A 113,070-nucleotide genomic window follows, 5' to 3' on the forward strand; every position below is an offset into this window, starting at 1 on the left:
ATGATCAGTACCGGCACATCGCCGGCGACTTTGATCATGTCGGTGCCCGGAGCGCCCGGCAGGCGCAGGTCACTGATGATCAGGTCATATCGAGTCAGGTCGTGGCGGGTGGTGGCTTCCTTGACGGAGGCTGCCTCGCTCACGGTGTATTTGTTGCGCTCCAGGAGCTTCCGCAGGGCGGTACGGATAATGACTTCATCTTCAACAACCAGGATGTTACTCATAGGCGCATTGTTACCCAATTTGTTACTAGAATGACCACAGGCTGCCTAGTGTTACCTTACTCGCCTTGAGTTTCAAGTTGCCGTGGTAATTTTATGCGAATTTGTGTGCCATTCAGTTGCCCGGGCACCGGGCTGATCAATTCCAGCTGGCCCTCGTGTTCCTCGACGATGCTGTAGACCATGGCCAGTCCAAGTCCGGTACCCTCGCCGGGTTCCTTGCTGGTAAAGAATGGCTCCAGCACCCGTGCCTGGTGCTCCGGCGGGATGCCGCTGCCTTCATCGGTGACCGTAAAGATCACCACATCGCCCTGCAGCTCGCCTTCAATGCGGATTTCGCTGTCCTGAGGACTGGCGTCGCGGGCGTTTGACAGCAAGTTAATGAAAACCTGTATCAGGCGCTGTGAGTCCGCTCGCAAATTCAGGTCGTCAGGTAACAGATTGGTAAACTGCACCTGTGTCTTTTCTTTCTGCAGTGACAACAGCTGGATCGCTTCCTCGGCGCAATCGCGCAGGCTGACGTCCATAAACTCGGCTTTTTCCTGCTGGCCGGTATGGGAGAAGCTCACCAGCGACTGGACGATTCGGCTCACCCGATTGGTCTGGCTGAGAATCTGCTCGGCCGTTTCCAGTGCGGCCTCGGGGTCATCGGTTTCGTATTTCAGGTTCTGGGCCAGGCAGGCGATACCGGTAATCGGGTTGCCGATTTCATGGGCGACCCCGGCAGCCAGTCGACCCACGGATGCCAGTCGCTCACTGTGAACCAATTCCTGCTCCAGCAATTGGGTTTCGGTCATGTCTTCCAGCAGGATCACCTGACCGTCTGCAATATTGGCGACGGGGCCGGCAATGGTGGCCTTGTGCAGGCTGATCCAGTGGGGGCCATCATCCAGATTCAGTTGCTGCTTGTGCAGGTGCAGAATCGGACTGGCGGAAAAGCCCTTGAGCACTTCGCGCCAAGGGGTTTGCAGATCTTCCAGTTGCGAGCCTGCCACTGATTCTGCCGAGATGCCGGTGAGCTGTTGCATGGCGTGGTTCCACATCAGGATTTCCATATCCTGCCCCAGTGAGCAGGCCGCCATCGGCAATTCTTCCAGTGTATTGCGGTGGTAGAGGCGCAGGTTGTTCAGTTCTGCCGCCAGACCGGTGAGGTGGCTGCGGTACTGGGTCAGGCGGCTTTCAATCAGGTTGATGTCCGCAGTGCCTTTGGCCTCCGGCAGGTGGTAGTGAATGTTGCGGTTGAGAATGTCCGCGGCCATGGCGGTGCCCATCAGCCCGGAGAGGTTGGCCTCGAGCTTGTTGCGAAGGCGGCGCAGGGCATAGGGCCGGCGGTCGTGAACGCTGATGTTCAGCTCATCCATGGCTTTTTTCACTTCCTTGCGCGCGGTGGTTTTCCCCAGGCTGCTGGAGAGGCGCTCGGTGAATTCGCCGGCGGAGTGAACGTCGAGAATCATTCGCAGTGGATGGCTGAGTTCGTCCTCGGCGCAGAGCTCGGCACTGTAGTGTTCTTCAACGCTGGGTTTGATGATCAGCGAGAGAAACACAAAGGCACTGACGTTCAGACCCAGTGAAATCAGGGTGATGTTGCTCCAGTGTTCAATGCCCAGTGGCAGGATGTATTCCGTGCCCGGAATCGGCAGATGGTTGATGCCGGTCAGCGCGGGCACAAACAGCGCTACCAGCCACACCAGACTGCCCAGACTCAGGCCGGTGAGAAACCCGCGGCTGTTGGCCGTGGGCCAGTAGGCCACGGCAAAGATACCGGGCAGGAATTGCAGGGTTTCAATAAAGGCCATCAGCGCGAGGTGGGTCAGACTGAGGTGGTTATTGAGGATCTGGTAAAAGGCATAGCCCAGCGCAAACACGGTAAAAATGATGATCCGCCGCAGCCACAACAGTTGCCGGTAGAGATTCTCACCGCGCTCCAGGCGAGTGGCGGGCAGAATCCACTGGTTGAGTAGCATGGTGCTGAGCGCCAGACCCAGCGAGATCATCGCGCCGGTAGCGGCTGACAAGCCGCCGAGGAACGCCAGAATCGTCAAGGATGGGGACTCTGCGGCCATGGGAATGCCGAGGGTGAAGTACTGTGCGGGCAGCGGCACACCCAGTTCAAAACCGGCCCAAAGGATGGGGAAAATGGGCAGTGCCATCAGCAGCAAGAACAGCGGAAAGGCCCAGCTCAGGGTCGAGGTGGTCTGGTGCAAAGGACTTTCCACCACACTCATATGGAAAATATGTGGCATGGCAACGGCGGTCGCCAGAAACACCAGCAGCAGGGTGTGCGAGGAGGAATCCTTGATCGGGGAATGCAGCAGCTCGAGATTCTCCGGATAGTCGAACAGCCATTGATCCAGACCGTCCATACCACCAAACACACCGTAGACGGCAAACAGGCCAATGGCACAGAAGGCGATGACTTTCACCAGAGTCTCAAACGCCATGGCGACGATCAGGCCGGGGTGATTCTCGCGGTTGGAGCCAAACAGAATGGTAAAGATCACCAGCACAATGCAGTAGGCCAGTGCCATCACTTCGCGGAAGCTCCAGTTGCTCAGCAGGGCTGGCAGTGGTTCTGAGTTGCGAAAGGTCAGAATTTGCAGGGTGTCTGCAATGGCCTGAATCTGCAGCGCCAGAAGGGGCAGTGAGGCCAAAAGCATACAGGCGGTGGTCATCACCCCGACCGCCTGACTGTGGTAGCGAAACACCAGCAGGTCCGCCAGGCTGCTGATTTGGAAGCGCCGCGCCAGCTGCGCCAGCGGAGCGATAGCCACAGGGGCGAACAGGAACAGGGCGCCGGTGCCCAGATAATAGGCGAGCGCACCGTATCCAAACTGGAAGGCCAGATCGATCACCCCGTAGTAGGCCCAGGCACTGGCAAAGATACCCAGCGCCAAAATATAAATAATCGGATGGCGTACAATCTTTTGCGGAATAAGGCCTTTGTCTGCGCTGAACGCGATGCCAAACAGCACCACCAGATAGGCAATACTGATCAGGGCAATTTCAAAAATATCAAAGGTCATTGGTGTGCTTTCGTTTGTGGAAAATGTAGGCGGCCACAATCAGCATCACCCAGATAATGTAGGGACGGTACCAGGCGCCTTCGGGGTTGATCATCCAGGTGAACAAGGTCGGCGAAAAGATGTACGCAATCAGGAGAAACAGAACCAGCAATCGTTGATTGTGCATAAGCTAAAACGTTCACCCTAGTGATGGCTTGGGCCGCGATGGCGGAGCGGGTATTGGGTTGCAGGCCGGCGTCACGTGCGTATGTTATTTGTCTGTATGTTTTTGGCGAGAGCGCAGGCAGGGCAATTATGGCAAGGCTGCCGGGTACAGGCAATGAAAGATCATCCCTGGTGGCCTTACTGGGGGATAACCATCCCGCCGGGGACTCGGCTGGGGTCCCAGTGCTCGATGCCCCATTGCAGCAATTCTTCGCAATTGTTATCCCGCTTCTGGGGGGGATTCAGGCCCAGCCGTTGCAGCGCCAACAGCAGGTTGTCCGCGGCCCGTTCCGGTTTGAGCGGTTCGGCAAAGGTCTGTTTGCTCAGCTTCTGGCCCTTGCCGTTGACGATCACCGGCAGGTGCGCCATGTGCGGCGGTTGATGGCCGAGGCGCTCAAACAGATAGCGCTGACGGCCACTGGAGTCGAGCAGGTCACTGCCGCGCAGGATGTGGGTGATACCCTGGGCAATGTCGTCGACCACAACCGCCAGCTGGTAGGCAAACAGTCCGTCTTTGCGCAGGATCACAAAGTCCCCCACAGTTTTTGCCAGATCCTCCCGCTGTGGTCCCTGAAACCCGTCCACAAAACAGATTGGGTTTGCCGGAGACTCGGGGATTTGTACGCGGATGGCGTAGGGGGGGCGCTGGGGTGGATGCCGGCGGCAGTGACCATCGTAAGCGGGCGCCTGGGGCAGGGATTTGAGTCGCTGGCGGGTGCAGTTGCAGGGATAGGTCAGCCCTTGCTGGCCCAGTTGTTCCAGCGCTTCCTGATACGCTGCCTGACGCTGGCTCTGGTACATTACAGCGCCGTCCCAGTGCAGCTCGTGGGCTTGCAGGCAGCGGAGGATGCTGTCGGCAGCTCCGGCCTGTTCGCGGGGAGGGTCCAGATCCTCCATGCGCACCAGCCACTGCCCCTGATGTCTGCGGGCATCCAGATAGGAAGCCACGGCGGTCAGCAGTGAGCCCTCATGCAGTTCACCGGTGGGGGATGGAGCAAAGCGACCAACGTAACCGTTGTTTGGGGGGGAGGTATCTGGAGGCATATGAGAGGTACAATTCGCAGACATAAAAAAGGCGCCAAAAGCGCCTTTTTTTCATCTCGCGGGATTAGCCGCCGACTTGTTTTTCCTTGATCTCATCAAGGGTTTTGCAGTCGATACACTGGGTTGCAGTGGGGCGAGCTTCCAGGCGTCGGATGCCGATTTCTACGCCACAGGTATCGCAATAGCCATACTCGTCATCGTCGATCAGCTGCATGGTACTGTCGATTTTCTTGATCAGTTTGCGCTCGCGATCACGGGTTCTCAGCTCCAGGCTGAATTCCTCTTCCTGGCTGGCCCGATCGGCCGGGTCGGGAAAGTTCGCCGCTTCGTCTTTCATATGAGACACGGTGCGGTCGACTTCTTCCATTAACTCGGTTTTCCATGTTTGCAACAATCCCCGGAAGTGCGCCTTCTGGGCATCGTTCATGTACTCCTCACCTTTTTTCTCTTTGTAAGGGGTGAACCCTCTCAGAGTAATGCTTTCGGTGGTTTTAGAGCTCTTAGGCATCGTTTGTGCGCCTCGTGGTAACGTCCAATTATTTTTACTTGGGTTATGGAACCCAGATCCGATGGCCATTCCAGCCAGACCGAGCAAGCTAGCAGATATCCACAAAGCTCGCCAGCGGTTTTTTAGCGCTTGGGGACCTTTATAAGGCTCACTTGATCGGGCGCGGATACTGCTACTCCCGGGAGGTCCTGTCAACTTCATTTTCATGGCAAGGCGGCCTTCTTGTCATTTGAATCATCCGAATTGCAGTTTCCCGGTCAATCCATACACTGTGGGCCAGAAAATAGTGTCTCAAGTATCATTTCCGGGAGAATTCACCATGCAGTGTCAGCCCAAACTGGAGCAGGGAACCCTGCTGAAGCGCTATAAACGCTTTCTGGCGGATGTGCGTCTGGCGGATGGCAGCGAAATCACGATCCACTGCCCCAACACCGGTTCCATGAGGGCGTGTCTGGCGGAGGGCAGCCCCTGCTGGTTCTCCACATCCGATAACCCCAAGCGCAAGTACCCCAATACCTGGGAGATCGCCACTACGCCCGCGGGGCATCTGGCGGGTGTGAATACCGGGCGAGCCAATGCCCTGGTGGCAGAGGCCATCGAACAGGGCGTCATTGCGGAGTTGCAGGGCTACCCGCAGCTGAAAACTGAAGTGCGCTACGGCGAAGAGCGCAGCCGCATTGATATTTTTCTGTCGGGACGGGAGGGTGAGCCCGACTGCTACGTAGAGGTGAAGAACGTCACGCTATGGGAAGAGGGGGGACAGGGACTGTTTCCGGATTCAGTGAGTACCCGCGGCACCAAGCATTTGCGGGAACTGGCGTTGATGGTAGAGCAGGGGCAGCGCGCGGTGCTGCTGTTCTGTGTCCAGCACAGCGGTATTGAAACAGTGTCGCCAGCCGTGGAAATCGATCCGGAGTACGCCAATACCCTGCGAGAAGTGGCGGCCAAGGGTGTGGAAGTTTATGCCTATCAGGCGGATTTGAGCGCCGAGGAAATCGTTCTGCGTCGCCCTTTGCCGGTGGTGATCTGAGACCAGTTGGCCTCAGTCTAGACGTCGACCCACACCTGACCGTCCCGGATGTCTACCTTCAGTGCCTCCAGAGACTGGCCACTGCAGGGGCCGGAAACACAGAAGCCTTCCTGAATGGTAAACAGGGCTCCGTGGGTCGAGCATTGAATCAGTTCCCCTTCCAGATCGAGAAACCGATCCGCCTGCCACTCCAGCTGGATCCCCAAATGGGGGCAGCTGTTGCGGTAGGCGTAGACCTTGTCGTTCTGGCGAACCACAAAGATGGACTCTTCATCGAAGGAAAAGCCCTTGCTGTAGTAGTTGGTCAGCTCTTCCAGAGCGCACAGGAAAATCACCCTTATGCCGCTTGAAGAGCCGCGATGCGCTCAGGCAGAGGTGGGTGGCTGGAGAACAGCTTGGACATCTGCTGTTTAAAGCCGCCGCTGATGCCAAAGGCGTAGATGCTGTCCGGCATGGAACTGGGCACCTGGGCTTCGACTTCCATCTGCAGGCGACGCAGGGCATTGATCATGGCGTCGCGACCGGCCAGATTGGCTCCGGCTTCATCGGCGCGGAATTCACGGTAGCGGGAAAACTTCATGACGATGATGGACGCCAGAACCGCCAGAATCATTTCGGAGACAAAGGTCACAATATAGAAGGCGATGCCGTGGCCCTCTTCATTCTTGAATACCACCCGATCCACCGTATGGCCGATGATGCGGGCAAAGAACATCACAAACGTGTTGATCACCCCCTGAATCAGCGACAGGGTCACCATATCGCCGTTGGCGACGTGGCCAATCTCGTGAGCCAGCACCGCCCTCACTTCATCGCGATTGAATCGTTGCATCAGACCGGCACTCACAGCCACCAGAGCTTTATTGCGGCTCCAGCCGGTGGCAAAGGCGTTGGATTCCTGTGCCGGGAAAATACCCACTTCAGGCATTTTGATGCCGGCTTTCTCAGACAGTTCGGCCACGGTTTGCATCAACCAGGCTTCTTCCGGGGTTTGTGGGCGCTCAATGACCTGAGTCCGGGTACTCATTTTGGCCATAAACTTGGACAAAAACAGTGAGATCAGCGAACCGCTGAAACCAAACACCGCACAAAACACCAACAGGTTGGTGAGGTTGAGACCTCCGCCGGTGCTTTCCAGATAGGAGCCGACCCCCAGAAGATTCAGGGTGATACTGGCAACAAAGATAACCGCAAGGTTTGTCAGTAAAAATAAACCAATCCGCAACACAGATGATACTCCGGTAATAAAGGGAAATAACTGCCCTTTAAGATCTGTGCCAGGGCCGAAAAAATCAATGGAGTGATGCCTTCCGCAGAGGTAAAGAAGTGAAAATTCAGTCAAAAAAAAGGCCACCCAGTGGGTGGCCTAACAACCGTGATTAGCCTGTTTAGGAGAGAAGGTCATGAGACCTAAACCCAACCGCCTCCGAAGAAACGATGTGAGAATAATAATATCTCTCACTTGAGTTGTCAATGGTAATGATTATCATTTGTAAAATGATTGGCACATAAAGGCACAATGAAGGATCAAAGAGTGAGGTAGTGAGGTTGCACCCAGGTATTCTGGGCACGAATTGGCTTAAATGGTCAACGGATCAGGAGGGCTGTGAGTTCTTTTCTTCCTGCGCAGCCGCATCTTCAATCAGACGCTGTTTGACACTGGGTTCAAGGTCGTTCCAGTGAATGCCCAATAATGCACCTTGAAGTGCGTACAGCATCACTTTCGAAACGTGTATTCCCCGGTTTTTTATGCGAATGTAAGCCTCGACAGGCCCCATGTTGTTCAGGTCAGCATAAGAATTGACGCCAATGGCGTGCAGGATATTGACGGAGGCGGCTCCGAGATTCTTGAGCTGGAGCAAATCACTATGACGGTCGGTCACAACGGCGAGTCCCCAAATTGAGTATTTATTGTATTTATGCACTCTTCGACTCATAGGTCGTACCGTTATAATACATGCTTCCCGGTTGATGGCAAATCTGCTCTGTCGCTGTAAGTGAGTTGTGAGTTATTTATGAGAAATGAGTCCAGTCCCCTGAGCGGTGAACTCTTTGCCGAGTTGACCGGTCAGACCGAGTCCCATCTTGTGTCCTGCAATAGCCGAGAGAGCGAGCATGGTGCCCAGGTGTTGATTCATGCGGATGCTCTGAAACCATTCCTGCGCCTGCGGGACAAGGCTCGTCAGGCGGGCTTTGAGCTGGCCATTGCCAGCAGTTTTCGGGGCTTTGATCGGCAGCAGCATATCTGGCAGCAAAAGGCCGCTGGCAAACGCCCGGTATTCGGCGTCGACGGCAAACCGCTTGATCCCAGGGCGCTCAGTGACGAGCAGCTGCTCTGGGCGATCTTGCGCTGGTCGGCGTTGCCCGGTGCTTCCCGCCATCACTGGGGCTCGGATCTGGATGTTTACGACGCCGCCGCGGTCGATGACGATTACCGCCTGCAACTGGTGCCGGAAGAGTACGCCCCCTCGGGACCATTTGGCCTGTTTCGTCAGTGGCTCGATACGCTGATTGAAGAGGGTGAAGCCGAGGGTTTTTTCCACCCGTATGCGCGGGATTTGGGGGCGGTTGCACCGGAGCCCTGGCACATCAGCTATCGCCCAGTGGCGCAGCGATATCAGGCCCTGTTCGATGCGGAGGTTTTTCAGCAATTGCTGGCGAGTGGCGCCTGGCCGTTATCGGGCGAAATTCAGCGCCATGCGGACGATATCTACCGCCGATATGTGCAACTGGAGCCTGCCTGACATTCCCGGATGGGTGCTAACCGTTGCCAAGCTGGTTACAATTAACTCAATGAACACATGAATCGCGTGAGTATCGGGCTTGCAGTCTTCCAGGGGCGGCAGAGCTTGCGCTCGGACGCAGGAGGGTTAGGTGATGGCTCAGGATGTAACGGCGGCAAATCTGGCTGCCGGCGAAGCGGAAGACTTTATCTGGCAGGCAATACGTGCCGAGGCGGAAGCGTCCAGCCGCGATGAGCCCATGCTGGCGAGCTACTATCATGCGTCGATTCTCAAACATGAGAGTTTTGAGGCGGCGATCAGTTTCCACATGGCGAACAAGCTCGACAGTTCAACCGTGCAGGCTATGACCGTGCGGGAAGTCTTTGAAGAGGCGCTGGCGTCTGATCCGACGATCGGTGAGGCCATGCGTGCCGACATCAAGGCATACAAGGATCGCGATGCCGCCTGTGATAAATTCACCATGCCGTTTCTGTATTTCAAGGGGTATCACGCCTTGCAGGCGCAGCGAGTGAGCCACTGGCTGTGGTTGCGCGGTCGGAAATCGCTGGCTTTATACCTGCAAAATCAGATTTCTCAGGCTTTCGGTGTCGATATTCATCCCGGAGCCACCATCGGCAAGGGAATCATGATCGACCACGCTACTGGTGTGGTGGTGGGAGAGACTGCGGTCATTTGCGACGACGTGTCGATGCTGCATTCAGTCACGCTGGGCGGCTCGGGCTGTCAGGGTGGGGATCGTCATCCGAAAATTGGTCGCGGGGTATTGATCAGTGCGGGGGCGAAGATTTTGGGGGGGATCACCATTGGTGAAGGTGCCAAAATTGGTGCTGGCAGTGTGGTGCTTGAATCCGTGCCAGCGCACACTACCGTCGCGGGGGTACCTGCCAAAATTGTTGGTCGCCCACGGTGTCAGGAGCCTGCGCTGGATATGGATCATCAGCTGGGAGACTGATGATCTTCCCTTACAGCTGGTTGTTTCTGAGCTGCATCCAGTTCAATACTGATTGGCGGCTGTGCATCAGGCCACTAAGATGCCTCACCATATCCAGATCGGGCTGGGTATCCTGCTGCAGTTGCGCAATGCGCTTGTCCAGTGTCTGGATTTCGGTTCGAAGCTGATTGACCATATGCAGACTGGTGGCTTCCTGATCGGAGAGCCCCAGGCTCCGTTGATGTCTTCTACTCTTTTTCATTAGACTTCCTGTCCTTCTGTGGCTTCAGTACATGGGTCGCGCTGTTTGCGGCTAACAGGCCAGTTCCGGTTGGGGCTGGTAACTGGTGAGCCAGCCCAGCACCGAGAGACGACTGTCGAGCATGTCTTCGTAGGTTTTCAGAATGACGGTATTTGGAGTTGCTTGCGCAGTGAGCGTGGCAATGCGTTTTTCCAAATAGCTGATGTCGTTAGCAATCTTTTGTGAGATCGCTGTGATCTTGATCCGCTGGTCGCCAATGACCAGGGTCGTGCAGTTGCAGTGGGAGCTTGGCATAACTTGATTCATTCCGTGAGAGTTATGTTCGGTGGTGTTTATATCCTTAACCTTTATATTATGAGTGACTTATTTCCTTTGCGCCAGTAGTCAATCGCTGATTTCCGTGTAGGATTTTGCCTACAGGCGGTGCTATGATCGAGCTGCGTTTGTCGCAATGATATTTGCGACATGCGGCAAAAGTAGCAAACAAAACTAACTTTCTAAGCCGAAATTCCCAAAACCTATGACTCAGTCTGATCAGCCTTTGTTTGATGTGATTTTCCGTGGAGACATTGCTCCAGGTCACCAACTGCTGGACGTCAAGGCGAACATGGCCAAGCTGTTCAAAGCGGATATGGCCAGGATTGATGCCCTGTTTGTTGGGGGCGCGGTAGCGTTGAAGAAGAATCTGGATCAGACGACGGCGGAAAAGTACCAGGCGGTCTTAAAAAGTGCCGGTGCCGATGTGCAGCTGGCTGAAGCGGGCAAGATTGGTAAGAAAAAGCCTGCCCGGAAAAAAACAGTTCCGTCCGCGAAGGCAAAATCACCGGCAGAGCAACCGATGACCCTGCAGCAGCGTTTAGCGGCTCAGGAGGCCGAACGTGAGCAGCAGGAGGCACATGCCAGGAAAGAAACTGAGCGGGCTGCACCTCAGGTGAGTATTTCCACCGAGAGCGATGACACCGGATTTACCCTGGCCCCGGTTGGCGCAGAGCTGTTGGAGGGGGTAGAAAAAGAAGAGCTGCCCGAGGTGGTAGTGGACATCAGCCAGATGACATTGCGTCCTCAGGAGGGCGATCTGGTGGATGACAATGAGCGTTTTGTCGTTGAGCCGGTGAGTGTGCAGGTGGCAGATTATGGCCTCAGTGAGCTGGGTGACGATCTGTTGCACGAGGATGAAAAGCAGAGCTTGCCGCTGATTGAAGTCGCAGTGCCGGAGGTCGATATCGCGCCGGTAGGCAGTGATATGGGACAGCTCAGGGGAGATGAACCTCCGCCACCCCCGGACACCAGCGGGCTGTCAATCAAAGAAGATTGATTACCGGGCAGACAATAAAAAAGCCGCTCAATGAGCGGCTTTTTTGTTCACGACGTATGCGTCAGACAATTAACCTTTCTGATAGTTGGCCACAGCGTCGTTGATCTCTTTGCGAGCTTCTTCGGCGTTGCCCCAGCCCTCAATTTTTACCCACTTGCCAGGTTCCAGATCTTTGTAGTGCTGGAAGAAGTGAGAAATCTGGTTCAGGGTCAGCTCTGGCAGGTCAGAGATGTCCTGCACGTCTTTGTACAGCGGAGTGACTTTCTCGTGTGGTACGGCAACGATTTTGGCATCTTCACCGCCGTCGTCGGTCATTTTCAGCACGCCAACAGGACGACAGCGAATAACGGCACCAGGCACCACGGCCAGAGGCATAACGACCATGACATCAACCGGGTCGCCATCACCACACAGGGTGTGGGGGACGTAGCCGTAGTTGGCAGGGTAGTGCATGGCAGTGCCCAACATGCGGTCTACAAAGATTTCACCGGAATCCTTGTCCACTTCGTACTTGATGGGGTCGCCGTTGAGAGGGATTTCAATAATAACGTTGATGTCGTTTGGCAGGTCTTTACCGGCTGAGACTTGATCGTAGCTCATGATCTGGATTCCACTGGTGAGTAAATTTGGCCGAGATTCTACCACAATCCGGCAGCAGCTCAATTGGACGGCAGGCTAAGCTTGGTGCTTATCCTTGCCGTCTCGACGCTTCAGAGTGTGATCTGCCTAGCAATCGCAGTAATAGTACTGCTCGTCCTCCAGGCAGAACATGGTCATATGACCGCCCCAGACACAGCCGGAATCCAGCGCGTAGACGTTGTCCACCCCGGTGTAGCCTTCCAGTGCCGCCCAGTGGCCAAAAATGATTTTGTCCTTGCGGGTTTTGCGTTTGGGATGGGAAAACCAGGGCGCATAGCCTTTGGGGGCATTGTTAATCCCGCTTTTGGCCTGCAGTTCCAGTCGACCCTTGCTGTCGCAAAAACGCATGCGGGTAAAATAGTTGGTGATGATACGCAAGCGATCCGGCCCTTTCAGGTAGCGGCTCCAGATGGCGGGCTGATTGCCATACATCTTGGCAAGGAAGTGGTCGAACTGGTCGCTCTTTAATACCGTTTCCACTTCTTTAGCGCGTTTCAACGCTTTGCGCAGACTCCATTGCGGGGGAATGCCCGCGTGCACCATGGTAAACCCCAGCTTGCTGTCATGGTGGATCAGTGGACACTGGCGCAGCCAGTCGAACAGGGTTTCACTGTGCTTGGTGATGAGGATGTCATCCAGAGTGTCACTGTCCGATGGCAGTCGATGGCCATAGGCCACAGCCAGCAGATGCAGGTCGTGATTGCCCAGTACTGCGACGACGTTGTCGCGCATATCGTACAGGTATTGCAAGGTTTCCAATGATTGCGGACCGCGATTGATGAGGTCTCCCACCAGCCACAAGGTGTCCTTGTCCGGATTGAACTGAACCTTCTTCATCAGGCATTGCAGTGGTTCCAGACAGCCTTGCAGGTCTCCAACAGCGTAGGTGGCCATAGTAATTCCAGTCTATCGTTTTCTTAGTGCAGCCGGTGAGGGGGCACCAGGGCAAATGCGGGAATCGGCACGTCAAACAGGTCACCGCTGTCGGCGCGCATCTGGTAAGAGCCTTCCATGGTGCCGGTTTCTGTCTCCAGAACCGAGCCGCTGGTGTAGGTGTATTCTTCGCCCGGAGCCAGTACGGGTTGCTCTCCGACCACGCCGACACCGGCAACCTCCTGAATTTCGCCGTTGGCGTCAGTGATTTTCCAGTGGCGACTGATCAATTGTGCGGTTTCTTCACCCTCGTTGGCGATGGTGATGGTATAGGCAAACACAAACTTTTTTTGTTGTGGTTGGGATTGTTCCGGTAAGTACCGTGTTTTTATGTGAATTCGAATGCTGTCGCGTTCTTCCGTCATAGTGATGTTTCAATCAGAGTGTTACTTCAATCAGGTCCTGTCGCAAGACCGGAAACGAGTGCCGGAGATTCAGTGCCGGGCAAGGTGTCAGAGCAGGATACGATAGTCTGTTCGTTCCTGCGGGTTAAGTGCAGGTGTCTGAAAGCCGGGAATTATGTCGTATTTTTCAGCTCGCATCTAATGCGTCGGCCAGCTTGTCGCTCAGAGCAACATATTCTTCCAGGGTGATATTTTCAGGCCGCACACTGGTGTCGATGTTCAGTGATTCGATGGCGTCCACCGGCAGCAGTTGCTTGAGCGAGTTGCGCAGGGTCTTGCGGCGTTGCTGGAACGCGGTGTTTACCAGTCTCGACAGCAGTTTCACATCTTTTGCCGGGTGTGGCAGTTGTGTGTGAGGTGTCAGGCGAACAATGGCCGAGTCCACCTTGGGGCGTGGATTAAAACACTCTGGTGGTACATCGAACAGATTTTCCACCTTGCAGTAATACTGCACCATCACGCCGAGGCGACCATAGGCTTTTTCTCCCGGTTGGGCTGCCATGCGATCCACCACTTCTTTTTGCAGCATAAAGTGCATGTCTTTCACGTCTGCCTGATAGCTCAACAGGTGGAAGATCAGCGGTGTGGAAATGTTGTAAGGCAGGTTGCCGACAATGCGCAGGGGACCTTTGCTTTCGCCCTGGGCATCTTGCAGCAGGGTGGCGAAGTCGAATTTCAGGGCATCCGTCTGGTGGATGCGGAAGTCCGGGTAACTGGCAATAAACTGGGACAGCAAAATCGGAATCAGGTCGCGATCGAGTTCCACCACGTTGAGTGTGGGACACGAGGCGAGCAGTTGTTCGGTGATGGCGCCTTTGCCGGGACCAATTTCCACAAGATTATCCTCAGCTTTGGGGCTGATGGATTTGACGATACGACGGATGATGTTGTCGTCTTCGAGAAAGTTCTGGCCGAAGCGCTTGCGGGCGCGATGCTCCGTTCCGGGTTTTGATTTGCTCATCGGTATTGTGTGTGCTCAGTAAAGTGTGACATCAGTGTTGTGAGGCGATGGCCATGGCGCGGGCGTATTCCAACGCGGTGAGTAAACTGCCCAGGTCAGCCTTGCCCTGGCCAGCAATATCCAGAGCGGTACCGTGATCCACAGAGGTGCGGATGATGGGGAGCCCCAGAGTAATGTTGACAGCCTGGCCGAAGCCCTTGAATTTTAACACTGGCAAGCCCTGATCGTGGTACATGGCCAGCACCGCATCGGCGTTATCCAGAACTTTGGGGGTGAACAGGGTGTCGGCGGGCAGGGGGCCGATCAGTTCCATACCCTGTTGGCGCAGCTGTTCCAGAGTGGGCTCAATGACGTCTATTTCCTCGCGTCCCATATGGCCGCCTTCGCCGGCGTGAGGGTTGAGGCCGCAAACCAATATCTTGGGGTGCGGGATGCCAAAGTGCTGTTGCAGGTCGTGGTGCAGTATCCGCAGAACCTGGGTCAGGCTTTCTGGCGTGATGGCCGCCGGCACATCTTTCAACGGCAGGTGGGTGGTGGCCAGAGCGACTCTCAAGCCCTCTGTGGCCAGCATCATGACGACCTTGTCGGTGTGGGTGCGCTCGGCCAGAAACTCAGTGTGGCCACTGAACGCAATGCCGGCTTCATTGATGACGCCCTTGTGCACCGGAGCGGTGATGTAGGCATCGAAAGTGCCATCCAGACAGCCGTCAATGGCCTGGCGCAGGCTGTCGAGCACGTAGGGAGCGTTGGCGGGATTGAGTTGTCCTGCCTGACACGGGGCTGCCAGCGGCAGCTCTTTTACGCATAACTCGCCCTTGGCCAGAGGCTGGGGCGGCTGGCTGGCATCAAATGGCCGCAGAGTCAGTGGCAGGCCCAGTTGAGAGGCTCGCTCAAGCAGCAGTTGTGGATCGGCGATAACCACCACTTCGTCGGCGCAACCCTGTTGAGCCAGAGCGATGGTGAGATCGGGGCCGATGCCAGCGGGTTCTCCGGGCGTAAGAGCTAGGCGCAAGGTCATAATCGGGCCTGAAACAAGTGTGCCGGGGTTCCCCGGCGGATGGAAAAGGACAGCTTACGTGATTGATGCCGTGTGCGATAGGCGTTCGCACACGGCGGGCGTGGTCAGATTCCTTGATTCAGGGAATCAGTTACTTTCCGTATCGGATTCGGGCTGCCCTTTGATCTCAACATAGGCCTTGTCGCGAATTTCGCGCAGCCAGTTGATGCGTTCTTCTTCAAAGCGCTGATTGCGCAGCAGTTGCATGGCCTGATTCATGCGAACGGTTTCGCTCATGTCTTGCTGGCGGCGTTCCTCCACCTGAAGAATGTGCCAGCCAAACTGGCTGCGGAAGGGCTCGCTGATGTCGCCAATGGAGGTTTCATCGATGGTGCGCTCAAACTCGGGGACGAACTTCCCGGGCAGTGACCAGCCCAGGTCGCCACCGCTGAGCATGGAGCCCACATCTTCTGAGTGTTTGCGAGCCATTTCACCAAAGTCAGCCCCGTTCAGAATCTGCTGGCGAATGTCTGTCAGCTTCTGTCTGGCCTGCTCGTCGGTCAGGATGGCGGAAGGCTTGATCAGGATGTGGCGAACCTTGGACTGTTCAATTACCTGCTCCTTGGGGCCGCGCTTGTCATACAGCTTCAGAATGTGAAAGCCGGCGCCACTGCGCAAAGGTTGGGTGACATCACCAATTTGCAGGTCGACAATATTCTCGGCAAACAGGTCGGGCAGTTGTGCGGATTTTCTCCAGCCCAGATCGCCGCCTTTGAGAGCGTTTTGTCCCTGTGACTCGGCCACCGCCAGCTGGCGGAAATCGGCACCGTTTTTCAACTGCTGATAAATGGCGTTGGCTTTATCCTCTGAGGCCTTGAGGGCGTCGTTGTCCGCGGCGGTGGGAAGCCCGATCATGATGTGTCCCAGATTGTAATCGGGAGACGACCAGAAGCGGCCCTGTTTCGACTTGAGGAAGTTTTTCACTTCCTGCTCCGACACCTTGATGCGACGATTGACGCTGCCGCGCTGAACCTGCTCGATGATAATGTCGCGGCGAATCTGTTCGCGCAAATCGTTCAGGCTGATCCCGTCCTGGGCCAGTTTTTGCTCAAACTCTGCCTGACTGAGGTTGTTTGCCTGACGCATGCGGTTGATGGTTTCATCGACCTGGCGGTCGCTGACTTCAACGCCGGCGCGTCGCCCCATCTGCAGTTCGAGGGACTCGGTGATCAGCTGCTCAAGAATCTGCCCGCGGAGAATCTCCATCGGTGGCAGCTGGGTGTTGTTGGCGCGCAACTGGGAAACCACCATGCTCATGCGCTGGTTCAGCTCGCTGGCCATGACCACATCGTCGTCGACCACGGCAACCACTTCGTCCAATGGTACGGTTTGCGCCATGCTGAAGCTGCTGCAGGTCAGGGCGGCGCCCAAAGCCAGCAGCTTGAGGCCGGTTTTGACGTTGCGTAAGGTCCCGGTTTTCAAATTATTTAATGTCATAGTCACTTATCTGAAGTTTTGTTCGCGTTCTTCGTAGCCGTAAATGCCGTCATTGAGAATGCCACTGACTTTACTGCCAATGCTACCCAGGCCCTTAAGCTGGAATTCCAGGAAAATACCCTGATCCTCTTCCATATCGAGGCTTTGAATGTCGTCGAAGAGTTCGTTGTCGACCCAGCGGCGGGCAATCAGGCGCACGCGATAACAGCAATCGTTATATTCGACGCCAAAGAGCGACTCGAGTTCACGACTGTTGGTAAAATCGTAATTGTGGCGTCCTACCGCACTCCAGTTGCCAAACAGAGGCCACGAGAAAGAAACGTCGCCTTGCTCGATGGTGCGCTGGATTTCATCGGTGAGATCCCCGTCGCCATCCAGATCGTCAGGGTCGCTGGACAGGGGATCCTGGCGGGTGTAGCGATAGCTCAGATTCAACAGGCGGAAATCGTCGTCCTGGTAGCGCAGACTGGCGCTGCCGCGGTTGACCTTGTCGTTCTGTTTGGCGTCCCAGGTAATGTCCGAGCGGAAGCGCCAGTAATCGCCCAGCTGGGCGGTCATTTGGGCGGCGAACTCGGAATCAGAGCGCTGGTTGTCTTCGTCGTTCAGTGAGTCTTCCAGGGTATCGGTGATGGTGATGCCGCGATCTTCGAAATAGAAAATCTGACCCAGACTGGCGCTGAAACGCTCGATACCCCTTTCCGGATCAATAAAGCGCGAGGTCAGACCGACAGACAGGCGATTGTCATCGTCAATACGGTCGCCGCCGGAGAAGCGCGAGTCGCGGAACAGCTGGTTGTAGCTGAACGTCAGGTCGCCGGTATCGAAGTCCACATCCCGGTTGCCGGAGATATTGATCAGCTCGTCCTGATCTTCCTGCTCACTGTAGAAATAGAACAAACGTGGCTCAAAAGTCTGCAGGTAGCGATTGCCGACCAGGGAGCCCTCCCGTTCAAAGAACAGACCGGTATCCAGACTGAACTGAGGTACGGCGAAATTCGGGGCGTCGTCGGCATCGGCGTTCAGGTATTCGTCATCCAGCTGATAACCCAGGGCTTTAACGGCGGCGCCAGGTTTGAAAAAGCCCCAGATCCAGTTTTTGTCCCAGGTCAGGCTGTAGTCCAGGCGGGCCCGCTGGCCGGTGATCACGGCGCGGTCGTCTTTTTCCGGGTGATCGAAATCAACGTATTCGTTGTTCAGCTCAACCACCCAGTCACCCAGCCGGTAGTTGCCGTTAACGTTGATGCGCGGCAGCTGTTTGTACTGTTTTTGTGAGGTGGTGGAGAGGGTTTCAAATTCTTCCGCGCGAATCTGATAGAGCCAGTTGTCGCTGCGGTAGCCCAGCTCACCCAGCTTTCTCAGGTGGGTAGCGCTGTTGACCTGCAGGCTGGCGTTGTCCATATCGCGGAAATAGTCCACGTCGCTGACGGTGGTGTAGTCAATGCGTGAGAACCAGCGTGCGCGCATACCGCCCACCTGATCCACATTGAACAGCCAGCGGTCCTCGTCGCGATAGGGGAAGGCTTCCTCTTCAGTGAGGATGCCATCGTCCACCAGATCCTGACGATCCTGATCGTCACCACCCTCATCGTTGGCCAGATACGCGCCACTGACGGTGGTTTTGAAATTTTCCGACAGGTGGCGGAATTCCGCCTCCAGCATTTCACCGCGATCGCTGATGTAGCGTGGGGTGAGCGTCATGTCGTAATTGGGGGCCAGATTAAAATAATAGGGCACCGCCAGATCAACGCCGCCGCCATCCGAGGAACTGATCGACGGGAACAGGAAGCCGGACTGGCGATCGGGCCCAGCCGGGAAGCGAATGTAGGGGGTATAGAATACCGGCACACCCTTGATGTTCAGGCGCACATGCTTGCCGACGCCCTGCTGGGTGTTGGGATTGATGGTGATTTCGCTGCCTTTCAGGTACCAGGTATTGCTCTCCGGTTCGCAGCGGGTGAAGGTGCCGCTGTCCAGCGTGACCACTTTATCCCTGGCGATGGAAATCGACTGGGAATCACCGCGGGCTTGCGCCTCATGCACCAGATAGCTGGCGTTGGCAACGTTGGCTTCGTTGGTGTCGAGGTTCATTTCAGCGCGGGAGCCGGTTACCAGCAGTCCCGGTTCACGGATTCTGACGTTGCCTTCCAGTTCGGCGGTGTTGTCAGTCTGATTCAGCGTGGCCTTGTCGGATTGTACCTGGCGATAGCCCTGGGTCAGGTTGACGTCACCGGTGAGTACGGCGGTGGTTTCCTGCACCCATTCGGAACTGTCGGCAGTGGCTCGCAATGGAGCCTTGTCCGGGTCGAGTTGGGCATCGTCATCGGTACGCACAGGCTCGATGTAACTGCCGCAGCAGCCGGGGGCCATGGCCGCGCGTTGCTCTTCGGTCATCTGCTCTTGGTCAATCCAGTCCACCTGCGCGGCGGGCAGATGGCGGGGCTTGGCGGCGGCTGTTTTAGGGTCTGTTACTGTTGCGCCTGTCGCAGCCACCGTGGCGGCTCTTGATGCGTGAACGGGTCGCTTGTAGGCAGGGCCCGGTGCGGCCTGCTCCTGACACTCCCAACCCTGACCGCTGCTGTCGGCACGACAATGCCATTCAAAGTGGCTTTCCGCAGCGTGAATTGGAGTGATTGGCTGGCTGGCTAGAACGCCGAGGGCCAGTAACCAGGGAGACTGTGACGGTGTTAGGGCGCGCTGTATATGCTGCCGTAACAGCGATTTCCGTAAGGCCATTATTGGGACAATCCTGTGTGTCTTATGTGCTTTTAGTTTGCTTTTAGCTTTCTTTTGGGAAAATAAGAGGCCGATTCTACTTGGGATATGGTCATTAGGCTACTGCCCTGACGATTTCACCAAATAGGCGAAAAGCCTTACCAAAGGTAGTTGGGGTTCGGGTAGAATCGAAAAATCAATGGATTCTGTGTGGGGTTTGAGTGGTCAGTATGGCAGATGAAAAGCTGGAACAAGGTCTATTGGCCTGGAGTGTGGAGCAATTGGCGGGCAAATCGTGGTCGCTGCCGGCGACCCCGAATTTACAACCGTTGAACGGCGATGCGGGGTTTCGTCGCTATTATCGGCTCAACAGCGAGCCCTCTCTGCTGGCGGTATATGCCCCGGTTGAGCATGAAGACAGCAAGACGTTTGTCGCCATTGCCCGCTACCTGAGGAGTCAGGGGATTCAGGCACCGGAGGTGGTGGCTGAGGACTTCGATCGCGGTTATTTGCTGGTAGAAGATTTTGGCGACCAGTTGTTCAGTGATCAGCTGATGCTCGATGACGGCAGTGCCAATGGCCTTTACAGCCAGGCGATGACCACCCTGTTGCGCCTGCAGCTGTGTCCGGTGATGACCATCCCTGCAGCTGACGGCGAGTCCATGCTGACGTTGCCGAACTACGATCAGTCGCGCCTGCGGGAAGAGATGTCCCTGTTTCATGAGTGGTTTTTACCTCAGCTTTTGGGTTATTCACTCAGTGACGATGAACGGATGCTGCTCGATGCGGTCTATTTACAGCTGGAAGGTGCGGCCTTGCAGCAGCCCCAGGTCTGGGTGCATCGCGATTATCACAGCCGTAACCTGATTTATCGTGAGGGGCAGCCGCCGGGCGTGATCGATTTTCAGGATGCCGTGCGTGGTCCCATTACTTACGATCTTGTGTCGTTGTTGCGCGATTGCTATCTGCGCTGGCCGCCAGAGCAGGTGCGTCAGTGGGCGCTGGCTTATGGCGATATGGCGGTCGAAAGTGGTTTGATGGCGCCGGTGACCCAAAACGGGTTTATGCGCTGGTTCGACTGGATGGGGTTGCAGCGTCATCTCAAGGTGCTGGGCATTTTCTCTCGTCTGTACCTTCGCGATGGCAAGGCCGGGTATCTGCAGGATATTCCTCTGGTCATCCGTTACACGCTGGAGGTGGCCAGCAGCTACCCTGAGTTTGCGGACTTTACCTACTGGTTCCGGGAAAAGATTCTGCCGCTGTGCGAGCAGCAGGACTGGTATGAGGACTTTCAGATCGCCGGTGAGCGGCCGTTGGACGAATTGGCTGGCCAGTTGAGCTGAGGTCAGCCTGGGCCGGAATATTCTCAGGGCCAGCTCACTGACAGCAACAACTAATCCAATGGGTTTAAGGAACGTGGTGTTATGAAGGCAATGATTCTCGCGGCGGGTTTGGGTAAACGCATGCGACCGCTGACCGATACGCTTCCCAAGCCGTTGCTGCCGGTAGGGGGCAAACCCCTGATGATGTATCACATTGAGCGCCTGAAAGATCTGGGTGTGCGTGAATTCATCATCAATACCGCTTATCTGGGCGAAAAGATCGAAGAGCTGCTGGGAGACGGCTTTGACCTGGGTGTCTCGATTGAGTATTCACGGGAAGCTGAGCCGCTGGAAACCGGCGGTGCACTGTTGCAGGCTTTGCCTTTGCTGGGTGAGGATCCTTTCCTGCTGGTCAACGGTGATGTCTGGACCGATTACCCGTTTGAGCGCCTGCTGGATTTTCAGTTGCCGCCAGAGTGTCTGGGACATCTGGTGCTGGTGCCCAATCCCCGACATAACCGTCGGGGTGATTTCGCTCTCCACGAGGGTTTCTTGCTGCACAATACCGAGGTAGATCAAGGGTTTACCTTCAGTGGCATCAGCTTGCTGCGCCCGCAGTTGATCGGCTCTTATTCCGAGCGGCGTCAGATGTTTCCCTTGCGTGAGGCCTTTGCCGAGGGGATCGCGCTCAACCAGCTCAGCGGTGAGCTCTATGAGGGGGAGTGGTGGGATATCGGCACTCCGGAGCGGTTGCAGGCGCTGGATGAAAAACTGACGGCAGGGTAAGCGCGCCGCCAGCTCTTGGACATTCTTCTTTTCTTTCCAATTTTCTGGCTTTTGGGGTCGTCCTGGCCGGGCTTGTGTTTCTGCGGTTTCCAAATGTCAGTGGGCGTTGCGGGAAACTTTCAGTACAATGCGCGCCATCTCATTCGGTGGCTCTCGGTTGCGAATCGGTGGCTCTCGTTTGCGAATCGGTGACTTGGCGGTTTCCTTTTCCCGAAAGTCGTCGATACTTATTTACCGAGCGTTGTTGATGCCCGTCGACCTCTGGTGTCGGTATCAACTCCATCGCGATCAATTTATCCAAACATCAGTCACAGGTGCCCTCATGCAACAGGAATTTAAAATCGCTCCCTCCATTTTGGCGGCGGACTTTGCCAAACTCGGTGAAGAGGTTGAAGCGGTACTGGCCGCTGGGGCCGATATTGTTCACTTTGATGTGATGGATAATCACTATGTTCCCAATCTGACCATTGGTCCGATGGTGTGTAAGGCGCTGCGCAAGTACGGCATTACTGCTCCCATCGATGTGCATTTGATGGTCGAGCCGGTGGATGACATGATTGCGCAGTTTGCCGATGCCGGCGCCAGCATTATCACCTTCCACCCGGAGGCCTCCCGCCACGTGGATCGCTCGATCCAGCTGATCAAGCAGGCGGGTTGTGAAGCGGGTCTGGTACTGAATCCCGCGACCCCGCTGGAAACGGTCAAACACGTGCTGCCACAGCTGGATATGCTGCTGTTGATGTCCGTAAACCCGGGTTTTGGTGGTCAGAAGTTCATTCCTTACACCCTCGACAAACTGCGCGAAGCCCGTGCAGCCATTGATGCGCTGGATCTGCCGATTCGTCTGGAGATCGATGGTGGTGTGACTGCGGACAATATTCGTGAGATTGCCATGGCGGGTGCTGATACCTTCGTTGCCGGTTCCGCGATCTTTGGTAAAGACGACTATGCGGCTGCAGTCGCGGCAATGCGAGCCGAGTTGGCCCAAGCGCTGTAGTTCATATGGTTAAAAACAAAGTCACTATGACTGGACACAATTTCCCGGATTGCTTCGGTGGTCGACTTCCGGAACTGGTGATGTTTGATCTGGATGGTACGCTGGTGGACAGTGTGCCGGATCTGACCGCTGCTGTGGATGCCATGCTGGTGGAGCAGCACTGTCCGGCAGCTGGCGAAGAGAAAGTCCGTCTTTGGGTGGGCAATGGCGCTGCCATTCTGGTGCGCCGGGCTCTGGCGGATACCGATGGCATTGCCGAAGACGCAGTCGATGAGGGGCTTCATAAAGCGTCCCACAAACGTTTTCTACACCATTATGGTCGTCTCAGTGGGCACTATTCCAAGCTCTATCCCGGCGTCAAACAAGCCCTACAGTTGCTGGCGGATGCAGGTGTCCCCATGGCGCTGGTGACCAACAAGCCCGGCCAGTTTGTCCCGCACCTGCTCACGGATCTGGGGATCAACGAGTATTTTGATCAATGGCTCGGCGGAGATTCCCTTCCGCAGAAAAAGCCCGACCCAGCTCCTTTGCTGCATTTGCTGAAAAAACAGAAGGCCGATCCCGCTCGCTCGCTGATGGTGGGTGATTCCCGCAGTGATATGCTGGCGGGCAAAGCGGCTGGCGTTCCGACGCTGGGCGTCACCTACGGTTATAACCACGGTAAATCCATTGCGGAGGAGACGCCGGACTGGGTTGCTGATAATCTGGCGGATATCTTCGCAGAGTGGATGCGCCGTACCGATGGCTGACAGCTCATTAAGACGTATTACCACGACAGCGATTAAGTCATCCGATCTTGTTCTGTCACCGGGTCAGAGTTGTGGCCTGAGTTTCGAAATCAGATGGCAAATCTCTGCGGACGGCGAAGGAACACTGTACTTCGCCGTGGACAAACGCACCGGTGAAGAGCTGGAAATACTCATGCAGCAGCCGAGGCGTTAGTAGGTTCAGATCCGTCACAAAAAGGAGAGGGTAATGCAAGGATTGAAAGGGTTATGTCTGCTGCTGGCGCTGCCGATTTTTCTGTCGGAGGCATCTGAACAAGCTCCTTCAGACTCTTATGATTTCTCCGACTATCCCTCTCAAGTCTCCTCTATGACTCTGAGCCAAATTGATCTCAACAGTCACCCTTCCGCCAGCAATTTCAGAACCCGCTTCAAGGCGCTGCAGGGCCGCCCGGCCAATTTTGCCGGCCATTACATTTTGGTGTACTGGGGGTGTGGCAGTGGCTGCCAGATGTTCTCCATTGTGGATGTCGAGACGGGGCAGATCTTTATGGATGACGACTGGTCTTCGTCGATGGGCGTTTGTGTTCGCGCCGACAGCAGTTTGTTGATCGTCAATCCGGGTGTCTCAGAACCTGCGCGCATGCAAAGCACCTATTACCACTGGGACGGAGAGCAATTGGTTTTGCTGCGAGAGGGATCGCTACCCGAGGTGGAAGCCGGCTGTGATGGCTCCGTCTAGCTTGAATCTTTATTTGTTCAGACGAGCGGCATAGGCCTCTTTCAGGCTTTTCTCGGTTTCTTTGCTCAATGAGCGTTCCACGGTGATAGCCCGCTTCCAGAGAGCAGGGTATTCAGAGGGCGCAGCGTCCAGTAGCTGATCGTAAAGCCCCATCAAGTCCTGCTTTAATGCCCTTCTTTGTTCAGGGTCTGATCCGGTAAACGCAATATGGTCTGGTGGGTACATCACACCATAGCGGGCGAAGTTCTCCCGCGCATCGGATAAGGTATAAGCTCCATTCGCACCGCCAATGTATTGATGATCGTCTGGGTAATGTAAATCATCTTCCCCTTCGTCTTCCCAGTCGCACAATCGGCAGATCTCGTGTCGGGATCGCTCTTTCAGAGTGGGGTAGCCACAGCATGGACAGGTCACTCGAGTGATACTGATCTGGTGTTTCACCCGGACGCTCACATTTTGGCAGATGTTCTCAAAGAGCTGTCGTTTGTCGTTGAGTTCTGACATGAGTGATTCCGGTTAGAGCTCGAAGTAGGCTTCGGGTGGGGCAATTGGAGTTGCCGTCATCAGCTTGCCGTGTTCAAAGGTCAATACCAGATACTGCGCGGTCTGAGGCGGATCCTGGTTTACCACAGTTTCAAAAGACCATTCCGGCTCGTAAGAGGTCTGAGGGGGCTCATCTCCGTTTGCCACCGTGATTGTGCCGGTGTAGTCCAGCTTCAGGTCGACGTCGTGATAATCCCAGTAGCCCATGCTGCCTTTTTGAGCTTTTACACCGTTCAGCAGTGGTAACGGCGGAGAGCCGGCCACCAGCATAGACAGTGGATTGTCGGGATCTTCTTTGGGTGGCGGGCCACGTCTGGGGGTGTGAGCCACGGTCAGATAGTTCAGGTACAGATGGTCATTGCGGACTTCAAAGAGGCAGACATAGCCTGCCCAGTTGCTGGAGCAGATGTCTTCGGGCTCTATGCCGTGGTCCCAGGGCGAGAATATGCCGGGTTCGGCGCACATAATGGCATAGCCCTCGCCATCATAGTGGAGGCCGTTGGGGGTTTGGTCTGTCACATCGAATCCTTGGCTTGTCTGGCAGGTTGCCTTGTCTAAATGTGGCTAATGGCCTCGATTATGGCGAATTTTGCAGTTTTCGTACACTGATGATGCCGCAGGACGGTTTATGTCCATGATGGGGGAGTGCGTCAACCGCCAATACCGGTCGAGACTGGAGACAGAGTCTGTACAGGACGCGGGTCAGGGGCTAAACTAGCGCCTGTTTTTTACTCGACTTTCTAACAGGATCGTCTGTGAAGGGCCCTGAGCCTCACAGACAGCGCAGACTTAGGTGTTTTCGTGAACAAACCACCCTCAGTTACCACAACCCTCCACTGGGGACGATGGCGTCCGTAGTTCATCTGTGGGCTCGTGCGCGAGTTCCCGCCCCGGCTTGTGGCTGATGGCCAGTCACTGAACAGCCAACCGTTGAAAAACAGACCCGATTTGTGACCGATTACCCGTAAGGACTGACCATGTCTCCCGAGCAATTCCGTGAGTTGGCCAAGCAAGGCTATAACTTTATTCCGCTGGTGCGCGAAGTGCTGGCCGATCTTGAAACCCCGTTATCCACTTACCTGAAACTGGCTGATGGAGCCTATTCCTATCTGCTGGAATCGGTGCAGGGCGGCGAAAAGTGGGGGCGCTACTCAATCATTGGCTTGCCTGCCCGCACGGTATTGAGGGTCGATGGCCACACCGCCACCATTCTGGTCGATGGCGTCGAAACCGAGCGCCACGAGTGCGAAGACCCTCTGGCGTTCGTGGAGGAGTTTAAAGGCCGTTATCGGATTCCTGACATTCCCAATCTGCCGCGCTTTAATGGCGGGCTGGTGGGTTACTTCGGGTACGACTGTGTGCGCTATGTGGAGCCGCGACTGGCCAAGAGCGTTAACCCGGATATGCTGGGCACGCCTGACATTCTGCTGATGGTCTCCGAAGAGGTCGTGGTGTTTGATAACCTGGCCGGCAAGCTGCACGCCGTCGTCCTGGCCGACCCAGCACAGGGTGATGCCTTTGAAGTGGCCAATGCCCGTCTGGATCAATTGCTGGCCAACCTGCGTCAACCGCTCTCGCCGCGCAAACTGCTGGACCTGACCGCCCCGGTTGAAATGGATCTGGATTATCGCGCGAGCTTTACCCGCGAAGACTATGAAGCCGCCGTGGATTCGGTGAAAGAATACATTCTGGCTGGCGACTGCATGCAGGTGGTGCCCTCCCAGCGTATGAGTGTCGATTTCAAGGCTGAGCCCATCGATCTCTATCGGGCTCTGCGCAGTCAGAACCCCACGCCCTATATGTACATGTTCAATTTTGGTGATTTCCATGTGGTGGGCAGTTCGCCGGAAGTGCTGGTGAGGCTGGAAGACGGTGAGGTGACGGTTCGTCCTATTGCCGGCACCCGTCCCCGTGGCGCAACCGAGGAAGAGGATCTGGCGCTGGAGAAAGATCTGCTGTCCGACGCCAAAGAGATTGCCGAGCACCTGATGCTGATCGATCTGGGCCGCAACGATGTCGGTCGGGTGGCGGAAATTGGCAAGGTGCAGGTCACTGAAGAAATGGTCATCGAGCGCTATTCTAACGTGATGCACATTGTCTCCAACGTACAGGGACACCTGAAACCTGAACTCAATGCCATGGATGCCCTGCGTGCGATTTTGCCGGCGGGTACTTTATCCGGTGCGCCCAAGATTCGCGCCATGGAAATTATCGACGAACTGGAGCCGGTGAAGCGCGGCGTCTACGGCGGTGCTGTAGGTTACTGGGCGTGGAACGGCAATATGGACACAGCCATTGCGATCCGTACAGCTGTGATCAAGGACGGTGAACTGCACGTCCAGGCCGGTGGCGGCATTGTGGCCGACTCCGTACCCGCATTGGAGTGGGAAGAAACCATCAACAAACGCCGCGCCATGTTCAGAGCCATTGCTCTGGCTGAACAGTCTGCCCAGTAAAGGAAACGCCCACATGATTTTGATGATTGATAACTACGATTCCTTTACCTACAACGTGGTGCAGTATCTCGGTGAGCTGAATGCCGATGTGAAAGTCGTGCGCAACGACGAGCTGACCATTGCCGATATCGAGGCCATGGCTCCGGAGAAAATTGTGGTGTCTCCAGGCCCCTGTACGCCTAACGAAGCCGGTATTTCGGTCGCTGCTATTGAAACCTTTGCCGGACGCATCCCGTTGTTGGGTATTTGTCTGGGTCACCAGAGCATCGGCCAGGCCTTCGGTGGCAAGGTGGTGCGAGCCCGCGAAGTGATGCACGGCAAAACGTCTCCCATTTATCACGCCGATAAAGGCGTGTTCCGCGGTTTGACCAACCCTTACCGAGCCACCCGCTACCACTCGCTGGTGATCGAAAAAGAGAGTCTGCCGGACTGTCTGGAAATCACCGCCTGGACTCAAACCGAGGACGGCGAAATTGATGAGATCATGGGGGTGCGTCACAAGACACTGGATGTGGAAGGAGTGCAGTTTCACCCGGAATCCATCCTTACCGAACACGGCCACGATCTGCTGCGCAACTTTTTGGAGGGTTAAACAATATGGACATCAAGGAAGCTCTCGGAAAGCTGATTGAACGTCAGGATCTGACCCAGGAAGAAATGACTCAGGTCATGCGTCAGGTCATGACTGGCAATGCCACTGACGCACAGATCGGTGCGCTGCTGGTGGCGCTGCGGATGAAAAGCGAAAGCATTGATGAGATCACCGGTGCCGCGATTGTTATGCGTGAGTTGGCCACCAAGGTGGATCTTGGCTGTGATCACCTGATCGATCTGGTGGGCACCGGCGGCGATGGCGCCAATCTGTTTAACGTCTCCACGGCGGCCACCTTTGTCGCGGCGGCTGCCGGTGCGAAAGTGGCCAAGCATGGCAACCGCTCGGTTTCCAGCTCCACCGGCAGTGCCGACTTACTGGAAGCAGCGGGTGTGCAGCTGGATATCACTCCCGAGCAGGTTGCTGCCTGTGTCAATGCCTTGGGGGTGGGCTTTATGTTTGCGCCTTCCCACCACAGCGCCATGAAGCACGCCATTGGCCCGCGTAAGGAAATCGGTCAGCGCACGCTGTTTAACATTCTCGGCCCGTTGACCAATCCGGCAGGCGTCAAACGTCAGGTGATCGGTGTATTTAACGGCGCACTTTGCAAGCCACTGGCCGAGGTTATGGGGCGTTTGGGCAGTGAACATGTTCTGGTCGTGCATGCCGACGATGGTCTGGATGAGATCAGTCTGGCGACGGCGACCACGGTTGCCGAGCTGAAAGACGGCAAGGTCGAGGTGTATCGCATTCAGCCGGAAGATTTTGGCATCGAGTCCCAGTCACTGGTTGGCCTGACTGTGGAAAGTGCCGACGAGTCGCTGGCACTGATTCAGGATGCACTGGGTAAACGCAGTGACAAGCGGGCACAAAAAGCCGCTGACATTATTGCGTTGAATGCCGGTGCAGCGATCTATGTGAGCGGTATCGCTGAGAGCCTGAAAGAAGGCATCAGCATGGCGGAAGATGCCATCGGCAGTGGTCTTGCCAAAGAGAAAATGGCGGAGCTGGCGGCCTTTACCCGGTATCAAAAAGACAATGCCTAGTCCTTTCGGCAGTCGTTGTTCTTTATAAATTCGGTTTGAATTCTTTCAAACATCAAAAAGAAAAGAAGAGGCCGGCACATCTGTGTTCGGTAAATGTATGAGCAAGATCCCCACAGTTTTAGAAAAAATCATCGTACGTAAGCGCGAAGAGATCATTGAGCGGCAGCAGACGCGCTCCCTTGAGGAGCTTAAGCGGTTGGCGTCAGAGCAGGCGCCGGCGCGTGGTTTTGTTCGCTCTATCGAAAACAAGATCAATGCCGGTCAGGCGGCTGTGATTGCTGAGATCAAAAAGGCGTCGCCGAGCAAGGGCGTGATTCGCGAAGATTTCTATCCGGCGGAGATTGCCATCAGCTACGAAAAGGGCGGTGCGGCCTGCTTGTCTGTACTCACCGACGTGGATTTTTTTCAGGGGGCCGACTGCTATCTGCAAGAAGCGCGTAGCGCCTCTTCACTGCCGGTGATTCGCAAGGATTTTATTGTCGATGAATATCAGGTCTACGAAGCTCGCGCCATTGGTGCTGACTGCATTCTGCTGATTGTCGCGGTACTGGAATTTGAGCAGATGGAGCGCCTCAATACCCTGGCTCACGAATTGGGCATGGATGTGCTGGTGGAAGTGCATAACGCCGAGGAACTGGAGCTGGCACTCAAGCTGCCAAACAAGCTGATTGGGATTAACAACCGCAATCTGCATACGTTTGAAGTGTCCCTGGACCACACTTTTGCGTTGCTTGGCAGTATCGGCGAAGACCGTATCGTCGTGACTGAGTCGGGTATCCTGACCATCGATGATGTGATGGCCATGCGCGGTCACAACGTGAATGCGTTTCTGGTGGGAGAAACCTTTATGCGCTCCGACGATCCGGGCGTGAAGTTGCTGGAGATGTTTAATTGATTGGTTGAATTTTCGACCCATCAAGAACAACTCACAAAAAAGCCGGCAGAGAGCCGGCTTTTTTGTGTCTGGTGTTTTGTGCTCGGGTCAGCGGGTGCCGAACACCACCATGGTTTTACCTTTCACCGACACCAGTCCCTGATCCTCCAGGGTTTTCAGTACCCGGCCGACCATCTCGCGGGAACAGCCCACAATGCGTCCGATCTCCTGACGGGTAATTTTAATCTGCATGCCATCCGGATGGGTCATGGCATCCGGCTCTTTACACAGGTCCAGCAGTGTCCGGGCAACGCGACCGGTCACATCCAGAAAGGCCAGGTCGCCCACCTTGCGGGTGGTGTTGCGCAGACGGCGGGCCATCTGGGTGCCCAGCGCGAACAGGAATTCGGGATGCTTGGCACCCAGCTCCTGGAACTTGCCGTAGCTGATTTCGGCCACTTCACATTCGGTTTTGGCGCGTACCCAGGCACTGCGCGAATCCTGCTCGTCAAACAGACCCATTTCCCCGAAGAAGTCACCATCGTTGAGGTAGGCAACGATCATCTCGCGGCCTTCATCGTCTTCAATAATGACGGTGACGGAGCCCTTGATGATGTAATAGAGGGAGTCGCTCTTGTCCCCCGCGTAGATCAGCGTGCTTTTGGCTGGATAGCGACGGCGGTGGCAATGACTTAAAAATTCGTCCACATTATCGATGTGGGGAGTTAATGAAACAGCAACCAATTGAATGTCCTCATAGTCTTGCAAAAGGAGGGGGGTAGTAGGCAGGCCTGCCTGTCTAGCGTTGGCAGGTGCTTTAATTTGTCGTGCGAAACAACCCGGTGGCACGCAAAAAACCGGTATTTGACGCCCGATTCCCAGCCCCTTTTTTTAGTGTAAAGCTGATTATGGCTATAATCGTCAACTCTGGCCAGCGATGTCTACAGATCTTCACCGTCTTTGTGAACGAGTTATCTTATAACTCGTTGATAAGTGACGGGCGACAAACTGTAGATATGCGTGACTGAATTTGCGGGATCAGATCCCGGATCCCTGTCCAGATTTTGAGTCCTGGTTCGGACTTCATCGGACCCCAGATAGTTCCTTTGTCTTGCCAATTGTGTGAAGCCGCACCAGCGGGGAGTTTGTGGTACTCTTGCGTCCCCGTTTTCTGGCGCGAACAGCAGGGCTTGTCTGGCCAGTTATGACTCAAATTATTTTAGAAAGTTTGCTGAATGGTCCAAAAGGCCAAAATGAGAGGAAAAGTTCATGAAGGCAACGGTTAAATGGGTAGATGGCGCAATGTTCCTGGGTGAATCAGGCAGCGGCCACTCGGTTGTCATGGATGGTCCGGAGGACCACGGCGGTCGCAATATGGGCGTGCGACCCATGGAAATGCTGCTGTTGGGCATGGGGGGCTGTGCGACCTTTGATGTGATGAGTATCCTTAAGAAGACGCGTCAGAAGGTGCAGGATTGTCGTGTGGAGCTGGATGCAGAGCGTGCGGACGGTGTACCTTCTCCCTTTACCAGGATCAAAATGAACTTCATCGTCACCGGTACCGACCTCAAAGAGGCGCAGGTAAAGCGAGCGGTTGAGTTGTCTGCGACCAAATACTGCTCGGCTTCCATTATGATGGAGGCGGCCGGTGTTGAAGTCAGTCACGGCTACGAGATTGTAGAGGCCGAGGTTTAATTTTAAATTCCATTTCATCAGGAGCGGCACGATTACCTGAGTGCCGCTCTGCCAGTGATTGTTTCACACCAAACTTTATCTGCTTCATCATCAGGATTCGGCTTTTTCAGGTCCTGATAACCTTTGCCCGCGCTGAAACTTCCAGCGGTACAAATCTTTAGGTATATGCTTTTTGTTATATCTTTGCTGGCTTAAATTATTTTTAAGCTATGGCTGCCTCTCATAGAATCGGGGCATGTGCTTGGTTCGACCTGTGAGTGTCAGTCAGGCGGAAAGTCATAAGCGTTGAAAGCGATGATAGAGAGGATCGATATGACGAAAACGAAACGGGTAACAACAGCCCTGCCGGTGGCTGGCAAGTTGGCAGCAGCGGTTGGCCTTTCCATTCTGTTAGGGGCTTGCTCTGCGACCAATCAGCAGGAGTCACACGGCCAGGCTGATGATCATGGGCAGCAGGCAGTCAGTATCCAGGATAAATGGGTGGCCCGAGCGGACAGCTTAAGTCCTGATCTGACACCGCCAGATCCCAAACCGGGCAGCTATGGCCTGAACCAGGAAACCGGCGAGTTTACTCATCCGGTTGCTACCCGGGATTCTCATGACCCCAAGCCTTTTGATGGCATTCTGGATTATTGGGATACCAATCAGTACATCAAAAACATGAAGGTTGAAGCCTATTACCCGATCACGGTCGAACCTTTCCATACCTGGCAAAACATAGTTGATTTCGATGGTCGCCGTTACCTCTATCAATACGTTCGCCAGGATTTGAAAATTTTTGATATTACCAATCCCAAAGATGTGCAGTTGCTGTTGACCCGAGGCCATACATGGGGTGCTAACGGGCCTGATGAGGTTGCGCAAAACCCCATGGCCGATGATGAAATGTTCGGTGCCGCCTCGATTCAGTGGAATAAAGAGCTGGGCAAGTACATCATGGTGCAAGCCTACGAAGTACGTCGCTTTGGGTTGTTGAAAAACAAACGCACCCAGCCGGACAAGGTGGAAGCAATTCGCAAGGCCCCTCATCTTAAAGGCTTTAAGGTGTATGAAATGAACGGTCCGCTGCCGAAGGACTGGAAGTTACTGGCTGAGCGTACCACCGATTACAAACACCCGAATGCGCCAATAGGAGAGCAGCAAGGGTCGGGTGTCCGCGATATTCCAGCTTACTTTGGTGGGGATACCATGTTTGTCGCGGCCGCTCCGGATGCCAGTTATGCACTGACAGAGTACCCCAATGATCTCTATTCTGCAGGTTACCAATCCTGGGATATGTCGGATCCTTCAAACCCCAAATTTCTCGATCAGTTGACGGTGCCTGGACAGGTGGCTTTTGACCCGGAGAGTGAGGCTGCTTTCAAGGCCAATCCACGCGCGGGTAATCGCACTTCCTGGATGGGTGCGCGCATGTCCTTGTTTATCCCGACGCCGGTCGAGGAGGGTGGCCAGTACGGTTATGCAGCCATGGGTGGATTGGGGTTTTATGTGGTGGATATTTCCGATCCGGCCAACATGAAAGTTGTGAGTCACTTGAATTTCGAGCCCAGTGTGGCCGGTACAGAGGGTGATTTTATTGATGTGTCACAAGTTGAGAAGACCGGCATTGTCTATTTCAGTGGCTATCCACTGAATGAGGATTGCTGGGAACCCTACAAAGACGTTCACATGATTGATGTGAGCAACCCCGAGAAGCCCTTTAAAGTTGGTGTGCTGCCGCGCCCCAAACCTCCAGCCGATGCCGCTTTCAGCGATTTCTGCCAGCGTCGGGGCAGCTTTGGTCCCAAGCGCACCGGGTATTACACCCAGCCGGGAACCCCCCGTGACGGCATCCTGCCCTTCAACTTCTACAATGCCGGTCTGCAGGTATTTGATGTCAGTGATGTTAACAACCCGGAAATCGTCGCGTATTTTGTGCCGCCGTTTAACACCGAACGGGTAGCCAGTTATGCTCGTGGCAATCTGTCTCACAGCGTGTATGTCGAATACGATCGCAATATCTTCTGGTTGTTCACGAATCATGGTTTTTATGCGTTATCGAGTCCGGTTCTGGGAGAGCCTAGCTTTAATGCGCCGGAAAAACCCTGGCCTTCGCGAGACTGAGGGCAGTACCTCTCACATATGAGTTGTGCTGCATTCGAATGAGTCTCAATGCTCTAGCCCGCCTTCAGTAATGAAGGCGGGCTTTTTAATGGGGCATGTGATTGCGTGATGTTTTTTGTAGTCTTAATCTCTCTTGTTATATTTATTTTGTTATATCTTGTTCTGATAATATTATTTTCCTACCCCTCAGTGCTGCCTTAACATCCTCGTAAAGTCAGGCTGTAATGCCGTGAGTAACCGGCTCAATCAATGTGTGGAATATTTATGACTCAATTAACACGACAAGACTGTGAGCGCCTGGATCAGGATGACCCTCTGGCCGCGTTCCGCCAGGAGTTCGACCTGCCCGAGAACACCATTTACCTGAACGGAAATTCTCTGGGAGCCATGCCGAAAAAAGCCCTGGATCAGGCTCGTCAGACGGTAATCAATGAGTGGGGCAAGGACCTCATCAAAAGCTGGAACGTACACGACTGGTTCAGCATGCCGCAACGCCTGGGAGATCGTCTGGCGCCACTGATCGGAGCGGAGGCCGGTGAGGTGGTAGTGACAGACTCGACAGGCATTAATCTGTTCAAGGTGCTGTCAGCAGCATTGACGGTCCAGCAAAAGGCTTGTCCGGATCGAAAAAAAATCGTCATGGAAGGCAGCAATTTCCCCACGGATAATTACACCGCTCAGGGATTGATCAAGCTGCTGGGTGACCAGCACGAGATTGTGTTTGCCGAAGGTGAAGACATTTTGCAGTCCATTGACGACAGTGTAGCGGTAGTTTGCCTGACGCATGTGCATTACAAGAGTGGACGCATCCTCGATATGGAAGCCATCACGGAAAGAACGCAGGCTTGCGGTGCTCTGTCTATCTGGGATTTGTGCCACAGTGCTGGCGCCATGCCAGTTGACCTAAACGGTTGCAATGCGGATTTTGCCGTGGGTTGTACCTACAAATACCTTAATGGTGGCCCGGGAAGTCCGGCGTTTATTTTTACGGCCAAGCGTCATCAGGGTAAAGCCCTGCAGCCGTTGACCGGTTGGTGGGGGCATGCAGCGCCTTTTGCATTTGAGCGAGATTACACTCCGGCGGACAATATCAGCCAAATGCTCAGTGGTACCCAACCTATTGTGAGTCTGGCAATGACAGAGGTGGGGCTGGATATTTCTGCCCGTGCAGACTTGAACTTGGTGCGTCAAAAATCGCAGAGGTTAGGGGATCTCTTTATTCGTTTGTTGAATGAGCGTTGTGCGGAATATCAATTTCGTGTGGTGAGTCCTGCCGATAATGAGCTGCGTGGCAGTCAGGTGGCCATTGCTCACGAACAGGGTTACGCCATTATGCAGGCGATGATAGCCCGAGGTGTGATTGGTGATTTTCGTGCGCCGGATACACTGCGGGTTGGTTTTTCTGCGTTGTACGTCAGTTACGCCGATGTTTACGATGCAGTTGAAACCCTGCGTGACATTATGAAAAACAGTATCTGGCAACAACCAGAATACAATCGTCGCCATGCGGTTACCTGATCGGACTGCTTGATCGGACTGCTTAGTCGGGCTACGGCAGCCATATCTCAGTAATCTCACCTCTAATAAAAACGTAAAGAGTTTTCTATGCAACAAGCACACGAACAGTGGTCGTCCCGGCTGGGTTTTATTATGGCAGCAGTCGGGTCTGCAGTTGGATTGGCCAATATCTGGCGCTTTCCTTATGCGGCTGGCAGCAATGGTGGGGGTGCCTTTGTTTTCATTTACATTGCGGCCATTCTCTGTGTGGTTTTGCCTATCCTGATCTCCGAGTTTTTAGTGGGGCGTCGCGGCCAGTTAAGTCCACCCAATGCCATTGCGGCGGTTGCCCGCGAAGCCGGTGCGTCACCACGCTGGCGTTGGATGGGGCTGGTCGGTGTGGTCGCCGCAATCCTGATTTTTTCTTTTTATACGGTGGTGGGTGGCTGGACACTGGCTTATGTTTTCAAATCGGCAGCAGGTGATCTTTCCAGTGCCAGTGCCGATGACATTCAGGCAACGTTTGACGGACTTAATGCCAGTGCCAGTGAGCTGTTTTTGTGGGCCAGCAGTTTTTTAATGTTGACAGTGTTCGTCTCTGCTCGAGGGGTTAAATCAGGCATTGAAGCAGCTGTCAAAGTGCTTATGCCCCTACTGTTTATCATGTTGCTGGGGATGGTGGCGTACGCAGCTGTTGTGGGTGATTTCACCGCAGCCTGGACATTTTTGTTTACTCCGGACTTTTCTCAGGTCGACAGTGACGTTGTTGTAGAGGCGATAGGTCAGGCCTTCTTCTCTATTGGAGTTGGCATCACAAATCTGATGGCATATGGATCTTATCTGGATCGCCAAACTTCCATCCCCCGGTCTTCTCTAAGCATCATTGGAGCGGACACATTGGTGGCACTGTTGGCCGGGCTGGCCATCTTTCCCATCATCTTTGCCTATGGCATGAGTCCCAGCGGTGGCCCGGGGTTGGTATTTATGGCGTTGCCCTATGCGTTTGGGCAGATGCCTGGTGGCGGATTTTTTGGTGCGCTGTTTTTTCTGTTGCTGTTCTTTGCCGCTCTGACATCGGCCATTTCCATGATGGAGTGTTCGGTCGCCTGGCTAAAAGAAAAGCTGGCCATATCGCGACGAAACGCTGCGTTAATCTCTGGCGGGTTAAGCTGGGTGTTGGGCTTACTGTCAGTGTTGTCTTTTAATGTTCTGTCGGATGTCCATCCGCTCGGAATGATCTCTCTGTTCGAGGGTAAAACATTCTTCGATGTTTTTGATTACACGACGTCAACATTGGTGATGCCGCTGTGTAGCATTGTTGTGGCTCTTTTTGTTGGGTGGGTGTTGCCAAAGCGCATCACTGCTTCGGAATTGGGTGGGGATGGGCTTGGTTATCAGTTGTGGCGATTGTTGGTGCGTTTTGTCGCGCCGATTGGTTTGGCTGCAGTATTTTTATCTTTGATAACTGCATGATTGTGGTGCGTTTTTTCAAAATCCTCGTCTGTTTCTGTCGGGGATTTTTTCGTTTTGGTGCAGATTTTTTGTTATATGTTTTTCTCTATAGCAGAGGCTTAAAATTCTATTTTTCCTGTATGTCTGGCTGCCGTAAGGTGGACTTAACAGTAGTTTACTTCTGTTCACATGATCCAAGTAGTTTCTAAAAACCATGGTCCTGTTGCGATGTGATGTCGTGATACAGCCAGATAAAAATGCCCTGCAAAGTAGGGAGGAGACAATAATGAGCGTGAAATTTCAAAGGCAGCTTAAGCCTTTAACTTTGGGTGTTGCTCTTGCTATTAGTGGTGTACAGGTGCCGGCATGGGCTCAATCCAGTGGGTTTGCCATCGAAGAAGTTGTGGTAACGGCCCGTAAGCGGGAAGAGTCCCTGCAAGACATTCCCATGGCGGTATCGGCCATGGGTGCTGAAAGCATGCGCCAGAAAGGTATTCAAAGCATTGATGATATGGGAGGGCGCGTGCCGGGTTTCCAGATCAATATGTTCAGTGCATCGGAGCCCGATATTTTTATGCGAGGCATCGGTACGGATATTGAGAGTGCGGGGGCTGCAGGGGCCATTGGTGTGTTTGTTGACGAAGTCTATATGTCTCGCGGCGCAGGAGCAACTTCCGACCTGTTTGATCTGGAGCGAGTAGAAATCCTGCGCGGCCCGCAAGGCACACTCTATGGCAAAAATGTTGTCGGTGGTGCGATCAGTTATATCACGGCAAAGCCGACACAAGAATTTGACGCGATGGTTGAAGGGACGCTTGGAGATTACAGTCAGCGCGAAGTGCGGGGCTATGTGAATGGTGCGTTAACCGACACCTTGTCCGGGCGTGTGTCTGCCAGTAAGCGTGTGCGCGATGGGTATGCAAAGAACACTTATACCGGCAATGACATGGAAGATCTTGATAATGAATCTTTTCGTGCGCAGATTGCCTGGGATCCCAGCGACAGTTTGCGGGTGTTGTTCAGTGTTGATCAATTCAAGAGCGATTCAACCGCTCGCTGGCGTGACATGAGCATAGTCTCTGATTGGAATGCGCCGTTTAAAAATTCAGATCCGAGAAAAGGCCCCAACAATGTGGATGGTGTTGAGCAGGCTGAAGCTCAAGGCGCGACAATGCGCATCGAATGGGATGTCGATGATGTGACGTTTACTTCGTTAACAGCCTATCGTGAGAACGAATCCAACTTTCTGGAAAACTCGGCTGGCACTTACTACGATTTCAGTAAAAGTGAGTTCGAAAATCCCGATGACTTGTATATCCAGAACAAAACTGAAGAGAGTGAGCAGTTCTCCCAGGAGTTTCGTCTGTCATCAAGCGGGGAGAACCTGAGCTGGGTCTTGGGAGCTTATTACCTGCATGAGAATGTCAGTCGACAGGAAAATGCCGACTATGTTTTCTACTTCCCGGAATGGTACTACGTATTCGAAGGTCAGGATTTCAATTCAACGCACAGCTCGACAGACAGTACTGCAGTTTTTGGTCAGGCAACCTATGATTTCAATGAGCAGTGGAGTCTTACCGCTGGCTTACGCTGGAGTCGGGATGACAAAGAGTTTACGGCATCCCATTGGGGGATCCCCCTCAATGGTGAGCCCTTCCAGTCACCCTGGCAGAATCCAGGTACCGAAGATACCAACAAGGCCGGGGATGAAGATACCTTTGGTGCTGTCACCACAATGTTGACGGTGAACTATCGTCCTGCCGATGATGTACTGCTCTATGCCAGCTACTCCGAGGGTTATAAAAGCGGCGGCTGGAATGGTGAAGCGTCCTTGTCTCCTGCTGATGTGCAGCAAGGTTTTGACGAAGAGTTCGCAGAAAATTATGAGTTGGGCTTGAAGTCTGAATGGCTGGATCGTCGGTTGCAGTTGAACGTTGCGGCCTTTATGGTTTTCTACAGTGATCAGCAAATTCAGCAATTGGTTCGCTCTGGATCTGCGCCGCCGAGCTACAAAATTGCCAATGCCGATGTGGAAGCGTCAGGCGTTGAAATGGAAGTTGTCTATTTGCCGATGGAAGGGTTAACCCTGTCGGGCAGTTATGGATTCCTGAATTCAGAGTTTGTTTCGGATCTGGATATCGATGGTGAAAATCTGAATGGCAACAAAACTCAGCGCTCGCCGGAAAATACTTACAATATCTCAGCGGTCTATGAGTGGGATGTTGCGGATATGGGTGCTGCGAATATCCGTTTGGATTATCGCTGGCAGGACGATTTCTTCTTTGACAACGATAACAACCCGTTAACTGAGGTTGATGATCAATACACATTGGATGCAAGTGTAGGTTTTGTCAGTGCTGATGATCAATGGGAGCTAAAGGTTTGGGGTAAAAACATTACCGATGAACTGAATGTGGCTTCTGTGTCTGAGATTTTCGGAACCGTATTTGCCGGTTATCAGGCTCCAAGAACCTGGGGGGTTACAGGCACCTGGCGTTTCTAGAACAGGATAAGACTGTCGCTCTTGTGTAGTTAAAAATGCGCAGTTAATAAAAAAGCACCGTATTGCGGTGCTTTTTTTGTTCCAGGATTGTAATTCAGGTGATTGAAATGTTGTCTGCGACATCGTGCAGTTTTTCCAGCAGGTAGAATGCTGCCGGTGAAAGTTCCCTGCCTTCCCGCAGGCTGACTCCGATAGGACCGGGTTTTATTCCAAGTTCCACCGGTATCCGAATCAGATTGCCAGAGCGTTCGTAAGACAGGGCGACCTGGGCTGGCAAGGCGGCAATCATGTCGGTTTCTTCCAGTAAGGTCCGGTTGGCAAGAATGGATACTGACTCGACGGCCCGGGCCGGCGGCTCCAGTCCTGCCTCGGATAATGCGGTATTAATTTCCTGCCGCAAATTGGTGGTCTGCGGAGGCAAAATCCATTCATATTGCATAAGTTCTTTGAGTGGGAAGTTGCGCTTGCTGGCCAAAGGGTGACCTTTACGGGCCACCAGTACAACGGGCTCGTAGTAGAGAATCTCGCTGGCAATCCCTTCATCCTGAGGGGCTTTAGGCAGTCGGCCAACCACCAGGTCTATATCCCCGATGCGCAATCCGCCCAGCAGGGTGTCAATCGTACCCTCCACCAGATTAATGGAGACATTGGGACGTTCGTTTTTCAATTTGGCGATTGCGCTGGGCAGTAAACTGGCACTGGCTGCGAGCAGTGTCCCTACGGTGACGCGCCCCGAAAGGCCTCCCTTGAGTGAGGCCAGTTCTTCGCTGGCGTGCTTCACCTGCGACAAGATTAATTTCGCGTGCTTAATAACAATATCGCCGTAGAGGGTTGGGGTGACGCCGCGGGATGAGCGGTCAAATAACTCCACCTCCAGGTCATTTTCCAGATCGCGAATGGTTTTGGTCGCTGCGGGTTGCGCCATGTTCAGAAGTTGCGCGGCTTTGAAAATGTTGCGCTGCTCATTGACGGTCACCAGCAGTTTCAGATGCTTGAATTTAAGTCGGGCAATAAGTGTGCGTTCAAACTTGTCGGGGGTCATGGTCGCTTCCGCTATTCTGATTGGCATCTTTAACGCTTAATGAAAGTACCATAATGCCTGCCTTCACGTCATGGAAAAATGAATATTAGTCTTCCTGGCTATCACTAAGTTGTTATAGCTTGCGGGCGATTCATTATTTCAGCCGACGATAACCTTCCCCTAACCTCTGACTTTTTTAGTCGAAGGGGCAAGAGGCGAAAGGATGGTCATCAGAACAGTGAAGTCATTGATGGCGGGAACAATATTGTCTGTGCCTGTTGTGGTTCCGGCGTTGGTTGCTTCAGCGGAATCCGCAGGTGAGGTTTCCGGAAAACCAGTTATCACTCCTTTCAACCCTCCTTGGGATGCGCCGCGGCTTTTGAATGAAAATCTGAGTTGGGGCGGTGAATATGTGAATCAAATCATCAGGCGGGACAAGTCGGCACAGCTTCCGGCTGAGCACTTGATTGGTCAGGAGCTAAAGTTGGGGCTTGCCGCCAAACCGTTTCATCGAGTGAGTGGTCTGGTCACATTAAAGTGGCAGGAAGCCATTATTATTGATGAACCTGATCAGGCTTCCAGGCTAGGGTTCGAAAGCGCCTACGTTTCCTGGCTCAATGAGAGCGGTGATCCTCTATTGTCCCTGGGGCGTTATTACTACGAGGATTCCCGAGGCTTTTTGTTTCATCAAAGCGTTGATGGCATACACGCACAACACCACTGGAAAACTTCAGGTTGGGACTGGCAGTTTACGGCATTTGCAGGCCGTCAGGGTGTGTGGAAAGAGGACTTTCTGGCGAATCAGGGCATTGATGATACCAGTTACGGTTTCCTGGAATGGAAGGCCCACAATCAACAGCGGCAAGCCAGCGCTTATATGTTTTTTCGGGAAAGCCACAACAGGCAAAATGACAGCCCACAGATATTCGGTGTCCGCAGTTTGGGACAGATTACCAACTCACTCGATCACTGGCTGGAGTTGATGGTTGCTCGGGGGGAATCTGGCAATGAGTCTATTCGTGCCTATGCCATGGATGTGGGCGCCATATGGCAAATGAGTAGTTGGGCTAGTGCTGTCGTCGGTTATGCCTATGGCAGTGGAGACAAACAACTGGACGATGGAATCGATCAGCGTTTTCGCCAGAGCGGCTTGCAGCTGAATAATGGTTGGATAGGCCGCGGGGGCGCGAAACTGAAATACTACGGAGAGCTCACCAAGCCGGAGCTCAGCAATATCTCGCTATCTACGCTGGGATTGCGTTTCACACCCTTTGAGAAAGCCTCAATTGAATTGTTGTATCACGATTATCGTCAGGCTCAGGCAGATACGCAATTCTATGGCTTTGGATTGAAAGACAGTCCCAATGGCATCGATAAAGGGCTGGGGGAAGAATGGGATCTGGTGCTCAGCTACCGAAAAATCCCGGGATGGAAGCTGGAGTTAAATTTGGCCCAGTTCCGTCCAGGGAAGGCTTTTGGAGGACGTTCAAAAACATTGTCGCTGATTTATCTGGAGACACGCTGGCGGTTTTGATCAATTTTCAACAGGTATATTAAAAATAATATATCAGATCATAAAATTGTTATTTTTCCATTATGTTAGGCTGCCGTAAAGTGGCTCCAGAACAAACGCGATCTTGTCTGAATCACTGGCATTCAAACCGGTGACTGAAGAGAGTTCGCCAGCATTTACTGGGAGCAGGTATAAGCCGATGTACGAAAAAGTTCCTCACGCAGGTGGTGTCCTTAAAAATTATGTGGCGGGTGAGTTTATTGCCGGCGAAAACCTGTTTGCCAACATCAATCCCGTGGATGGCTCCGTAATCAATCGCGTTGCCGAAGCGGATGGGGTTACTGTGGATGTGGCCGTTAAGGCTGCGCGTCAGGCGCTGACCGGTGAGTGGGGACGTATGACTCAGTCGGAGCGCTGCAAATTATTGCACAAGGTGGCCGATGCCATTGAGGCGCGCTTCGATGAATTTGTCGCAGCGGAAATGGCCGATACCGGAAAATCTTTTTTTCAGGCGCGCAACATCGACATTCCTCGCGGCGCCGCCAACTTTCGAATTTTTGCCGACTTGGTGACCTCACAATCCAGTGAGTGTTTTCAGACACCTACCGATGATGGTCGCGGTGCCCTTAACTATGCGGTCAATAAGCCGCTGGGCGTGGTGGCGGTCATTGCGCCCTGGAATTTACCCCTGTTGTTATTGACCTGGAAGCTGGCACCAGCCCTGGCTGCCGGAAATACGGTGATTGCCAAACCCTCGGAAGAAACGCCTGCGACGGCAACATTACTGGCAGAAGTGATGCACGAGGTAGGAATGCCCACAGGGGTGTTTAATCTGGTGCACGGTTTTGGTCCAAACTCGGCGGGTGAATTTTTGACAACTCATCCGGGGGTCGATGCGGTGACCTTTACCGGTGAATCAAAAACCGGATCCGCCATAATGCGGGCAGCTGCCGATGGTGTAAAGGCGCTGTCTTTTGAATTGGGTGGTAAAAATGCCGGCATCATTTTTGACGATTGTGATTTTGAAGAAGCCGTGAACGGGAGCGTCCGTTCGGTATTCACCAACGGCGGTCAGGTGTGTTTGTGTACGGAGCGGCTCTATGTGCAACGCTCTATTTTCGATCGGTTTGTTGCGGCATTAAAAATCAGGGCAGAAGCCATCAATATCGGTTGGCCGCTGGACGAGAGTACCGATATGGGGCCGGTGATTTCTCACAAGCACCGAGACAAGGTCATATCGTATTTTGAATCCGCCAAAGCCGAAGGCGCAACAGTGGTGACAGGTGGTGGAATTCCTGAATTTGGAGATGACCGCGATAAGGGCGCATTTGTTCAGCCAACGATTTTCACCGGATTGCCCGAAGATGCCCGTATCGTTAAAGAAGAGGTGTTTGGCCCGGTTTGTCACATTGCGCCTTTCGATACTGAAGAAGAAGCGGTGGCTATGGCCAACAACAGCAATTACGGCTTGGCAGCCACGGTGTGGACGACCAACTTGCAGCGTGCTCACCGAGTCGCTCAACAGATGGAGGTTGGCGTTGCCTGGGTGAACACCTGGTATCTGCGTGATCTGCGAACACCATTCGGTGGCGTCAAACTCTCCGGTGTTGGTCGTGAAGGCGGGGTGCATTCCCTGAACTTTTATTCTGAACCAACCAATATTTGCATCAAGCTTTAGTCGTTATTTCTCAGGTTATTCATTATGACGAACGAAATTATATTAGAAGCAGCAGAGTCCATTCGTGCCGCTTATGCCAGTGGTTCAGCTTGCAAACCGGTACGCGATATTTTGCCCGCCATGAGTTTGGAAACGGCCTACGCGGTGCAACATGTCAATACTCAACACTGGATTGAACAGGGGCGTCGAGTGGTTGGCTGTAAAGCCGGTTTGACTTCAAAAACAGTACAGTCTCAATTAGGTGTGGATCAGCCGGATTTTGGTGTGCTGTTTGCGGACATGTTTGTCAGTGACGGCGCAGAAGTCAGTGTCAATCGTGTGATGCAGCCAAAAGTAGAAGCTGAAGTGGCGCTGGTTTTGGAACGTGATCTGGATATGACACTGCCCACCGTTGCCGATGTGATTCGAGCAACTGCCTATGTTTTGCCAGCGATCGAGGTTGTTGGCAGCCGCATTCAAAACTGGGATATCAATATCGTCGATACGATTGCAGATAATGCTTCCAGTGGTTTGTACGTGTTGGGGAACTCACCGAAAAGACTCGAAGACGTCGACTTGCAATTGTGTGGCATGGTGATGGAGCGCCGTGGGGAACAAATTTCTGTAGGTGCTGGACAGGCGTGTCTTGGCCATCCATTAAATGCGGCCGTCTGGTTGGCGCGTACCTTTGTTGATGTCGGTATGCCATTAAAGGCCGGGGACACAATTTTAACAGGGGCGCTCGGGCCGATGGTGTCCGTTGCACCGGGAGACCGGGTTGAAGCTCGTATCTCGGGATTGGGAAGCGTCCGTGTCGAATTTGCTGCGGAGGATCAATGATGTCCATTGATCAAAAATTACCAATGCCGGAACGAATCAAAGTAGCGATCATCGGCTCGGGAAATATTGGCACAGATTTAATGATTAAAATCCTGTGTACTTCAGAAGTGCTGTCACTGTCGGCCATGGTTGGAATTGATCCGGAGTCCGATGGATTGGCTCGGGCGCAACGGATGGGTGTGGCGACGACTCATCAAGGTCTTGATGGACTCTTGGCTATGGCGGAATTCGATGACATTAAAATTGTTTTTGATGCAACCTCCGCAGGCGCTCATAAATACCACAACGATATTTTGCAACAACATGGCAAGGTCGTTGTCGATCTTACGCCTGCGGCCATCGGACCCTATGCCGTGCCCGTGGTGAATGTGGAGGAACACCTGAATCAGGGCAATGTGAACATGGTGACTTGTGGTGGTCAGGCGACCATTCCGATGGTGGCTGCCGTAAGTCGGGTTGCCCCTGTTCATTATGCAGAAATTATCGCGTCTGTCGCCTCCCGATCAGCCGGTCCCGGTACCAGAGCCAACATTGATGAATTTACCCAAACAACCGCAAGGGCTATTGAACAGGTGGGCGGTGCCGCCAAAGGTAAGGCCATCATTATTTTAAATCCGGCGGAGCCTCCCATGATCATGCGTGATACGGTCCTGGTGCTGAGCGATTCTGCCAGTGAATCGGATATACAGGCTTCGGTCGATCGGATGGTCGCGGACGTTCAGAGCTACGTGCCGGGTTATCGATTAAAACAAAAGGTGCAGTTTGAACACTTTAGCAGTGAGGCGCCTTTGCATATTCCTGGATACGGAGAGTTTACGGGGTTGAAATCTTCAATTTTTCTTGAAGTCGAAGGCGCTGCGCATTACCTGCCTGCCTACGCGGGAAACCTGGATATTATGACGTCAGCAGCTTTGGGAACGGCGGAACGAATTGCGCTTAAAAAGTTTCAGGTGCAGGCGTGTGAGGGGTAAACCATGAAGGATAAAACTCAACAACTTTATATTCAGGATGTCACCCTGCGTGATGGAATGCACGCAGTGCGTCATCAATACAGTCTGGATCAGGTGCAGAATATTGCCCGAGCTCTCGAGGCTGCTGGTGTTGATGCATTAGAAGTTGCCCACGGTGATGGTCTGGGTGGATCCAGTTTTAATTACGGTTTTGGTGCACACACGGATAAAGAGTGGATCGAAGCAGTTGCGGATGTTCTGGAAAAAACCATTCTCACCACGCTTATTTTGCCGGGCATTGCAGTTAAAGAAGATTTGCGGTGGGCTTATGCAGCCGGTGTTCGATCTGTAAGAGTTGCAACTCACTGTACCGAGGGTGATATTTCCCGGCAGCACATTGAGTACGCGCGTGAGCTGGGCATGGACACCATTGGCTTTTTGATGATGTCGCATATGAACAGTCCCGAAGGTCTGGCGCATCAAGCTCAGCTGATGGAATCTTACGGTGCCCAGAGTGTGTATGTGGTGGATTCCGGTGGCGCCATGAACATGAACGATGTTGCTGCCCGTGTCTCTGCCCTGAGAAATCGGTTAAAGCCGGAAACGGAGATAGGTATACACGCTCATCACAATCTGTCTCTGGGCGTGGCCAACTCCATTGTGGCTGCAGAGCACGGGGCTCGACGTATTGATGCATCACTGGCAGGCATGGGAGCTGGTGCAGGTAATGCACCATTGGAAGTTTTCATTGCCGCGGCAGATCGAATGGGACTCAAACACGGCAGTGATTTGTACACACTGATGGATGCCGCTGACGATCTGGTCAGGCCTCTTCAGGATCGTCCGGTTCAGGTGGATCGGGAAACGTTATCGCTGGGATATGCGGGTGTTTATTCCAGCTTTTTACGGCATGCGGAAAAAGCGGCGGCAACCTACGGGCTGGATACTTGCGAGATCCTGGTAGAGCTGGGCGCCCGTGCCATGGTGGGTGGTCAGGAAGATATGATTGTGGATGTGGCCCTGGACTTGTTGAGTCAAAAAGAGCAGAGCACGTCGAACATTAATAACACCGCGGAGATAAAGCTGTGAACATGTCCAACCAAGAAATAACCGAGCTTGCCGCACAGGTTGATGGTGCTGCACTTAATGCGCAAGCCATTGAGCAGCTGTCTTCACTGGGAATTGATTTATCCATTGAACAAGCCTACCAGCTACAGAGTTTGTCTGTAGCCCGGCGTTATTCTCGAGGCGAGCATCAGCTCGGCGTCAAGATGGGATTCACCAGTCGCGCCAAGATGATTCAAATGGGTGTTGATGACATGATTTGGGGGCCGTTGACCAGTGGTATGTTTATTGAAGACGGTGGCGAAATGAATTTTTCTCATTTTATTCACCCAAGGGTAGAGCCCGAAATCGCTTTTTTATTGAAGCGCCCCTTGTCCGGAGTCATTAACCTGGCGGAAGCCATGAGCGCTGTCGAAGCTGTGGCGCCAGCTCTGGAGGTGATTGATTCACGCTACAACAATTTTCAGTTTTCTTTGCAGGATGTTATTGCCGATAACTGTTCGTCCTCTGGCTTTACCGTAGGAGCCTGGCAAAAAGCGGATGTTGATATATCCAATTTAGGTATGGTCCTGGAATTTGATGGCGCAGCCGTTCAGGTCGGTTCCAGTGCCGCCATTCTGGGAAATCCTTATCGTTCTCTGGTGGCTGCTGCTCGAATGGCTGGTGAGGCCGGAAGTGAATTAACTGCGGGCAGTATTGTATTGGCGGGCGCGGCAACGGCTGCGGAAGCTTTGAGACCCGGTGTTCATGTCAGAGTCAATACCGAAAAGTTGGGTGTAGCTGAATTTACGGTCAGCCAGCCCCTGAGTGAATGATGGTGAGAGAAATGTGTATGACCAGAGAATCAAAAGTTGTAGACAGTCAAGTCATTGCTGGCAGGGCAAAGCCACGGGGTACCTTTCCACACTACAAGCGTGCAGGTGATTTTATTTTTGTCTCCGGCACCAGTTCCCGCCGCCCTGATAACACGTTTGTGGGTGTTGAAGTCGATGAGATGGGTACAACGAATCTTGACATAGCCGACCAAACCCGTGCTGTGATTGAAAATATTGGTGGCATTCTGAAAGAGGCGGGAGCGAATCTTTCGGATGTTGTGGAGATTAGCAGTTACCTGGTCAATATGAATGACTTTGGTGGCTACAATCAGGTTTACAGCGAATACTTTGGAGAAGATGGGCCAACCCGAACAACCGTTGCGGTGCATCAATTGCCTCATCCTCATTTGTTGATTGAAATTAAAGCAGTCGCTTACAAACCACTGTAGTGATTAAAACCACTCATGCTCAGTGAAGGCGGAGAGAGAATATGGCAACACCCTTGATAAAAAACATCAGCAAGTTGGCTGGTTTCAATTTTCAGCAATGGATTGTTGATCATGAACATTTGTTGAAACCTCCCGTGAATAATAAGTTGATTTGGGAAGACGCGGACTTGATGGTCACTGTGGTGGGCGGTCCGAATCAGCGGTACGACTACCACGATGATCCCGTAGAGGAATTTTTTTATCAGATGAAAGGGAATGCCTTTCTTCGAATTATGACCGAATCAGGTCCGGAGGAGCTTCATCTTAAAGAAGGCGATATCTTTTTATTGCCACCTCACATTCGACATTCGCCCCAGCGCCCGGAAGAAGGAAGCATTTGTCTGGTGATAGAGCCGAAGCGTGCCGAGGGCCAACTGGACGCATTCGAGTGGTACTGCCAGTCCTGCAATCATCTGGTGCATCGTGTTGAAGTGCAGTTGAAAAACATCGCTACTGATTTGGCGCCTTTGTTTAAGGCCTTTAAAGAAGACCAAGCCCTGCGCGTTTGTGGTAATTGCGGAGAAATACACCCGGCCTGACGGCTGAATGTGTGATTTATTAGAGATACAAATTATGACAGTAGTGGATATGCATACCCATTTCGTGCCGGAAAACTGGCCCGATTTCGCCGAGCGTTTTGGTACGCCGGATTGGCCGTGGCTCAGACACACCGGGGCAGGGAAGGGCATGCTGATGGTAGGGGACAGGGATTTTCGTCCAGTCTACGAGGCCTTGTGGAATCCGGCCCTGAGGTTGGAAGAAATGGATCGTGATGGCGTCGATATACAGATTATGTGTGCAACACCGGTGCTCTTTGGTTACGACCGACCTGTAGACCATGCAGCTGAAGCCGCATCAATTTTTAATGACCTTGGCCTGGAAATATGCAGTCACAATGATCAAAGGTTAAAGGCGTTGTGCCAGGTGCCTTTGCAAGATATTGATGCATCCTGCAAAGAAGTGAGCCGTTCTCGAGCCAATGGTCATATCGGTGTTCAGATTGGCAATCATGTCGGTTTGAAAAACCTGGATGATGAGGGTCTGGTGACTTTCTTGCAGCATTGTGCCAGTGAGGGCATGCCGGTATTGGTTCACCCGTGGGACATGCTTGGGGGAGAGAGGATGCCCAAGTATATGCTGCAGTGGTTGGTGGCCATGCCGGCAGAAACCCAGTTGTCGATTTTGTCGCTGATTTTGTCCGGTGCGTTTGAACGTATCTCAAGGGATTTAAAACTGTGTTTTGCTCACGGTGGTGGCAGCTTTGCCTTTACCTTGGGACGAGTTGAAAATGCTTGGCGTCAGCGGGATATTGTTCGTCAAGACTGTCCTAATCCACCATCGTCCTATACCGATCGATTCTATGTGGATTCAGCGGTGTTCAGTGAAGACTCTTTGAGGCTGTTGGTTGAGGTGATGGGGGATGAGCGGGTGCTGCTTGGATCAGATTCGCCATTTCCCCTGGGAGAACAGAGAGTGGGAACGCTGGTGCGCGAGCACTCTGAGTTTTCAAGCGAACGCAAACAGAGAATACTTGGGTTAAATGCACTGGAGTTTTTCGGCTTATAGCAGATGGATTAGATCACACCTTTCTGCGTAGTCATGAATTAGGTAGGTTCTCTGTACATTGGTTTGACTGCAACACCGCTGGAGTTGTTCAGCGGTGTTTTTTCTTTTCCATGCCCTGTTGCCCGCTGTTGAGCAATCAGCCTGCAGACTTCTCGGGCCTTTGGCGAAATCAGATCTTGTAGCTGGTCTTGGTCATGGCTTTGGATACCAGCGACATCATGCCCTTGACGGGGGCGGGAAAGCGGTATCCCCCTGCCGCAAGCGCAGCATGGCCATGCTTGGCCTCGTCGTCGAGCATCACTTCTACCACGGCGCGGCTGCGTTCATCCTGAGCCGGCAGTTCATGCAGGTGGCTTTCAAGGTGTTTGCACACCTGATCTTCAGTGGCGGCGACGAACCCCAGACTGACCTTGTCGCTGACCAGACCGGCCGCTGCGCCAATCCCAAACGACATGCCGTACCACAGCGGATTGAGTACCGACGTGTGGCTGCCGAGGCTTTCAATGCGCTCCTGACACCAGGCCAGATGATCCACTTCTTCTTCGGCGGCGTGTTCCATTTCTTGTCTGACGGTGGGGAGCTTGGCGGTCAGAGCCTGTCCCTGATACAACGCCTGTGCGCAGACTTCACCGGCGTGGTTGACGCGCATCAGTCCGGCCGCGTGTTTGCGCTCGGCATCGGTCATCTCGGCCTCATTGATGGCGTTGGCCGGTGAGGGACGCTGATGGCTCACTTTGCCCGGTGCCAGGGTGCGCAGGGCTCTGTCCATCTGGCTGAGCAGTTGGTCCGTCATGGATAAATGTCGGGAGGACATAGGGGTTACCTCGATGATGCCTGTCAGAGTGGGTGACACGGTTTCATTGTAATCCATAGTGGGTGGGTAATGAATAGAACAGCAGGGCGGATATTTACGGGTTTGTCCGGTAACGGGGTAAGATAGTGACTTAATCGATGCCAATCTCATCAGTTTAAGCGCAGATAACCGTTACAAGGGAAGAATAATGCAAGTCACCGTCAGTGAAGACATCGCCTGTTTACTGCGTCAGCGAGTGCCGCTGATCGCCCTGGAAAGCAGCCAGGAAAACCACGCACTGGATCTTCTGAAGCGTCAGTGTAAGCAACAGGGGCAAACCCTGTATCGCTGGACCCTGACCGAAGGGCTGGATACCGTGGGTTTTGGGCCCAGACTGCAACAAAAAGCCGATTCCGAACAAACCCCGGTGCAAGCATTGCAGGCGATCAAAGCGCGAAACGACAGCGGTGTCTTTGTGTTGTGTGATTTTCACTGCCATTTGGAGGGTGAGCCCAAAATTGTCCGGCTGCTGAAGGATATAGCTCTGGATTTTGAGGTGCTCCCCAAGCGTATTGTTTTTCTCAGTCATCGTATCGAGCTGCCGCCAGAGCTACAGGCCTTTTCATCGCGGGCGAAGTTGTCCCTGCCTACCGACGATGAAATCCTCAATATCATTCGTCAGGAGGCCAAGCGCTACGCCAAACAATCGGGTCAGCAGCGGATTCGCACCGATGCGGGCGCCTTGAAACTGTTGGTTGCCAGTCTCCGGGGTATGACCCATCAGGATGTGACCCGTCTGGCCTATCACGCCATTGCCGATGACGGCGCCATCAGCGACAGCGATTTGCCGGAGGTAAACAGTGCCAAGTTTGCCATCCTCAATCGGCAGGGGGTGCTCAGTTACGAGTACGACACCGAGTCGTTTGCCGATGTGGGCGGGCTGGAGAACTTCAAGGGCTGGCTGCATCAGCGGCAAAAGGCCTTTGTGGGGGATTCGGGGCTGGAGCCGCCTCGGGGCGTGTTGTTACTCGGTGTGCAGGGCGGGGGTAAAAGCCTTGCGGCCAAAGCGGTAGCCGGCTTGTGGCAACTGCCGTTGTTGCGTCTGGATATGGGGTCCATCTACAACAAGTTTATCGGCGAGAGTGAGAAGAACCTGCGCGAAGCGTTGCAGCAGGCTGAGCTAATGGCGCCCTGTGTGTTGTGGCTCGATGAGCTGGAAAAGGCCATGGCTCAGGGGGGCGCCGACGATGGTCTGGGGCGACGATTATTGGGTTATTTTCTGACCTGGATGGCCGAGCGCAAGAAACCGGTGTTTTTGGTGGCCACCAGTAACGACATTCAAAAATTACCGGCAGAGCTGGTGCGCAAGGGACGCTTCGACGAAATCTTCTTTGTGGATTTGCCGTCGTCGGACGTACGTGAAGTGATCTTTGCCATTCACCTGAAAAAACGCGGAATCAATCCCGACAGTTTTGATCTCAATCGAGTGGCGGCTGTGGCCGAGGGCTTTTCCGGGGCTGAGATTGAGCAGGCGGTGGTCTCGGCTCTCTATTCGCTGGACGATGAGCAGACGCTCACCGAAGATCTGTTGATCAAAGCCATTGTCAGCACCACCCCCTTGTCGGTGGTGATGGCTGAGCAGATTGAAGCCTTGCGCCATTGGGCCGAGGGCCGTGCGGTATCCGCCTGATCGCGTGGGGGACTGTAGTTTATTTCACAGGACCCTGGTTTATTTCGCAGGACCCTGGTTTATTTCGCAGGACTATAGGATGCCGTGGTGTCGGGACTGTCTGGTGACGCCGGCTTGTTTCGGGCGGCCTGCAGGGTCAGTTCTTCCGCCAGGGTGATTTTCAGGCTCTGTGAACTGATGGGTTTGGTCAGCACCCGTCGGATCATCACGTCTCTGGCCTGTTCTTCGTAGGGGAACAGGTTGTCGCCGCTGAGCATAATCATGACCGGCACCGGTTTCAGTCTGGGGTTGCGGGTGATCTGTCTGGCCAGTTCCAGACCGGTGATGTCGGGCAGGTCATAGTCGAGAATGATGGCATCAAAACCGGCGCCTACCTGATTCATGGTGTTGATCATGGCAACCGCGTCTTTTCCGGCGGGTACGCAGGTGGTGGTCATTCCCCAGCTGTCAGCGCGTTTGGCCACCAGTTTGCGGCTGGAGCTGCTGTCGTCCACCACCAGCAGACGTTTCTTGTGCAGCAGCTGATCGTACTGATTTTCGTGATGCTGCAGCAGGGAATAGCGCGGCAGCAGTAACTCGCAGGTAAAACGCACGTGCCCGTCTTCCAGTTCGGCGCTGAGTGTCCCGTCGAGATGCTCCACCAGTGCTTTGGCTATTAACCAGTTACGCTGCACGCTGCTGTATTGTTCAGCATCCAGGTTCCGGTTTTTGGCCAGAGCAATTTCTATGTCCTCGTGTTGCAGTCCACTTTGGGTGTCGGTAATCACCAGCTGCCAGCGATTGCGCTCGGTCATTGGCTGGAGTTCGATGGAAATCTCACCCTGTTCACTATAATACAGCGCCATTTCCAGGGTTCCGGAAATGATCTGTTTGAGTCTTGCCGGATCGCCTTTGATGAGGGTGGGCATGTTGCTGTGTGGAGCGTAGGTCAGGCGAATCTTGCGATCTTCCGCCTTCACGCGACTGTCCTCAAACAGGGTTTGAAGCAGTTGAGAGAAATCAAACGGGATGGCATCGAAGTGCAGGCGCCCGATTTGCAGGGCGCGCCAGTCATTCAGGCGATTCAGCCATTTCAGCAGAGACTCACTGGCCCGGCGCATGGTGCTCACTTGATCCCGCTGGGTTTTGCTGAGGGATGTATCCAGTAACAGTTCGGCGATGCCTACAATGCCGCTCAGTGGTGTGCGCAGCTCGTGATCAACCAGCTTGAGGGTGGTGTTGTATTGCTGTTTCAACTTGAGTTGCAGGCTGCGTTCGTAGTGGCTGCGTATGCGCTGTTGCCAGTGTTCGACACTGTGCATGATCAGAGCGTAAGTCACCAGCATGCTTTCAATAATGATGGTTGCCTGTGCCATCCAATGAGCGATAGGCAAGTCGATGTTCACGAGTGTGACGAGCCAGGCACTGCCAAACGCCAGCAGTGAAAATGTTTTGGCCACCAGTAGAAACAGGGCATTGGGTTCGTGCTCACGGGTGATCAAGGCAAGATGGATGCTGCACAGCAGAGTGCTGCACAGGAAGGTCAGTTTTAATGTATTGCTGAGCAGGGTGCTTGGGGTGGTGATGGTCGTGGCGATGACCGCCATTAACACCAGCACGATACTGGCGCCAATAAAACTGCGTCTCCAGCGCCGGAAGGTGTCCGGCAGGGGCGCAAAACACCAGACCAGGCGGCACTGGGCAATCATGGCGATGATCAGCAGGACCTTGCCATAGAGGCGTACGCTGGACAGGTCAGGGGTGTGCCTCAGTGGGGAGTGCTCGTCCGGGTGCAGCAGGTACCAGAGGCAGAGCAGGGCTGCTGTCAGTGAAAGCACATAAATGGCCATCCACAGGTTGAGACTTTCACGGCGCACCCAGGCTTGACCAACATTGATCAGCACCAGTATCGCGGTGGCCCCCAGCAACAGGGCAGTGATAAAGGGCGTGGAAAACAGACTGACGGTGGCAGTTGGCTCCGGCATGAGAGGATTCGCTGTCGTTGTTTTTAATTATTGTTGTATTTTCTGACCGCAATAGGGGTCTTTAGCCGATGCTAACGCGGCAAAATGGGGTTGTGAAGTGACAGCCTTAGATAAAATTCGAATATGACCCGTCAGTCACACCTTTACGGGGCGTCGTTGGGTGTCTCGGGGTAAGCGTGAAGTGGGCCAGAAAGGCCAAAGAAAGGCGCCCGCCCAACCGACAGTGCCGGCTGGCAGGCGTCAAAGCTGGATCAGGACTGCTGTTCGCGAGCGATAGCGCGGTATGCGATATCGTTGCGGAAGTAGACGTCCTTCCAGTCAATCTTGCGGGTCAGTTCGTAGGCGCGCTGTTGCGCTTCGGTAACGGTATTGCCCAGAGCGGTGGCGCAAAGAACACGACCGCCGCTGGTGACTACGTCGCCGTCTTTCAGGGCCGTACCCGCGTGGAAGACTTTTTCGCCTTCGACTTCTTCAGTGGGCAGGCCGCTGATGACATCACCTTTGTTGTAGCTGGCGGGGTAGCCGCCGGCGGCCAGTACTACACCCACGGCGCAGCGCTCGTCCCACTCGGTGGTTTTACCGGCCAGTTCGCCGTCGATAGCGGCTTCGCACAGCTCAACCATGTCGGATTTCATGCGCAGCATGATGGGCTGGGTTTCCGGATCACCAAAGCGGCAGTTGTACTCGATCACTTTGGGGGTGCCATCGGCCATGATCATCAGGCCGGCGTACAGGAAACCGGTGTAGTCGTTACCTTCTTCGGCCATACCTTTGACGGTTGGGTAGATCACCTCATCCATGGCGCGCTGATGAATTTCAGGAGTAACTACCGGAGCCGGAGAATATGCGCCCATGCCGCCGGTGTTTGGACCGGTATCCTTGTCTCCAACGCGTTTGTGATCCTGACTGCTGGCCATGGGAACCACGTTTTTGCCGTCGACCATGACAATAAAGCTGGCTTCTTCGCCGTCGAGGAATTCTTCAATCACCACGCGGCAGCCGGCGTCGCCAAAGGCATTGCCAGACAGCATGTCTTTTACCGCTTCTTCGGCTTGTTCCAGAGACTCTGCGACGATCACGCCTTTACCGGCGGCCAGACCATCGGCTTTCACAACGATGGGTGCGCCTTTCTCTCTCAGGTAGGCCAGAGCCGGTTCGACTTCGGTGAAGTTTTGATACTCGGCAGTCGGGATCTTGTGGCGGGCCAGAAAATCCTTGGTAAACGCCTTGGAGCCTTCCAGTTGCGCCGCGCCCTTGCTGGGACCAAAAGCGCGCAGACCCTTCTCGGCGAAGAAGTCCACCACACCTTCAACCAGGGGGGCTTCGGGGCCGACAATGGTCAGGCCGCAGTTGTTGTCTTTGGCAAAGGCTGCCAGCTTGTCGAAATCCATCACATCGATGGCGACATTTTCCAGACCGGCTTCGGTGGCAGTTCCGGCATTGCCTGGTGCCACATAGACGGTTTCTACGTTGGGGTTTTGGGCCGCTTTCCAGGCTAGTGCGTGTTCGCGGCCGCCGCTGCCAATTACTAATACATTCATTATCTTGTTCCCATCATTCTTAATCTGGCTTTAGGGGCTGAGGAGGTAGGGGAGTTGCCGTCGTGGCAAGGCGCCCCGGAGCACAGGGCGGGAGTGTACTGAAGTACACGACCAACCGAGCACAGGAGCAACGCAGCCATGGCGGTAAATACCCTACCTAATCAGTGCCTAAAGTGGCGCATGCCGGTGAATACCATCGCCATGCCGTGTTCATCGGCCGCGGCAATCACTTCCTCATCACGCATGGAGCCACCGGGCTGAATCACCGCACTGATGCCCACTTTGGCCGCATTGTCGATGCCGTCGCGGAACGGGAAGAAGGCGTCAGAGGCCATCACCGCACCTTTCACTTCCAGGTTGGCGTGCTCGGCCTTGATGGCTGCGATACGGGCGGAGTTCACACGGCTCATCTGACCGGCGCCCACACCGATGGTGCGACCGTCTTTGGCGTAGATGATGGCGTTGGATTTCACCATTTTGGCCACTTTCCAGGCGAACAGCAGCTCGTCCATCTGCTCGTCGGATGGCTGAACCTTGGTCACCACCTTCAGTTCGTCCTTACTGACCATGCCGTTGTCTTTTTCCTGAATCAGCAGGCCGCCATTAACGCGCTTGTAGTCGAAGGCAACCGGACGCTCAGCGCCCCACTCGCCGCACTCCAGCAGACGTACGTTTTTCTTGGCGGAAACGGCCGCCGCCGCTTCGGCAGACACTTTGGGTGCAATGATCACTTCAGAGAACTGCTTGTCGACGATCAGCTGGGCGGTTTCGGCGTCCAGTTCGCGGTTGAAGGCGATGATGCCGCCGAACGCGGATTCCGGATCAGTAGCAAAGGCCAGCTCGTAAGCGGTTTTGATGTCGGTCGCTACAGCCACACCACAGGGGTTGGCGTGCTTGACGATGACACAGGCGGGCTCGTCAAACAGTTTGACGGTTTCCAGTGCGGCGTCGGTGTCGGCAACGTTGTTGAACGACAACTCTTTGCCCTGGATCTGGGTGGCGGTGGCAACAGAAGCTTCCTGAGCGTCGGCTTCGACATAGAAGGCCGCTTGCTGGTGAGGGTTCTCGCCGTAGCGCATGTCCTGGGCTTTCTCGTACTGCACGTTGTAGGTGTTGGGGAACGCGCGGGCTTCATTCTGGGTGTTGCGGGCGCCAAAGTGGTTGGCAATCATGCCGTCGTATTGAGCGGTGTGCTCAAACGCCTGCACCATCAAGTCGTAACGGGTTTCGTAGCCCAGAGCGCCGTCGTTGGCGTTCATTTCTTCGATCACAGTGTCGTAGCTGTGAGCGTTGACCACAATGGCCACATCTTTGTGGTTTTTGGCGGCAGAACGAACCATGGTCGGGCCGCCAATGTCGATGTTTTCGATAGCGGTGGGCAGATCGCAGTTGGGGTCTGCCACGGTGGCTTTAAACGGGTAGAGGTTCACGACCACCATATCAATTGGGGTAATGCCGTGTTCTGCCATGACCGCATCGTCGGTACCGCGACGCCCTAAAATGCCGCCGTGTACTTTGGGGTGCAGAGTTTTTACGCGCCCGTCCATCATTTCGGGAAAGCCGGTGTAGTCAGAGACTTCAATGGCAGGGACACCGTTTTCCTGCAGCAGACGGTAGGTGCCGCCCGTGGAGAGGATTTCCACGCCCTGAGCATTCAGGGATTGGGCGAATTCAACGATTCCGGTTTTGTCGGACACGCTGATTAAGGCGCGTTGAACTTTCACGAGTTGGGTCATGGGTGGTTCCGTTTTACATAGGTTGGAGAGTTGTTGTCAGCGGAGCGGGCCGACTTTCAACAAGGTCAAACAAAGAAGGGTGAGCAAGCTCACCCTTCCTGGAAAGTATAGCGACGAATCAGAGTAATCCGTATTGCTTCAGCTTTTTGCGCAGTGTGCCGCGGTTCAAGCCCAAAACCTGAGCGGCCTTGGTTTGGTTGTGACGGGTGTACTTCATCACGATTTCAAGCATGGGGGCTTCGACTTCAGCCATGACCAGGTCATAGACGTCACTCACTGACTGACCGTCCAGGTGCTTGAAGTAGTTGTCCATGGCCTGTTCCACGCAATCCCGCAGGGATTGGTTCTGAGTGGCTACAGGAGCCGGCTCGTTGACAGTGCTGGTCAGTTCGATTGGCGCGTCAGCCATCAGCGCTTCAGCTGTGTTCATGCTGCTTTATCCTCTTTCGTTATCAGTTGTTCGAAGTAGTCCCGAACACTGGTGTGTTGCTCTTGAGCGTTCTCTATCTGGTTAAAGGTCTTGCGAAACGCCTCACTGCCTGCGTGCGTTTTCAAATACCAGCCCACGTGTTTGCGGGCGATACGAAGACCCATAAAATCGCCATAAAAACGATGCAGCTCATCAAGGTGTCCGCACAGGATGTCCCGGATTTCCTGGGCCGGTGGCGATGGCAACTGCTCACCGGTGTTCAGGAAGTGATTAATTTCCTGAAAAATCCAGGGGCGCCCCTGTGCCGCGCGGCCAATCATGACGGCTGCTGCGCCGGTGTAATCCAGCACCTGCTTGGCCTTGATTGGCTCATCAATGTCACCATTGGCGAATACCGGGATGGAGATGGCATCAACAATGGCGGCGATTGTGTCGTATTCGGCATCGCCGCTGTAGCCACAGGCGCGGGTGCGTCCATGAACTGCCAGGGCGGCAATGCCGCAGTCTTCGGCCATTCTGGCAATGGTAATGCCATTGCGATGGTCGCTGCTCCAGCCGGTACGTATCTTCAATGTGACGGGCACATCGACGGCTGCGGTAACGGCTGTGAGAATGTCTTTGACCAGTGGCTCGTCCTTAAGCAGGGCGGAGCCAGCGGCTTTTTTGCAAACCTTTTTGGCAGGGCAGCCCATATTGATATCAATGATCTGTGCGCCCCGCTCCACATTCATGCGGGCTGCTGTCGCCATCATCTCTGGATCGCCACCGGCAATCTGGACGGAACGAGGTTCAGCTTCTCCGCTGTGGTTTAGACGTGTTTGAGATTTGCGACTGTTCCATAGACGCGAGTCTGAGGTGACCATTTCCGAGACAACCAGACCGGCACCAAGCCGACGGCAAAGCTGTCGGAACGGTTGGTCGGTTACACCGGCCATCGGCGCCAACACCACGGGCCTGTCGATGTGGTATGGACCAATTTGAAACAAGATTCACCCCAATTTGCACCTGCGGAAACTGTTGCAGTTTCACGCCTTACTGTCCTTTGTGACCGGCTGTGAAGGCGGTTTCCGTGCTCCGCCGGTCGTTTTCAAAAGGGGGAGTATCATACCTGCGAAGGGCGGGGTTTTGGAAGCACAAATTGCACAGATTGCCGAAAAAATAGGCGTTGACAGATGCCGTGAAATATCCTTATTGGCACCCGATTAATCCCGGGATCAATGGTTCGGTATGGTGGCCGTGTAGTTGACCGCATCGGGACCCGGATCGACCACTTCAAGGGAAATGTGAACCGGTTGTCCGCTCGGCATGCTGGTGGCGCCGGCAAGTTCTCCACCGAGATATTCGCGGGGCGTAAAGCGGCGATAGGCCACCTGTTTGCCCTGCAGATTGCTGAAAGTGAGGGCAAAATCCGGGAACGGTTGATCAAAGCTGGCGGTGTTCAGCAGGATGCTGTCGATAATCAAGGCGCCCTTGGTGTCGGGGTTGCTTCGAACGACCAGATTGTAGGCTTTGACCTGCCTTGGGTCAGACAATGAAGGCAACTCGCAGCCAAGTATGGGACAGAGGCTGGCGTATGCCTGTCGCCAGGGTTGGGTGCGGCTGTATTCTTCAAAATTGAAATAGGCCAGCTGGGCCACCAGCCCAAGGCCGGCGAGCAGGCTCAGGCTGCCCCAGAGCAGGCGCTTGGGCCAGGGAGAGGTTTCAACGTGCCAGTCCATTTCCACGGGCGCCGGAGCAATACCTTGCAACAGCAGGTCGTGATCGTCTCGCTGGGAATCGTCTCCAGCGTAGTCGTAGTGAACGTTGTCAGCTTGAGACTTGGAGCTGGCGGCGGCAGGGCTCTCGTCGAAGTCGTCCTGGTCGCCAGTGACCGTGAACAGCGGTTCGCGTCGAGTGGAAAAGGACTCGCCCAGCTCGCTGTCGATGGTGTCGTCGTCGAGGGTATCGAAGCTGCCGCTGGACAGCCGGTCGTACTCCCCGGTTTCGTCAGCCGGCAGGCTGGGTGTTTTGACGAAGAGCGGATCGGGTTGTTCCGGATCGAAGTCTTCTGTGTCGGGAGATTTTGCGCTGGGTTCGTTCAGGTATGTGCCGCCGAAGGTTTTCAAAATACCGGAGCCTTCCGGGTAGTACTCATCTTCAGCGGAGACTTTTTTCTCAGGGGAATCGGAATCGGTCAACTCGGATTCCATTTCCTGCAGCATTTCCTCAGCCCAGGATTCGTCCGAGGCTTCGGTCTCCAGGTTTTTGGTTTTCTTCTGTTTGCGATCGAACAGCGAGCTTTGTTGCTGCTTGTCGCTTGACGTGTCGAGGAAGTCATCGCTCAGCTGTCCCAGACTGAAGGTCTCGGAAGCGTTCTTCCGGTCCATGTCGTCAGAGATCAATACATCGTCTTCAAGCTCAAAATCGATGTCGGCTTCCGGCTCGTCATCCTCGTCGGTTTCGCCATCGGATTCCAGGCTGAACAGGGCGCGGTTGTATGTGGTGCTGTGGATGTCGAAGTCCTCTTCTTCGTCATCGCTGGTAAAGATGCTGTCCTGTTGTGTCAGTCTGTCGGCGTCTTCGTCTTCGTCTTCGTCATCGGACTCTGTTGAGTCGATGCTGTGGGTTGACGCGTCCTCAGGCTCAACAGCCGAGGGCTCTTCATGACTGGCCAAAGGCTCTTCGTGATTAGCTATAGGCTCTTCAGTATCGAGAGCGGACTGCTCTGCTTCAGCGGGAGGCTCCGGCTTTTCGGCAGGGGGTTGCGGTGTGCTCTCTGGCTGGGGTTCAGCAGATTCCTGAGGCGCAGGAGATGGCTGTTCTGCTGCGGCAGGTTGTGCTTGTTGCCCGGGTTGGGGCAGCAGGTGATCCAGGGCGCGAAAAATTTGCAGGCAGGAGCCACAGCGCACCGCACCCTTGGCTGTTTGCAGCTGGGCGTCGGAAATGCGGAAGGAGGTGCTGCAATGAGGGCAGCATGTCACCCTGTCTGCCATGGCGTCTGATATTCCCTGAAATGTTGGCGTAGCGGGAGAGTTTAGTCGTTCCCGCGGGGGCGGTAAATAAGTCGTTGGCGTTAGATGCCCGATGTTTGAAGGGGCGCAAGTTTCGCCTCAGCTCAAAAAGCCTGATTCATGAGGTGAAACTGGATCGGACGCCCCGCGATCTCAAGTGCGTTTCACGGCGGTCAGGCAGACCCATTCGTCCTGTTGTCGAATGGGGTCAAAATCAAACCAGGGGCGGTAGGCATCCATCACGGTTTCGGCCTGGGTGGCCAGAATCCCTGACAGGCAGAGTTTGCCGCCGGGACGGGTGAGGGCGTTCAGGCTGGGCGCCAGCTCGGCCAGAGGCCCCGCCAGAATGTTGGCCAGCATGACGTCTGCCTGCAGTTCCGGACAATCAGCCGGCAGGTACACCGGAAATTTGTCCCGCGGGATCTGGTTGCGGTCGGCATTGTCGTGCGTTGCCAGCAGGGCCTGTGGATCAATGTCGGTACCGGTAACCTGTGAGCCGCCCAGCAGCAGTGCGGCCATGCCCAGAATGCCGGAACCGCAGCCGTAATCGACAAAGGTCTCACCGCTGAAGGGGCCTTGCTCTGCGAGCCATTGCAGGCACATAAACGTGGTCGGATGGGTGCCGGTCCCAAAGGCGAGACCCGGGTCGAGCATCAGGTTGGTGGCCTTTGGATCCGGGGTGTCTATCCAGCTGGGACAGATCCAAAGGTCGTGGCCGCAGTGAATGGGCTGGTAGTTTTTCATCCACTCCCGTTCCCAGTCCTTGTCTTCCAGCAGCTCCCAGCGGTGGCTGGGTAGCTCTGCCCCAAAAGCCCGGGCTGCAATTTCGGTGGTGGCTTTGGTGTCGATTTCGGCATCGAACAGGCCAGTGATCAGGGTGTCGTCCCACAGCGGAGTTTCCCCCAGGGCGGGCTCAAGAATCGGTTGGTCGGCTCTGTCCTGCAGGGTTACTGAGACTGCGCCGGCAGCCAGCAGGGCGTCCTCGAGACTTTCGGCCTGGGTGCGATCGGTGTTCACGTGGAGTTGTAACCAGGGCATAAGCTATCCAGCGGCGGTTGAGAAGTGGGTTGGATGTCAGGCTGTCAGACCGGTCCTCAGGAGCCGGCAGAAGCCTGAGTCTTGGCTGGGGCAATTCGCTGTTGAATCCGATGGAGGATTTTATCAGCGCTGAGTCCGGCCTCGTCCAGCAGAATGTCGTGCTTGCCGTGGTCGATAAACGTGTCCGGCAGGCCCAGAGGCAGCAGGGGGGTGGTTATGCCCTGTTCGGCCAGCCACTCCATCACGGCGCTACCGGCGCCGCCTGAAACAGTGTTTTCTTCCAGAGTCACCAGCAGATCGTGCTCGTTGGCCATCTTTTCAATCAGAGCCGTATCCAGAGGTTTCACAAACCGCATGTCGCAGACACTGGCGTTGAGCTGATTGGCGGCCGTCATAGCCGCTGGCAGCAGGGTGCCGAAATTGAGGATGGCGACCTTTTTGCCTTCCCGTTTGACCACGCCCTTGCCTATGGGCAGTGCTGTCAGCGCCTTGTCGATCGGGTAGCCGGGGCCGGTGCCGCGCGGGTAGCGTACCGCTCCTGGGCCCGGGTGTTCGTAGGCGGTGGTCAGCAGTTGGCGGCACTCGTTTTCGTCGCTGGGCGCGGCAATCAGCATATTGGGGATGCAGCGCAAAAAGCTCAGATCAAAGCTGCCCGCATGAGTGGGGCCATCCTCGCCCACCAGACCGGCGCGGTCGATGGCAAAGGTAACGTCCAGATTCTGAATGGCCACATCGTGGATCAGCTGATCGTAGGCCCGTTGCAAAAAGGTGGAGTAGATGGCGACCACCGGTTTTTGCCCTTCACAGGCGAGGCCTGCGCCCAGGGTGACAGCGTGTTGCTCGGCAATGGCCACATCGTAAAAGCGCTCGGGGAAGCGTTTGGCGAAGTCCACCATGCCAGACCCTTCACACATGGCCGGGGTGATGCCGACCAGTTTGTCGTCCTGCTCGGCCATGTCGCAGAGCCAGTCGCCAAAAATATCCTGATACTTCTTTTTCTTCTGGGCTTGGGGGGTGGCTTCCTGAACCTTGGGTTTGGGTTCAATCTTGTTCAGAGCGTGGTATCCCACCGGATCCGCTTCGGCGGGTGCGAAGCCTTTGCCTTTTTGGGTGATGATATGCAGCAGTTTAGGGCCGGGCAGGTTGCGCAGGTTGGTGAGGTCGTGAGTCAGACGCTCGAGATCGTGACCGTCGATGGGACCGATATAGTAAAAGCCCAGTTCCTCAAACAGAGTGCCCGGGGACACCATGCCTTTCATATGTTCTTCGGTCTTGCGCGCCAGCTCCCAGGCCTGCGGGATCTTGGACAGTACTTTTTTGCTGCCTTCGCGGAAATTGGTGTACAGCTTGCTGGCCCAGACTTTGGAGAAGTAATTGGCCAGTCCGCCCACATTGCGGGAGATCGACATGTTGTTGTCGTTGAGCACTACCAGCATGTCTGTTTCGGTGTGAGCCGCGTGGGTCAGGGCTTCAAAGGCCATGCCGGCAGTCATGGCACCATCACCGATGATGGCAACACTTTTGCGGTCACTGCCAGCCATTTCGGCGCCTAACGCCATCCCCAGAGCGGCACTGATGGAGGTACTGGAGTGGCCCACACCAAAGGTGTCGAAGTCACTTTCGGTGCGCTTGGGAAAACCGGATAAACCGCCGGCCTGGCGCATGGAGTGCATTTGCTCGCGGCGTCCGGTCAGGATTTTGTGGGGGTAGGTTTGGTGACCAACATCCCACACCAGACGGTCTTCGGGGGTGTTGTAGCAGTAGTGCAGAGCAATGGTCAGTTCCACGACGCCCAGTCCGGCTCCGAAGTGTCCTCCGGTCTGGCCGACGCTGTAAAGCAGGTATTCCCGCAGTTCCCGCGCTAATTGTGGCAACTGTTTTTCTTCCAGTTGACGCAGGTCAGCGGGCGAATTCACCTGATCCAGCAGGGGAGTCAGGGGGCGGGTCAGTGGAATTTCATCAAACATGAGTGCTGGTATTGCTCTGAGCTAAAAGGGCGATTTTAGGGGGATAGGCCGGCCTTGCATAGGAGTTTTATCGCGACGGGTGCGGTGTGTGAGGCATGAGTGGTCAAAATGGACGGGTTTTGGCCGCTAATGCATCGCAGGCGTGGTCGCGTTGAGGCCCGTCGCTACTTTTCCCTTTCGACGATATAGGCCGACAAATCCCGCAGGTGATCGGCTTCTTCGCCGAAGTCGTTCAGTGCCGCCAGAGCCTGCTGGTGAAGCTCCAGGGCTTTGCGCTGTGCTCCTTCCAGCCCCAGCAGCGAGACGTAGGTGGGTTTGTTGAGGGCGATATCGGCGCCCTGCTGTTTGCCCAGGGTGGCGGTATCTGCGGTGACATCGAGAATGTCGTCCTGAACCTGGAAGGCCAGCCCGATTGCGTCGGCGTAGGTTTTCAGTGAGGCCAACTGAGCCGGATCGGCGCGTCCTGTGGCGGTTGCGCCCATCAGGATGCTGGCTGAAATCAAGGCGCCGGTCTTCAGGTTATGCATGTGTTGCAGTTGTTCCAGGGTCAGGGCGCTGTTTACCGCGGCCAGATCAATGGCCTGTCCACCGACCATCCCCTGAGCGCCAGCGGCCTGTGCCAGCTGTTGAACCAGTTGCAGGCGAGTATCGCTGTCCAGCAGAGGGGCTGATGCCAGGCTTTGGAAAGCCAGTGCCTGCAGGGCGTCTCCGGCCAGAATGGCGGTGGCTTCGTTAAATGCTATGTGGCATGTGGGTTTGCCGCGGCGCAGGTCGTCATCGTCCATGGCTGGCAGGTCATCGTGAATCAGGCTGTAGGCGTGAATGCATTCCAGAGCGCAGGCGACCTGATCCGTTGCCGGTGTGATGGTACCCTGCACTGCAATGGCACTGGCGTACACCAGCACCGGGCGAATGCGCTTGCCGCCGTTAAGCAGACTGTAGCGCATGGCGTTAATCAGGTCGGGCTCGCTGTTGGGGGTGAGTTGTGACAGTGCCGCGTCCAGAGCCCGGTCAATACGGGTCTGACTGTCCTGCAGAAACGCGGCTAGCGGGGAGTTCGGGCTGGATGTCATGACTCGGGCTCACAGCTCATCTGCATCGGAGAATGGCTGTGCCACCAGCTGTCCCTGCTCCTCGAGCAACAATTGGACCTTTTGCTCCGCCTCGGACAGTCGGGACTGACACTCACGGGTCAGCTTGATGCCCGCTTCAAAGGCCTTGAGGGACTCTTCCAGACTCAAATCCCCCTTTTCCATGTCGGTGACCAGTGCTTCCAGTTGTTGCAGGGAGGATTCGAAATCAACGGCTTTTTTCTTGGCTGCCACGGTGAGGTTCTCATGGGTGGTAAACAGAAGCGCAACCCTACCGAAGGGGGCGGAAGAGGTCAATCAAGACTGTGGCAATTGCGGTTGTTCATGCAGATCCTGAGCCCAGGTTTGGGGGGCGCGATGGCGAGATGACGACAGACCTGAAAGAAAGGGTGTGGATTTTTAGAATCCGGCCGATAAGGGGGATAGGTCTTTTCGACAGGGGCTGAAGGAGCATTCCGGCGGTCACTGTCCTTTGTCTGCACGTGTGTGCAGATCTGCTGATTGAATGTTGCGGGGGTATTTGTGGATTTAGCAACCATTGTGGGAATTCTGGGGGCTGTCGGGCTTATCTTCACCACCATGTTGATGAATGGTGATGCAAGTATGTTCGTCAATGTGCCCTCGTTGATTATTGTGATAGGTGGCAGTTTATTTGCTGTCATGGCCAAATTTGGCCTGGGTCAGTTTTTGGGAGCCGGAAAAGTCGCGGCAAAGAGTTTTTTTGCCAATGTCACGGATCCGGCTGATCTGATCGATGAGATCGTTGAGCTGTCTGACATTGCCCGCAAAGGGGGACTGCTGGCTCTGGAGGGTAAAGAGGTCGGCAATGAGTTCCTGCAGAAGGGCATTCAGTTGCTGGTGGACGGTCACGATCCGGAAGTGGTGAAAACCATGGTGTCGAAAGATCGCACTCTGGCAGAGGCGCGACACAGTACGGCGGCCAGTATTTTCTATGCGCTGGCGACGGTGGCTCCGGCTATGGGGATGATCGGAACCCTGATTGGTCTGGTGGCGATGCTGGCCAATATGGATGATCCCAAAGCGATTGGGCCGGCGATGGCGGTTGCACTGCTGACTACGCTCTATGGGGCGATGTTGGCCAATGCCGTGTTTGAACCGATGGCCGACAAACTGAAGTTGCGAGCCAATGAGGAAGCGACCATTAAAAAGCTGGTGCTCGATGCGCTGCTCGCGATTCAGGGGGGGCAGAATCCCCGTGTGATTGATTCGATGTTGCGCACCTATCTGCCGGAAGGCAAGCGTGAGTTTGCTGAGGCTGACTGATCGTGATGATTGAAGAAGAGGAAAAGTGTGATTGCCCAAAGGGGCTGCCTCCCTGGATGGCGACCTTTGCGGATCTGATGTCACTGTTGATGTGCTTCTTTGTGTTGCTGTTGTCGTTTTCCGAAATGGATGCGATGAAATTCAAGCGGCTGGCAGGCTCCATGGCTCAGGCGTTTGGTGTCCAGAATCAACTCAATGTGGTGGACGTACCCAAAGGCACCAGTGTGATCGCACAGGAATTCAGTCCCTCTATTCCTGAACCGACTCCGGTCAATGAAATCTGGCAGAAGACCAAAAACCTGACGGAAAATTCACTTGAGGTAGATTGCTCGCAGGAATTTGATATCGAGCAGGGAGAGGAACATCTGGAAGCCGGTGTGCGGGCACGGGTGAAGCAAAAACTGGAAGAGCTCATTGCCCAAACGCAACAGGATGCCTCGGATATTGCGGCGGCGCTTCACGACCAAATCGTAAGAGGCGAAGTGGAAGTGGAGACCCGTGGGCGAAAGATCATCATCCGAATTCGGGAAAAAGGATCTTTCGAAACGGCCTCGGCTGAGTTGCAGGAAGATTACTACGATGTGTTGGATGAAATTCGCGAAGTGTTGAAAGAAAGACCCGGAAAAATTCTGGTGGAAGGGCATACGGATAATTTACCCATCCGTACTCCGCGTTTTCGCTCCAACTGGGAACTATCATCAGCTCGCGCCGTCACAGTGGCTCAGGAGCTGATGAAAGGCGACATGAATCCACGCCGTTTTACGGTATCCGGACATGCTGACACCATGGCTTTGGTGGATAACAACACCTCTGAGAACCGGGCCCGAAATCGTCGCGTTGAAATTGTCATTCAACAGGGGCTGGATCAACAGCTGGAAGACAGTGATATCAAACTGCTACAAGAAGATGGGCAGGATATTATGCGTGATCTGGATCTGGACCCGGGTTATTTGTTTGAGCTCGAGCCCGATGAAATTTTTTAATCAACAAAAACACACAATACGCACTTTCATATTCAGAATTTGTAGGTGGTGTCGCTCAAATGAAGAAATTGCCACCGGCGTGTGAGATATATCCTACAAACATTGAGGTCAATCACCACTGTTGTAAAAGCCAGGATCTACTATCATTACTCATGCATTGGATGCATGCGTAAGGATGCGCGATAGGGAACTAGGAAAACAATCAGCATGGATTAGGGAATTTGCTGAAATTTGAAGGACTTAGGGTAAGAAAATCCTGTGAGAATGTGCCCCGATGGCAGGACGCCATCGGGGTTTTTTCGTTTTTGGTGAGTCAGTTTTTACAATCCGGTATTGATATTCTCACTGAGCCTTCTCAGCCTCTTGTTTGTTTTCCAGATTCACGCAATATTTCAGTCCGGTGTATGTTTTATTGCAGGGAATGCATTGGGCCATTTACCGGGGTTACAGACTTGACTCCCTGACCCCCTCGTCGGATACTTGAAGCACAAGGTTACTTATTAACCATGTGTTTGTTTCAGAGGAGGTTTAGCCTTCACCTGTTATTGTGTCTCTCTACTTTGTGTCGTCGTCACGTTGAGTCGATACCCCTACTGCAAGCTTCAGCGCCTTGTCAGCCCCTCTTTCTCTTTGTGTTTTAACCGCCCGGCGCTTTTTGTTCCTGACTCTGTACCAGAATCTTATTGGAGAGTGGTGTGATGGACGCACGAATTCTCAGGTTAAACGCTGCCGGTCAGCCGCTGGAATGGATTGATTGGCAAATGGCCGTTTGTCTTTACGCCCGCGATCTTGTTTCCTGGAGTCTGGGCGGGGTCGTGCGGAAAATCTACGGCGGCTGTTCGCGACTGACCGGTCGGCAGAGTTATATCGAAGTTCCCGCCATTCTGGCGTGCGGCGGAGGTCGGCTTGCGCCAATGCGGATGGTGCCGCCTTTGAGTAATCCGGCATTATTTGCACGAGATAATCATCAGTGTTTGTACTGTGGACGCTATTTTGGGGCGAAAGATTTATCTCGCGATCATGTGCAGCCTCGCAGTCGAGGCGGACGCGACCGCTGGATTAATGTTGTCGCTGCTTGCAAGCGTTGCAATCAACGCAAAGGGAATTGGTTGCTCGAAGAAATCGATATGGAGTTGGTTGCGTTACCCTACTGTCCTAATGCAGCGGAATATCTGGCATTGATTAACGGCAGTCGTATTCGCGAAGATCAGGCTGAGTATTTGCGACCGCAGTTTTCCCGACTGTCTCATCTCTAGGCGGGTTGTCACCGGGTTTTTCTGGAGTTGTTTTTGTCGACTGACCTGACAGTCAGATCACTAATGCTGCTGTATTTTCAAGAGTTCGACCGATCATTTCCACTTCTGTTCACCCCATGCCTCTGGTTGCGTTATGATGGCTTACATAAAAGCGTAACGCGGATAATAACAAGTTTCATGTACAGCAATTGCTCGCTTGGAAGGGACAGTCGTGCACACTAAATCAGAAGATAGAAGCAAGTCCGGGCAAAAGCGTCGCGGGGTTAAATCAGGTCGCTTTGACGATATCCTTCAGTATCAGGGACGCTCTGCTTTGCGCAGTGACAGTCGTATCCGCCGCAAAGCCATTTTAGAAGCAGCACTCAGAGTGATTGAGCGCGACGGTGTCCGTGGGGTCAAGCATCGGGCTGTCGCTGCTGAGGCGGATGTTCCCCTGGCGGCGACAACTTATTATTTCGATGATATTCACTCCCTTTTACACGATGCATTCGTGCACTACGTGGAAACACGTTTAAGCACCGATTCAGCCCGGCTGCAGGAGCAGGGGCTTGAATTGCTGACAACGATTCTCGGAGAAGATCAGCTGCAGAAAGAGAGTGGAGCGGGTATGTCTTTGCAGGATCGCAGGCGCCTGGGGAAAGGCATTGTGGCCGTGTTGCTGGCACATGTTAAGGCCCAGGTTGAAAGTGCCTCTGAACGACATGTGGAAGTGGCTTTTCGTCACGAGGCCCTGCGTAATGCAGAGTTGGCCAGGTTGGTTGCCATTCCCCATCGGCTGCAGTTGGAAGCCATTCAGGATTTTTTCTCGGTATTGGGCTCGCCGAGCCCGCTGGCCGATGCTCAGGTGACCATGGGGACCTTATTCTATCTGGAATATAACCTGCTATTGGTAGGGGAGAACGAAAGTCAGTGGTCATTGGCTGAAGCCACCCTGCGGCGCATGGTGGATGGTTTGTTGCGCTTGCCGGAAGAGTAGCGGCTGTGGGGGGATTGTTGCTGTACCGCAGCCGTTTCATAGTGTCTGTGATACGTTGCCTGGTGTTGTGGTTCGCGCTGGCAGCCGCCGCCTGGAGCTGCCAGTCCCAAACAGAACTGGAAGCCGTCTACTGTCAGCTGAAAGGCAAGGGCGTTGTCTTGCCTTCTCTCAGGGACTTTCGTCGCAATGATCCTGGCACTCAGAAATTGTTGCTTCAGCGACCCGCTGCCCGTGAGGGGATCTCGCTGCAAGACATCAGTGTTGACGTATCTCCAAAAAAGAAAACGCCAAACAAGGTTGGGCGATCAAAGACACCGGCAGTCTCCGCAGAAGTCAGATCGACTTATACCGCTGACAGACCTGTTCACAGAGACTCTCTGGATCCGAGTGCGTGCCAATTACTGGAAGGGGTCATTCGTTGCCAGGAAAAACGTTTTCAGTTTGTGCTTAATCGTCCCAATCGACAGCTGACCAGTCACAGCTTGTCCGCCGCCAATCGATTGCAGTTGCCGGAATACAATACCAGTTTACAGTCGCCTGAGGAGTACCTGTCGGTCAGTTATCGTCATTATATTGAAAAGATGCTTACTATCGGGCTGGGGGCGTCGACGATGAGTTACAGCAAGTTTTATTACATTTGGGAAGACACTCAGCGTCAACAGCAAAGCTTTGCCCAGCGCCTGGAAAGCGTGTTTGAATTTCTAAAACGCGATAAAAAGACTCTGGGGGTGAAACCCCGCTACGATGACGAGATGCCAAAGTCTCCTGTCCTGGTGTCAGAGTCTGAGCGACGAATTGTGGGTCTGCGATAACATGCACCGCAACTGGGTGTATCAAAATCGCCGCTGATGGGTTTAGTGTTCCTTCAGCCCATCAGTGCGGTCAACTGCGCTCTCTGTGTTTCATCAAAAGCCAGGCTGCATTTATTGTCGAAGTCGTAGTTGACCAGTGTGGTCGTCGATTCGACAACGTGGTTGCCATTCTGATAGATATTTTGTGATAGCGTCAGAGAACTGTTCCCTAGTCTGGACAGATAGGTGTGCACCTCTACATCGGTTCCGTGAAAGCTCTCGTTGCGGTAGTTGATTTCTATTTTGACCAACATGAATGGATTGCGGTCTTTGTCCAGGTTGGTCATGAAGTAGCGCATACGCCCCTGTTCCAGCCAGGCGGCATAACTGACATTGTTGATATGACCCAGAGCGTCTGTTTCGCAAAAGCGTGGGGTGATGGTTTCGATCTCGGTTACTGGGCGGTGTTTATGTTCTGTGGTCACGTGGAATCCTCGGCTTTATTGTATTTTTACAGATTTCGTTATCAGGTCATCTTACCATTCAATGGCCTGGCTGAGTTTGTGGACCTGAGCTTGTTCCTCGGGAGTTAGTGCTTTGTATCCACGCAGGTAAGGCCAGCCATAACCCCAGCGAAATTTTGTGGGCAGGTAAGGGCTGCCGCCAAGGCGAACTCCGGTCAACATTAATTGGGCTATGCGAGGCTCGCCTGCGGCGGCAACACATTGCCTGAGGGCCTCATCGCTGGCCAGCCTTTCGGCTTCGGTGCCACCTTTCCAGTAGTCGTAATCATGCTTTTGGCAACAGGATAGCCATAATTTCTGATCTTCCTGTGTGCCGTTGGGGAAGATGCTGCAACCGTCGCTGGTAAAGGGCTGTAGCGCCATGTTTTCAGGTTGCTGTTCCATCTGTCGGGAGCTTTCGGGTTGTTCGCTGGCCTGGGTCATCGGCAACAGGAGCGAGAACAGTAGCGAGAGCACCACCACGGCAGTCTGGCGGAGGGGATTCAGTAGTTGTTCAGGCATAGCGGGCCATAGTCGTTGCTGGTTTTGCCGAGAGACGTCGGCGTATGATCAATAGGTCGTATTGCCTCGGGATTCGTGCGTATAATTGAAAAGTATAAATTGATGACCGTTAGGAGAAAACTGATGATGTTACGTTTGTGTGTATCTGTTGCTCTGTTGTTGAGCGTTCCTTTTGCGGCTCATGCCGCAGGCGATGCTGCGGCAGGCAAGTCCAAGGCGGCGGTTTGCACTTCCTGTCATGGGGTGGATGGTAAAGCTGCGATTCCCACTTACCCGAATCTGGCAGGGCAAAATGCCCAGTATTTGAAATTATCGATGAAAGCCTACAAAAATGGCGATCGCAAAGGGGGGCAGGCGGCAATTATGGCGGGTATGGCGGCTCCTCTGAGTGATCAGGATATCGCCGATCTGGCGGCCTACTTCAGTTCACTCTAAGGCGGGTATTTTTGCCAATAGTCCTTTCTTAATATCAGGTGCACCTAAACCGGTGCACCTTGCCGGAGAGTTGGTGGTTGAGGAGATTACTGTTCTGCTGCCAAAAACTCTTCTACTTTCTCCACCATATTCTTTGATCCGACAAAAAACGGCGTGCGCTGGTGCAGTTCTTCCGGGGTGATGTCCATGATGGCTTCACCAGGGTTGCAGACTGCCTTGCCGCCCGCCTGTTCTGCCAGAAAGGCAATGGGGTTGCACTCATACAGCAAGCGCAATTTGCCGCTGGGGTAGTTGCGAGCGGTGGGGTAGAGGTAGATCCCGCCCTTGATCAGGTTGCGGTGAAAGTCGGAAACCAGTGAGCCGATGTAGCGCGATGTGTAGGGGCGCTGGGTCGTCTCGTCCTCTTCCTGGCAATACTTGATGTACTTTTTGACGCCTGTCGGGAAGTGTATGTAGTTCCCTTCGTTGACGGAGTAGATCTTGCCGTCTTCGGGCATCTTCATGTTCGGGTGGGACAGGCAGAACACGCCCAGGCTTGGATCCAGTGTGAAGCCATTGACTCCATTGCCTGTGGTATAGACCAGCATGGTGGAGGAGCCGTAGATCACGTAACCGGCGGCCACTTGTTTATGGCCCGGTTGAAGAAAATCGGCGGCCGTTACCGGCTCACCCACCGGGGAAACTCGACGGTAGATTGAGAAGATGGTGCCGACGGAGACGTTAACGTCGATATTGGACGAGCCATCCAGGGGATCCATCAGCACCACATACTCACCTTCCTGGCTGTTCCCCTCCTCAAAATTGACGTATTTATCCTCTTCCTCTGAGGCAATGCCACAAACGACCCCGCGGGCAGCGAGAGCGGTCTTGAACTTCTCGTTGGCGTAGACGTCCAGCTTCTGTTGCTCTTCACCCTGTACGTTTTCTGAGCCAACCGCGCCGGTGATATCGACCAGGCCTGCCTTGTTGATTTCGCGATGCAGCACCTTGGAAGCCAGGCGAATAGAAGAAAAAATGGCGGTGAGGGCGCCGGTAGCATGTGGATGCTCGGCCTGGCAGTCGATAATAAATTCACCGAGGGTCTTGGTCATTTCCATAGGGGGCTCATTCTGTTCAATAATAGAGTAACTACAAATGCCACTGGGGCTTCTCAATGGCTACTAGTGTCCCGTTTGAGTGCGGTTTGTCAACGCTTAATCCGGCAATCCGGAAATCTGTCCGCGTTTGTTCTCGCAGAGAAGGGGAATAGTCGCCCCTGTGACCGCCCCTTGCCTTTCAGCAGAAAGCCCATTGGCCAGTGGTCCGAGGGAGGGAGAGTCGCCGTTGAGTGATCAGGCGGGAAGGGCTCCAGAGCTGACGGGAGAGGTCGAAAAATTGTAATTGGGCGGGGCTGAGCCTGAGGTGTCATCGCGGAGCGCGCCAGCGGTCTTCCCGCTCCAGTTTTTGACCGCGCGCCTGAGGCTGGAGGCGCTGGAAAAGCCCATTAACTCGGCGACTTCATCGACGCTGAGTGACGATGAGCGCAAATGTAAAGCTGTGAGCTCCATTCGCACCTGGTGCATGATCTGTCTGAAGTTGCTGTTTTCGTTGGCCAGTTTACGGGTTAAAGCCCTCGGGCTGATCGCCAGCTGTTCTGCGATTTGCTCCAATGTGACCTGCTCGTTGTAGTGATAGCTGATATGCCAGCGGACTTTTGAGGTCATACTGGTTTCCAGGTGGGAGGCTTTGAGTTCGTCTTCACATTGATCAATGACCCGCTTAAAGATCGCTGCTCGCATTTCCCGCCAGGGTTCAATCAGGAACTGATAGTGGCAGGACACCGCGGTTTGTTTGGCACCAAAAACGACTTTATTGCAGGGCAAAGTCTCATAGAGGTAGAAGTACGCTGGTTTTGGGTATGCCAGTAAGGCGTTCACTTCATTGTTGGCTACCTGCTTGTTGCCACACTGGTCATAGAGCCTCAGGGTGATTGCCAGGCGGTATTCGGTTTCGAACAGATCCAGTTCGGGATCGTGGTGTTTCGGAGCCAGAATTCGCAGCGGATTAACCATAATCCCATCTTTGTCCACATAGATGCCGGGTTGGCCGGCCAGCATGTTGTAGTGGGGTTGGGCAATCGGCAAAAAGCGGCGCATGGCTGCGCCGGCGTTTTTCAGGCTGGGGCTGCAGGATACAATAGAGCCAACCGAACCGTGGTATCCCCAATCCATATTCATGCCAGCCAGCAGGCCGAGCCCTGGCGTATTGCAAAGTTTTATGCCGTTTTTAAGAAGCTGAGTTTGCTGGTTGTATGATATTTTATCGCCACGGCGGGTAAAAAAGTTGCGATTAATACCGGTCTCTTTCAGCAGCAGATCTGTGTCGGCACCCAGCCGGGTGAACACCTCAATAAACCCCATTGGATGCAGCTCAAAGGGAATGACTTTTGAGTGTACGTCCATTGTTCTACCGTATTATCTTAGTTGAGTGTGCTGGTCTGATTCGAAGAGTGGTTGACGGTTAGCGTGCTTTATCTCACTTGATGTCGAACTCTGACCATTAAAATGGCTAATCTTCAGGTTGGCATGTAGTAACAAATTATGTTGGTGGCAGCATATTTATTATTGTTGGTCGTAGGGCCTCTGTCGAACCGTTGCAAGATGGCATCAACAGTTCTGTGCTGCAATGGTGTTAATGATAGGCTTTGGCCTGTCTGACAGACAAGCGCATTTCATACAATATTATGAGCTATTGAGTGCTAGGCGTTGCGGTAAGCAGCACGTGTTTTTACATTGATGGCTTGAAGGTGTCAGGGTGGGGATGACTAGTAGGGTGGCTACCCGTATGTGCGATATCCCGCAAAGAGAAAGTTAACTGATTGGTGCTCCAGTGAAAAATAAAAAAACGATTGCTGTAGTTCTCGGGTGTGTAGCTGTAGTTGCGGCCGCTTTTGCCGGTGCTGTTTTATTGGCTGAAATGCAGACGGTGACTGTAGATGCATCTTCAGTAGTAGTCGCTGACCCTAAAGCTCGCGAAGTTCGTTATCAAATTGTTAACCAAAATACAGGAAAAAATATATCGACATCCTCGCAGTCTGGAGACGATGCAGATGCCGGAACACATGCCGGATCCGAAGTGCTTTCAGGTCAGTCTGCATCTGGTTTGGCGATGTTCGATGCAGAGGGAATCTTTGAAGCAACCCAGAAAGTTCGGGTCGATGACAGTGGCAATGTCATCCTGGATCATGAGGCAATGCTGGCTTTGAATGAGGCTCTGGGGCAGCAGGGGTTGGAGCTGGATACACTGTCGCTGGCGCAACTCAAAGACCTGATTCAGGTGGCCATGCCGGGTAAAGCGGGAAGTCAGGTGGCGCTGGTGGTTGGAAACTACTACGAATACCTGAAAGCCAAAGAAGAATTTGAAAATCTGCATCAGGATAATCATTTGAATCAAGATTATGAGCAGCGACAAGCCAGTATTCAGGCGCTGCGGGAATCCTACCTGGGCGCTGAAGTGTCTGAAAAGCTGTTTGCCCAATCCGATGCCGAGAGCGAGTTTATGCGGGCCAGCTTTGAATTGGCTTCCAATAAAGAATTGACTGCTGAAGAGCGTCAAACAAAGAAGGCCACTATTCAAAATAGATACGTTAATAGTGTCGTTGAGGCTAATGGCTGGCAAGACAGGTATAAACAGTTCGTCGCTGAAAAAAATAAGTTGCTGGAAGAGAGCGGCGGAGACAATCTTTCCGAAGATCAGAAAGAAAAAGTAATCACGTTATGGTCATCTTATTTTTCAGAAGGCGAACGTGAAAAAATGGAAGCGCTTCAGGTTCCGGTTCTGTAAAGAGTATGAAATATCTGGTCGCTCCAGCCATTATGGTTCTTCTGTTGCTGCTTGGTTCCTTGTGGGAGGGGTCTGACTTGCACTCATCGGTGAATCTTGCTCAGGCGGATGATAGTGAGTTTTACGTAAATCCCTATTATGACGGTGTTGTGGTTGATGATCTGGATCCTGCAGCAACCCAAACTCACTTTAACGGCATCAGCAAATCGCTCAGTGATCTTGATTTTCCTCAGAGGAATAAAGAAAAGATAAGCGCAGAAGTGGTTTCGCTTTCCTCGGAAGAATTGCTCAACTTGTTGAATGCCACGGTGAGGCCACTGGTGCAACAGAACGTTCCTCCGGAAAGCATTGAAAGAATCCGTTATCTGTTAGGAAAAAGCCTGCCCGATCAGAGAGGGGTTGAACTCGCCAATGCTCTTCCTGGTTATTTATGTTACAGCCGTGAAAAAGATGCTCTGGAAAAGCGTTTTGACAATCAGAAAAACAATCTGTTTTCTCAGCGACAAAATTACAAACAGCAGATCTCCGTGCGGGAGAAATGTATGGGGAAGGCCGTCAGCGATGACTTGTTTAAAGAATCTGACCGGCTTACCTGGTATCTGTTTGACCGCTGGGAAATCATGTCTGATGACACCTTGACCGAGGGGCAAAAGAAAGGAAAGCTCAATGAGCTGATGAATCAGTTCAGTCAAACCTCTAGGCAGGAGCCCGATAGTGACTACTAAAGTTGTCGAGACGCTGCGGGAGACAAATATTGTCCGCAAGTCATTGTCCACCGAGGGTTGGCTGACGACAATTGCGGGATCAGTGTTGACGGGACTTTTGTTGGCGCTGCCATATAATTATCCTTCTCTGTATCTGCTCACCTGGTTTGCCTTTGTACCATTGCTTTGGGTTGTAAGATCTGCCTCTCCCGCCAAAGCTTATGGGCTGGGGTTGTGTGCCGGTTTGGTGATGTACCTGACCGCAGCTTTCTGGATTATTGATTTTATAGCGTTGTATAAGGGGCTTGAAGGCGGCAGTCTGGCTTTGGGGGCGGTGATTTTTTGGTTGTATTGTGCGCAGCTTCCAGCCTGTTTAATGATGCTTTATCGATGGATATGTCAGAGTTCCGGTTTGTCGGAGTTTTGGGTTTTTCCTGTCCTTTGTGCGGTTGCTTACAGCTATTTCCCGATGCTCTTTACCGTTCAGCTTGGCGAGAGCCAAAGCCAGTTTTTGGTGGCAATACAGGCAATCGAGTTTTTTGGTGTTGCCAGCCTGGATTTTTTAATTGCGCTGGTGAACGTGACGTTTTTTTTAGCCATTCGAGAGGTTGCTGGCCATCATAAAGGCGCAACCCTATTCAGGGAGTGTCAGGTCGGTGTTTGTGTGTTGCTGACGGTTTGGTTGGGATATGGTTGTTACGCTCTCGATGCCTGGGGTCGGGAAGTGGCCAGTTGGCCGGTAAAAAGAATTGGGATTGTTCAGCCGAATGAGACTCCGTCCGAAACGCTACCACCACCAACTCCTGGGTACAGCAGGGCATACCCTCCTGAAATGGCATTAACGGAAAAACTGATACAAAAAAATGTGGATGTCATTGTCTGGCCAGAGACCCGATATAAAGGGTTTTTTACCTATCCACACGTGCGCAATGCACTGGAGAATCAGGTGGCCAGTTCGGGTGTTCCTCTGATCTTCCAGGATACAGAAGAAATTAAAGAGGGTTTGCAACGTGAAATGTACAATACCGCTGTCTTTTTGAATGACAAGGGAAGCTTGCAAGAACGTTACCGAAAAATAAAGCGAGTACCTTTTGGTGAATATATCCCGCTACTGAATTATCTGCCACAAGCAAAGCAGTGGTTTTATCAAAATGCATCAGGTTTCTTTGTGGATTTTTCCCCGGGTGAGGGGCCGGCTTATTTTCAAGTGGGGGAGGTAAACCTGATTCCGTTAATCTGCTACGAAGTGATGTTCTCTCAGTTCACTGCTCGTGCTGTTGCAGAGCGACCTGGTCAGGTGATTGTTGCCATGTCCAATAACGGCTGGTTTGGAAGCAGCCTGCAACCGTATCAGCATATGAACTCATCAGTACTGCGGAGCGTGGAAAATCGTTTGCCAATGGTGCATGTCACTAATAACGGTCCTTCGGGTTTTGTTCTTCCCAGTGGGGAGACGGTTGTGCAAACCGCTTATCATAAAAAAATGGCCGCAGTGTTAAATGTCCCTTACTCCCCGGGTGATTCAGGCAGTTTTTTTAGTCAGCATCCATACCTTTTTATTAATGTAATGTTTACGGCATTGTTCGGATTGATTTTGTTATCCCTGTGGCGTCGGTTGGGCTAAGTTTTTTGAAAGAATAAGCTATTGCTGATGGCGAAATACCGGTTCGTACAAGCCTGTCAAGATTTTTCCTTATTGTGATATGACTTCCCTCTATTTCTTTTATCAGGAATTTAGTGTCATACACCATCTGATGTTACCTCCTTACACTCCGTAGTCGGAAAGTGCTTCTGTTAAAGCGCAGGATAGGTTCTTTCTTTTCTCCGGTGATCTGTATCACTTGGATGATGTGACTAAAATTAAGAAGACATAAATGGAGTAAAAAATGCAGATCGAAATTTTTAAAAAGCTCGCGCTTCTGGCCGCAGCTACCTGTTTTTCCTTCAGTGTTTCGGCCGGTTCTCTGTCTGGCGGATCCGACACGGATAAAATGATTATTGGGGACTCTATCTTTGCACTGTCCGGAGATATTCATGCGTATCTGGAAGAGGATCTGAATGAAGATATTGATACCCATGCGCGCAGTGGTTGTCAGATGAATGGTGGGAATATCATTTGTAGCAGCCGTTATAATGTACCTAATCAGTACGATGATGCCAGCAAGCGTGGCATTAATACCGTCATTATGAATGGTGGTGGTAACGATTTTCTCCTAGGTGACGGTGGTGATTGCACAACTCAGGCGTGTATTCAGGAAGTTTTGTTCGCCATTGAAGAGACAATCTCCGGCCTGGTGGCCGATATGCGTAATGACGGCATTAATGAAATCATTTTCCTGGGTTACTACTATGTGGAAGATGAGACCAACAGTGCAATCAATAAACTGTCGATGGATTATAAAGCGGCCAACTATCCGGCGATGGGTGTTAAATTTGTTGATTCACGAGATGCCTTCCTTGGTAATGAGCGCGTTTACATTACCAGTGATGGTATTCATCCAACCGCAGCGGGATCCCGTGTTCTGGCTACCCTGATCAAAAATGCTCTGGACTGATATCCATTAGCTGTAGTTGTTATTTGGAAGCAGCATCGTCAGATGCTGCTTTTTTTATGAGTAAAAATTGAAAGCGAGAAGAGGTAGAAAGTCATGAGGTTGTGGCGCTGGGTCGTTCTTTGGTTAACAGCAGGTGTGGTTTTGTCTTCTTGTGTGGCAGAGCCGTCTTCCATGCCGGAAGTTTCGAACGCATCCAGTCATGGCGCGGAGACAAAAGAGCCCTTGGTGTCGGGGGCAAAAGTTGTTACAAATTCTTTGGGAATGACGTTTGTCAGGATAGCTCCAGGTTCTTTTGTGCAAGGAGCCTCGAGTGAGGATCCGGACTTCGACGTTGATGAAGCCCAACGACCGGTAACAATCAGCAAGGCGTTCTATCTACAGGCGACGGAAGTCACGCAAGGTCAGTGGATGGCATTGATGCAAGAAAATCCTTCAGCTTTCTCCCTGTGTGGAGAAAACTGCCCGGTAGAACGGGTGAGTTATGAAATGATCCAGGCCTATATCAACAAGTTAAATCAATTAGATGCTAACGCCCGTTATCGTTTGCCAACCGAAGCCGAGTGGGAGTATGCCGCCAGAGCGGGATCTCAAACACCATTCAGTACAGGAGAGTGTCTGACGGGCAAGCACGCGAATGTGAATGGTTTAGTGGTTCGTGATGGCTGTAGAAGCTTTTCTCGGAGCCAGGGGCCTGTACCTGTGGCCAGTTATCCTCCCAATGAGTGGGGACTATACGATATGCATGGCAATGTTTGGGAGCTCTGTGAAGATTGGTACGCGCCATATCGGCCTCATGCCGTGGTTGACCCCAAAGGAGCCTCAGAGGCGGAATACCGGGTTTTAAGGGGGGGGAGTTGGCGTTTTTATCCTTCTTTCGCCCGGTCGGCTAACCGCTTGAAAGCGTTTAAAAATATTGGTGGATTTCGCCTGGTTCGAGAGAGTTCTGCTGTTCAAGAGTATTGAAATTTTGTTTCCAATCAAATGCGCCGAATGATTGAAAGTGAGGTGGTTGGCTTTAGCCGCCTGCCCAGTGAATTGCTGGTCTGCCACTGGATGACTGATTCGTTATAAAACCCGTTCACTCTTGGTCAGGGGTTAAACATATAGACATTTGATGGCGTGACCCCTATTCTTTCGCTGGGGGATTTTTGTTGTTTTTCGTGCCAAACCCCTTTGCAAAAGGGCTGTCATATCAGGGTTTACCCTCGGTCCTGAGTAGTTGTGCCAGAAAGCTGGCTCGGCCTGTGCATTAAAACAAAATAATAATACTGACCGTCAAAATTCTGTTGCAGTGTTGTGTCTGAATATAGAGGCGTTACATGGTGCTTGTGCGGCGAAGGATAGTTGCCTTTCTGTTGGCCTGTTTAGTGGGAGTGGTTGCCTCTGTGGCAGGTGGTGCAGTGCCTGTTATTCAAGATGTGATCCTGACTGACGAGCTGAAGTCTGTTCAGGTGGTTCGGGAATTACGTTATCGGGTGGTTGATCAGGGGGCGTTACCTGACGCGTTGCGGGATCCTTCTACAGTCGGTGGTTGGGAGCCCTATACGGGAAAAGTAAGCAGTGCCGTCAAAAATGATAAGTCCTTGTGGTTTGGATTTCGTATCCTGCCAGCAGAAATGGATGATGAGCGTTGGCTTTTATCCGTTCAGTTGGCGACGTTGAATTACGTCAAAATTTATACCTACAACACGGTTACCGGTGAGTGGTGGGATAGCCGTCCTGTGGGTCTGTCATATCCAATCAACCAGCGTTACAAGCCCAGCCGTCATTTGGCATTCCCTCTGAATCTTGTCCAAGGACAGCCGTTACACGTGTTTATGGAAGTCCGATCACCGAATATGGTGGCGGTACCCATGCAGCTGATAAAGGAAAATCGCTTTGATATCGTAGGCGATGTAGATTTGTTGGCTATTGGTGTCGTTCTGGGCACCTTGGTTGTTATGTCGCTCTATAACTTGAGCCTGTTTATCTCTCTTCGAGATACGTCTTATCTCTATTATACCGCTTATATCTGCTTCGCGTCCTTGTACTTGGCAGCGATGACGGGGATTGGACCTTATTATTTGTGGCCAGGTTATCAGTGGCTTACAGATTATGGCCTGCTGACATTCGCCAGCCTGTCCTTTCTTATGGCAACGTTATTTGTACGCAAGTTCCTGGAGTTGCATCGTTATGGGGAGCTTATTCTTCACAGCAATACCCTGTTGCTGATGATCTGGTTGGTATTTGCCGTGACTTTCAGTCTTTCTCACAGCCGGCCGATGTTTCATGGACTGGGTGTTATGTCCATCGTGACTTGCTTTGTTGGTCTCGGTGTCTCGCTTTATCTCGCGCTAAAAAGAAGTATACCGGCCCTTATTTTCAGTGTGGCCTGGCTTGCACTGATTGTTGGAACGCTGGTTTTTTCCTTGATGTTGGAAGGGGTTCTGCCATTTAACTATTTTACGGCTTATTCACAAATCTTTGGCATGGTGATTGAGTTGATTTTGTTGTCGTTCGCGTTAGCTTATCGTGTCCAACAGGATCGCCATAAAAAAGAATTGGCGCAGGAGGAGGCCTTAAGCCTGGCTGTTCGTGTCAGTCAGGAGCGTAGTCAAAGGCTTGAGGCACAGAAAGAAACACTGGAATTACAAATGGGATTAACGGAAAAGCTTGAGACTCAAGTGATGCTTCGAACCCGTCAGTACGAAGAGGCTATGGAAAAGCTTGAGGAAGCCAACAGCAGTTTGTTGCGCTTGTCGATGACAGATTCATTGAGCAAGCTCAGTAATCGTCGCTGCTTTGATAATATGGTTGTGGAAGAGAGTCGTCGTGCCTGTCGAAACCAGCAGCCATTAGCCATTGTGTTGGTCGATATAGACTTTTTCAAAGCGGTCAATGATACCTATGGTCATGGAGTTGGTGATGGCTGTATACGTCATGTGGCCGAATTACTGGGAAGTGTGGTAAGCCGTGCAGGTGATTTGTTAGCTCGTTATGGCGGTGAAGAGTTTGTTTATCTGCTGCCGGCTACTTCTGCTGAGCAGGCAGCTATTGTTGCAGAGAAAAGCCGGAAATTGGTCGAAACAACACCTTTTTTGACTGAAAATGGAGAGTTGTCGCTGACCATCAGTTTGGGCGTGGCGTCCTGGATCCCTGAGTCTGAAAGTGATTATACCCTGATGATTGAGCAGGCTGATAAAGCACTGTACCAAGCCAAATCCCGTGGTCGCAATCAGGTTGTTGTAAATACGGAATTTTAGATTTAAGAATTGGACTTACCTCTGCTATCCCAAAAAAGTGATCAACAGATGTAAAAACGGCAGCCAGTGGCTGCCGTTTTTGTGTGTAATGCTCTACCAAAGCGATAAAGCAACTACATACAGTTTATTAGTAGTTGCAGTTCTCACGATAGTCGGAGATGTTGTAGTCAGCCTCATGATTCGGGCCGCACAGGAACTGATCGTACCGGTAGTCGAAATCGATGAAACGCTTCATCCAGGCAACACCGTATTTACCCAGAATGTCTTCATCAGGTTTGTCAGAGTTTGCGCAGAAATGGTCACCGTTGTTGATTTCCAGGAAAGCTTTTGGCGTGCTGTTAGGCACGTCGTTGTAGAAAGGTGATGCATGAAGACTAACTGCAGCTACGGCATCAAGCTCGCAAGCCAGGATCAGAGTGGGTGTACGAATGGTATCAAAGTCATTTGAACCGCTGTAATAAGGGGCTTGCGGAATGATGGCGTTCAGATTGCGATCGGTCGCCAGTTTCAAGGAACCGCCGCCTCCCATGGACCAACCGATTACGCCCAGACGAGAGCTGTCGACCATACCGCTGATCGGGCTGCTGCTTGAGTTGCTCTGATCAATAACATAATCCAGAGCGGCACTTAACTGATCTGCACGGCTGTCGGGCTGATCGTAGATGGTGTTGGTGTCGATGGTAATGACAACAAAACCATGTGAGGCCAAACGTGGTCCCCACCATTCGATGCTGCTCTCATAAGATACGTAACCGGGGATGACCGCAATGGCGCCCATTTGTCCTGATGCGTTGGTCGGGTAGTGGATGGTTCCGCCACCAAAGCCACTGACAAATGAAGATACGTTGCGGGTGTCAACGTTGTATGGGCCACGGTCTGCTTCCAAAGAACTGACAGTAGGGTTTGGTCCGCGGGTACAATTGGTGCAGGGGTCTGAAGGTCCTGGAGTGGTTGAGCCACCACCGGTAGATGAGAATGCACTGGCTGATAGCACAATAGCGCTTACGCCTGTAAGCAATGCTTGTAGAAGTGATTTTTTCATAGAGTTTTCATCCGAGTTTGAGCTGTGCAATACATCGTTCGATTAGCATTTCTGTTAATCGAGACTTGCACTGACTAAATTATTGTTATGTAAAGTGACTCGATAAACCTGCTTTACAGGTATTGGGTTTTTCGAGTGCTTCGCACATTTCATTTGAATGCGCAAGTGGAAGTTAGCAAGGGGTTTCTGGCCTGACAATATTTCGGAGTGACTGTTTCATACAATTTAATTTGGAGGGTTTATATCAGTGACAAAGTCTTTGAGAGGTGTGAACTGTTTTTGTTTTTAGCCAAATGTTTCTCTTTATGTTCTTAGGAGTTTTGGGGGAATTCAGAGTGGTGAGTTTTGTACCGGATGATTTTTACGTTCTTTGGGTGGGAAAGTGAATGAACAGGCCGATGAAGATATTCAGGGGGTTGTCTATTAAGGTTGTATTTTTTGACCCGTTTTTAGTGAAGTGTCGTGACACCATCTTCTAAATTGCCAGTAGAATGGATGGCCGGTGTCGCTTTTTTCATGGTTTCACCTTATATACCAAAACAATAATTAAGAAGTGGGGTATACACCTTGTCTACCGTTATTATTACTGATTCGGCGTGTGAGCTTCCTGCGTCGGTTGAAAACTCAAAGTCGGTTAAGTTGTTGCCTATTAACATGATTATGGGCGATGACACATTTGAAGATACGTTGGTTGCCAATGATGTTCTTGGAATGTTGGAACGGGGTGAAATTACAGAGAAAAAATACGGTACTTCAGAGGCGGCGACCAAAGAACAGATTATCGAATTTCTCAAGTCAGAAATCATTCCGCATTACGATTATGCGATCGTTCAAACAGTATCTTCACAATACAGTAATCAATGTGAGCTGTGGCAAGAGGTAAAGAGTAGTTTCGGGCCAAATATCAGAGACTATCGACAACCCGATCGACCAGCTTTTTCATTAACGATTATTGATTCCGGAACAGCGTATTGTGGACAAGGGTTGTTTGCCCTGGAAGCTATCCGTCTGGCACGCAAGGCGAAAACCAAGCGTGAGTTTATTGCTCAGATGAGAGAGTTTACCGGCTATGTACAATCCTACTCTGCGCCACCGGATGTTCAGTTTCTGCGACAGCGTGCGATTCAGCGTGGAGACAATACTGTGAATTTCATTAATGGTTTGATCGGGAAGTGGTTGAAGATTTCCCCGGTCATTTTCGGAATGAGAGGTGAGATGGGATTGAGTTCACAGGCTCGAGGTCACGATAATGCCATCAATATTATTCTCCAGCACGCCATTGACGCAATCAGAAAAGGATTGAAATCACCTTTTATTAATATCTCTTACGGTGGTCCTCTCAGTGATTTGGATAAGTTGGCACTGTTTGGCGAGTTAAAAGATGTTGCATTGCAATACGATGTTAAGGTGTTTACGTCGGTTGCGAGATTGCCATCATTGATCAACCTCGGGGCAAAGACTTTTTCCTTGTCGCTTGCCAGTAATGATCCGGAGTTTTTAATTAAAAGTAATTGATTGTTACGTTTTCCAGGAGCGATTATAAAAGCTGAAGTGAGAAGGTGGTCATGTCTGTCAGGAGCTGTTTTATATGAGTTCCCTTGTGCATGGATGCCGGTTTTGGGGTGCAGCTTGCTCTTCAATCAACAGACCACCGGTGCGCCCTGAATCCGGCGCACCTAAGGGAGAGCAAGGGGCTGGCAATGGCATCAGGCAAGCACGGCGTCAGAAACATCCTGCCGCCGGACTTGTTGGGCTTGAGCTTTTTTGGCCTTGATAGAATCCCAGACTTTTTCGTGGAAGAAGTAGCCCACGCTGTTTACCAAAGGTTCCACCAGGGCAATGGCTCCACCGATGACCAGGCTACCGGTTAACAGATAGGCCACGGTCAACGCGATGGCGAAGTGCATAAGGGTAAAGGTAATTGACTTGGTCATGTCCGTATCCTGTTTATGTCTCAAGTTGCAATTAATAATAATTCGTATTTGCGGCGTGAAATAATCGATACTTCCTATGGGCTCGATAGGCAGGGCTGTATAGCGAAGGAAAAGAAGATGACCGGGAGGAAGGGGAAGACTCCTGGGTGATTTAATCGGCGTCCAGTCAGCTGGCTGGGCTTCCGGTGGGCATCAGGAGACGGTTTCCCGCAGGCTGGACAGGGACGAGCGCAGATCACTGACCACTGCGCGCACGGCTTCCATGCGTGAATAGTTCGGTCGAATTACCAGGCTGATCTTTCGGGTCGGTGGGGGATCGGCAAAAGGGAGGTAATGCAAATTGTTGCCCGGTTGCTGGTTTAGCGTGGCCAGTTTGGGGAGCAGGGTAATGCCCAGACCGCTGGCTACCATATAGCGCAGGGTTTCCAGGCTGGTCGCTTGAAAGCGATTGTCCTCATGGGCGCCTGCAGTGAAACAATACCCCAGTGCCTGATCACGCAGGCAGTGGCCGTCCTCCAGTGTCAGGATCTGTTCTCCTTTGAGGTCTTCCAGGGTGACGGTGTTCCGCTCAGAAAATGGATGGTTGGCGGGTACAGCTAACATCAGTTCCTCATCAAACAGATCGTAACGATCAAAGCTGTCCATCTCTTCCAGATAGGGGAGTATCAGCAGGTCCAGTTTGCCGCCGTTAAGCTCCTGCAGCAGATTTTGGGTTTTATTTTCATGCAGGTAAAAATGAATGTTGGGGAGTGCGCGATTCAGGCCCGGCATGATGTGTGGCAGCAGGTAGGGCGCGAGTGTCGGAATCATTCCGACGTGAAGATCACCTGCCAGTGGATCCAGAAGAGATTTCGCGGTTGATTCGAATTCCTCCGCGGCCTGTAACACCTTGTGGGCCTTGCCGATCAGAGTCTCGCCGGCGGGAGTCAGCATCACACTGCGGCGATGGCGCTCAACTAACTGCAGGGACAGCTGGTCTTCCAGTTTCATTATCTGGCCGCTCAGTGTGGGTTGGCTGACAAAGCATGCTTCGGCGGCCTTGCCGAAGTGTTTGTGCTCATCAATGGCGACTAAGTATTCCAGATCACGTAGTTTTATCATGATTTCATATTGTCTATGGGTCAGGGGACTACTTTAGCGTTTAACTTGCCAAGCCCCTAATAAGATCTGCTTATGGTCGGAATAGGGACTTTAAATGGCAGTTTTAAAGTCGCATGTGAGGTCTTTTCAGTGAGAGCCAGGGTGGGATGGAATTAATTGGATGGTTCAGGGGGAATAAAGAGTATTTGCAGTCGCCGCGCTGTCTGTCTTGGATAAATATAGCAATCTGGCTTTTCTTTGAAGGCAATATTTTCCAAGTTAACTTGTATTTATTTGCCCTGATTTCATAAAGTATTTCTGCTTTTTTTTCACAAAGGAACTCACGTTTATTGAGCCCGTTTCCATCGGGTATCGTTTTGTACAAGTCTTCTTTTGGCTAATGGTAAATTGCCGAATTCATAATTTAAATCTGCCAAACTGCTGTCGCTGTTTAATTTATGCGATGGTGCCGGTTGCGTTTGTTCGTGCCTGGGCCTGTGTATGTATGACATACCAAGGATAAGGATTATGAAAGTTCCAAAAACAAATGTGTGCTCAATGATAAAGGTTTTGGCCGGTTCTCTGGTGTTGGCCGCAAGTGTCGGGAGTCTGCAGGCTAACGCTTTTTATCATGGATCTGATAATAAAAATACAATGACAGGTGTTGAAACCGATTACGGCACCAAGTATCTGGGGATTCCATACGCAGAGCCTCCGGTAGGCGAGTTGCGTTGGAAGGCTCCGCAACAGCTCGATTTTCCCGACAACTTTGAGGCGACCACGGCTGGCTCGAGTTGTCCCCAGACGCCTTCGGTGTTTGGCATACCCAGTGTTTCAGAAGATTGCCTTTATCTGAATGTTTATAAGCCTAAAAGTGCCGGAAGCTTTTGGGGCAAGATTAAAAAGCCGGTTATGGTTTGGATTCATGGTGGTGCCTTTACCTATGGTGAGGGGCATACCTATGATCCGGAAAAACTGGTAGAAGAAGGTGTGGTCGTTGTGACGGTGAATTACCGTCTTGGTGCTCTTGGTTTTATGGCTCATCCTGCACTGACAGCTGAAGGGCAAGGTTCTTCCGGTAACTATGGTTTGATGGATCAGCAGGCTGCGTTGCAATGGGTGCAGGATAATATTGAGCGTTTTGGCGGTGATCCGGATCGAGTAACGATTTTTGGTGAGTCGGCCGGCGGTTTGAGTGTTCACTCGCAAATTGCGTCACCCAAGGCCGCAGGCTTGTTTAATGGTGCCATTATTCAGAGCGGAGCCTATGCGTTGGCTCAGCCGACACTGCAGCAGTGGGAGTATCTGGGTGCGGGCCTGGCGGCAGCCATGGGGTGTCCCGATCAGTCGCTGTCATGCTTGCGCAGTTTGAGTGTTGAGCAAATTCTGGCAAATCAGGATCCAGGTCCTGTTGGCTGGTTACCTGTGGTCGACGGTGATGTGCTGCCACAAACTGTACAAGCCGCTCTGCAAAAGGGTGAGTTCAATAAAGTGCCGGTTATCGAAGGTACTACTCGTGATGAGTACAGCCTGTTCACGGCGTTGTCGTTCGATTTGGTTGGTAACCCGGTAACGGCAGACAACTATTACACTGCAATCGCGCAAGCAGGTATTCCTGTCGATGCGGTGCCTGCGGTCGCTTCCTTTTATCCGCTGTCTGCTTACGGCTCACCAGGAGAGGCTGTGACGGCTTTGGGCACGGATTTCCTGTTCGCCTGTAATTCCCTGTCGTCGATTAAATTGTTGTCCCAGCATGTCCCTACTTATGGGTATGAGTTTGACGATCCTAATGCGCCTCAGACTACGTTGCCGCCTGTCAGTTTTTCATACGGCGCTTATCACAGTTCGGAGATCCAATACCTGTTGGGTACGAACGGACAGCCACAGGGTATTTACCTGAATGATGAGCAGAAGCAGCTCTCGGATGCGATGGTTCGCTACTGGACCAGTTTTGCCAAGTATCGCACCCCGAACTTGTCAGGTGCACCTATCTGGATTCGTTATGGCAATAACTATGAGCTGATGAAATCTCTGAAGCCAACCGGCCCGGAAACAATCAACAACTTTGCCCAGACGCATCAGTGCGATTTGTGGTCTGCCGTGTTGGGCTATTGATTCCGGCTTGAGACAATCAGTCTGATTAATCACCCGTCCGGAAGTGTTCAGGTGCTTTGATGATCCGCTGTCAGGTACATTGCAGCGGGTCTGGTGAGCGCCAGCGCTTCTGGCCATTACAAAAATAATAAAATGAACGAATTATCTTCCGGGACCGAAGCTGAATTGCTGGGTTTTGTCGAGAAAGGTCTGCTTTGTTCCTCTGAAAAACTGTGTCTGTTGTTCGGTCAGTGCGAGCCCGCCAGTTGCGATTATATGTTGGGGCTTTGGCAGGTTGGACACTTTGACGATGTTTGTCAGGTTGGAGCCGGATGGTCCGGCAAGCGAATCACGTCTCCTGACGATGTGGATCCGGTGCTCTATCGCAAGATTGATGGCTCTTATTTCTCATGGGATATTTGGGGCAGTGCCCGTATGCGCGATATGCAGGTCGCAGGGAAGGTGCAGGCCTGTCTGTTGTACAGATATCAGCCCTGGATTGAAGCTTTCCGCCGGGTGAGTGACGATATTGCCATGGGGTTGTTGTGGCGAAATTCCATGAGTGTATCCAGCTTCTTCTGGATGAGGCGTGTATCGGATGAGGGTTCGGCTTGTGAATCGACAGCCGTCCCTGGCTGTCGCACCTCGGTCAAACTGTCGGTGGTCACATCGGGTTAGTGACCACCGTGGGTTGGTGGTTACTTCTTGTCTTGAAATGGGGCTAGCTTGTCGATTGAGGTGTCGTGGCGATCAAGTAGCCCTACATCCAAAACCGGAGATGCATCGATATGTTGTGCATCCATCATCTGAGCGACACGCTGCAGTGACGAAATAATCATGGTTTGCTCCCACTCCTGCAGGTCGCCAAACTGGCGTGCAAAATGGTCTTGCAGGGGAATAGGCGCTTCGCTCAAGGTGCTGTGGGCCTCGTCTGTGAGGTAAGCATGTACTTTTCGCTTGTCCTCTTTCGAGCGTTCACGGAACACCAGGCCGCGCTTCTCCAGCCGGTCAAGAATGGTGGTTACGGTCGCCTGGCTCAGGCTCATCTTGTTGGCAACTTCACCAATGGTGATCTCACCTTCATCGCGAATAGTCTGCAATAGCAGAATTTGCGGGGCGGTCAGTCCCGTGGTTTTTGCCAGGTGCTTTGAGTGCAGATCAGTTGCACGAATTACGCGCCGCAGGGCAATCAGAACCTCTTCAATGCTGTTCAAGAACTTTTCTCTACTCGAATAATGCTTATTAAGCGGCAAATTATACATCTGGGCATCAATGTCGCCGACCATTTTATTCATCGTTTGCTGCCCTCCTGATGTTAATCGGTGAATTCTTCAAAATAATTGTCTCCTGGTTGTGTCGAGCACTGCCTGGAGGCTCGTGTAGCAATGGGTTGTGTGTCATCCCCGTTGTCTGCAGTTTTATCCGTTACGCATGCTGTGATTCGCTGGCAGACAGCCAGTTTGGCCATATGTGACCCCCGGTATCAATTCTCACTTTTGTATGCATGCTGTACTGCAGAATTTTGCCCGGTTGGACATTTACAATATTTAGTGTACTATATTTAGGCCTCTAAGCAATATATTTCGCATAAATGCTTTATTTGGCATTTAAACCGGTATTTTCGGCAAATCGATTACCGGTTTTGTCATATAAAGACGGTAATATTCTTAGGGTTGAAAATATTTGACATGTAATTGATTCATTGAGGTGAATACGTGAGTAACAGTGGCTCGACAAAAAGCGGTAACCCCAGGGCGGACGATATCGTCTTGAGGGCACCTGTTCCTGAGGATGGCATGAAGGTTCATCAACTGGTCGCTGCCTGCCCTCCACTGGATCCCAATTCGGTCTATTGCAACCTGTTGCAGTGCAGTCATTTTTCCAGCACCTCGGTTGCGGCCACTCTCGATGGTGAGTTGGTGGGTTTTATCAGCGGGTACTGTCTGCCGGAACGCCCCGATACGGTTTTTGTCTGGCAGGTTGCTGTCGGTGAGGCCGCCCGAGGCTGTGGTCTTGCGACCAAAATGATCAGGTTCATTCTGTCGCAGCCAGCGTGTGAGACGGTGTCTTATTTGGAGACCACCATTACCGAAGACAATAACGCTTCTTGGGCTTTGTTTACCGGAGCGGCCAGGAAATTGGATGCGGACATCAATTCATCGGTGTTTTTTGACAAGAATACCCATTTTCAGGGTGAGCACGACTCTGAAATGCTGGTTCGGATTGGCCCCTTTTCAGTGTGATGCTGACGTAAGGGCGCTGGACGGACACAGCGAGTAACAGTTTAGAAAGACGAAATTGAACAGTTAATACATTACTTGAAATTAAAACTACTCGGAGAAACTGGTTATGAAAATTTTTGAAGAGATCGAGTCGGAAGTACAGTCTTATGCACGTTCGTTCCCACGTGTATTTAATCGTGCAAAAGGTGAGTTTTTGTACGATGACGATGGCAATGAATATCTGGATTTCCTGGCTGGCGCCGGTACCCTTAACTATGGGCACAACCATCCGGTGTTTAAGAAATTGCTGCAGGAATACATCGAGAACGATGGCATTACTCACGGTCTGGATATGCACACCAAGGCAAAGGGTGAATTTCTGGAAGCATTTAATGAAAAGATCCTGAAGCCACGTGGTCTTGATTATGTGATGCAGTTTACTGGTCCTACCGGTACTAATGCGGTTGAAGCAGCTTTCAAGCTGGCCCGTAACGTGACTGGTCGCGAAAACATCATTACGTTTACCAACGGATTCCACGGTGTAAGTCTTGGTGCTCTGGCGGCGACCGGTAACTCTCACCACCGCGGTGCAGCGGGTACCAGCCTGCACGGCACCAGCCGTCTACCGTTTGATGGTTACCTGGGGGATGATGTAGACACTACCTTCTATCTGGACAAGGTGCTGTCAGATTCCAGTAGTGGTATCGATAAGCCGGCAGCGGTTATTGTAGAAACAGTGCAGGGTGAAGGTGGTATTAACGTCGCAAGCTTTGAGTGGTTGCGCAACCTGGATTCTGTCTGTAAGAAACACAATGTTCTTTTGATTGTGGATGATATTCAGGCCGGTTGTGGTCGTACCGGAACTTACTTCAGTTTTGAAGAGGCGGGTATCAAGCCAGATATCGTGACCCTGTCCAAGTCTCTGGGTGGATATGGATTGCCGTTTGCGGTTGTGCTTTTCCGTCCGGAAATTGACCAGTGGAAGCCAGGTGAGCATAACGGTACTTTCCGTGGTAACAACTTTGCGTTTGTTACGGCCAAGGCAGCCATTGATCACTTCTGGTCTGATGACAGTTTCTCGAAAGAGATCAAGCGCAAGGGTGATTATGTTTCCGAGCGCCTTGACGCCATCGTAGATAAGTACGGTGAAGGAAACTTTACCACTCGTGGTCGTGGTATGTTCCGTGGCATTAACTGTATTGATGGTGATCTGGCTGCAAAAATCACCCGCAAATGCTTCCAGAATGGTTTGATTATCGAAACCAGTGGTGCAGACGATCAGGTTGTTAAGTTTTTGTGTCCTTTGATTATCAGCGATGAAAACCTGAAAAAAGGTATCGATATCGTTGAGCAGGCAATTCGTGAGGTTTGTGCGAAAGAAGATTCCATGCCAGAAGAAAACGATTACTTCGATGATGTGCGTCTCGCGGTATAAATTGTAATTGGCAGGACTTTATCTTGCACAACAGCTGGGCAGAACATGTTGAATAAAACGTCTGGCCAGCTGTCTGGCACACTGTATTAATATTCAATGGTTGGAGGCATTAACCAATGATCGTAAGAACTTTACAAGAAGCAGAAAAAACCAATCGTAAAATCGTCTCTCCTGACGGCAACTGGGATAGCACCCGTATGTTGCTGAAGGATGACAATATGGGCTTCTCTTTTCATATTACAACGATTTATGAAGGTGCAGACTTCCAGATGCATTATCAGAATCACCTGGAGTCTGTGTACTGCATGTCCGGTGAAGGTGAGGTCGAAACTCTGGCCGATGGCGTCAAGTACCCAATTAAACCGGGCACTTTGTATATTCTCGATAAGCACGACAAACATGTACTGCGCGCCACCAAAGAAATGAAAATGGCCTGTGTTTTCAATCCGCCATTGAATGGCAAGGAAGTACATAACGCTGAAGGCGCCTATGAGCTGGATGCGGAAACCATTTCCGAGTAAGTGAGGCTTTCAGGGATCATTGTTTCAGTTGTAAAAGCTAAAGCAATGATGTCAACGGGAAGTGCTTTGGGCGTGTTTTCACGCCCTACATGTATTTGAAACACTCTTTACTTCATGTCATCAGGTCTGTATCAGACTGTCGTGAAGTGTAAGAGAAGGATCTGTCGATTTATGGATGCTCTGGATTTTGGACAGCTGGAGTCGCGTATTAAAGACCGTATGCGGCAATTGGAAGGCGAGCTTGCAGAGAGCAAAAGTTTATCAAGTAAAAAGCTGGAACAGGATGATGATCCTGCAGCGGATTTGGATTTGACCATCAGCTCATCGGTTGATGAAAAGGTATTGGCTGAACATAAGGCCGAGCTGAAAAGACTGTCTCGCAACCTGTTGTGGTTGGAGAGTGAAGAGGCAGGATTATGTCGCTTTTGCGACTGTGAAATTCCAATGAAACGATTGTTGGCGGTTCCCGATACACAGGTATGTATCAACTGTGCAGACTGATTAGCGGTCTGATCACAGATTTTAATTTGTTAACTGCTGCTGATCTGTGTGATGCAGCGGCAGGAAAAACCATTTTAAGGAACAACACTATGCACACGATTGAGAAAATTGGCGGTACATCCATGAGCGACTATGAGTCGGTTAGGGATAACATCATTTTCAAAGGCGCCCACAATGGCGACCTGTATCAACGGGTGTTTGTCGTTTCGGCGTACGGTGGTATCACCGATAAGCTTCTGGAACATAAAAAGAACGGCCGCCCGGGTATTTATGGTTTGTTTGCCAACAGCATGGAAGACAAAACCTGGTTGCACGCGGTTGCCGAGTTGAAAAAAGAACTGCACGAAATCAATGAAGGTTTGTTTGGCGACACCGAGCTGCTGAAAGAAGCCAATAACTTTATTGACGAGCGTATTAATGATGCACAGACCTGTCTGGTTGATTTGCACAGTCTGTGTATGCACGGTCATTTCGCACTGGACGCCCACCTGGCAACAGTTCGTGAAATGCTGGCCAGTATTGGTGAGGCTCACAGTGCCTGGAATACAGCGACTTTACTGCAGCGTGATGGCGTCAACGCCCGTTTTTTGGATTTGACCGGTTGGAATACCGACAAGCACGTTTCGCTGGATGAGCGTATTCGTCTGGCATTTGAAGACCTTGATCTGTCGAAGGTGCTGCCTATTGTGACTGGCTATGCGCACAGCCAGGATGGTCTGATGTCCTCTTTTGATCGAGGTTACAGTGAAATGACCTTCAGTCGTCTGGCGGTGATTACTCAGGCGCGTGAGGCGATTATTCACAAAGAATTCCATTTGAGCAGTGCTGACCCCCGTTTGGTGGGCGAAGACAACGCTGTGCCGATTGGCCGCACCAACTATGATGTGGCGGATCAGCTGGCCAATCTGGGTATGGAGGCCATTCACCCGAAAGCCGCGAAAGGGCTTCGCCAGAACAATATTGCTCTGCGGGTGAAGAATACCTTTGAGCCGGAGCATGCCGGTACCTTGATTACTGGTGACTATGTAAGCGATACTCCCTGTGTTGAGATTATTGCGGGCTGTAAGGGCGTTTACGCGCTTGAAATCTTCGATCAGGACATGGCCGGTAACATTCATGATTACGATCATGAAGTGTTGGCAACCATTAAGCGTTTTAAGGCACATATTGTGTCAAAAGACATTAATGCCAACACCATTACCCACTTCCTGTCGACTAACCTCAAGACAGTAAAGCGTATTCGCGCTGCACTGGAAGAGCGTTACCCGGACGCCGAATTTAATCAGCAAAAGGTGGCTATCGTATCGGCTATTGGTAGCGATATGCAGATTCCGGGTATTTTGGCGAAGACCGTACAGGCCGTTGCCAGCCGCGATGTGAGTGTACTGGCAGTTCACCAGTCCATGCGTCAGGTGGATATGCAGTTTATCGTGAAGGAGTCCGACTACGATCAGGCCGTGAAGAGCTTACACGAGTCTCTGGTAGAGATTCACGACCACGGAAGAGCTATATGCCTCGCCTCCTGACAGGTGTCTTTATTATTGTGCTGGCACTGTCCAGCACCGCGTATTCGGAAACTTCAGGCGGCGAAGCTGCCAATCAAGATCAAATCACTGGGCCGGCGGATGCGGCCCAGTCTTCTGTAGAACAGACTCAAGCAGCTGTTGCGAAAGCGGTAGACGAACTTGAAGAACCGCTTTATAGCCCCTTTATCGAGCGGTATGTTCTGGATGAAATGAAGCAGCTGCGTATTGATATGGCGGCTCAGAAAAACGAATTGCTGCAGCAGATCGTCGATCGTGAGCACAAGTCCATCGACCGCGGTGTAACCTACGCCACGGATACCATTACCTACTTCTTTTACCTGATTGCTGCGGCGAGTTCCGTGTTGGTGATTGTCGGCTGGACGTCCATCCGCGACATCAAAGAGCGTGTACACTCGTTTGCCAATGAAGAAATCTCCAAGCTGGTGGAAGAGTACGAGAAGCGACTGGAACGCATTGAGAAACAGCTCAAGCAGAAGACTCGCCATATTGAAGAAAACCGCGAGGCGCTGGAGCGTACAGAAGAGGTGCAAACCCTGTGGCTTCGGGCCCAGCAGGATCAGACTCCTTCTCATCAGATTCCCATCTATGATCAGATTCTGAAATTGCGCCCGGATAACTGCGAGGCCATGACTTACAAGGCGGATGCAGTGCTTGAGCTGGGTGAACCCCAGTGGGCTGTAAACCTGTGTCATCAGGCGCTGGCGATAGATCCGGAAAACAGCCACGCGTTCTATCAGCTGGCGTGTGCTCATACCACCCTGCATCAGTACGATGAAGCGGTGCGCTTTTTATCCAAGGCGCTGGATCTGACCGAGACCTATCAGGACCAGCTGGAAACAGACCCGGCTTTACAGCCTCTGAAAGAGTTCGAACCGTTCAAAACCCTGGTGAACGGCATGGAACCGCCGACTGCCAGCTAAATGTCAAACTGGAGCCAGAGTATCCGCCGATTCTCTGGCTTCGTAGACGTTCATAAAGTGCTTCTGTATCTGTGTTTTATGGGTGCGAATGTAGTCCAGAAAAGCCTCGGCAGCCGGTGTCAGGTGCTTGCGGCTCGGATGGACTGTGCACCAGGAACGCCGCAACGGAAACCCCTCGATCTGTAGCTCCCGCAAAAAGCCCTGTTGCAACTCCAGCTGTACGCTGAAACGGGGCATTACCGCCACTCCCAAATCCGCCAGCACCCCGTGTTTTACTGCGGCGTTTGAACCCAGTTCCATAATCCAGTTAAGCGAAAACCGCTGTTCGGCGCAGAAGGCTTCCAGCGCGTGGCGTGTACCCGAGCCGTGTTCACGGAGCAGAAGCGGCTGCTGGAAAAAGTCTGCCATGGAGACATTGTCCTGCTCTGCCAAAGGGTGCCCAGCATTGACCACGGGGATCAATTCGTTATCAAGAAAGGGCATAAATGACAGGGAGCGGTCTTCCGGCACCATCCCCATGATCACGAGATCGTCGGTATTTTCTGCTAACCTCGAGATAGCCTGAGCGCGATTAACGACTTTCATGGCCACTTCAATCTTGGGGTATTGCTTGAGAAACCCTGCCAGTAAGTGAGGAACCACATACTGTGCAGTGCTGACTGCTGCAAGGTTCAGACTTCCGGAAACCACCCCTTCAAGCTCTGACAGCTGTCCCTGGAGCTGTTGCAGTTCGCCAAAAATCTGCTGGATGCTGCGCGCCAGTTCGTCACCCGCAGGAGTCGTGTGCAGGGTTTTGCCAACGTAGTTGAACAGAGGTTGGCTGAAAATTTGCTCCAACTGACGTATCTGGGCGCTGATTGCCGGCTGGGTCAGGCCCAGAGCTTCAGCTGCGCGGCTGTATCCTCGCAGTTCAAAGACCGCCATAAAGACCTGTAATTGGCGGAATGACAGGCGGTTGAGTAGCTGGTTAAGGGTGTACGACATAAGCCGGGTCTCTTGCTGAATACGATAGCTTATAAGCTTTCTTTTATAGTAAACCAAAAAAATATCAATTTTAACTACTGGTTGAGCTAGGGTAACTTAAGTGGTTATTACTGAGTCGAACTGAACGGAGCTTCTCATGTTCAAAAAGCTGTTGATTGCTAATCGGGGCGAAATTGCCGTACGCATTATTCGCGCTTGCGCGGAAATGGGGATTCGCTCGGTGGCCATCTATACCGAACCGGATCGCTACGCGCTGCATGTTAAGCGCGCGGATGAGGCGCACTTTATTGGCGATGACCCTCTGGCGGGTTATCTCGATCCGCGACGGATCGTCAACCTGGCAGCAGAAACCGGCTGTGATGCGATTCATCCCGGCTATGGCTTTCTGTCTGAAAACGATGATTTTGCCCGTATCTGTACCGAGCGCGGCCTGGCTTTTGTCGGCCCTGCGGCGGAAGTGATTGCCCGGATGGGTGACAAGACGGCTGCCCGTACGGCCATGACCGAGGCGGGAGTGCCGGTTACCCCCGGTACCGATGGCAACCTGGCCGATCTGGATGAGGCGCTCTCTGTCGCCGAAACCATCGGTTATCCCGTCATGTTGAAAGCCACTTCCGGTGGCGGCGGCCGCGGTATTCGTCGCTGTGACACGCCTGAGGAGTTGAAACAACAGTATCCACGGGTGATTTCGGAAGCGACCAAGGCCTTCGGTTCGGCGGATGTTTTCCTGGAAAAATGCATTCTGAATCCGCGTCACATTGAAGTACAGGTACTGGCAGACAGCCACGGCAATGCGATTCACCTGTTTGAGCGGGATTGTTCTATTCAGCGCCGCAACCAAAAACTGATCGAGATTGCCCCCAGCCCGCAATTGTCTGACGAGCACCGCAACCACATCGGTGAGTTGGCGGTGAAAGCGGCCAAGGCCGTGGGCTATGAAAACGCGGGTACGGTCGAGTTTCTGGTGACCGATGAAGGCACCTATTTTATGGAGATGAACACCCGGGTTCAGGTGGAGCACACCATCACCGAACAGATTACCGGTGTCGACATTGTGCGCGAGCAAATTGCCATTGCCGCCGGTGAAAAGCTCCGCTACGAACAGAAAGACATCCAGTACCGCGGTTTCGCCATGCAGTTCCGTATTAATGCGGAAGATCCGAAAAACGATTTTCTGCCCAGTTTTGGCAAGATCACCCGTTACTATGCGCCGGGCGGCCCGGGGGTTCGTGTGGATACTGCGATCTATACCGGTTACACCATTCCGCCGTATTTTGATTCCATGTGCCTGAAGCTGATTGTCTGGGCTTTGAACTGGGAAGATTGTCTGGACCGTGGTCAGCGGGCACTGGCGGATATGCGCTTGCAGGGTATTAAAACCACCGCGGCCTACTATCAGGAAATTCTCGGTAATGAGGAGTTCCGCAGCGGCCACTTCAATACCAGCTTTGTGCCGAATCACCCGGAGTTGCAGCATTATTCCGAGAAGCGCAGCCCCAGTGAATTGGCTCTGGTTATTGCTACAGCAATTGCGGCGCACGCCGGTCTTTGATGAATCGTCAGCGATTCATTCCGTGAGTTGGTCATTCCGCTATACGACGGTCTGGTCATTCGAGAAATTGGTTAGTTAAACATTGGCTAGTTGAATATTGGTTAGTTAAACAACGCCGGTTTATAGAAAAGAATTTGGAGATCATTGCCATGAGCAAGGTAAATGTAACGGACGTAATTTTGCGCGATGCCCACCAGTCGCTGATTGCTACACGCATGCGCACCGAAGACATGCTTCCCATTTGTGACAAGCTGGATCAGGTGGGTTACTGGTCGCTGGAAGTGTGGGGCGGCGCGACCTTCGACGCCTGTGTCCGTTTCCTGAAAGAAGATCCCTGGGAGCGTTTGCGCAAGCTGCGTGAAGCTTTGCCGAACACGCGTCTGCAGATGTTGTTGCGCGGTCAAAACCTGCTGGGTTACCGTCACTACGCCGACGATGTGGTCAGTGCCTTTGTTGAGAAAGCGGCTGCCAACGGTATTGATGTCTTCCGCGTGTTTGACGCCTTGAATGATCTGCGCAATATCGAAACGGCGATTAAAGCGGTGAAAAAAGCCGGCAAACATGCACAGGGCACGATTTGTTATACCACCAGTCCGGTGCACACTACCGAGCTGTATATCCAGCAGGCCAAGGATCTGCGGGACATGGGTGCCGACTCTATCGCCATCAAGGATATGGCTGGCCTGCTCACGCCTTACGCAACGTACGATCTGGTTAAGGCCTTGAAAGACGCCGTGGATCTTCCTTTGTTCCTGCATTCACACAGCACCGCAGGGCTGGCGCCATTGTGTCAGTTGAAGGCCATCGAAGCCGGTGTTGACCACATTGATACCGCTATCTCTGCTTTTGCGGGCGGCACCAGCCACCCATCCACAGAGTCTCAGGTTGCAGCTCTGCGTGGTACAGAGTGGGATACCGGTCTGGATCTCACTCTGCTGCAGGAAATTGCCGATTACTTCCGTGAAGTGCGGAAGAAATACCATCAGTTTGAAAGTGAATTTACGCACGAAGATGTCTCTGTGCAGATCAATCAGGTTCCGGGCGGCATGATGTCCAACCTGGCCAATCAGCTGAAAGAGCAAAATGCGTTGGATCGTATTCGCGATGTCTTTGCTGAAATCCCCCGCGTGCGTGAAGATCTGGGTTTCCCGCCGCTGGTAACGCCTTCGTCGCAAATTGTCGGTACACAGGCGGTATTGAATGTACTGACCGGCGAGCGTTACAAATCCATCACCAATGAGGTCAAACGCTATCTGGCCGGTGGTTACGGTCAGCCGCCGGCACCGGTGAATACCGAAGTGCAAAAGAAAGCCATTGGTAATGAACCGGTGATCGAAGGTCGTCCGGCCGATGAACTGAAACCGGAGCTGGACAGCCTGCGTGCGGAAGTGGGGTCGTTGGCGCAAAGCGATGAGGATGTTCTGACTTACGCGATGTTCCCGGACATTGCCCGCAAGTTCCTGGAAGAGCGCGCTGCCGGGACCTTGCAGCCAGAAGTGTTACTGCCAGCCGACAATGGTCAGCAGGTCGCTCAGGAAGGTGTTCCGACCGAGTTCAATATCGATGTGCATGGCGAGCAGCACGACGTTGTGGTTACGGGTGTGGGTACTACTACCTCCGGTCAGCGCAGAATTTATCTGACGCTCGACGGTGTGCCGGAAGAGATTGTGTTTGAGCCGCTGAACAGCTTCCAGCCTCAGGCCGGTCAGAGCAAGCGCGCCAAGGCCAATCAGCCGGGTCACATTACGACTGCGATGCCTGGGAATATCGTCGAGGTGTTGGTGACAGAAGGTCAGACCGTCGAAGCGGGCGCCTCGCTGTTGATTACCGAGGCAATGAAAATGGAGACCGAAATCCAGGCGACCATTGGAGGAACCGTGGTGGCCATTCATGTGGCGAAAGGTGATCGCGTCACTCCGGGCGATATTCTGATTGAGATTGAATAAAATTTTGATTGGCTAGACAGGCTCCATTGTGTTCCGCCAGCCACCGTCCTCAGGGCGGTGGCTTTTTTATGGGTACGATTTCTTCATGGCGCAGTTCAGCCAAGCAGAGTATGCACCAGCGGCAGGGTGGCAAGGCTGATCAAAATGCCGAGCCCGACAATACCACTGACCAACCGGGGAGCCAGACCTGCCATGCTGGCGATGGCGCCGGCGGAAATCATCGACGGCATGGCCGCCTGAAATATCGTAACGTCGGTGGCGTCACTGTGCAGTCCCAGTGCTGTGCAAACTATCCAGACAATCAGTGGCATTGCCAGCAGTTTAAGGCTGAGGCCGCTCAGCAGCGGGGAGATTTCGCTGCGGTGGAAACGAAATGTCAGTTGCAGTCCCACGGCGATCATTACCACCGGTACCAGCGTCGCGGCGAGGTTGGTGATCAGTCGATCCGCCAGCGATGGGAAAGTCACATCCATGCTGCCTAAAAACAGTCCCAGAATCAGGGCTATGAATGACGGAAAAGTGAGTATCTTGCGCAGCAGTGCGCCACTACCCGGTGTTTCCATCAATGGGCTGTAGATGGCGGCCACGACCGTCGCATACAACGTGAGTGCCAGAAAAGAACCCAGCTGGTCGTACACCAGTGCGTAGGGAATAAACTCATGGCCAAAGAATGCATCCACCATTGGGAGTCCCAGAAAGGAGGTGTTTCCCAGTGGTACGATCACCAGCAAGGCGCCGGTAACTTCTCTCGACCAGTTAAGCCAGCGACTCAACAACAGGATGGTGCCTGCCATCATGAGCAGCAGCAACCAGGGTGTTAGGGCGGGTATCAACAGCTCGGTTGACAGGGATATGCCCGGCACGGCTTTGAGGATCACCGCCGGGAATGCGACATAGAGTGCGTAAGCGTTGAGCGTATTGGCGGCATTTTCGGGCAAAAAAGACGTGTGTCTCAGAGCGGCGCCAATGGAGAGGTAAATCAGGATAAGATAAAAATTGTCCATCTTGGAAAACACGTATTGCGAAGTATGGGCCATCAGGGGTGGCCATGTTACCGCAACCGGGCTTGACCGTCGCTGTATTCATCGATCTACCCAACCTTTTGAGGTTGACAGTCATGCCTGGAAATTCGCTATAAACAATCACTGACTCGTGAGGATGTATGAATTATCTGTTTCTTCTGGCGGCAGTCATCGCCGGTGCTATGCTTCCGATACAGGGCGCGCTCAATTCTCGGCTGGGCGGTTCTCTCGATCATCCCATGCAGGCCACCATAGTCTCCTATCTCGGCGGTATTATGTTTTGCCTGGTGGCCTTGTTGATTTTTCATCGGGAGTGGCCTGATGCGCGCAAACTGGCAGGGATGGACTGGTATTTCTATTGTGGTGGTTTCCTTGGCGCGATATTCGTCAGTGGAATGTTGCTGCTGATGCCCAGGATTGGCGTCACCAATATGCTGGCGGCGGCCATTGTCGGACAGTTGCTGATGTCGGTTTTGCTGGACCATATTGGCGGATTTGGCAATCCTGTATTCAAGGTCACCTACACCCGTATGGCCGGCATTGCCTTGTTATTGGGAGGGTTGTACTTGATTCAGCGGGGTGATTGATCGCTGCTGTAGTGAGTGTTTTCGCGGGTTCTGGGAGAAAGCATGGAATTTAAAGATTATTACAAAATTTTAGGCGTTGACGAAAATGCGGATAACAAGACCATTAAGTCCGCGTATCGCAAACTGGCTCGTAAATACCACCCGGACATGAACTCGGAAGAAGGAGCGGAGGACAAGTTTAAGGAAGTTGCCGAAGCGTATGAAGTTCTGAAGGATGAGGCCAAAAGGGCAGAATTTGATGAGCTGCGCCGCTATGGTCATTTCGCCGGTAATGGGTTTGAGCCTCCGCCCGGATGGCAGCAGGCGCACGGTTCGCGGCGGCAGGGAGAGGCTCAGTTTGGCAGCGATTTTTCCGAATTCTTCAATTCCATGTTTGGTGGCGGCAGTCATGAATTCGATTTTCGCGGTCAGACGCGGCAGCAACAGAGCCGGGGTCGGGATGTGGAAATAGAAATGCCTGTGTTTCTCGAAGAGACTCTCAACGATAAGCAGAAAACCGTGGAGTATCAGTTGTCTGAATTTGACGGTCGCCAGGTCAAACCCGTCAAAAAACATCTTCGAGTAACCATCCCGCAAGGTGTCACCGAAGGAGAGCGCATCCGCGTCAAGGGGCAGGGAGAGCCAGCAATGGGCGGCGGCATTCCTGGCGATTTGTATTTACACATTCGTCTGGTTCCGCACCCTCTGTTTGATGTGCAGGGGCGTAATCTGGTGGTGACTTTGCCGGTCGCTCCCTGGGAGGCGGCTTTGGGTGCCAAGGTCACAGTGCCAACATTAGAGGGCGATATTAAATTAACGATTAAACCCAATAGCCAGGCGGGTAATAAGCTGCGTATTAAGGGAAAAGGCCTGAAACGCAAGGGGTCTGGCGAAGCTGGGGATCTGTTGGCGGTAATAAAAGTGGTTATGCCCCCGGGGGGCAATAAAGAGACTCAGGCGTTGTGGGAAAAACTGTCTGAATCCGCTGCGTTTGATCCCAGATCTGAGTGGAGTAATGCATCATGACACAGAGAGCCCTTACCGTTACCGTAACTGAGTTGTCTGTCAGTGACCTATGCCAATTAGAGCATATCGAAGAGCATGTGGTGGCAGAGGTTGTTGAGCACGGTATTGCCGAGCCGTTGGCCGGTGAAGCGATTGACGAATGGGTGTTTGATGGCACATCGGCCCACTGGATAAAAAAAGCCGTTCGCCTGCATCAGGATCTCGAAATTGACTGGATCGCCGTATCGTTGGTGATAGACTTGATGCAGCAAAAAGAACTGCTTGAGCAGGAGAATGAACGCTTCCGAATCCAGCTTGGCAGGTTTATGGACTGATCGCCGTATCTGTATTCTGGTTGTCAGTATGAAGTCTCGGCAAAGACCAGAAAATACCCTATGATGATTTATCTTGTGTTGCTGTTTCCCGTGGTTGGGTATGGATTGTATCGCCTGTTGCGTTACTTTCTGGATAAGCGAACACAACAGCGGCGCGAAAACCTGATAGCCGAGTCTTTTCCAGAGGCCTGGCGTCAATGGCTAATTGCCGATTTCCCTCTCTATCAAAAACTGCCTGTCGATTTACAGCTTAAGCTGGAAGGTCATATCAAAGTATTTGTTGATGAGAAGGTCTTCGTCGGCTGTGCCGGTTTTGAAATCACCGATGAAGTCAAGGTACTGATTGCCGCGCAGGCTTGTATTTTGATTTTGAATACCGGCGACGACTACTTTCCCGGATTTGAAACCATCCTGGTCTATCCCGAAACTTATGTGGCCAGCGAGACTCATCAGGAAGGTGTGTTACATACCAATACCGTCAGTGCCCGGGCAGGTGAGTCGTGGCATCGTGGGCCGGTCATCGTTGCCTGGGATCAGGTAGTGAGAGGTGCACAGGATGAGCGAGATGGCCACAATGTAGTGATGCATGAGTTTGCCCACAAGCTGGATGAGCAAAATCATCGTATGGATGGTTTGCCAGTACTTGCTGATCGCTCTCAATACAAGAGTTGGGCCGAAGTTCTCTCAAAGGAATATGAGCGATTGTGTCATCATCACGATGATGTAATTGATGCCTATGGTGCGACCTCCGCCGCTGAGTTTTTTGCGGTAGTGACGGAGACATTTTTCGAAAAGCCGGCTCAGCTCAAAAAGAAACACCCGGAACTTTATCAGCAGTTTCGTTTGTACTATCAGCTGGATCCGGTTTTGTGGCAGTAAGCTAATTGGTATGCGGCTGAGCTTCCTTGGCAGCAGCCTGACGGAATTTGGCCATTCTCTCTTCGGTATTCGGATGTGAACTGAGAAGATTCAAAAAACGACTGGTTTTGGTGTCGCCGTGACTGTCCGGTGCTCCGTGTGAACTGGTTTCTGTACTGGCGGTTTCTTCTTTTGTAGCAGACTCTTCGTGTTCATCCTGCGGGTTGGGCTCTGCTATAGGGTTGTAGGCTTGCATCCGTGTCATGATGTTAACGAAGTGCATGGGATCGAGCCCGTGTTCCAGCATTTTATTCAACGAGTAGTCGTCCGCCTCTGCTTCCATGTCCCGGGAATATTTTCGCTGCATAAAAAATGCCGGTACTGCGGCGGTCCAGTCGAAGAGCGAATCTATATTGCCGGTCAGCCACACAGAAACTCCCAGAATGCCGGCACTCTGAATGATTTGACGCAGTGAGTGTCGGTAGTGAACGTGACCGATTTCATGATAGAGAATGGACAGAATCTCCAGATCATCTTTGGCGAGATCAATAAGTTCATCCGTAATGATAATGCTGCCATTAGGAAGGGCGAAAGCATTGGGGCCTATTGCGTCACCTTTGCGAAAGTGAAGCTGGTAGTCATGGCGGGTTAAGTCAGTGTCTGGCAAGCTGGATAAAAACAGTTGGTTGATTTCTGTACGTCTCTCGGTGGGCAGCTCTGTACGGGAAAAATAAAATTCATCCAGTTGATCAAGGGAGGTGTCCGCCAGTTGAGCAGAGACTTCAGGCGAGAGTGAGTAAGCAATGTGTTTGCTGATTGACGGAATGCCATACTGTACCAATGCCACAACTGCGATACAGACAATGACGGCTGACAGGACGATATAGCGCAGTTTCGATTCCAGTCTGTGCAGAACACTGGACTTCTTGGTTGGTGAAAACTTCCGAATCAGTGCATCAATCGCGTCATTGTTTCGGGACTCAAAAAAACAGTTGTCCGGGAAATAGATGGTTCTTGATGCGTTGCCGATACGCGAGCTGAATGTCAGTTGATCAAACTGATATTCCGGGCAGCTGACTCCGTCAATGGTGACAACCCCGGAGTCATCAACAGAAATGACTCCGCTCTGGCGGCTGGAGCTGCTGCCGTCGTAGTAGGTTCCTTGAATGGTATTAATGGTAGGTTCCTTGGGTAATCTTAGAAAGCGACATCAATATCAAATACGTCAGCGATCTCTTCGCCAATTGCTGAACTCTCTTGTTGTTGGCTGGCCAGAAACTCATCAAAAGACGATTCCGTCTCAACGGCAGTATGCCCCAGAATCAGGCGTATGGTTCTGATGTCTGCCCAGGCCTTCAGCATGCCTAGCGACAAAATAACACAGACGGTATTGGTACTGAGAACAAAAAAAGCCCTCCCAAACGGGACGTCAGCCTTAAGCCTAAACTGGTCGTCTTTAAACGTAGTTCGACCAAAAATCAGATTGTAGCGCTTGCTTTTCATGAAGGCAGACGCAAATGGGAAAAAGATGACGGATGCGATTATCGCAATGCTGTTACTGATATCTGATCGTATTGCTCCGATCCACAACAGGCACAGCAGGGCAGTGGCGATCAGCAGGATGCCGTAGATCCGATAAAATTCTTTCAATTGCGCTTTGTAGCGACCAGCGGCGGAACCGAAGTGAGTATTTCTTACGAGAAAGCGCATGTTGATAAAGTCAAAGTAGGGAATCAACACGAAAAACATCAGGAATAATATGCCTGATGGCCAAAAGAAATGGGGGTTGATATAGGTGGATTCTTCATCACCGTTAAACGTATCCAGGTCATCGTTCGGAAGAGAAGGATCGTTACTGTAGTCATAAAACTGTTCTTCCTCCGCCGATGTACTCTCTGCTTCCTGTAACTTCTCAGCTTGGACTTCTTCGTAAAATTGCTCGTGAGCCGTCATTCCCAGGCTGTCTTCCACAACCTCACTGTTAAAGGGAATTGCCAGGCAAGCCAGTGACAACAGTATCAGGGACATTGGCGCCAGATAAACCCGATAGGCACCCTTGAAATCGTTGTTGAAACGAAAGTTGATGCCGCGCCAGCGGGAGTGCCGCAGTCGGAATGACATCATAAATACCGTGATGATCGGTGAGAAGATCAGAAAGGCTGCCATCATTACAAAGTAAGCAATCAGGGCTTCCGTGGTGGGAAAACTTTCCACCAATACATAGGTGACAAACAACGCCATGGCGATCAGGCGGCTGATCAGCATGCGTTTGGGGTCGGCAGTGAACTGGAAATCTCCGCCGGCAAGCTCGGTATTGCCGTACAGATACTGGAGTTCCCGAACCTTGGCCCAGGGCGAATAGATGCCTAGGGTTACCATGTTCAGAAGTCCGTTAACAAAGCGAATGCCAAAGAATTCACCGGCAGAACCGCTGAATTTAAAGTTTTCCGTGATAGTGGTGTGGTTATCGTCCATGAATCACCCGAGTAATAGCAGTAAGTAGGAAAGGGTGGTCTGCCCTCGCGAGGGCAGCACTGATCAGTAAGTTCAGCTTACCAAGTGGTTAAGGTGTTGCCTTCTTTGTCCTTGAAAGAGCCAACGACAATAATAATCAGGTCAATAAAGGCCCATATCCCCAGGCCGCCCAGTGTCAGAATCTGGAGTACACCCGTTCCGATTTTGCCCACATAGAAGCGGTGCACGCCCAGGATCCCCAGAAAAAAGCACAACAAAAATGCTGGCAAGATTTTTTTATCCGAAACGTTGGCTTCAGACATAACAAACTCCTTCCTTAAGTTTTATGTTGGTTATATGCAGCAATTCCCTTAGATCTTAATTGCTTAACAAAGATTAACAGAAAGAAATGAAAAGAGGTAGCCCCGATGGTTGGCCTCTTTTCGGTGGGAGAAGGCCGGATTACCACAGGAAGTACAGCGGAGGTTCCAACTGTTATGTCTGTGTCTGCTTTCACTTAAGCGGTATAAGCCTTCGGTGAAAATAAGAGGCTGTTTGAGGGGGGGGGGGAATGTAATTCGCTTGCAGTAAGTCTGTAACAGCGCAAGTGCTGTTACGAAAGGTGTGCACTCATCTCATTACCGATTTTCTCGCGCATCTGCATCAGGCGAATGGCAGAGTCGCGCATTATAATGTCTTTCTCATCGGTGGGTTTCCATTCCGGTACGGGTACGGGATTACCTTCATCGTCAACGGCGACCATAATGGCTACGCAATGCGTAGTCAGATGTTTTTGGTCACTGGTCGGATCGCCGGCCCGAACCTGAATGCCAAGATGCATGGATGTCCGGCCGGTGTAGATCACTTTGGCTTCCACTTCCACCATATTACCGACCAGGATGGGACGCACAAATCGCATGCCGCCGACATAAGCGGTGATGCAGTATTTACCGCTCCAGGCCGCCGCACAGCCGTAAGCCGCCAGATCGATCCATTTCATGGCAGCACCGCCATGCACTTTGCCGCCAAAGTTGACGTCGTTGGGTTCTGCTAAAAAGCGCAGTGTGAGTTGTCGCTCTGTGCCTGGCATGGAATATTCCTGATGCATAAGGTGTCAGGGCAATATAAACCGATTGCTGCGGAAGGCCAAGAGCGAATAACAGACGAGACTGGGATGTTCTACCAGTCTACGTCATCGTCATCGAGCGTCTCCACAGCCACTTCATGTCGAATGGGGGAGTGCAAGCCCAGCGGAGGAGGGTTGGTCGGGTCGTATTCGCCCGGCTGCCGAATTTGAATATGACTCAAAAAGTCCAGAATGGAGGCAAAGACCTGTCGTTTATGTTCCGGGTCGGGGAGTTTCTGGTTGCCCCAGAAGGTAGTGAGGTTTATGTAGATGGCCAGCGTTAGATCTTCATTCAAGCGTGTGTAAAGATCGTGATGAAGTGTCCCGCCCAAATAGCCTGTGACTGCTTCATGCCATGTCCGGTTTTTAATCGAGTGTACTTCAATATCACTCGCTGATTTTGGATAGCAGGCAATCGCTGTGTCTTCATCCTCAAAGCACAGTTTGCCCAGATTTAAAATCGCGAGCTGCAAGTCGTTTTCTGTATAAATTTTCCCCTGAGTCGAAAAACCAAATTCAAGAGAGTGAAATAATTTGAAAGTTGTCAGGACTGAGCCTTGGATCTCAATGCTTTCAGGGGTTTGGATTTCACAAGGCCAGGAAACATCGAATAAATTAATTGGGCCATGTATATCATCCTGGCTGACGGCAACAGCTTTATTGAAGCTTGGGGCATCAATGATAAAGTTGTTGATAGGGTCATCCGGGGCTGGCCCTTTTAAATTAACTCGTACACCGCCTAGGTCAAAACCGTAATCATGCTGTAAGGCAAAATTCATCCACTGCAATAGCATAGTCATCAGGCCGATACCTTAAACACATCAAAGAAGGTGGTGTTCGGTGCTTGCAGCAGTTCTTCCCGACGTTGCTGCACGCGCAGTGCCGCCTGGCTCGATGCTGTACTGCCTTGTATGGCGATAATATTGGCTGCGTCCATTTCCTGATGCATATGGGATGCGGTTTGAGGGATGATGGTAATCCACTGATCGGCCAGTTGCCCCTGACAGCGCTCGATCAGCTGCCGCAGTTGTGCCAGACTGACATGAGGAGAGCGTACGCTGAATGTGTGGTTAGGCAGTGTTTTGCCCTGACGGGCTACAATTTCAAGGGCTTGCAGTAAAGTTTTGGCGCCCTGGCCAAAGGCTTCTGTACGGTATTTTCCATGGTTGCCGCTCTGCCAGGCATCCTCAGAACGGATTAAAATGTCCGCCAGCTCATCGGCACTGGCACTATGGTGAATACGGCTTTCAGGTGATTCCCAAACCGCTGCTTGATCCAAAATAAACTCTGGGCAGTAATAAAGGTTATAGGGACTTTTATCGTTACCCAAAGATGATTGGATGTGTTTGATGGTTTTACCAAGAGAGTAGGTATGCTGTTGCTGCAGGGCGCCGATCATAAACCGGTTTTCATCCAGTACAGTGTCTGATTTGGATGTTGATTCCCATCCGCCACTCGCTTGTGAGTGTTTAACTTTATGTAATCCCGGCCGGTCGCCATCCCCTCTTCGATTAATAGGACTGATCTGTTCGATATAAACACCGGCCCCGCGGTGGTTCTGCTCACTGCCACTCTGAAATATCCGATAATAGACTCGCACACCGTGACCGTTAGGTTGACTGAAATCCTTGTAGTAGCGATCGGCTTCGCCGACGCAGGAGGCGGAGGTTAAATCGCCGGCGGTAGAACGTAGCTCGTCCCCGATCTTTTGTGCAATCAATTTACCCGATGCCTGGGAGGGATCGACATACTCCCGAAACGGCAGAAGTAATGCCGGATCAATATACACTGCACGGCCTGATGCACCGCGGGTATTGGGCGCAAAATAAATATACGAATGGTATGAGGGTGTATTGGTCATGGTAACAATCCTTGTATCGACAGCTTCCTGGTGCACACCTGCTGCTAGTGGCGTCACTGAATGAGGAGGGATATTACTGGCTTTAATGGCGTCTGACTATGCATCCTCGGGTTTCAAATCACAATTCGCAGTGATTTAAAATCAGATACCTACTTGCGTAGGATAGGATGCATTCTTTACTCTCATGCTTTTGAATGATTCAAGAAGAACTATGACGAAATTATCGATACTAGAACTGGGACGAGTGAAAGAGGGTTCAGATCGCCGTACGGCGCTGAACGAAGCCCGGGATCTGGCTGTACACGCCGAAAAGTTAGGCTATGAACGCTTCTGGGTGGCGGAACACCACAATATGGCGGCAGTGACCACTGCGGCGACGTCTCTGGTGATTCAGCATATTGCCGCAGCAACCAGTACGATTCGGGTTGGTGCGGGAGGGGTAATGCTCCCGAATCACGCGCCCTATGTTATTGCCGAACAGTTCGGCACTTTGGAAACGCTGTTTCCGGGGCGAATCGAATTAGGTTTGGGGCGGGCTCCGGGAACCGATCCGATGACCTTGCGTGCCCTGCGTCGCAACCCCGCCAGTGCCGACCATTTCCCTCAGGATGTGCTGGAGTTGCAGCATTATCTTGGGCCGTTGGAGCCGGGCCAGAAAATCGAAGCGGTGCCCGGGTCCAACACCAACGTACCCTTGTGGATTCTCGGTTCGAGCCTGTTCGGCGCACAGTTGGCTGCCGAGCTGGGTTTGCCCTACGGTTTTGCCTCCCACTTCGCGCCACAAGCATTGGATGAGGCTCTGCGTGTTTATCGTGAGCTGTTTAAGCCCTCAGCACAGTTATCAGAGCCCTATGTGTTGATCGGTGCAAATATCATTGCCGCAGATACTGACGAAGAGGCTCGCTGGCTGGCGACATCGCAACAAATGTCATTTGCCAATCTGGTCCGGGGGCAGCGCAATTTGATGTTGCCGCCCATCGACAACATCGATGATTACTGGAGCCCGATGGAAAGAGCCCAGGCGTCACAAATGCTCGAGTGCAGTGTGGTGGGCAGCCCTTCAACGGTGAAAGCTGGCATAGAACAATTGCTCGAACGGACTCAGGCGGATGAAATCATGGTGGTGTCGGACATGTTTTATGCCGATAAGCGACGCCATTCACTGGAACTGATTCACAGTGCGATGCCTTGATCGTGCTGGTACTGTGGCGGTTTGAAAACATACAGCTCTTTGAATAGTACACCCCGAAATAGTGCTTCCTGCGGTTAATTGTTGCTCACATTGGCTCGTTTCTGTTTAGCTTGGTCGGCGTATAGCAACTTTATAGACTAAGCTTAATTTCGACGATACGGAGATAACGATAAGAAAGGGGGCGATGTATGGTTTACAGACTGCCACTGATGTCAGCTCTGGGGCTGATGCTGGCTGCGAATGTTTCCAATGCGCTGGGGACGCTGGTTGCCAGTGACCTCACCCATGCCTGCCAGAGACTGCTGGAGGGCGGCGATGGCGTTCAGTGTGTTGCTTATATTCAGGGATACGTTGCTGGTGCCGAGCAGGCCGTTATTGGTGAACAACCCGAGCAACAGACATCGTCTGATTTTTTCCAGCGTGCCTTGCGCACCCGTTTGGGAAATGCAACGCAAGTTAATGCCAAAGGACATATTTACTGTATTCCTGCCGATGAACCTTTCAGTGCAATGGCTGAAAAGATTGTGGCCACCGGTGAGGAAGCGGGAACAGCAGCAGCGGTAATGGAATCTGTGCTCAGGCAGCACTATCCATGTGAGGGCTGATATGCAGGCCTCTACGATTCGCTCCGCGCGGCACTCATTGAGTGTCGTCGTTACCCTGTCTGCGCTCTGGTTATTAAACTCGGGTTTTTACACTCCGTTGATTCTGGGGCTGGGTTTCGTATCCGTATTACTGGTCACATGGCTGGTGCATCGCATGGATGTGGTTGATCACGAATCACAACCTACGCATTTTACCCTTGGTATATTTCCCTACTATGCCTGGCTGTTGTGGCAAATTGTGTTATCCAACCTGACGTTAATTAAATGTATCTGGGCTGGTAATAAAAGCATTAATCCCTGTGTGGCGTATCTGCCTTCTTCTCAAAAAACGGATATTGGCCGGGTAATCTACGCCAATTCCATCACACTGACACCCGGTACGGTCACGATTGATGTGCAAGGCGAACATCTGCTGATTCATGCGTTGCTGAGTGAAAGTGTCGATCAATTACGATCCGGTGAAATGGATCGACGGGTAACCCGGGTGGAATGATGGTTCTGACTGCTGCATCAATTGCCATTCTTGTGGTCATGGCTATGGCGCTGATACGGGCCCTGTGGGGGCCAACCGTGTATGACCGAATTCTGGCGGTCAACGTTTTTGGTACAAAAACCGTTTTGTTGCTTGCGGTTATTGGTTTTTTGTATGGCCGTCCCGAGTTTCTCGATATCGCCATTGTCTATGCACTGATCAACTTTATCAGTGTGATGGGGGTTTTACGCTTTTTTCATTCCGATAAAAAAACAATGGTGAAGGATTCATCCGAATAAATTAGGCGCATGGAGAGGAAATGGAATCTCTGTTGATTTGGACGAGTGATGTTTTGTTGGTTCTGGGGGGCTTTCTGCTGCTGACCGGCGGAATTGGCATATTGCGCTTTCCGGATTTGTACACGCGCATGCACGCTGCAGGTGTTACCGATACGCTGGCTGTGCTGTGTACGTTAGCCGGCTTGATGTTGTTGGCGGGTTGGTCCCTGGTGCTGGCGAAATTATTGTTTGTAATGATCTTTTTGATGTTTACCGGCCCGGTGTCCAGTCATGCGTTGGCGAAGGCCGCTTATAACAGTGGCCTATTGCCCAAGGATTGTGATGCGGTTGGGGGTGAGCCATCGACTGGATAATTGATATTACCCTGCTGGCCATGTTGATGGTGACGGCAGTGGCTATCGCCTGGACGCGACATTTATTTTCCGCGGTCATGCTGGCTAGTATTTACGGTTTGGTTTCGGCCAGTTTCTTTGTGGCCATGGATGCAGTTGATGTGGCGTTTACTGAGGCGGCCGTGGGAGCCGGGATCTCACCGCTGTTGATGTTGGTGACATTGAGAATGGTCGGCGCTAAGGAAGCAACATCCCATAATCATCCCTATGCGGCGTTAATCATCGTTGCCGTGGTCGGCGTGTTACTGCTGTTGGGCGAGCAGGATCTGCCGGCTTTTGGCTCTGCAGATGCTCCCGCTCACGGTCATGTTGCGCCTCATTATTTACAGGAGTCGGCGGCTGAAATTGGTATCCCCAACGTAGTCACTTCGGTTCTGGCCAGTTACCGGGCATTTGATACGTTGGGCGAAGTGGCGGTGATTTTTACCGCGGGCATCGGCGTCATGGCACTGTTGTTCAGTGATACGCCGGTACACCTGCGGAACCTGCCCAATACTTCTCGCTCAACCATGGAAGATCAGGTTATCCCCCGGGTAGTCGGAAAAATTTTGATTCCTCCCATCATGTTGTTTGCGCTTTATGTGCAGTTTCATGGGGAGTACGGTCCCGGAGGTGGCTTCCAGGCCGGGGTGATCTTCGCCTCTGCGGTCATCGTCTATGTCATGTTGTTTGGACTGGATGCAGCCATGCAGGTAGTCAGCGTATCGTGGTTGCGTTTTCTGGCTGCCTGTGGACTTTTACTGTATGGCGCAGTCGGGGTGGTTTGTCTATTGGCAGGTAAGAATTTTCTGGATTACAACGCGCTTTTGCCCGACCACATCGCCGCTCAGCATTTGGGCATTCTGGTTATTGAGTTGGGAGTGGGCGTCACCGTGGCCTGTGTGGTTATGCTGCTCTTTTTTGCCTTTGTGGGCCGCATTCCCCACTTGCCAGATCATGAAGCGAGGGATGGATAATGATTCTGGACCTGTTCAATTACTGGATTGTCGTGATACTGATGATGGTCGGGTTATTCATCATTGTGGCGAGGGGCAATCTGGTTAAAAAAATCATTGGCCTCAATATATTCCAGACATCGGTCTTTGTGTTTTATATCAGTGTCGGCAAGGTTCAGGGAGGCAGTGCCCCGATTTTGTCTGACTCGATTGAGGTGTATTCCAATCCATTGCCACATGTACTGATTTTGACCGCCATTGTAGTGGGGGTCGCCACAACCGCTTTGGGGCTGGCGCTGGTGATCCGTATCAAAGAGGCTTACGGATCGGTTGAAGAAGATGAACTTCAGGTTATCGACAATCAATAACCTCAACAACTTTAATAACTTCAATACTTCCGGGAAATAAAAACAGAGAGACGGACTTTGCTAATACACCTTCCCATTCTTCAGGTCATTATTCCTTTACTGGGGGCCCCTTTATGCCTGATGGTAAAGGGCAGTCGTTTTGTCTGGGGGTTTACTCTGCTGGTCAGTTTGCTGGCCAGTATGATCAGTGTGGCATTGTTGTGGCAGGTAGAGGCCAATGGCACCCTGAGTTATGCCCTCGGTGGCTGGCAGGCGCCCATCGGTATTGAATACCGAATTGATATCTTGAGCGCGTATTTGTTGTTGATCGTGAGTTGTATGAGCACGATAGTGTTGCTGGGTGGCTATCGCAGCATTGAGAAAGAAATACCGGTGAGTAATCAATCCTACTTCTATGTTGCCTACCTGCTTTGCCTTGCCGGATTGCTGGGTATTGTCGCAGCCGGAGATGCTTTCAACGTCTTTGTGTTTCTCGAGATTTCTTCGCTGGCGTCCTACATTCTGATTGGTCTGGGAAAAGATCGACGGGCATTGTGGGCGTCATTCCAGTATTTGATTGTCGGCACCATTGGTGCGACGTTTATCCTGATTGGTGTCGGCTACTTGTACATCATGACCGGCACCTTGAATATGGTCGATCTGGCGCAGCGTATCCCATCGGTTTCTGAATCGACCACCGTTCTGGTGGCCTTTGCGTTTTTGATTGTGGGGGTATGTCTCAAGCTGGCCATGTTCCCCCTGCATGTATGGCTGCCCAATGCCTACGCCTTTGCGCCTTCCATTGTCACAGCTTTTCTGGCAGCGTCGGCCACCAAG

The 113,070-nt window shown here is 52.5% G+C and carries 112 protein-coding genes and 1 pseudogene (2 of these 113 cut by a window edge); 64 read left to right on the top strand and 49 right to left on the bottom strand.

Translation table 11 applies throughout. The features are described from left to right. The 5 genes from KOI40_RS04385 to dksA all read right to left on the bottom strand — a co-directional run. Positions 1–224, bottom strand: the 5' portion of a protein-coding gene (locus KOI40_RS04385; RefSeq protein WP_216096251.1) for a sigma-54-dependent transcriptional regulator. It extends 1,204 nt beyond the left edge of the window; only the first 224 of its 1,428 coding nucleotides appear in the window; it begins with the start codon at positions 222–224; the stop codon falls past the left edge of the window. Positions 225–280: 56 nt separating this feature from the next. Further along, complete coding sequence (locus KOI40_RS04390) at positions 281–3,244, bottom strand: ATP-binding protein (RefSeq protein ID WP_216096252.1); 2,964 nt, start codon at positions 3,242–3,244, stop codon at positions 281–283. Continuing rightward, on the bottom strand, positions 3,234–3,410 hold the full coding sequence (locus KOI40_RS04395; RefSeq protein ID WP_216096253.1) for a hypothetical protein: 177 nt from the start codon (positions 3,408–3,410) through the stop codon (positions 3,234–3,236). Before KOI40_RS04395 ends, KOI40_RS04390 begins: the two co-directional genes overlap by 11 nt. Positions 3,411–3,586: 176 nt before the next feature. Continuing rightward, positions 3,587–4,516 carry a tRNA glutamyl-Q(34) synthetase GluQRS gene (gluQRS, locus tag KOI40_RS04400; RefSeq protein WP_233710008.1) on the bottom strand — a complete coding sequence of 310 codons (930 nt, stop codon included), beginning with the start codon at positions 4,514–4,516 and terminating at the stop codon, positions 3,587–3,589. 40 nt (positions 4,517–4,556) lie between these two features. Further along, positions 4,557–5,000, bottom strand: coding sequence for an RNA polymerase-binding protein DksA (gene dksA / locus KOI40_RS04405; RefSeq protein ID WP_216096254.1), 444 nt, complete (start codon positions 4,998–5,000; stop codon positions 4,557–4,559). 319 nt (positions 5,001–5,319) lie between these two features. Here dksA and sfsA point away from each other — a divergent pair, with 319 nt between their 5' ends. Then, positions 5,320–6,030: a DNA/RNA nuclease SfsA gene (gene sfsA, locus KOI40_RS04410; protein ID WP_216096648.1), complete on the top strand. Its 711-nt coding sequence runs from the start codon at positions 5,320–5,322 to the stop codon at positions 6,028–6,030. Positions 6,031–6,047: 17 nt separating this feature from the next. Here sfsA and KOI40_RS04415 read toward each other — a convergent pair whose 3' ends face one another. The 3 genes from KOI40_RS04415 to KOI40_RS04425 form a co-directional block, all read right to left on the bottom strand. Beyond that, the gene (locus tag KOI40_RS04415) at positions 6,048–6,365 is read right to left on the bottom strand and encodes a Rieske (2Fe-2S) protein (protein ID WP_369413145.1); all 318 of its coding nucleotides are present in this window, start codon (positions 6,363–6,365) and stop codon (positions 6,048–6,050) included. A 2-nt stretch (positions 6,366–6,367) separates the two neighbouring features. Then, positions 6,368–7,258 carry a protease HtpX gene (gene htpX / locus KOI40_RS04420; RefSeq protein ID WP_369413146.1) on the bottom strand — a complete coding sequence of 297 codons (891 nt, stop codon included), beginning with the start codon at positions 7,256–7,258 and terminating at the stop codon, positions 6,368–6,370. Between the two features lie 367 nt (positions 7,259–7,625). Further along, positions 7,626–7,913, bottom strand: coding sequence for a TfoX/Sxy family protein (locus KOI40_RS04425; RefSeq protein ID WP_369413147.1), 288 nt, complete (start codon positions 7,911–7,913; stop codon positions 7,626–7,628). Between the two features lie 132 nt (positions 7,914–8,045). Here KOI40_RS04425 and KOI40_RS04430 point away from each other — a divergent pair, with 132 nt between their 5' ends. Both KOI40_RS04430 and cysE read left to right on the top strand, forming a co-directional pair. Further along, positions 8,046–8,774 carry a M15 family metallopeptidase gene (locus KOI40_RS04430; RefSeq protein WP_216096255.1) on the top strand — a complete coding sequence of 243 codons (729 nt, stop codon included), beginning with the start codon at positions 8,046–8,048 and terminating at the stop codon, positions 8,772–8,774. Positions 8,775–8,907: 133 nt separating this feature from the next. Next, positions 8,908–9,726 carry a serine O-acetyltransferase gene (cysE, locus tag KOI40_RS04435; RefSeq protein WP_216096256.1) on the top strand — a complete coding sequence of 273 codons (819 nt, stop codon included), beginning with the start codon at positions 8,908–8,910 and terminating at the stop codon, positions 9,724–9,726. Positions 9,727–9,736: 10 nt separating this feature from the next. Here the strand turns inward: cysE and KOI40_RS04440 are convergent, their stop codons facing one another. Both KOI40_RS04440 and KOI40_RS04445 read right to left on the bottom strand, forming a co-directional pair. Further along, the gene (locus KOI40_RS04440) at positions 9,737–9,967 is read right to left on the bottom strand and encodes a hypothetical protein (RefSeq protein WP_216096257.1); all 231 of its coding nucleotides are present in this window, start codon (positions 9,965–9,967) and stop codon (positions 9,737–9,739) included. A gap of 51 nt (positions 9,968–10,018) precedes the next feature. Continuing rightward, on the bottom strand, positions 10,019–10,261 hold the full coding sequence (locus KOI40_RS04445) for a hypothetical protein (RefSeq protein WP_216096258.1): 243 nt from the start codon (positions 10,259–10,261) through the stop codon (positions 10,019–10,021). Positions 10,262–10,487: 226 nt separating this feature from the next. On the opposite strand from KOI40_RS04445, the gene KOI40_RS04450 reads away from it, so the two are divergent. Then, complete coding sequence (locus KOI40_RS04450) at positions 10,488–11,282, top strand: hypothetical protein (RefSeq protein WP_216096259.1); 795 nt, start codon at positions 10,488–10,490, stop codon at positions 11,280–11,282. Positions 11,283–11,351: 69 nt separating this feature from the next. On the opposite strand, the gene ppa is transcribed toward KOI40_RS04450, so the two are convergent. From ppa to KOI40_RS04485, 7 genes are all read right to left on the bottom strand, one after another. Beyond that, positions 11,352–11,882 (bottom strand): inorganic diphosphatase, encoded by a 531-nt coding sequence (ppa, locus tag KOI40_RS04455; protein ID WP_216096260.1) that lies wholly within the window; start codon positions 11,880–11,882, stop codon positions 11,352–11,354. 126 nt (positions 11,883–12,008) lie between these two features. Then, on the bottom strand, positions 12,009–12,815 hold the full coding sequence (locus KOI40_RS04460) for a symmetrical bis(5'-nucleosyl)-tetraphosphatase (protein ID WP_216096261.1): 807 nt from the start codon (positions 12,813–12,815) through the stop codon (positions 12,009–12,011). A 23-nt stretch (positions 12,816–12,838) separates the two neighbouring features. Continuing rightward, the gene (gene apaG / locus KOI40_RS04465) at positions 12,839–13,219 is read right to left on the bottom strand and encodes a Co2+/Mg2+ efflux facilitator ApaG/CorD (protein WP_216096262.1); all 381 of its coding nucleotides are present in this window, start codon (positions 13,217–13,219) and stop codon (positions 12,839–12,841) included. 166 nt (positions 13,220–13,385) lie between these two features. After that, positions 13,386–14,219 (bottom strand): 16S rRNA (adenine(1518)-N(6)/adenine(1519)-N(6))-dimethyltransferase RsmA, encoded by an 834-nt coding sequence (rsmA, locus tag KOI40_RS04470; RefSeq protein WP_216096263.1) that lies wholly within the window; start codon positions 14,217–14,219, stop codon positions 13,386–13,388. A gap of 31 nt (positions 14,220–14,250) precedes the next feature. Further along, positions 14,251–15,237, bottom strand: coding sequence for a 4-hydroxythreonine-4-phosphate dehydrogenase PdxA (gene pdxA / locus KOI40_RS04475; RefSeq protein WP_216096264.1), 987 nt, complete (start codon positions 15,235–15,237; stop codon positions 14,251–14,253). 126 nt (positions 15,238–15,363) lie between these two features. After that, the gene (locus KOI40_RS04480; RefSeq protein ID WP_216096265.1) at positions 15,364–16,713 is read right to left on the bottom strand and encodes a peptidylprolyl isomerase; all 1,350 of its coding nucleotides are present in this window, start codon (positions 16,711–16,713) and stop codon (positions 15,364–15,366) included. A 6-nt stretch (positions 16,714–16,719) separates the two neighbouring features. Then, positions 16,720–19,446 (bottom strand): LPS-assembly protein LptD, encoded by a 2,727-nt coding sequence (locus KOI40_RS04485; RefSeq protein WP_216096266.1) that lies wholly within the window; start codon positions 19,444–19,446, stop codon positions 16,720–16,722. Positions 19,447–19,655: 209 nt separating this feature from the next. Between KOI40_RS04485 and KOI40_RS04490 the strand changes: the two genes are divergently transcribed. The 6 genes from KOI40_RS04490 (at position 19,656) to KOI40_RS04515 (ending at position 23,997) form a co-directional block, all read left to right on the top strand. After that, the gene (locus KOI40_RS04490) at positions 19,656–20,768 is read left to right on the top strand and encodes an aminoglycoside phosphotransferase family protein (protein ID WP_216096267.1); all 1,113 of its coding nucleotides are present in this window, start codon (positions 19,656–19,658) and stop codon (positions 20,766–20,768) included. Between the two features lie 81 nt (positions 20,769–20,849). Beyond that, a complete protein-coding gene (gene murU, locus KOI40_RS04495) occupies positions 20,850–21,533 on the top strand; it encodes an N-acetylmuramate alpha-1-phosphate uridylyltransferase MurU (protein ID WP_216096268.1) in 684 nt (227 codons plus the stop codon). 322 nt (positions 21,534–21,855) lie between these two features. Beyond that, positions 21,856–22,530: a ribulose-phosphate 3-epimerase gene (gene rpe, locus KOI40_RS04500; RefSeq protein ID WP_216096269.1), complete on the top strand. Its 675-nt coding sequence runs from the start codon at positions 21,856–21,858 to the stop codon at positions 22,528–22,530. Positions 22,531–22,556: 26 nt separating this feature from the next. Then, entirely contained in the window at positions 22,557–23,279 is a 723-nt protein-coding gene (locus KOI40_RS04505; protein ID WP_216096270.1) for a phosphoglycolate phosphatase, read from the top strand. Beyond that, positions 23,272–23,472 carry a hypothetical protein gene (locus tag KOI40_RS04510; protein ID WP_216096271.1) on the top strand — a complete coding sequence of 67 codons (201 nt, stop codon included), beginning with the start codon at positions 23,272–23,274 and terminating at the stop codon, positions 23,470–23,472. Before KOI40_RS04505 ends, KOI40_RS04510 begins: the two co-directional genes overlap by 8 nt. Positions 23,473–23,505: 33 nt before the next feature. Then, positions 23,506–23,997: a hypothetical protein gene (locus KOI40_RS04515; RefSeq protein WP_216096272.1), complete on the top strand. Its 492-nt coding sequence runs from the start codon at positions 23,506–23,508 to the stop codon at positions 23,995–23,997. A 9-nt stretch (positions 23,998–24,006) separates the two neighbouring features. Here KOI40_RS04515 and KOI40_RS04520 read toward each other — a convergent pair whose 3' ends face one another. Beyond that, positions 24,007–24,501 carry a CPCC family cysteine-rich protein gene (locus KOI40_RS04520; RefSeq protein WP_216096273.1) on the bottom strand — a complete coding sequence of 165 codons (495 nt, stop codon included), beginning with the start codon at positions 24,499–24,501 and terminating at the stop codon, positions 24,007–24,009. 12 nt (positions 24,502–24,513) lie between these two features. Then, positions 24,514–25,059, bottom strand: coding sequence for a hypothetical protein (locus tag KOI40_RS04525; protein WP_216096274.1), 546 nt, complete (start codon positions 25,057–25,059; stop codon positions 24,514–24,516). A 458-nt stretch (positions 25,060–25,517) separates the two neighbouring features. On the opposite strand from KOI40_RS04525, the gene trpE reads away from it, so the two are divergent. The 4 genes from trpE to trpC all read left to right on the top strand — a co-directional run bounded on the left by trpE (position 25,518) and on the right by trpC (position 29,529). Further along, positions 25,518–26,996 carry an anthranilate synthase component I gene (gene trpE / locus KOI40_RS04530; RefSeq protein WP_216096275.1) on the top strand — a complete coding sequence of 493 codons (1,479 nt, stop codon included), beginning with the start codon at positions 25,518–25,520 and terminating at the stop codon, positions 26,994–26,996. 13 nt (positions 26,997–27,009) lie between these two features. Further along, positions 27,010–27,588, top strand: coding sequence for an aminodeoxychorismate/anthranilate synthase component II (locus KOI40_RS04535; RefSeq protein ID WP_216096276.1), 579 nt, complete (start codon positions 27,010–27,012; stop codon positions 27,586–27,588). Between the two features lie 5 nt (positions 27,589–27,593). Next, complete coding sequence (gene trpD, locus KOI40_RS04540; protein ID WP_216096277.1) at positions 27,594–28,634, top strand: anthranilate phosphoribosyltransferase; 1,041 nt, start codon at positions 27,594–27,596, stop codon at positions 28,632–28,634. 97 nt (positions 28,635–28,731) lie between these two features. Then, the gene (gene trpC / locus KOI40_RS04545) at positions 28,732–29,529 is read left to right on the top strand and encodes an indole-3-glycerol phosphate synthase TrpC (RefSeq protein ID WP_216096278.1); all 798 of its coding nucleotides are present in this window, start codon (positions 28,732–28,734) and stop codon (positions 29,527–29,529) included. Positions 29,530–29,616: 87 nt separating this feature from the next. On the opposite strand, the gene crp is transcribed toward trpC, so the two are convergent. Then, complete coding sequence (gene crp, locus KOI40_RS04550) at positions 29,617–30,252, bottom strand: cAMP-activated global transcriptional regulator CRP (protein ID WP_216096279.1); 636 nt, start codon at positions 30,250–30,252, stop codon at positions 29,617–29,619. Positions 30,253–30,777: 525 nt separating this feature from the next. Between crp and KOI40_RS04555 the strand changes: the two genes are divergently transcribed. The 5 genes from KOI40_RS04555 to KOI40_RS04575 all read left to right on the top strand — a co-directional run bounded on the left by KOI40_RS04555 (position 30,778) and on the right by KOI40_RS04575 (position 38,758). Next, on the top strand, positions 30,778–31,203 hold the full coding sequence (locus KOI40_RS04555) for an OsmC family protein (protein ID WP_216096280.1): 426 nt from the start codon (positions 30,778–30,780) through the stop codon (positions 31,201–31,203). Between the two features lie 312 nt (positions 31,204–31,515). Then, on the top strand, positions 31,516–33,306 hold the full coding sequence (locus KOI40_RS04560) for an LVIVD repeat-containing protein (protein WP_216096281.1): 1,791 nt from the start codon (positions 31,516–31,518) through the stop codon (positions 33,304–33,306). 264 nt (positions 33,307–33,570) lie between these two features. After that, positions 33,571–34,824 carry a kynureninase gene (gene kynU, locus KOI40_RS04565; RefSeq protein WP_233710009.1) on the top strand — a complete coding sequence of 418 codons (1,254 nt, stop codon included), beginning with the start codon at positions 33,571–33,573 and terminating at the stop codon, positions 34,822–34,824. Between the two features lie 87 nt (positions 34,825–34,911). Next, entirely contained in the window at positions 34,912–36,276 is a 1,365-nt protein-coding gene (locus KOI40_RS04570; RefSeq protein ID WP_216096283.1) for a sodium-dependent transporter, read from the top strand. Between the two features lie 265 nt (positions 36,277–36,541). After that, complete coding sequence (locus KOI40_RS04575) at positions 36,542–38,758, top strand: TonB-dependent receptor (protein WP_216096284.1); 2,217 nt, start codon at positions 36,542–36,544, stop codon at positions 38,756–38,758. Between the two features lie 94 nt (positions 38,759–38,852). Here KOI40_RS04575 and KOI40_RS04580 read toward each other — a convergent pair whose 3' ends face one another. Then, positions 38,853–39,827 (bottom strand): LysR substrate-binding domain-containing protein, encoded by a 975-nt coding sequence (locus KOI40_RS04580; protein WP_216096285.1) that lies wholly within the window; start codon positions 39,825–39,827, stop codon positions 38,853–38,855. A 175-nt stretch (positions 39,828–40,002) separates the two neighbouring features. Here KOI40_RS04580 and KOI40_RS04585 point away from each other — a divergent pair, with 175 nt between their 5' ends. From KOI40_RS04585 to KOI40_RS04625, 9 genes are all read left to right on the top strand, one after another. Further along, on the top strand, positions 40,003–41,313 hold the full coding sequence (locus KOI40_RS04585; protein ID WP_216096286.1) for an alginate export family protein: 1,311 nt from the start codon (positions 40,003–40,005) through the stop codon (positions 41,311–41,313). 178 nt (positions 41,314–41,491) lie between these two features. Then, on the top strand, positions 41,492–42,970 hold the full coding sequence (locus KOI40_RS04590) for a 2-hydroxymuconic semialdehyde dehydrogenase (RefSeq protein WP_216096287.1): 1,479 nt from the start codon (positions 41,492–41,494) through the stop codon (positions 42,968–42,970). Between the two features lie 24 nt (positions 42,971–42,994). Then, positions 42,995–43,789 carry a 2-keto-4-pentenoate hydratase gene (gene mhpD, locus KOI40_RS04595; RefSeq protein ID WP_216096288.1) on the top strand — a complete coding sequence of 265 codons (795 nt, stop codon included), beginning with the start codon at positions 42,995–42,997 and terminating at the stop codon, positions 43,787–43,789. Positions 43,790–43,812: 23 nt separating this feature from the next. Further along, on the top strand, positions 43,813–44,760 hold the full coding sequence (locus tag KOI40_RS04600) for an acetaldehyde dehydrogenase (acetylating) (protein WP_216096652.1): 948 nt from the start codon (positions 43,813–43,815) through the stop codon (positions 44,758–44,760). Positions 44,761–44,763: 3 nt separating this feature from the next. Next, the gene (gene dmpG, locus KOI40_RS04605; protein ID WP_216096289.1) at positions 44,764–45,828 is read left to right on the top strand and encodes a 4-hydroxy-2-oxovalerate aldolase; all 1,065 of its coding nucleotides are present in this window, start codon (positions 44,764–44,766) and stop codon (positions 45,826–45,828) included. A gap of 2 nt (positions 45,829–45,830) precedes the next feature. Beyond that, complete coding sequence (locus KOI40_RS04610) at positions 45,831–46,619, top strand: 2-keto-4-pentenoate hydratase (protein WP_216096290.1); 789 nt, start codon at positions 45,831–45,833, stop codon at positions 46,617–46,619. A gap of 17 nt (positions 46,620–46,636) precedes the next feature. Next, positions 46,637–47,068 (top strand): RidA family protein, encoded by a 432-nt coding sequence (locus KOI40_RS04615; RefSeq protein WP_216096291.1) that lies wholly within the window; start codon positions 46,637–46,639, stop codon positions 47,066–47,068. Between the two features lie 41 nt (positions 47,069–47,109). After that, the gene (locus KOI40_RS04620) at positions 47,110–47,646 is read left to right on the top strand and encodes a 3-hydroxyanthranilate 3,4-dioxygenase (protein ID WP_233710010.1); all 537 of its coding nucleotides are present in this window, start codon (positions 47,110–47,112) and stop codon (positions 47,644–47,646) included. A 34-nt stretch (positions 47,647–47,680) separates the two neighbouring features. Further along, entirely contained in the window at positions 47,681–48,673 is a 993-nt protein-coding gene (locus tag KOI40_RS04625) for an amidohydrolase family protein (RefSeq protein WP_216096292.1), read from the top strand. Positions 48,674–48,842: 169 nt separating this feature from the next. On the opposite strand, the gene coq7 is transcribed toward KOI40_RS04625, so the two are convergent. After that, entirely contained in the window at positions 48,843–49,487 is a 645-nt protein-coding gene (coq7, locus tag KOI40_RS04630) for a 2-polyprenyl-3-methyl-6-methoxy-1,4-benzoquinone monooxygenase (protein ID WP_216096293.1), read from the bottom strand. A gap of 187 nt (positions 49,488–49,674) precedes the next feature. Between coq7 and KOI40_RS04635 the strand changes: the two genes are divergently transcribed. Beyond that, complete coding sequence (locus tag KOI40_RS04635; protein ID WP_216096294.1) at positions 49,675–51,156, top strand: Ycf46 family AAA ATPase; 1,482 nt, start codon at positions 49,675–49,677, stop codon at positions 51,154–51,156. A gap of 59 nt (positions 51,157–51,215) precedes the next feature. Here KOI40_RS04635 and KOI40_RS04640 read toward each other — a convergent pair whose 3' ends face one another. The 10 genes from KOI40_RS04640 to KOI40_RS04685 form a co-directional block, all read right to left on the bottom strand. Continuing rightward, on the bottom strand, positions 51,216–53,120 hold the full coding sequence (locus KOI40_RS04640; protein WP_216096295.1) for a response regulator: 1,905 nt from the start codon (positions 53,118–53,120) through the stop codon (positions 51,216–51,218). A 251-nt stretch (positions 53,121–53,371) separates the two neighbouring features. Next, complete coding sequence (purD, locus tag KOI40_RS04645) at positions 53,372–54,661, bottom strand: phosphoribosylamine--glycine ligase (protein ID WP_216096296.1); 1,290 nt, start codon at positions 54,659–54,661, stop codon at positions 53,372–53,374. Positions 54,662–54,822: 161 nt separating this feature from the next. Continuing rightward, complete coding sequence (gene purH, locus KOI40_RS04650) at positions 54,823–56,397, bottom strand: bifunctional phosphoribosylaminoimidazolecarboxamide formyltransferase/IMP cyclohydrolase (RefSeq protein ID WP_216096297.1); 1,575 nt, start codon at positions 56,395–56,397, stop codon at positions 54,823–54,825. 118 nt (positions 56,398–56,515) lie between these two features. Then, positions 56,516–56,827, bottom strand: coding sequence for a DNA-binding transcriptional regulator Fis (gene fis, locus KOI40_RS04655; RefSeq protein WP_216096298.1), 312 nt, complete (start codon positions 56,825–56,827; stop codon positions 56,516–56,518). Continuing rightward, a complete protein-coding gene (gene dusB / locus KOI40_RS04660) occupies positions 56,824–57,813 on the bottom strand; it encodes a tRNA dihydrouridine synthase DusB (RefSeq protein ID WP_255568223.1) in 990 nt (329 codons plus the stop codon). The genes fis and dusB overlap by 4 nt, the downstream gene beginning before the upstream one ends. A 228-nt stretch (positions 57,814–58,041) precedes the next feature. Then, positions 58,042–59,799, bottom strand: coding sequence for a DUF3426 domain-containing protein (locus tag KOI40_RS04665; RefSeq protein WP_216096655.1), 1,758 nt, complete (start codon positions 59,797–59,799; stop codon positions 58,042–58,044). Between the two features lie 171 nt (positions 59,800–59,970). Further along, positions 59,971–60,855: a 50S ribosomal protein L11 methyltransferase gene (gene prmA, locus KOI40_RS04670; protein WP_216096299.1), complete on the bottom strand. Its 885-nt coding sequence runs from the start codon at positions 60,853–60,855 to the stop codon at positions 59,971–59,973. A 56-nt stretch (positions 60,856–60,911) separates the two neighbouring features. Then, positions 60,912–62,822 carry a 1-deoxy-D-xylulose-5-phosphate synthase gene (gene dxs, locus KOI40_RS04675; protein WP_216096300.1) on the bottom strand — a complete coding sequence of 637 codons (1,911 nt, stop codon included), beginning with the start codon at positions 62,820–62,822 and terminating at the stop codon, positions 60,912–60,914. 164 nt (positions 62,823–62,986) lie between these two features. After that, positions 62,987–63,895: a (2E,6E)-farnesyl diphosphate synthase gene (ispA, locus tag KOI40_RS04680; RefSeq protein WP_216096301.1), complete on the bottom strand. Its 909-nt coding sequence runs from the start codon at positions 63,893–63,895 to the stop codon at positions 62,987–62,989. Positions 63,896–63,904: 9 nt separating this feature from the next. Further along, positions 63,905–64,147 (bottom strand): exodeoxyribonuclease VII small subunit, encoded by a 243-nt coding sequence (locus KOI40_RS04685; RefSeq protein ID WP_216096302.1) that lies wholly within the window; start codon positions 64,145–64,147, stop codon positions 63,905–63,907. Positions 64,148–64,435: 288 nt separating this feature from the next. Between KOI40_RS04685 and pomA the strand changes: the two genes are divergently transcribed. From pomA to KOI40_RS04710, 5 genes are all read left to right on the top strand, one after another. Continuing rightward, a complete protein-coding gene (pomA, locus tag KOI40_RS04690; protein WP_216096303.1) occupies positions 64,436–65,197 on the top strand; it encodes a flagellar motor protein PomA in 762 nt (253 codons plus the stop codon). A gap of 2 nt (positions 65,198–65,199) precedes the next feature. Further along, the gene (locus KOI40_RS04695; protein ID WP_369413148.1) at positions 65,200–66,180 is read left to right on the top strand and encodes a flagellar motor protein MotB; all 981 of its coding nucleotides are present in this window, start codon (positions 65,200–65,202) and stop codon (positions 66,178–66,180) included. 698 nt (positions 66,181–66,878) lie between these two features. Then, on the top strand, positions 66,879–67,436 hold the full coding sequence (locus tag KOI40_RS04700; protein ID WP_233710054.1) for an HNH endonuclease: 558 nt from the start codon (positions 66,879–66,881) through the stop codon (positions 67,434–67,436). Between the two features lie 211 nt (positions 67,437–67,647). Beyond that, positions 67,648–68,412: a TetR/AcrR family transcriptional regulator gene (locus KOI40_RS04705; protein WP_216096305.1), complete on the top strand. Its 765-nt coding sequence runs from the start codon at positions 67,648–67,650 to the stop codon at positions 68,410–68,412. Between the two features lie 41 nt (positions 68,413–68,453). Continuing rightward, positions 68,454–69,224, top strand: a complete 771-nt coding sequence (locus KOI40_RS04710) for a hypothetical protein (RefSeq protein ID WP_216096306.1) — start codon at positions 68,454–68,456, stop codon at positions 69,222–69,224. A gap of 53 nt (positions 69,225–69,277) precedes the next feature. Here the strand turns inward: KOI40_RS04710 and KOI40_RS04715 are convergent, their stop codons facing one another. Together KOI40_RS04715 and KOI40_RS04720 are read right to left on the bottom strand one after the other, a co-directional pair. Then, positions 69,278–69,688: an acyl-CoA thioesterase gene (locus tag KOI40_RS04715; protein WP_216096307.1), complete on the bottom strand. Its 411-nt coding sequence runs from the start codon at positions 69,686–69,688 to the stop codon at positions 69,278–69,280. 51 nt (positions 69,689–69,739) lie between these two features. Beyond that, positions 69,740–70,228, bottom strand: a complete 489-nt coding sequence (locus KOI40_RS04720) for an FAD-binding oxidoreductase (RefSeq protein ID WP_369413149.1) — start codon at positions 70,226–70,228, stop codon at positions 69,740–69,742. A 123-nt stretch (positions 70,229–70,351) separates the two neighbouring features. Here KOI40_RS04720 and KOI40_RS04725 point away from each other — a divergent pair, with 123 nt between their 5' ends. Then, on the top strand, positions 70,352–70,663 hold the full coding sequence (locus KOI40_RS04725; protein WP_216096308.1) for a c-type cytochrome: 312 nt from the start codon (positions 70,352–70,354) through the stop codon (positions 70,661–70,663). An 86-nt stretch (positions 70,664–70,749) separates the two neighbouring features. Here KOI40_RS04725 and fbp read toward each other — a convergent pair whose 3' ends face one another. Next, positions 70,750–71,760: a class 1 fructose-bisphosphatase gene (gene fbp, locus KOI40_RS04730; protein ID WP_216096309.1), complete on the bottom strand. Its 1,011-nt coding sequence runs from the start codon at positions 71,758–71,760 to the stop codon at positions 70,750–70,752. Positions 71,761–71,994: 234 nt separating this feature from the next. Then, complete coding sequence (locus KOI40_RS04735) at positions 71,995–73,104, bottom strand: AraC family transcriptional regulator (RefSeq protein WP_216096310.1); 1,110 nt, start codon at positions 73,102–73,104, stop codon at positions 71,995–71,997. A gap of 427 nt (positions 73,105–73,531) precedes the next feature. Between KOI40_RS04735 and KOI40_RS18830 the strand changes: the two genes are divergently transcribed. The 6 genes from KOI40_RS18830 (at position 73,532) to KOI40_RS04765 (ending at position 80,986) form a co-directional block, all read left to right on the top strand. Further along, the gene (locus tag KOI40_RS18830; protein WP_216096311.1) at positions 73,532–74,485 is read left to right on the top strand and encodes a lipase secretion chaperone; all 954 of its coding nucleotides are present in this window, start codon (positions 73,532–73,534) and stop codon (positions 74,483–74,485) included. A gap of 5 nt (positions 74,486–74,490) precedes the next feature. Beyond that, positions 74,491–75,210, top strand: a complete 720-nt coding sequence (locus tag KOI40_RS04745) for a lipase secretion chaperone (RefSeq protein ID WP_216096312.1) — start codon at positions 74,491–74,493, stop codon at positions 75,208–75,210. Between the two features lie 82 nt (positions 75,211–75,292). After that, the gene (lnt, locus tag KOI40_RS04750; protein WP_369413155.1) at positions 75,293–76,813 is read left to right on the top strand and encodes an apolipoprotein N-acyltransferase; all 1,521 of its coding nucleotides are present in this window, start codon (positions 75,293–75,295) and stop codon (positions 76,811–76,813) included. A gap of 262 nt (positions 76,814–77,075) precedes the next feature. Further along, positions 77,076–77,744, top strand: coding sequence for an SGNH/GDSL hydrolase family protein (locus KOI40_RS04755; protein WP_216096314.1), 669 nt, complete (start codon positions 77,076–77,078; stop codon positions 77,742–77,744). Between the two features lie 261 nt (positions 77,745–78,005). Next, complete coding sequence (locus tag KOI40_RS04760) at positions 78,006–78,707, top strand: formylglycine-generating enzyme family protein (protein WP_233710060.1); 702 nt, start codon at positions 78,006–78,008, stop codon at positions 78,705–78,707. A gap of 437 nt (positions 78,708–79,144) precedes the next feature. After that, positions 79,145–80,986: a sensor domain-containing diguanylate cyclase gene (locus KOI40_RS04765; protein ID WP_216096316.1), complete on the top strand. Its 1,842-nt coding sequence runs from the start codon at positions 79,145–79,147 to the stop codon at positions 80,984–80,986. Between the two features lie 127 nt (positions 80,987–81,113). Here KOI40_RS04765 and KOI40_RS04770 read toward each other — a convergent pair whose 3' ends face one another. Further along, entirely contained in the window at positions 81,114–82,028 is a 915-nt protein-coding gene (locus tag KOI40_RS04770) for an alpha/beta hydrolase family protein (RefSeq protein ID WP_216096317.1), read from the bottom strand. A 567-nt stretch (positions 82,029–82,595) separates the two neighbouring features. On the opposite strand from KOI40_RS04770, the gene KOI40_RS04775 reads away from it, so the two are divergent. Further along, positions 82,596–83,543, top strand: coding sequence for a DegV family protein (locus KOI40_RS04775; protein ID WP_216096318.1), 948 nt, complete (start codon positions 82,596–82,598; stop codon positions 83,541–83,543). A gap of 191 nt (positions 83,544–83,734) precedes the next feature. Here KOI40_RS04775 and KOI40_RS04780 read toward each other — a convergent pair whose 3' ends face one another. After that, the gene (locus KOI40_RS04780) at positions 83,735–83,962 is read right to left on the bottom strand and encodes a DUF2061 domain-containing protein (protein ID WP_216096319.1); all 228 of its coding nucleotides are present in this window, start codon (positions 83,960–83,962) and stop codon (positions 83,735–83,737) included. 192 nt (positions 83,963–84,154) lie between these two features. After that, complete coding sequence (gene oxyR, locus KOI40_RS04785; RefSeq protein ID WP_216096320.1) at positions 84,155–85,063, bottom strand: DNA-binding transcriptional regulator OxyR; 909 nt, start codon at positions 85,061–85,063, stop codon at positions 84,155–84,157. A 537-nt stretch (positions 85,064–85,600) separates the two neighbouring features. On the opposite strand from oxyR, the gene KOI40_RS04790 reads away from it, so the two are divergent. Continuing rightward, positions 85,601–87,157, top strand: a complete 1,557-nt coding sequence (locus KOI40_RS04790; protein WP_216096321.1) for a carboxylesterase/lipase family protein — start codon at positions 85,601–85,603, stop codon at positions 87,155–87,157. 132 nt (positions 87,158–87,289) lie between these two features. Beyond that, positions 87,290–87,814 (top strand): DUF4334 domain-containing protein, encoded by a 525-nt coding sequence (locus tag KOI40_RS04795; RefSeq protein WP_216096322.1) that lies wholly within the window; start codon positions 87,290–87,292, stop codon positions 87,812–87,814. Between the two features lie 20 nt (positions 87,815–87,834). Here KOI40_RS04795 and KOI40_RS04800 read toward each other — a convergent pair whose 3' ends face one another. Then, positions 87,835–88,398: a MarR family winged helix-turn-helix transcriptional regulator gene (locus KOI40_RS04800; RefSeq protein WP_304504173.1), complete on the bottom strand. Its 564-nt coding sequence runs from the start codon at positions 88,396–88,398 to the stop codon at positions 87,835–87,837. Positions 88,399–88,851: 453 nt separating this feature from the next. Here KOI40_RS04800 and ectA point away from each other — a divergent pair, with 453 nt between their 5' ends. The 6 genes from ectA (at position 88,852) to KOI40_RS04830 (ending at position 94,282) form a co-directional block, all read left to right on the top strand. Beyond that, complete coding sequence (ectA, locus tag KOI40_RS04805) at positions 88,852–89,379, top strand: diaminobutyrate acetyltransferase (protein WP_369413150.1); 528 nt, start codon at positions 88,852–88,854, stop codon at positions 89,377–89,379. A 106-nt stretch (positions 89,380–89,485) separates the two neighbouring features. Then, complete coding sequence (gene ectB, locus KOI40_RS04810; protein ID WP_216096323.1) at positions 89,486–90,793, top strand: diaminobutyrate--2-oxoglutarate transaminase; 1,308 nt, start codon at positions 89,486–89,488, stop codon at positions 90,791–90,793. 116 nt (positions 90,794–90,909) lie between these two features. Then, positions 90,910–91,314: an ectoine synthase gene (locus KOI40_RS04815; protein ID WP_216096324.1), complete on the top strand. Its 405-nt coding sequence runs from the start codon at positions 90,910–90,912 to the stop codon at positions 91,312–91,314. A gap of 171 nt (positions 91,315–91,485) precedes the next feature. After that, positions 91,486–91,815 (top strand): TraR/DksA C4-type zinc finger protein, encoded by a 330-nt coding sequence (locus KOI40_RS04820; protein ID WP_216096325.1) that lies wholly within the window; start codon positions 91,486–91,488, stop codon positions 91,813–91,815. Between the two features lie 89 nt (positions 91,816–91,904). Further along, positions 91,905–93,341 (top strand): aspartate kinase, encoded by a 1,437-nt coding sequence (locus KOI40_RS04825; protein ID WP_216096326.1) that lies wholly within the window; start codon positions 91,905–91,907, stop codon positions 93,339–93,341. After that, positions 93,326–94,282 carry a TPR end-of-group domain-containing protein gene (locus KOI40_RS04830; protein WP_216096327.1) on the top strand — a complete coding sequence of 319 codons (957 nt, stop codon included), beginning with the start codon at positions 93,326–93,328 and terminating at the stop codon, positions 94,280–94,282. The genes KOI40_RS04825 and KOI40_RS04830 overlap by 16 nt, the downstream gene beginning before the upstream one ends. Before the next feature lie 3 nt (positions 94,283–94,285). On the opposite strand, the gene KOI40_RS04835 is transcribed toward KOI40_RS04830, so the two are convergent. Beyond that, positions 94,286–95,266, bottom strand: a complete 981-nt coding sequence (locus KOI40_RS04835; RefSeq protein ID WP_216096328.1) for a LysR family transcriptional regulator — start codon at positions 95,264–95,266, stop codon at positions 94,286–94,288. A gap of 136 nt (positions 95,267–95,402) precedes the next feature. Here KOI40_RS04835 and KOI40_RS04840 point away from each other — a divergent pair, with 136 nt between their 5' ends. Further along, positions 95,403–96,818 (top strand): acetyl-CoA carboxylase biotin carboxylase subunit, encoded by a 1,416-nt coding sequence (locus KOI40_RS04840; RefSeq protein ID WP_216096329.1) that lies wholly within the window; start codon positions 95,403–95,405, stop codon positions 96,816–96,818. Between the two features lie 149 nt (positions 96,819–96,967). After that, the gene (gene oadA / locus KOI40_RS04845; RefSeq protein WP_216096330.1) at positions 96,968–98,764 is read left to right on the top strand and encodes a sodium-extruding oxaloacetate decarboxylase subunit alpha; all 1,797 of its coding nucleotides are present in this window, start codon (positions 96,968–96,970) and stop codon (positions 98,762–98,764) included. A gap of 95 nt (positions 98,765–98,859) precedes the next feature. Here the strand turns inward: oadA and KOI40_RS04850 are convergent, their stop codons facing one another. After that, complete coding sequence (locus KOI40_RS04850) at positions 98,860–99,801, bottom strand: AEC family transporter (RefSeq protein ID WP_233710012.1); 942 nt, start codon at positions 99,799–99,801, stop codon at positions 98,860–98,862. A gap of 125 nt (positions 99,802–99,926) precedes the next feature. On the opposite strand from KOI40_RS04850, the gene KOI40_RS04855 reads away from it, so the two are divergent. The 4 genes from KOI40_RS04855 to KOI40_RS04870 are packed head-to-tail and all read left to right on the top strand — an operon-like array spanning position 99,927 to position 102,571. Then, positions 99,927–100,373, top strand: coding sequence for a DMT family transporter (locus KOI40_RS04855; RefSeq protein WP_216096331.1), 447 nt, complete (start codon positions 99,927–99,929; stop codon positions 100,371–100,373). Between the two features lie 42 nt (positions 100,374–100,415). Further along, positions 100,416–101,378, top strand: a complete 963-nt coding sequence (locus KOI40_RS04860) for a DnaJ C-terminal domain-containing protein (protein ID WP_216096332.1) — start codon at positions 100,416–100,418, stop codon at positions 101,376–101,378. Further along, positions 101,375–101,692: a chaperone modulator CbpM gene (locus KOI40_RS04865; protein WP_216096333.1), complete on the top strand. Its 318-nt coding sequence runs from the start codon at positions 101,375–101,377 to the stop codon at positions 101,690–101,692. Before KOI40_RS04860 ends, KOI40_RS04865 begins: the two co-directional genes overlap by 4 nt. 60 nt (positions 101,693–101,752) lie before the next feature. After that, on the top strand, positions 101,753–102,571 hold the full coding sequence (locus KOI40_RS04870) for a M90 family metallopeptidase (protein WP_216096334.1): 819 nt from the start codon (positions 101,753–101,755) through the stop codon (positions 102,569–102,571). Between the two features lies 1 nt (position 102,572). Here the strand turns inward: KOI40_RS04870 and KOI40_RS04875 are convergent, their stop codons facing one another. From KOI40_RS04875 to KOI40_RS04900, 7 genes and pseudogenes are all read right to left on the bottom strand, one after another. Further along, the gene (locus KOI40_RS04875; protein WP_216096335.1) at positions 102,573–103,397 is read right to left on the bottom strand and encodes a M48 family metallopeptidase; all 825 of its coding nucleotides are present in this window, start codon (positions 103,395–103,397) and stop codon (positions 102,573–102,575) included. A 108-nt stretch (positions 103,398–103,505) separates the two neighbouring features. Beyond that, positions 103,506–103,727, bottom strand: a pseudogene (locus tag KOI40_RS18970) (DUF7092 domain-containing protein); the annotation flags it as partial. A 20-nt stretch (positions 103,728–103,747) separates the two neighbouring features. Continuing rightward, a complete protein-coding gene (locus KOI40_RS04880) occupies positions 103,748–105,025 on the bottom strand; it encodes a YjgN family protein (protein WP_216096336.1) in 1,278 nt (425 codons plus the stop codon). A gap of 77 nt (positions 105,026–105,102) precedes the next feature. Continuing rightward, complete coding sequence (locus KOI40_RS04885; protein ID WP_216096337.1) at positions 105,103–105,327, bottom strand: TM2 domain-containing protein; 225 nt, start codon at positions 105,325–105,327, stop codon at positions 105,103–105,105. A gap of 290 nt (positions 105,328–105,617) precedes the next feature. Continuing rightward, positions 105,618–106,094: an acyl-CoA thioesterase gene (locus KOI40_RS04890; protein WP_216096338.1), complete on the bottom strand. Its 477-nt coding sequence runs from the start codon at positions 106,092–106,094 to the stop codon at positions 105,618–105,620. A gap of 89 nt (positions 106,095–106,183) precedes the next feature. Further along, on the bottom strand, positions 106,184–106,930 hold the full coding sequence (locus KOI40_RS04895; protein ID WP_216096339.1) for a hypothetical protein: 747 nt from the start codon (positions 106,928–106,930) through the stop codon (positions 106,184–106,186). After that, on the bottom strand, positions 106,930–107,991 hold the full coding sequence (locus tag KOI40_RS04900) for a hypothetical protein (protein ID WP_216096340.1): 1,062 nt from the start codon (positions 107,989–107,991) through the stop codon (positions 106,930–106,932). Before KOI40_RS04900 ends, KOI40_RS04895 begins: the two co-directional genes overlap by 1 nt. 211 nt (positions 107,992–108,202) lie before the next feature. Here KOI40_RS04900 and KOI40_RS04905 point away from each other — a divergent pair, with 211 nt between their 5' ends. The 8 genes from KOI40_RS04905 to KOI40_RS04940 form a co-directional block, all read left to right on the top strand. After that, complete coding sequence (locus tag KOI40_RS04905; RefSeq protein WP_216096341.1) at positions 108,203–109,183, top strand: LLM class flavin-dependent oxidoreductase; 981 nt, start codon at positions 108,203–108,205, stop codon at positions 109,181–109,183. Positions 109,184–109,371: 188 nt separating this feature from the next. Then, a complete protein-coding gene (locus KOI40_RS04910; RefSeq protein ID WP_216096342.1) occupies positions 109,372–109,788 on the top strand; it encodes a Rap1a/Tai family immunity protein in 417 nt (138 codons plus the stop codon). A gap of 1 nt (position 109,789) precedes the next feature. Next, complete coding sequence (locus tag KOI40_RS04915; RefSeq protein ID WP_216096343.1) at positions 109,790–110,281, top strand: Na+/H+ antiporter subunit E; 492 nt, start codon at positions 109,790–109,792, stop codon at positions 110,279–110,281. Continuing rightward, on the top strand, positions 110,278–110,559 hold the full coding sequence (locus KOI40_RS04920; protein ID WP_304504168.1) for an MrpF/PhaF family protein: 282 nt from the start codon (positions 110,278–110,280) through the stop codon (positions 110,557–110,559). The genes KOI40_RS04915 and KOI40_RS04920 overlap by 4 nt, the downstream gene beginning before the upstream one ends. Positions 110,560–110,579: 20 nt before the next feature. Then, complete coding sequence (mnhG, locus tag KOI40_RS04925) at positions 110,580–110,912, top strand: monovalent cation/H(+) antiporter subunit G (protein ID WP_216096344.1); 333 nt, start codon at positions 110,580–110,582, stop codon at positions 110,910–110,912. A 26-nt stretch (positions 110,913–110,938) separates the two neighbouring features. Continuing rightward, positions 110,939–111,907, top strand: coding sequence for a Na(+)/H(+) antiporter subunit B (locus tag KOI40_RS04930; RefSeq protein WP_233710013.1), 969 nt, complete (start codon positions 110,939–110,941; stop codon positions 111,905–111,907). Further along, positions 111,907–112,254 (top strand): cation:proton antiporter subunit C, encoded by a 348-nt coding sequence (locus KOI40_RS04935; protein ID WP_216096345.1) that lies wholly within the window; start codon positions 111,907–111,909, stop codon positions 112,252–112,254. The genes KOI40_RS04930 and KOI40_RS04935 overlap by 1 nt, the downstream gene beginning before the upstream one ends. Positions 112,255–112,311: 57 nt before the next feature. Further along, positions 112,312–113,070 carry the 5' portion of a monovalent cation/H+ antiporter subunit D family protein gene (locus KOI40_RS04940; RefSeq protein WP_216096346.1) on the top strand. 726 nt of this gene lie beyond the right edge of the window, so only the first 759 of its 1,485 coding nucleotides appear in the window; it begins with the start codon at positions 112,312–112,314; the stop codon falls past the right edge of the window.

Source organism: Pseudomaricurvus albidus, from assembly GCF_018863235.1.
Lineage (GTDB): Bacteria > Pseudomonadota > Gammaproteobacteria > Pseudomonadales > Cellvibrionaceae > Pseudomaricurvus > Pseudomaricurvus albidus.

Excerpts from the sequence above, each read along its gene's own strand:
- KOI40_RS04390 (WP_216096252.1), bottom strand. The coding sequence starts at position 3,244 with ATGACCTTTGATATTTTTGAAATTGCCCTGATCAGTATTGCCTATCTG.
- KOI40_RS04395 (WP_216096253.1), bottom strand. The coding sequence starts at position 3,410 with ATGCACAATCAACGATTGCTGGTTCTGTTTCTCCTGATTGCGTACATC.
- gluQRS (WP_233710008.1), bottom strand. The coding sequence starts at position 4,516 with ATGTCTGCGAATTGTACCTCTCATATGCCTCCAGATACCTCCCCCCCA.
- dksA (WP_216096254.1), bottom strand. The coding sequence starts at position 5,000 with ATGCCTAAGAGCTCTAAAACCACCGAAAGCATTACTCTGAGAGGGTTC.
- sfsA (WP_216096648.1), top strand. The coding sequence starts at position 5,320 with ATGCAGTGTCAGCCCAAACTGGAGCAGGGAACCCTGCTGAAGCGCTAT.
- KOI40_RS04430 (WP_216096255.1), top strand. The coding sequence starts at position 8,046 with ATGAGAAATGAGTCCAGTCCCCTGAGCGGTGAACTCTTTGCCGAGTTG.
- cysE (WP_216096256.1), top strand. The coding sequence starts at position 8,908 with ATGGCTCAGGATGTAACGGCGGCAAATCTGGCTGCCGGCGAAGCGGAA.
- KOI40_RS04440 (WP_216096257.1), bottom strand. The coding sequence starts at position 9,967 with ATGAAAAAGAGTAGAAGACATCAACGGAGCCTGGGGCTCTCCGATCAG.
- KOI40_RS04445 (WP_216096258.1), bottom strand. The coding sequence starts at position 10,261 with ATGCCAAGCTCCCACTGCAACTGCACGACCCTGGTCATTGGCGACCAG.
- KOI40_RS04450 (WP_216096259.1), top strand. The coding sequence starts at position 10,488 with ATGACTCAGTCTGATCAGCCTTTGTTTGATGTGATTTTCCGTGGAGAC.
- ppa (WP_216096260.1), bottom strand. The coding sequence starts at position 11,882 with ATGAGCTACGATCAAGTCTCAGCCGGTAAAGACCTGCCAAACGACATC.
- KOI40_RS04460 (WP_216096261.1), bottom strand. The coding sequence starts at position 12,815 with ATGGCCACCTACGCTGTTGGAGACCTGCAAGGCTGTCTGGAACCACTG.
- apaG (WP_216096262.1), bottom strand. The coding sequence starts at position 13,219 with ATGACGGAAGAACGCGACAGCATTCGAATTCACATAAAAACACGGTAC.
- rsmA (WP_216096263.1), bottom strand. The coding sequence starts at position 14,219 with ATGAGCAAATCAAAACCCGGAACGGAGCATCGCGCCCGCAAGCGCTTC.
- pdxA (WP_216096264.1), bottom strand. The coding sequence starts at position 15,237 with ATGACCTTGCGCCTAGCTCTTACGCCCGGAGAACCCGCTGGCATCGGC.
- KOI40_RS04480 (WP_216096265.1), bottom strand. The coding sequence starts at position 16,713 with ATGACATTAAATAATTTGAAAACCGGGACCTTACGCAACGTCAAAACC.
- KOI40_RS04485 (WP_216096266.1), bottom strand. The coding sequence starts at position 19,446 with ATGGCCTTACGGAAATCGCTGTTACGGCAGCATATACAGCGCGCCCTA.
- KOI40_RS04490 (WP_216096267.1), top strand. The coding sequence starts at position 19,656 with ATGGCAGATGAAAAGCTGGAACAAGGTCTATTGGCCTGGAGTGTGGAG.
- murU (WP_216096268.1), top strand. The coding sequence starts at position 20,850 with ATGAAGGCAATGATTCTCGCGGCGGGTTTGGGTAAACGCATGCGACCG.
- rpe (WP_216096269.1), top strand. The coding sequence starts at position 21,856 with ATGCAACAGGAATTTAAAATCGCTCCCTCCATTTTGGCGGCGGACTTT.
- KOI40_RS04505 (WP_216096270.1), top strand. The coding sequence starts at position 22,557 with ATGACTGGACACAATTTCCCGGATTGCTTCGGTGGTCGACTTCCGGAA.
- KOI40_RS04510 (WP_216096271.1), top strand. The coding sequence starts at position 23,272 with ATGGCTGACAGCTCATTAAGACGTATTACCACGACAGCGATTAAGTCA.
- KOI40_RS04515 (WP_216096272.1), top strand. The coding sequence starts at position 23,506 with ATGCAAGGATTGAAAGGGTTATGTCTGCTGCTGGCGCTGCCGATTTTT.
- KOI40_RS04520 (WP_216096273.1), bottom strand. The coding sequence starts at position 24,501 with ATGTCAGAACTCAACGACAAACGACAGCTCTTTGAGAACATCTGCCAA.
- trpE (WP_216096275.1), top strand. The coding sequence starts at position 25,518 with ATGTCTCCCGAGCAATTCCGTGAGTTGGCCAAGCAAGGCTATAACTTT.
- KOI40_RS04535 (WP_216096276.1), top strand. The coding sequence starts at position 27,010 with ATGATTTTGATGATTGATAACTACGATTCCTTTACCTACAACGTGGTG.
- trpD (WP_216096277.1), top strand. The coding sequence starts at position 27,594 with ATGGACATCAAGGAAGCTCTCGGAAAGCTGATTGAACGTCAGGATCTG.
- trpC (WP_216096278.1), top strand. The coding sequence starts at position 28,732 with ATGAGCAAGATCCCCACAGTTTTAGAAAAAATCATCGTACGTAAGCGC.
- KOI40_RS04555 (WP_216096280.1), top strand. The coding sequence starts at position 30,778 with ATGAAGGCAACGGTTAAATGGGTAGATGGCGCAATGTTCCTGGGTGAA.
- KOI40_RS04560 (WP_216096281.1), top strand. The coding sequence starts at position 31,516 with ATGACGAAAACGAAACGGGTAACAACAGCCCTGCCGGTGGCTGGCAAG.
- kynU (WP_233710009.1), top strand. The coding sequence starts at position 33,571 with ATGACTCAATTAACACGACAAGACTGTGAGCGCCTGGATCAGGATGAC.
- KOI40_RS04570 (WP_216096283.1), top strand. The coding sequence starts at position 34,912 with ATGCAACAAGCACACGAACAGTGGTCGTCCCGGCTGGGTTTTATTATG.
- KOI40_RS04575 (WP_216096284.1), top strand. The coding sequence starts at position 36,542 with ATGAGCGTGAAATTTCAAAGGCAGCTTAAGCCTTTAACTTTGGGTGTT.
- KOI40_RS04580 (WP_216096285.1), bottom strand. The coding sequence starts at position 39,827 with ATGCCAATCAGAATAGCGGAAGCGACCATGACCCCCGACAAGTTTGAA.
- KOI40_RS04585 (WP_216096286.1), top strand. The coding sequence starts at position 40,003 with ATGGTCATCAGAACAGTGAAGTCATTGATGGCGGGAACAATATTGTCT.
- KOI40_RS04590 (WP_216096287.1), top strand. The coding sequence starts at position 41,492 with ATGTACGAAAAAGTTCCTCACGCAGGTGGTGTCCTTAAAAATTATGTG.
- mhpD (WP_216096288.1), top strand. The coding sequence starts at position 42,995 with ATGACGAACGAAATTATATTAGAAGCAGCAGAGTCCATTCGTGCCGCT.
- KOI40_RS04600 (WP_216096652.1), top strand. The coding sequence starts at position 43,813 with ATGCCGGAACGAATCAAAGTAGCGATCATCGGCTCGGGAAATATTGGC.
- dmpG (WP_216096289.1), top strand. The coding sequence starts at position 44,764 with ATGAAGGATAAAACTCAACAACTTTATATTCAGGATGTCACCCTGCGT.
- KOI40_RS04610 (WP_216096290.1), top strand. The coding sequence starts at position 45,831 with ATGTCCAACCAAGAAATAACCGAGCTTGCCGCACAGGTTGATGGTGCT.
- KOI40_RS04615 (WP_216096291.1), top strand. The coding sequence starts at position 46,637 with ATGACCAGAGAATCAAAAGTTGTAGACAGTCAAGTCATTGCTGGCAGG.
- KOI40_RS04620 (WP_233710010.1), top strand. The coding sequence starts at position 47,110 with ATGGCAACACCCTTGATAAAAAACATCAGCAAGTTGGCTGGTTTCAAT.
- KOI40_RS04625 (WP_216096292.1), top strand. The coding sequence starts at position 47,681 with ATGACAGTAGTGGATATGCATACCCATTTCGTGCCGGAAAACTGGCCC.
- coq7 (WP_216096293.1), bottom strand. The coding sequence starts at position 49,487 with ATGTCCTCCCGACATTTATCCATGACGGACCAACTGCTCAGCCAGATG.
- KOI40_RS04635 (WP_216096294.1), top strand. The coding sequence starts at position 49,675 with ATGCAAGTCACCGTCAGTGAAGACATCGCCTGTTTACTGCGTCAGCGA.
- KOI40_RS04640 (WP_216096295.1), bottom strand. The coding sequence starts at position 53,120 with ATGCCGGAGCCAACTGCCACCGTCAGTCTGTTTTCCACGCCCTTTATC.
- purD (WP_216096296.1), bottom strand. The coding sequence starts at position 54,661 with ATGAATGTATTAGTAATTGGCAGCGGCGGCCGCGAACACGCACTAGCC.
- purH (WP_216096297.1), bottom strand. The coding sequence starts at position 56,397 with ATGACCCAACTCGTGAAAGTTCAACGCGCCTTAATCAGCGTGTCCGAC.
- fis (WP_216096298.1), bottom strand. The coding sequence starts at position 56,827 with ATGAACACAGCTGAAGCGCTGATGGCTGACGCGCCAATCGAACTGACC.
- KOI40_RS04665 (WP_216096655.1), bottom strand. The coding sequence starts at position 59,799 with ATGGCAGACAGGGTGACATGCTGCCCTCATTGCAGCACCTCCTTCCGC.
- prmA (WP_216096299.1), bottom strand. The coding sequence starts at position 60,855 with ATGCCCTGGTTACAACTCCACGTGAACACCGATCGCACCCAGGCCGAA.
- dxs (WP_216096300.1), bottom strand. The coding sequence starts at position 62,822 with ATGTTTGATGAAATTCCACTGACCCGCCCCCTGACTCCCCTGCTGGAT.
- ispA (WP_216096301.1), bottom strand. The coding sequence starts at position 63,895 with ATGACATCCAGCCCGAACTCCCCGCTAGCCGCGTTTCTGCAGGACAGT.
- KOI40_RS04700 (WP_233710054.1), top strand. The coding sequence starts at position 66,879 with ATGGACGCACGAATTCTCAGGTTAAACGCTGCCGGTCAGCCGCTGGAA.
- KOI40_RS04720 (WP_369413149.1), bottom strand. The coding sequence starts at position 70,228 with ATGCCTGAACAACTACTGAATCCCCTCCGCCAGACTGCCGTGGTGGTG.
- KOI40_RS04725 (WP_216096308.1), top strand. The coding sequence starts at position 70,352 with ATGATGTTACGTTTGTGTGTATCTGTTGCTCTGTTGTTGAGCGTTCCT.
- fbp (WP_216096309.1), bottom strand. The coding sequence starts at position 71,760 with ATGGAAATGACCAAGACCCTCGGTGAATTTATTATCGACTGCCAGGCC.
- KOI40_RS04735 (WP_216096310.1), bottom strand. The coding sequence starts at position 73,104 with ATGGACGTACACTCAAAAGTCATTCCCTTTGAGCTGCATCCAATGGGG.
- KOI40_RS04745 (WP_216096312.1), top strand. The coding sequence starts at position 74,491 with ATGAAATATCTGGTCGCTCCAGCCATTATGGTTCTTCTGTTGCTGCTT.
- KOI40_RS04755 (WP_216096314.1), top strand. The coding sequence starts at position 77,076 with ATGCAGATCGAAATTTTTAAAAAGCTCGCGCTTCTGGCCGCAGCTACC.
- KOI40_RS04760 (WP_233710060.1), top strand. The coding sequence starts at position 78,006 with ATGACGTTTGTCAGGATAGCTCCAGGTTCTTTTGTGCAAGGAGCCTCG.
- KOI40_RS04770 (WP_216096317.1), bottom strand. The coding sequence starts at position 82,028 with ATGAAAAAATCACTTCTACAAGCATTGCTTACAGGCGTAAGCGCTATT.
- KOI40_RS04780 (WP_216096319.1), bottom strand. The coding sequence starts at position 83,962 with ATGACCAAGTCAATTACCTTTACCCTTATGCACTTCGCCATCGCGTTG.
- oxyR (WP_216096320.1), bottom strand. The coding sequence starts at position 85,063 with ATGATAAAACTACGTGATCTGGAATACTTAGTCGCCATTGATGAGCAC.
- KOI40_RS04790 (WP_216096321.1), top strand. The coding sequence starts at position 85,601 with ATGATAAAGGTTTTGGCCGGTTCTCTGGTGTTGGCCGCAAGTGTCGGG.
- KOI40_RS04795 (WP_216096322.1), top strand. The coding sequence starts at position 87,290 with ATGAACGAATTATCTTCCGGGACCGAAGCTGAATTGCTGGGTTTTGTC.
- KOI40_RS04800 (WP_304504173.1), bottom strand. The coding sequence starts at position 88,398 with ATGTATAATTTGCCGCTTAATAAGCATTATTCGAGTAGAGAAAAGTTC.
- ectB (WP_216096323.1), top strand. The coding sequence starts at position 89,486 with ATGAAAATTTTTGAAGAGATCGAGTCGGAAGTACAGTCTTATGCACGT.
- KOI40_RS04815 (WP_216096324.1), top strand. The coding sequence starts at position 90,910 with ATGATCGTAAGAACTTTACAAGAAGCAGAAAAAACCAATCGTAAAATC.
- KOI40_RS04820 (WP_216096325.1), top strand. The coding sequence starts at position 91,486 with ATGGATGCTCTGGATTTTGGACAGCTGGAGTCGCGTATTAAAGACCGT.
- KOI40_RS04825 (WP_216096326.1), top strand. The coding sequence starts at position 91,905 with ATGCACACGATTGAGAAAATTGGCGGTACATCCATGAGCGACTATGAG.
- KOI40_RS04830 (WP_216096327.1), top strand. The coding sequence starts at position 93,326 with ATGCCTCGCCTCCTGACAGGTGTCTTTATTATTGTGCTGGCACTGTCC.
- KOI40_RS04835 (WP_216096328.1), bottom strand. The coding sequence starts at position 95,266 with ATGTCGTACACCCTTAACCAGCTACTCAACCGCCTGTCATTCCGCCAA.
- KOI40_RS04840 (WP_216096329.1), top strand. The coding sequence starts at position 95,403 with ATGTTCAAAAAGCTGTTGATTGCTAATCGGGGCGAAATTGCCGTACGC.
- oadA (WP_216096330.1), top strand. The coding sequence starts at position 96,968 with ATGAGCAAGGTAAATGTAACGGACGTAATTTTGCGCGATGCCCACCAG.
- KOI40_RS04850 (WP_233710012.1), bottom strand. The coding sequence starts at position 99,801 with ATGGCCCATACTTCGCAATACGTGTTTTCCAAGATGGACAATTTTTAT.
- KOI40_RS04855 (WP_216096331.1), top strand. The coding sequence starts at position 99,927 with ATGAATTATCTGTTTCTTCTGGCGGCAGTCATCGCCGGTGCTATGCTT.
- KOI40_RS04860 (WP_216096332.1), top strand. The coding sequence starts at position 100,416 with ATGGAATTTAAAGATTATTACAAAATTTTAGGCGTTGACGAAAATGCG.
- KOI40_RS04865 (WP_216096333.1), top strand. The coding sequence starts at position 101,375 with ATGACACAGAGAGCCCTTACCGTTACCGTAACTGAGTTGTCTGTCAGT.
- KOI40_RS04870 (WP_216096334.1), top strand. The coding sequence starts at position 101,753 with ATGATGATTTATCTTGTGTTGCTGTTTCCCGTGGTTGGGTATGGATTG.
- KOI40_RS04880 (WP_216096336.1), bottom strand. The coding sequence starts at position 105,025 with ATGGACGATAACCACACCACTATCACGGAAAACTTTAAATTCAGCGGT.
- KOI40_RS04885 (WP_216096337.1), bottom strand. The coding sequence starts at position 105,327 with ATGTCTGAAGCCAACGTTTCGGATAAAAAAATCTTGCCAGCATTTTTG.
- KOI40_RS04890 (WP_216096338.1), bottom strand. The coding sequence starts at position 106,094 with ATGCCAGGCACAGAGCGACAACTCACACTGCGCTTTTTAGCAGAACCC.
- KOI40_RS04895 (WP_216096339.1), bottom strand. The coding sequence starts at position 106,930 with ATGACTATGCTATTGCAGTGGATGAATTTTGCCTTACAGCATGATTAC.
- KOI40_RS04900 (WP_216096340.1), bottom strand. The coding sequence starts at position 107,991 with ATGACCAATACACCCTCATACCATTCGTATATTTATTTTGCGCCCAAT.
- KOI40_RS04905 (WP_216096341.1), top strand. The coding sequence starts at position 108,203 with ATGACGAAATTATCGATACTAGAACTGGGACGAGTGAAAGAGGGTTCA.
- KOI40_RS04910 (WP_216096342.1), top strand. The coding sequence starts at position 109,372 with ATGGTTTACAGACTGCCACTGATGTCAGCTCTGGGGCTGATGCTGGCT.
- KOI40_RS04915 (WP_216096343.1), top strand. The coding sequence starts at position 109,790 with ATGCAGGCCTCTACGATTCGCTCCGCGCGGCACTCATTGAGTGTCGTC.
- KOI40_RS04920 (WP_304504168.1), top strand. The coding sequence starts at position 110,278 with ATGATGGTTCTGACTGCTGCATCAATTGCCATTCTTGTGGTCATGGCT.
- mnhG (WP_216096344.1), top strand. The coding sequence starts at position 110,580 with ATGGAATCTCTGTTGATTTGGACGAGTGATGTTTTGTTGGTTCTGGGG.
- KOI40_RS04930 (WP_233710013.1), top strand. The coding sequence starts at position 110,939 with ATGGTGACGGCAGTGGCTATCGCCTGGACGCGACATTTATTTTCCGCG.
- KOI40_RS04935 (WP_216096345.1), top strand. The coding sequence starts at position 111,907 with ATGATTCTGGACCTGTTCAATTACTGGATTGTCGTGATACTGATGATG.